Here is a 113,114-nt window from a genome sequence, read left to right on the forward strand (position 1 = left end):
CAGCGCCTGATATTCCGGATTCGCAGGATTCGGCGTGCGGAAGAACAGCATCGCCGCATCGGCCAGTTCGTTGATGGTGTGGGTGCGTTCCTTCATCAGGCCCAGCACGGCGGCCAGCGGCGGCGCACCGTCGAACTGCGCGCCCTCGCGCTCCATGACCGGACGCGCCAGGCCGGCCAGGCGCTCGTTGTCGGACTGCTTGATATAGTGGTTGTTCAGCCAGGCCAGCTTTTCCGGGTTGAACTGGGCCGCCGACGCGGTCAGGTGCTCGAGGTTGAACCACTCGGTGAACTGCTGCATCGAGAAGATCTCGTCGTCGCCGTGGCTCCAGCCCAGGCGCGCCAGGTAGTTCAGCATCGCCTCCGGCAGGAAGCCCTGCTCCGGATACTGCATCACGCTGACGGCGCCATGTCGCTTCGACAGCTTCTGGCCGTCCGGCCCCAGGATCATCGGCAGGTGGCCGTACTGCGGCAGCTCGGCGCCGAGCGCGCGCAGGATGTTGATCTGGCGCGGCGTGTTGTTGACGTGGTCGTCGCCGCGCAGCACATGGGTGATCTTCATGTCCCAGTCGTCGACGGCAACGCAGAAGTTATAGGTCGGGGTGCCGTCGCCGCGCGCGATGATCAGGTCGTCGAGCTCCTTGTTGCCGATCGTGATAGGCCCCTTGACCACGTCGTGCCAGGTCACTTCGCCATCGAGCGGATTCTTGAAGCGCACCACCGGCTTGATCCCTGCCGGGACGGCCGGCAGGGTCTTGCCCTCTTCCGGGCGCCAGGTGCCGTCGTAGCGCGGCTTCTCGCCGGCCGCGCGCATGCGCTCGCGCATCGCCTCGACTTCTTCCGGGGTGCAGTAGCACAGGTAGGCGGTACCGGCTTCCAGCATCGACTTGATGACTTCGCGGTAGCGGTCCATGCGCTGCATCTGGTAGAACGGACCTTCGTCGTGGTCCAGGCCCAGCCACTTCATGCCGTCCAGGATCGCCTGCACCGCTTCCGGGGTCGAACGCTCCAGGTCGGTATCTTCGATGCGCAGGATAAAGGTGCCGCCGAAATGGCGGGCATAGGCCCACGAATACAGCGCGGTGCGGGCGCCGCCGAGGTGGAGATAGCCGGTCGGGCTGGGAGCGAAACGGGTACGGACGGTCATGGTCGGGACGAAAGTAGTGACGGGGTCGCAGGAGAGCAACACGGCCGTCGAATGAATGATAAAGGAGCTATTTTACAACTTCCCCCCTGGCCTCGGGCGCAAGGGCTGGCGAGCCCTCGGCGATGTTGCATTACGGCCATTCAATTACTTTACAGAAACTTAAATGTTCGATAAAGTTCAGCGGCCTTCCGATTTCTTCCGTCTACTCCAACGCCCATGTCGAACACCCCCAGCCCGGCACCGATTGCGCGATTGCGCGGGGAATTCTCCTGTGCGGCCACGGAAGCCGGTTTCCTGCACCAGCAAAGCAGCATGATCGTGCGCGATCTTCACCGCGCCCTGACGCTCTGTTCGCTGGCCTACATCCTGTTCGGCGTCACCGACATCCTGGCGCTGGGCATGGCGGGCGCGATCTATCCCATCCTGGCCCGCCTCTCGACCGGCGTGGTGGCCCTCATCGGCCTTCGTTACGTACGCGGCGCCGCCTTGCCGGTGCGGGCGGTCTACCTGACGTCGACCATGTTTACGATCCTCGGCATGGCGGGCTACCTGGTCGTGGTCCACTACCGTCCCCAGGACATCCTGCTGCATGGCATGTCCACCGCCTTGCTGACCTTCGTCATCTTCGTCTTCATCCCGAACCGCCTGGCGAATGCCGCCATCCTCGCGCTGGGCGCCAGCCTGGCCTTCCTGGGCCTGGCCTGGTACCAGCACAACGACAGCACACGCCACCTGATCTCGATGACGATGCTGATCGGGGTCGCGAATGTCTTCGGCCTGCTGGCGGCAAACCGCCAGGCGCGTCTCTGGCGCGAACAGTACTGGGCCCAGCAGGTGCTGACCAACCTGTCGATCCGTGATCCGCTCACCGGCTGCTACAACCGGCGCCACCTGAACGCCGCCCTGCTCGACGGCGAGATCGCGCGGGCGCGCCGCTACCGCCTTAGCATGTCGATGATCATGTGCGACCTGGACGGTTTCAAGGCGATCAACGACACCCATGGCCACCACGCCGGCGACGAGCTGCTGCGCAGCTTCGCGCAGCTGGCGCAGGCCATGACCCGCGAGTCGATCGACACCGTGGTGCGCTACGGCGGCGAGGAATTCCTGATCATCCTGCCCGAGACGCGCCTGGACGGCGCGGTCGAACTGGCCGAACGGGTGCGCGCCGCCTTCGCCGCCCAGCGCACCGAAATCGGCGGCCTGTCGCTCGGCACCACCGCCAGCTTCGGCGTCGTCGGCGCCGACTTCGCCGGCGGCGCCGCCGTCACGCCGCAAGGCATGATCGCGCTGGCGGACCAGCTGATGTACGAAGCCAAGCGCGGCGGCCGCAACCAGGTGCGCGGGCGCCAGGTGGGACAGCATATCGAGATGGTGGACCGGGCGGCGTAGAAAGCCGACATGGCGCTACCGTCACGCGTGGGCACGTGGTGCCCGCCCTACGCGCTGCGATACAGCCTGACCGGCTGGGCGCCGTCGAGCGCCCGCGCGCGCAACTGGCCGCAGCCGGCGTCGACGTCCTGGCCGGCCGAATCGCGCAGCTTGGTCAGGATGCCGCGTTCGAACAGCCAGGCCGCGATGCGCTCGGCCTGGTCCCAGCCGGGACGGCGGAACGGCAGGCCTTCGTTGGCATTGTAGGGGATCATGTTGAGGACGGCGTACCTGCCGCGCAGGAGCGCGACGAGGGCGTCCAGCTCGTCCTGGCCGTCGTTCACGCCTTCCAGCAGCGTCCACTGGTACTGGATCGGGTAGCCGGTCAGGCGCGCATAGCGCTCGCCCTCCTCCACCAGCGCCGCGGGCGTCATGCGCGGCGCGCGCGGCAGCAGGCGTTCGCGCAGCGCAGGCTTGGTCGTGTGCAGCGACAGCGCCAGCGCCGGCTTGACGCGGCCGGCCGGCAGGCGCTCGAACACGCGCGGATCGCCGACGGTCGAGAACACCAGGTTCTTGTGCGCGATATTCCCTTCGACACCCAGCAGCTCGATCGCTTCCATCACATTGTCGAGATTGTGCGCCGGCTCGCCCATGCCCATGAAGACGACCTTCTTGACCGGCCGCTGGCGCCGCGCCAGCACCACCTGGGCAACGATCTCGCCGCTCGTCACCTGCCGGATCAGGCCGCTTTGACCGGTCATGCAGAACTGGCAGCCGACCGCGCAGCCGACCTGGCTGGAGACGCACACGCCGTCGCGCGGCAGCAGCACCGTCTCCACCGTCTGGCCATCCTGCAGGCCGACCAGGAGCCGCGCGGAGCCGTCTTCGCCCGGATGCGTGGCGAGGATGCGCGCCAGGCCGTCGAGCTCGGCATCGATCTGCGGCAGCGCTTCGCGCACCGGCTTCGGCAGGAAGTCCAGCGGACGCCGCCGGCCGTGGTCGTGGCCGGCGTTGCGCACCCAGTCGCGCAGGATGCGGTCTTCGTGCAGCGGGAGCGCGCCGAGGGAGCGGATGCGGGTGCGGAGGGAGGAGATGCGCATGAATCGCCCGTCGTTCCCGCGCAGGCGGGAACGACGGTGTTGTCTCAGTCGTTCTTGACGACGATCGTCGGGAACTTGGCGCTCATATCCTTCGCCTTGTCCGCCACCTTCACCGCCACCTTGCGCGCGATCTCTTTATAGAGGGTGGCCACGGCGCCGTCCGGGTCCGCGACGACGGTCGGGGTGCCGGAATCGGCCTGCTCGCGGATCGACAGCTGCAGCGGCAGCTTGCCCAGGAAGTCGACGCCGAAGTCGGCGCACATCTTCTCGCCGCCGCCTTCGCCGAAGATGGCTTCGGTATGGCCGCAGTTCGAGCAGATGTGGGTGCTCATGTTTTCCACCACGCCGAGGATCGGGATGCCGACCTTCTCGAACATCTTCAGGCCCTTGCGCGCGTCCAGCAGGGCGATGTCCTGCGGGGTGGTGACGATCACCGCGCCCGTCACCGGCACCTTCTGGGACAGGGTCAGCTGGATGTCGCCGGTCCCCGGCGGCATGTCGACGACCAGGTAATCCAGTTCGCGCCAGTTGGTCTGCTCCAGCAGCTGCTGCAGGGCCTGGGTCACCATCGGGCCGCGCCAGACCATCGGCTCGTCCGGGTCGATCAGGAAGCCGATCGACGAGACCTGCACGCCGTGGTTCTCGAGCGGCTCCATGGTCTTGCCGTCCAGGCTCTGCGGACGGCCGTTAATGCCCAGCATGGTTGGCTGCGAAGGGCCGTAGATGTCGGCATCCAGCACGCCGACGCTGGCGCCCTCGGCCGCCAGGGCCAGCGCCAGGTTGACGGCCGTGGTCGATTTGCCGACCCCGCCCTTGCCGGAGGCGACGGCGATGATGTTCTTCACGTTCGGCATCACCTTCAGGCCGCGCTGAACGGTGTGCGACAGGATCTTGCTGGTGACGTTGACGCTGACGTTCTGCACGCCCGGCAGCTTGCGCACCGCCTCGATGACGGCGCTGCGGACCAGGGCGAACTGGCTCTTCGCCGGATAGCCGAGTTCGATGTCGAGGGCGACGTTGCCGCCGTCGACCTGGATGTTCTTGACCGAACGGGTGCTGACGTAGTCTTTATTGGTATTCGGGTCATTGACTGCCGCCAGGGCGGCTTTTACGTCTTCTGCTGTGATGCTCATGGGGTTCTCCGGATGTGATGCGCAAGAGTTTAGCGTAAATCGGGAGAACGACACTTGTCCGAGTGGCAAAGCGCATGATTACCCCCTGACCGTTCAGGGGCATCCGCTGGTAAAATGCTTTTTTTCTATATCGATCCCTCTTTCCCGACCATGACACGCAAGCTGTTCGTCACCACCGCCCTGCCCTATGCCAACGCCGCCTTCCACATCGGTCACATGATGGAATACATCCAGGCCGACATCTGGGTCCGCTTCCAGCGCATGCAGAAAGATGGCAACGAGCAGCGCGTGGTGCACTTCGTCGGCGCCGACGACACCCACGGCACCCCGATCATGATCGCCGCCGAGAAGGAAGGCGTGACGCCGCAGGAATTCGTGGCCCGCATCGCCGCCGGCCGCGCCCAGTACCTGGACGGCTTCCACATCGCCTTCGACAACTGGTATTCGACCGATTCGCCGGAAAACGTCGAGCTCTCGCAGGGTATCTACCGCAAGCTGGTTGACGCCGGCCTCATCTATACCAAAACCGTCGACCGCTTCTACGATCCGACCAAGGGCATGTTCCTGGCCGACCGCAACATCAAGGGCGAGTGCCCGGTCTGCCACGCCAAGGACCAGTACGGCGACAACTGCGAAGTCTGCGGCGCCGCCTACCAGCCGACCGAACTGATCAACCCGTACTCGGTGTTCACCGGTTCGACCCCGATCCTGAAGCCGTCCGAGCAGTACTTCTTCAAGCTGTCCGACCCGCGCTGCTTCCAGTTCCTGAAGGAGTGGCTGAACACCCCGGGCCGCCTGCAGCCGGAAATGGTCAACAAGGTCTCGGAATGGCTGGGCGAGAACGGCGAAAAGCTGGCCGACTGGGATATCTCCCGTGACGCGCCCTACTTCGGCATCCCGATTCCGGATGCGCCGGGCAAGTTCTTCTACGTCTGGCTGGACGCGCCGGTCGGCTACCTGGCCTCGCTGAAGAATTACTTCGCCAAGAAAGGCATCGACTACGAAGCCTTCCTGAAAGATCCGTCGGCCGAGCAAGTTCACTTCATCGGCAAGGACATCGTGTCCTTCCACCTGCTATTCTGGCCGGCGATGCTGAACTTCTCGAACCACCCGGTGATCGACAAGCTGAAGGTGAATGTCCACGGCCACCTGACCGTGAACAACGAAAAGATGTCGAAGTCGCGCGGCACCGGCATCTCGCCGCTGCGCTACCTGGAACTGAAGATGAATCCGGAGTGGCTGCGCTACTACCTGGCATTCAAGCTGAACAGCAAGGTCGAGGACCTGGACTTCACCGGCGAGGACTTCGTCGCCCGCGTGAACAGCGACCTGATCGGTAAGTACGTGAACATCGCCAGCCGCTGCGCCGGCTTCATCGCCAAGAAATTCGACGGCAAGCTGGCCACCGAACTGTCGCCCAAGGCGCACGAGTGGATCGCCCGCGCCCTGAGCGGCGAGGACGGCGAGCGCCAGGCCGCCATCGCCGCCAGCTATGAAGCCCGCGAATTCGGCCGCGCCCTGCGCGAAGTGATGGCCATCGCCGACGTCGCCAACCAGTACGTGGACGAGAACAAGCCCTGGCTGCTGGCCAAGGACGAGACCAAAACCGCGGAGCTGCACGAAGTCTGCACCACCGCCCTGATCCTGTTCCGCCAGCTGACCATCATGCTGTCGCCGGTGCTGCCGCACGTGGCCGGGCGCGTCCAGGAATTCCTGGGCGACGCGGCCTTCTCGTGGGACGACACGAAGGGCGAGAACGTGTACGACACGGTGCTGGGCCGCAGCATCGGCGCCTACAGCCACCTGATGCAGCGCGTCGACGCCAAGATGGTCGAAGACCTGTTCGACAAGCCGGCCGCTGTACCGGCTGCGGCCCCGGCCGCCGCGCCCGCGCCGGCAGCCGCCGCAAGCGCCGGAAATGCTGAGGCAGTTGGAACCGCCGGCGATATCGAGGAACTTGCTCCCGAAATCTCGATCGATGATTTCACGAAGGTCGACCTGCGCGTGGCGAAGATCGTCAATTGCGAGCACGTCGAAGGGTCGAGCAAGCTGCTGCGCCTGACCCTGGACGTCGGCGAAGGCCGTCTGCGCAATGTATTCTCGGGCATCAAGTCGGCCTACCAGCCGGAACAGCTGATCGGCAAGCTGACCGTGATGGTCGCCAACCTGGCGCCGCGCAAGATGAAGTTCGGCGTGTCGGAAGGCATGGTGCTGTGCGCATCGAGCAAGGACGAGAAGACGAACCCGGGCCTGTACCTGCTCGAGCCGGTGAGCGGCGCCCAGCCGGGCATGCGCATCCGCTGATCAGTGCGATTCCAGCGGCGCCGCCAGCGCCGCCTTGTTGTCCTTGTAATCCTGTCCGCCGATCTGGCTGACCATTTTTTCGGTGCGGCGCGAGGGAATGCGGCTGCCGGTGATGTTCGCGGCCGCATCGCTGCCGGAGGTGGCGGCGGCGCCGAGCGGCGCCGGCGACTCGGCTTCATGGACGCTGGCGCAGCCGCCGAGGACGGCGATGGCAAGGGTGATTGCGGCGTAGTGCGTAAGGGCTTTCATGGTTCACCTGTGATTGTGGTTTTGGAAAGCGAAGCTTGTGGCCTTGCCAGAATACTATGAATTTCCATGCGCCAGTAGCAGTATAATGCGCTGTTTTAAAACCTCCTTACTTTTGAGTGGTAGCAAATAATATGACCGAATACAAAGCCCTGCGACACATCCCGCACGCGAACCTGTTCCGTCAAGGTGACGTCTTCGTCCTGTTCGGCGAACTGTTCGGCCGTGGCTACGTGAACGGCCTGATCGACGAAGCGCGCAAGGCCGGCATGACGATCCTGGGCATCACCGTGGGCCGCCGCAACGACGACGGCAGCCTGCGCGCCCTGACCGCGGAAGAGCATGCGGAAGCGGAAGCCAAGCTGGGCGGCCGCATCGTCAATGTGCCGCTGATGGCCGGTTTCGACATGGACGCCCCGGCGGGCGAGCAGAACCCGACCGAGATGCTGTCCGGGCTTACCCTCAAGAGCTGGCAGGAAGACAAGCTGGACTGGGAGAAGATCGAGCGCTGCCGCCAGGCTGGCGTCGCGCGCTTCACCGCCTCGACCCAGCAGGCCATGGACGAGATCGACAAGCTGATCCCGGACGGCGCCAACGTGTTCTTCGCCCATACCATGGCCGGCGGCATTCCGCGCATCAAGGCCTTCCTGGCGATCGCCAACCGCATTTACAAAGGCCGCGGCGAGCGCTTCATGTCCTCGCGCGCCCTGCTCGACAGCGACCTGGGCAAGCTGATCCTGATGAACTTCGACGAAGTTTCGGCGAACACCCTGAAATACCTGATCGACGCATCGGGCAAGATCCGCGAGCGCGTCGCGGCCAAGGGCGGCGAAGTACGCTACACGGCCTACGGCTACCACGGCACCGAGATCCTGATCGGCGGCGAGTACGCCTGGCAGACCTACACCAACTACACCCAGGGCTACGCCAAGATGCGCCTGGAGTCGATCGCCGACGCCGCCTTCAAGCAGGGCGTGCCCGCGACCGTGTTCAACTGCCCGGAAATCCGCACCAACTCTTCCGACATCTTCGTCGGCGTGGAACTGTCGCTGTTCCCGTTGCTGCTGGCACTCAAGCAGGAAGGTGGCGGCGCCTGGGCCCAGCAGCAATGGGATATCTGCCAGGGCCTGCTGAACGACGGCGTCTCGCTGCAGTCGATTCTCGACAAGCTGGAAACCTATCTGCAGACCGGCACCAGCACCGAGTTCCGCAACTTCGAAGCCTGGCCGATGGACAACACTCCGGAGCTGGCCGAGCTGATGATCGGCATCGCCGACGAGATCACCTCGCTGCACAAGGACAAGAAGGCCCTGATCACGGACCACCTGTCGACGCTGGTGCTGGAAGGCACGGGCCCGCTGATGTTCCATGGCGCGGCCGAAAAGATTGCGCCGGTGCTGTGGCTCAACCACGACATCATCGCCCGCCAGCTGAACGAGCTGCACAAGTAAGCAGTAGAATTTCCTGTTTGTACCTTATTTTTAAAGAGCATCATGGGCCTGTTCACTAAACACGCGAATTACGAATCCGATCACACCAAGTTCATCAAGGAACTGAAAGAGAAAACCCCGGGCATGGACGAGCGCCAGGTCGCCGGCCGCGCCCTGCTGTGGGACAAGGCTCCGCTGTCGCTGGAGGAGCAGCGCCGCGTCGACGAGTCGCGCCTGCGCCAGCAGGCTTACCCGTACCAGACCAAGGTCTGAGTCCGGCGCGAGCAGGCTGAGGACGATGGTGCCTGAGCAGGCGACCGGGGCCCCGGACGGGCCCGAAGGGCTCGCCGATTCCCCGCCGGACGACGGCGCCATCGTGGACGGTCCCGCCGTCGCCGGCACGGAGGAGGCGCTGCAGGTTGCCGCCGAGGCCGCCGAAGCCAGCATCGCCCGCCTGTACGGCGAGCCGCTGCTGCGCCTGCCCAACGACCTGTATATCCCGCCCGACGCGCTCGAAGTCTTCCTCGACGCCTTCGAAGGTCCGCTCGACCTCCTGCTGTACCTGATCCGCAAGCAGAACTTCAACATCCTCGACATCCCGATGGCGCAGGTGACCCTGCAATACCTGGAATACGTCGAGCAGATCCGCAAGCACAACCTGGAACTGGCCGCCGAGTACCTGCTGATGGCGGCCATGCTCATCGAGATCAAGTCGCGCATGCTGCTGCCCAAGCGCCAGGATGAGCTCATCGAGGACGTGGGCGACCCGCGCGCGGAACTGGTGCGGCGGCTGCTGGAGTACGAGCAGATCAAGGCGGCGGCGCAGCGCCTGGGCGCCCTGCCCCAGCACGAACGCGACTTCCAGCGCCCCTCGCTGCCGGTCGAACAGGGCCTGGCCCCGGTGTGGCCGCACGTCGATCCGCACGATCTGCAGCGCGCCTGGATGGATGTGCTGCGGCGCGCCAAGCTGACCCAGCACCACCGCATCGGGCGCGAGGAACTGTCGGTGCGCGAGCACATGTCGGCAATCCTGCGTACACTCCAGTCCCAGCGCTTCGTCGAATTCTCGGAGCTGTTCGCGGGACAGGAAAGCAGGCCGGTCGTGGTCGTGCACTTCGTGGCCATGCTCGAGCTGGCCAAGGAAACCCTGATCGAAATTACCCAGGCCGAACCATTCGCGCCCATCTATGTCTGGCTGGCCTATTCGCCGGCCTGAGCTCTTTATAACGACACCATGAAAATCATCTCCACCATCGAGGAACTGCGCGACCAGCTGCGCGGCCAACTGCGCACCGCCTTCGTCCCGACCATGGGCAACCTGCACGAGGGCCACCTGTCGCTGATGCGCCTGGCGCGCCGCCATGGCGACCCGGTCGTCGCCTCGATCTTCGTCAACCGCCTGCAGTTCGGTCCGAACGAGGACTTCGACAAATACCCGCGCACCTTCCAGGCCGACGTCGAGAAACTGGAGAAGGAAGGCGTGTACGTGCTGTTCGCACCGACCGAGAAAGACCTGTACCCGGAGCCGCAGGAATACCGCGTGTTGCCGCCGGACGACCTGGGCAACATCCTCGAAGGCGAGTTCCGCCCCGCGATGTTCCCGGGCGTGTGCACGGTGGTGACCAAGCTGTTCTCCTGTGTGCAGCCGCGCGTGGCCGTGTTCGGCAAGAAGGATTACCAGCAGCTGATGATCATCCGCAACATGGCGCGCCAGCTCGCGATGCCGACCGAGATCATCGGCGCCGAAACCTTCCGCGCCGACGACGGCCTGGCGCTGTCCTCGCGTAACGGCTACCTGTCCGCTGAGGAGCGTGCCGAAGCGCCCTTCCTGTACCAGACCCTCAACTACGTGGCCGAACAGACCCGCGGCGGCCATCCGGACCTGGTGGCGCTGGAACAGGATGCGATGCACCGCCTGGCCGCACGCGGCTGGAAGCCCGACTACGTCTCGATCCGCAAGCGCATGAACCTGCAGGCGCCGAGCCGCGATGAAGTTCTCGCTGGGGAACAATTGGTGGTGCTGACCGCCGCCAAGCTGGGCAACACCCGCCTGATCGATAATCTGGAAATTTAAACGTCACTACTTTCTTTTTTGAAATTTCCCTGTAGATATTAGCAACTATATTTGCTAGACTTGAGGAATCACTTTTTACCCAAACCACGTAAAAAGATTCAAGGAGCAGTATTTTGACCGACCTGGCCACCTCGCAGATCCGCAAGGGTCTTCCCAAGCTGTCCGATGCCGTCGCGCGGATCGGCGCTGACGCGGCTGCGCACACGATCGACGACGCCTTCCAGATCCATGACGCCCTGTCGACCCTGGCGCAGACCGGCGAAGCGATCACCGTGTATCCGCTCGGCCAGGACTTCCTGGTCGCGCGCATCGACGCCATCGATACCGAGCGCGGCTGCTTCATCCTCGACCTGGCCGAGGATGTGGTGCTCGCCGAGGGCAGGCTGATCCTCGTTGCCTCGCTGGGCGGGAATGCGAAGGTCCAGTTCGAACTCGAAGCCGGCGGCAGCCTCATCCCGGGGCGCGCCCGCGCCGTCGAGCTGCCGCTGCCGGCGAGCTGCCTGGTCCTGAACCGGCGCGCGGAAGCGCGGCTGGAAAGCCCGCTGAGCGGCAGCTACGGCGCCCGCTTCGTCTACCTGGGCAAGGTGTTCGAACTGCCGCTGTACGATTTCTCGTGCGGCGGCGTCGGCCTGCGCGCGACGCCGGAGCAGGCTTACGAATTCTATGTCGGCAAGAAGATCGACGCCGCAGAACTGGAACTGGGCCCGGCGCTGACCATCGTCGCCGACCTCGAAGTACGCCTGATGCGTCCCTTCCGCACCTTCCTGCTGGGCGAACAGGTGCAGGTCGGGTGCCGGATCTCCAACATCACCATGCAGATGAAGCAGCGCCTGGAACGGGCGGTGAGCAAGGTGCAACTGAGGCGCTGATCGCTCCGCGGCATGCCTGAAATGAAAAATGGCCCTTTGCAGGGCCATTTTTCATTGCCGACGCCCGAAGCCTCAGGTGGTGAGGTTCTGCGCCCAGGCCAGCGCACTCAAATGCGCCTTGTTCACATCCAGCGGGCTGATGTCCAGCGCCGCCGCCATCGACGCCACCAGGTTCGAATTCAGCTCGCAGGCCTCGGCCAGCGCCAGGTAGGGGCCGTAGGTGCCGCCGCGCGTCAGCAGCGCGCGCACCACCTCGTCAGGCAGCTGGATGGTGTCCAGCACGTCCTTCATCGGCAGGCCCAGCAGGCGGTCGAGCAGCGAGAACATGCCGGCCACGAACAGATACTCCGCTTCCGCGCGCGGCAGGAACTTCTGGCCGAGCAGCTCGCACAGGCGCGCACGCACGACGGCCGTTTCCATCAGCACCGGCGAGTAGCCGTTGGAGCTGGCCGTCGCCAGCAGCAGCACCAGCCAGCGGTACAGCGGCGCATAGCCCAGCATGGCGATGGCCTGGCGCAGCGACTCGATCTGGCGACCGGCGCCGAATCCGGCCGAGTTGATGAAGCGCAGGAGTTTGTAGATCAGGGCCGGGTCGCGCTTGAGCACGGCCTCGATCTTCGGCACGTCCTCGTTGTTCTGCACCATCTGCATCAGTTGCAGGATGATCGCCTGGGCCGGGTTCATGCCCTTGGCATTGCCGCCCTCGCGCGGGGTCAGGTGCAGCTTGCCGACGAAGGCGTCCAGGCCCAGCGCGGCGCAGGCGTCGAAGTCGGCCCAGGTCGACACCGGACGGCCGACCATGCGCAGCGTCGACTGCTTGACGGCGGCATAGGTGCGGGCCTGGGTGGCGACGTCGGCGCCGGCGAAGCGCACTTCGGCGTAGGACGCGATGACGGAGAGGTTGCGGCCCAGCAGCTCCAGGTTGGCGCCGCGCAGCGAGATGCCGACGCCGCCGGCGCGCAGGGCCTGCACGGCGGCACGGGTATCGACGTTCACGAGATCGCGCACGCTGATCGACAGCACGGTGCGCTCCGGCGGCAGCGCATGCAGGGCATCGGTCGACAGCATTGCCGGCACGGCGTCGAGGAACAGCAGTTTGTCGCGCAGCAGCCAGCCTTGCTCGTCGTCGACCAGGTGCTCGGCAACGAAGCCGACCAGCGCTTCGAGGTCGGCCGCGCTCACTTCCCTTCCGCTCTGCTGTTGCCAGCACAGTTCATAACCAATCACACGCTGCTTGGGGTCAAGCAGGGGTTCACGGACGATGAAGTTGGTTTGATGCATTTGATAACAATCGCCGCAAGAGACAGGGGCGATGCGCCGTCCGCGGGCGCACCGGAATTCAGAAGCCGAGGCTGTCGAGCAGGTCGTCGACCTGGCCCTGGTCGGCCACCACTTCGGCATCGCCTTCAGGCTTGATCTGCGGGCCGTTCATTAAGCTGTTACTGAGCAGACCAGTGTCGAACTCGCGCTTGACCTCGGCCGGCGCGAAATCGACCAGCACCTGGACCAGTTGCTTTTCGAGATTCTGGGCGATGCCGGTGATGCGCTTGATTACCTGGCCGGTCAGGTCCTGGAAGTCCTGGGCCATCATGATGTCCATCAGGTGGCCGCGGGTCGCCACCGCGGCGCTGCGCGATACGGCCAGGCTGGCGATGGTCTTCTCGGCCAGCGCGCGCCATTCCGGACTGCCCTCGCCGCTGTCCAGCAGCGTTTGCCAGGAACGCGTGAGCTCCACCGCCGCGCCGTCGATCCCTTCCTGCAGCGGGCTGGCGGCATCGGTGGCGTCCAGCACCCGCTTGGCAGCCTGTTCCGACAGGCGCGCCACGTAGTCGAGACGGTCGCGCGCATCCGGGATGTCGCTGGCGGCTTTCTCGATCAGCTTGTCCAGGCCCAGACCGCGCAGGTTCTCGTGCAACGCGCGGGTCATATGCCCGATCCGGCTCAGGACCTCGTCGTGCGAGCCCGAGTCGGGAAGTGGCTCGGTCATTTTCAGGCTGCCTTTTCCATCTTTTCGAAAATCTTGTTCAGCTTTTCGTCCAGCGTGGCGGCGGTGAAAGGCTTCACGACATAGCCGTTGGCGCCCGCTTGCGCGGCCGCGATGATGTTTTCCTTCTTCGCTTCGGCGGTCACCATCAGCACCGGAAGCTTGGCCAGTGCGGGATCGGCACGGATGTTCTGCAGCATGGTCAGACCGTCCATGTTCGGCATATTCCAGTCCGAGACCACGAAGTCGAACTGTTCGCTGCGCAGTTTGGCCAATGCCATCACGCCATCTTCGGCTTCGTCGACGTTGGCGTAACCCAGTTCCTTCAACAGATTCCGCACGATGCGACGCATCGTCGAGAAATCGTCAACAACTAAAAAACGCATCTTTGGATCAGCCATGAAATACTCCGTTGTTACTCTGTATATATGTATTAGTGGGACTTCGACTCTGCGAAAGCAGGCCTAAGCATAGCATTTTTGTTGCTCTACGGCGATAAAACCGGGGCTAAAGGGGTGCGAACGGATCAAACGCGCAACGCCCGGCTGCCCTGCGTTGCCAGATGACCAAGTACCATGCCCGGCAAGGCCGTCAGTGCGCCCACTTCATGGGCGGCGCCGATGGCGATCGCCTCGCGCGGCATGCCGAACACGACGCAGGATGCCTCGTCCTGGGCGAAGTTGGTGGCGCCGGCATTGCGCATTTCCAGCATGCCTTGGGCGCCGTCCTTGCCCATCCCGGTCAGGATCACCCCGACCGCATTCTTGCCGGCCGCCTGGGCCGCCGAGCGGAACAGCACGTCCACCGAAGGCCGGTGGCGGTTGACCGGCTCGGTCTGCTCGATCTTCGTCATGTAGTTGGCGCCGGAGCGGGACAACAGCAAATGGGAGTGGCCCGGTGCGATATAGGCGTGGCCGGGCAGCACGCGCTCGTTGCCCTGCGCTTCGCTGACGCTGATCCGGCACAGCGAATCGAGGCGCCTGGCAAAGGAGCTGGTGAAGCCTTCCGGCATGTGCTGGGCGATCAGGATGCCCGGGCAGTCGGACGGCATCTGCATCAGGAATTCGCGGATCGCCTCGGTGCCGCCGGTGGAGGCGCCGATGATGATCAGCTTTTCCGACGAGGTCAGCGGGCTGCGCAACTGCGGCAGCTGGGCGCCGGGCGGCGGCGCGTGCAGGGTACGCGGCTTGATGCGGGCGCGCGCGGCGCCGCGGATCTTGTCGGCGATGAGCTCCGTGTACTCGCGCATCCCGGTCTGGATCGAGATCTTCGGCTTGGTGACGAAGTCCACCGCGCCCAGTTCCAGCGCGCGCATGGTGATCTCGGAGCCGCGTTCGGTCAGCGAGGACACCATCAGCACCGGCATCGGGCGCAGGCGCATCAGCTTTTCGAGGAAATCGAGGCCGTCCATCTTCGGCATCTCGACGTCGAGCGTCAGCACGTCGGGATTGGTGCGCTTGATCAGCTCGCGCGCGACGAGGGGATCGGGCGCCACGCCGACGACTTCCATGTCCGGCTGCGAATTCACGATCTCGGTCATCACGCTGCGGATCAGCGCGGAATCGTCGACGATCGCCACTTTGATCTTGTTCGTGGAGTGCATGTTGTGCCCTTTCGTCAGAACAGGTCGATGTCGCCGCCGACCGGCGCGACCTTGAGGCGGCTGGCGTAGTCGAGCTCGCGCCTCGCCAGCGTGTCGTTTTGGGTTTGCATCAGCTTCTTGACCAGCACCTTGCCGGTGCGCGGGAAGAAGTACACCTTGCGCGGATAGATGTCGTTCAGGTCTTCGGCCAGCACCGGGATGCGCTCGGTCTTCAGGAACTGCGTCACGAAGGCCGCGTTGCGCTCGCCGACATTCATGGCCGAGAAGCCGCGCAGCACGGCGCCGCCGCCGAACACCTTCGCTTCCAGATGCTCGCGGCGCGCGCCGGCCTTCAGCAAATCGTTGATCAGCACTTCCATCGCATAGGTCCCGTAGCGCATCGAGGCCGACACCGGGTTGCCGGGGTCGCCGCCGTCCGGCAGCATGAAGTGGTTCATGCCGCCCAGGCCCTTGACGCGGTCGCGGATGCAGGCCGAGACGCAGGAACCCAGCACCGTCACGATCAGCATCTCCTTGCCGGTGTAGTAGTACTCGCCCGGCAGGATCTTGGCGGCTTCGCAGTCGAAGGTGCGGTCGTAATAGACGTTGGTGGCGAAATGGCTGTTGGTATCCATGGCGGTGCCTGTTAACTCAACTCGTACACCGTCTTGCCGCGCAGGCGCAGCGAGTCGGACACATACAGGAAGTTTTCGGAATGCCCCGCGAACAGCAGGGCCTCCGGCTTCATCAGGGGCACGAAGCGCGACAGGATCTTGCGCTGGGTGGCCTTGTCGAAGTAGATCATCACGTTGCGGCAGAAGATCGCGTCGAACGGTCCGCGCAGGTCCCAGCCGTCGGCCAGCAGGTTGAGCTGGCGGAAGGTGACCAGGTTGCGCAGTTCGGGGCGCACGCGCACCAGGCCCTCCTGCGCGCCCTTCCCCTTCAGGAAGAAGCGGCGCAGGCGCCCGGCCTCGAGCTTTTCGACCCGTTCGATCGGATAGACGCCGGCGCCGGCGGTGGCCAGCACGTTGGTGTCGATGTCGGTCGCGATGATGGACACCGGCGGGGTGAGCGTATCGAACGCCTCGCACATGGTCATCGCGATCGAGTAGGGCTCCTCGCCGGTCGAGCTGGCCGAACACCAGATCGTCAACGGCGTGCCCGGATGCTGGCGGCGCGCCTTGAGCGCATGCTCGGCCAGCAGCGGGAAGTGGTGGGCCTCGCGGAAGAAGGAGGTCAGGTTGGTGGTCAGGGCATTCGTGAACGCCTCCCACTCCTGCCCGGCGGGGCCACTGAGGCGTCCCGCTTCGAGAGCGTCGAGATAGCGCGAAAAGGATTCGATGCCGGTGGCGCGCAGGCGGCGCGCGAGCCGGCTGTAGACCATTTCCTGCTTGCTGTCGGCCAGCGAAATGCCGGCGCGCTGGTAGATCAGGCCGCGCACGCGCTCGAAGTCGGCGCGCGTGAACTCGAATTCCTTGCCAGTTTCCTGCTTGGTATGAAGCGGCACGTTATTACCTTTGGGTGTTTGTCGATCCTGCGGACCCGTTCGACCGGGTCCGCTACTGCTATCCCTGCGCCGCGGTTTCCGTTCCTTACGCTACCATCTTGTCGATCAGGCCCATCTCGCTGGACGACATCAGGCGGTCGATGTCGATCAGGATCAGCATGCGCTCGTCGACGGTGCCCAGGCCCATCAGGTAGTCGGAATTGAATGCGGTGCCCATTTCCGGCGCCGGCTTGATCTGGTCCGGCGTCAGGGTGGTGACGTCCGACACGCTGTCCACGACCATGCCCATGATGCGGCCGCCGATGTTCAGGATGATCACGACGGTGAACTGGTCGTAGGTGGGGGTGCCGAGGTTGAACTTGATGCGCATGTCGACCACCGGGATGATGATGCCACGCAGGTTGATCACGCCTTTGATGAATTCGGGGGCGTTGGCGATGCGGGTCACGGCTTCGTAGCCGCGGATCTCCTGCACCTTCAGGATGTCGATCCCGTACTCCTCGGAGCCGAGGGTGAAGGCCAGGTATTCGCTGCCGCTGCCGTCGCGCGCGTCGGCCGGTTTGGTGGTCTGTTGAATGGACATGTCGGTTCCTGATTCAGAAAGTTTTGAGTTTTATAAAACGACGGTATCGTCCGTCAGCTGACGCGACGAGCGCAGCAGCGCAGCCACGTCCAGGATCAACGCCACGCCGCCATCGCCGAGGATGGTGGCGCCGGAGATCCCGGCCACCTTGCGGTAGTTCGATTCCAGGTTCTTCACCACCACCTGCTGCTGGCCCACCAGTTCGTCGACGAACAGCGCGGCCTTGCGTCCTTCGGTCTCGAGGATAACCAGGATGCCTTCGGATGGATCGGTATAGCGCGGCTCGATGTTGAACATCTGGTACAGCGGCACCAGCGGCAGGTATTCGCCGCGCACCTTGACCACGCGGCCCTGGCCGGCGATCTCCTTGACCTCGTGCTTCGCCGGCTGCAGCGACTCGACCACGAAGCCGAGCGGCAGGATGTAGATCTCGTCGCCGCAGCGGATCGACATGCCGTCCAGGATCGCCAGCGTCAGCGGCAGCGAGATCAGGATCGTGGTCCCGAAGCCCTTCGCCGACCGGATGTCGATGGTCCCGCCCATCTGCGTGATATTGCGCTTGACGACGTCCATGCCGACCCCGCGGCCGGACACGTCGGTGACGATTTCGGCGGTCGAGAAGCCCGGCGCGAAGATCAGCTGCCAGACCTCGGCGTCGCTCATGTTCTCGGAGACCGGCAAGCCGTTCTGCCGCGCCTTGGCCAGGATCCGTTCGCGATTCAGGCCGCCGCCGTCGTCGGCCACTTCGATCACGATGTTGCCGCCCTGGTGGGCTGCGGACAGGAACAGGCGGCCCGATTCGGATTTGCCGGCAGCCACGCGGGCGGCCGGCATCTCGATGCCGTGGTCGATCGAGTTCCTGACCAGGTGGGTCAGTGGATCGACGATGCGTTCGATCAGGCCCTTGTCCAGTTCCGTCGCCGCGCCGTTGGTGATGAAGTCGACCTTCTTGCCCAGCTTGGAGGCCAGGTCGCGCACCATGCGCGGGAAGCGCGAGAACACGAAGTCCATCGGCATCATGCGGATCGACATCACGGCTTCCTGCAGGTCGCGGGTATTGCGGGTCAGCTGCGACACCGAAGCGAGCAGGCGCTGGTGGACCATCGGGTCCAGGCCGTCGCTGCGCTGCTCGATCATGGCCTGGGTGATCACCAGTTCGCCGACCAGGTTGATCAGCTGGTCGACCTTCTCGATCGAGACCCGGATCGAGCCCGATTCGGCGTGCGCGTGGGCGGCGCCGTCGGCCTTCTTGACGGCCTTCTTCTCGGCCGCGGCTTCGGTCACCTCGAGCGCTTCCGGACGACTGGAAGCAATCTCAGGGCTTTTTCGCGAGGCCATGGCCTCGCCTTCCGCCACGATGCCGGCCTCGCGGCGGATCTGCTCGATCGGCTGGAAGAAGCCGTAGCCGCGCTCGTCGTCGGTCTGCTCCGGCTGCGCGCCGTCGAGCGCTTCGTTCGGGTCGAAGAAGCCGTAGCCCTGCTCGTCCTCGATGCGGGCGCGCTCGGCGGCCTCCAGGGCGCGCTGCTCGGGCGTGAGCGGCGGCGCTTCGAAGATCTTCAGGTCATCCGGATCCATCACGAAGGAGCAGATCGCGACGATGTCGTCCAGCCCTTCGTGGGTCATGATGATGAGCGCGCTGCGTCCGCCGGACAATGGGGTGACCGAGACGCGGCCCAGCAGGCCAAGTTCGTCGACCAGGGCGTTCACGTCGCGCTGCGGGAGATCCGGCAGCTCGATCTTGTAGCGGTGCGCGCCTTCGCGCACTTCCTGCTTCTGCTCGGCGTGCAGGAAGGACGGCACGGTCGGCTGGTGCGCGCCGACGACGACGCCCTCGGACAGGTCGTGCAGCATCATGCGCACGTTGGCGACCGCTTCCTGGTCGACGCTGGCGCCGTTGCGGTGGCCGTCGAGCTGCATCTTGAGGATGTCCTTGGCGGCCAGGAAGGCGTCGACGTGCTGCGCCGTGAGGGACATCTCACCCTTGCGGATGCGGTCCAGCAGCGACTCCAGCACGTGGGTCACTTCGCTCATGTCGTTCAGGCCGAAGGTCGAGGCCCCGCCCTTGATCGAATGGGCGGTGCGGAAGATCGCATTCAGGTCTTCCGCGTCCGGTGCGGCGATATCGACGGCCAGCAGCAGACGCTCCTTTTCGGCGAGGAGCTCTTCCGCCTCGTCGAAAAAGACCTGGTAGAACTGGCTGATGTCGATGGTCATGATGTGTCGCTTGTCGCTTTCGGCTTAGCCGATGACTTTCTTGACCACCTCGATCAGGCGCTGCGGGTCGAAAGGCTTGACCAGCCAGCCATTGGCGCCGGCGGCGCGGCCTTTCGATTTCATCTCGTCCGAGGATTCGGTGGTGAGCATCAGGATCGGCACCTTGGCATAGGTCGGCAGGCTGCGCAGCGACTTGATCAGCGTGAGGCCATCCATTTTCGGCATGTTCTGGTCGGTCAGGACCAGGTCGACGGTCTGCTGCTTCGCCTTTTCCAGGCCATCCTGGCCATCGACGGCCTCCACCACCTGGTAGCCGGCGGCTTTCAGGCTGAACGCCACCATCTGGCGCAGGGAACTGGAATCGTCAACCGCAAGAATCGTTTTTGCCATTTTATGTTTGCTCCCTGGGGTCAGAGTCCGGTTCTTCTTTTGGGGACTCTGACCCCGGTTTTAGTTGGTTAGAATAATTCGACGTCGCCACTCTCGAGATGCCGCTGCTCCACCGACTTCCTCAGCATGCTGCGCAGCTCGAGCGACTGGATCGCCAGCGCCATGCTGACCTTGCCCAGCCGGTCGACGATCTCCTCGCTGTGGCTGTCGGGCGCGATGTCGGCGCCGTGCTCGCTGAGCGTGGTCAGGAATTCGCGCAGTCCGCTCACGCGGCGCAGCGTACGGTCGAGCAGCTGGCTGGTCATGTCCTGGAACTGCATGCTGGTGATCGCCGTGTTCACGTGCTGGCCGATCTCGCCCGACATGCCGGTCAGCTTTTCGCTTTCCTCGGCCGACGGCGCCTCGCCCGCGAGCAGGCGGTTGATGCTCTGCTGGCGCGCGTCGACCGCCTGGTGGATCGCCATGAAGCTGGAGGTCAGCTTTTCGACGGCCTCCTCGAGCAGCAGCGTGGTCTGCACCAGGTCGGTCTCGACCTCGTTCAGGTGACGACGGCCGTGGTCGGACACACCGGACAGCAGGCGCTTGACGTGCGACCCTAAAATCTTTTTTCTTGTCATTGAGTTCTCCAGAACTATCCGGGCGCCCTACTTCGCCGTCGCCTGCTCCGGCTCCGCCAGCCCGCCGCCGGTCGCAGAAGCCACCGCCTTGGCGGCGCCGTCGGCATCGTCCGGGACGTCGAGCGCATTGCTGCCGCTGCCGCCGTCGCGCAGCACTGCTTCCTCGGTGCGCTTGTTCATCACCAGGATGCTGATCCGGCGGTTGACCGGGTTGAACGGATCCTTGCGGTCCAGGTGGTTGGCGGCGGCCAGGCCGACCACGCGCAGCACCTTGTCGTCGGCCAGGCCGCCGCGCACCATTTCGCGGCGCGAGGCGTTGGCGCGGTCGGCCGACAGTTCCCAGTTCGTGTAGCCGCTGGCGGTCATGTACGGCGTCGAATCGGTATGGCCCGACAGGCTCAGCTTGTTCGGCACATCGTTCAGCACCAGCGCCAGCACGTCGAGGATATCGCGAGTGTAAGGCTGCAGCTCGGCCTTGGCGCTCTCGAACATCGGACGGTTCTTCTCGTCGACGATCTGGATGCGCAGCCCTTCGCTGGTGACGTCGAGCAGCAGCTGGTTCTTGTACTTCTTCAGCTGCGGATTGGCTTCGATGGTCGATTCGATCTTCTGCTTCAACCTGGCCAGGCGCTCGGCTTCCTCGTGTTCGAGGGCGGCGCGCGCGGCCTTCAGGTCGTAGGTCTTCTTGTCGGCCGGGGTATCGCCCTTCTTGACCTGGCCGTTACGGCGCGTCAGGTCCTGGCCGCCGCCCTGCAGGATCGAGGAGCTGTCGCCGCTGCCGGAACCGCCCTGCATCGCGACCTTCAGGGGGGTCTTGAAGTAGTTGGCGATGCCTTCCATGTCGCCCTTGGTGGTCGAGCCGAGCAGCCACATGAGCAGGAAGAAGGCCATCATCGCCGTCACGAAGTCGGCGTACGCGATCTTCCAGGCGCCGCCATGATGGCCATGGCCGCCCTTCTTGATGCGCTTGACGATAATCGGCCGCTGGCCTTCATCAGCCATTACTTGCTCTTCGCTTTCTTGATGTGGTCTTCGAGTTCGGCGAAGGTCGGACGCTCGGTCGAATACAGGACCTTGCGGCCGAATTCAACCGCCAGCGCCGGCGCATAACCGTTCAGGCTGGCCAGCAGCGTGACTTTCACGGTCTGGAACATCTTGGTCGACTCCTCCAGTTTCTGTTCCAGCAGGCTGGCCAGCGGGCCGACGAAGCCGTAGGCCAGCAGGATGCCAAGGAAGGTGCCGACCAGCGCGTGCGCGATCAGCATGCCCAGCTCGGCCGGCGGCGCGCCGACCGATTCCATGGTGTGCACCACGCCCATCACGGCGGCGACGATACCGAAGGCCGGCAGGCCGTCGCCCAGCTTGGCGATGCACTGCGCCGGGACGTGGCCCTCATGATGGTGGGTCTCGATCTCGTTGTCCATCAGGTTTTCGATCTGGAAGGCATCCATGTTGCCGGAAACCATCAGGCGCAGGTAATCGGTAATGAATTCGACAATATGGTGATCCGCCAGCACTACCGGGTACTTCGAGAACACCGGGCTCTGCTCCGGGCTTTCGATATCGCCCTCGATCGACATCAGGCCTTCCTTGCGGACCTTGGACAGCACGTCGAACATCAGCGACATCAGCTCCATGTACATCTCGCGCGTGTACCTGGAACCCTTGAACAGGGTCGGCAGCGCCTTCATGGTTGCCTTGACCGCCTTCGGGGTATTACCGACGAAGAATGCGCCGAGCGCGGCGCCGGCAATCATGAGCACTTCCAGCGGCTGCATGAGCGCGGCCACATGGCCGCCGCTCAGGACGAAACCGCCGATCACCGACGCGACGACTATGACGTAACCAACTATGACAAACACGGGACTCCCGATCTGTGAAGCCGGGGACATGCCCGGTTGAAATATTTACGTAGGGAACTAGATTAGCTTGAGAATGGCCTACGGGCAAGTAAAAGTCCCCGTGATGTGGCTCAAAAGTGCCAAATGTGGAGAATTTTTCTGCTATCGGTAGTTACAATGCGCCGATCCGGCTCACGCTCGACAATGTCGAATTCGTAACTGACAAGCACACTGCCGGGGCGCATCTCGGCCTCCGCCTTGCGCCACAGGCCACCCATGGCGGCCGGCGACAGGTAGGCGAACACCACATCGTAATTACCGAAATTGAGGCTTTCGTAGTCGCCGCGCAGAAAACGGGCGCGGCTGCCGGTCGCGCGCGCACGCAGGCTGCTGGCCAGCCAGGGCAAGGGCGCGAGTTCGATCCCGCTGAGCTCGCAATCGGGACGGCGCCGGGCCAGGTCCAGCACCAGCCCGCCCAGGCCGCTGCCGATATCGACGATGCGCAGCGGGCGGTCAGGCGGCAACTGGCGCGCGACCGCCTCCCACACGCGCCGCCCGGACGGGTAGTAGGGCACCTGGGTGCGGAAGGTCGACCAATATACGAGCAGCAGGAACAGGAACACCGCCAGGAAGGCGGCCGGCGGCAGCGCCAGCGCATCGGCGCCCTGCCTTGCCAGCAGCAGGATTGGCGGAAACAGGAACTGGATCGCTCGCCACCAGCTCGCCAGCCCGGCGCGCCACGCGAGCAGCGCCGCCCAGGCGCCCTGCACCAGGGCGACGCCCAGCCAGGATTGCATGGCGGAGGATGGGAACAGGCCGGCGCGCGCCAGCAGCCAGACCGCGCCGAGCGTCAAGGGAAATGCGAGGATTTGCAGTAGCAGCGCCCGGACGGCGGGCGCGCGCCAGATGCGGCGCGGGGAAGTCGGACTCACGCGCGGATCAGGTCCGGACCGGCTCAGGCGGCGGCGAGCGCGGCGGCGTCCTTGGCCTTGCGGGTCTTGCCGGCTCGCGAAGGCATATGGCACAGGCCGCACTGGTAATCGTTGTTCAGGTCGAGCGAATTGACCACGTACTTGCCCTTGCATTTCGAGCAAGGCGCCAGCACCAGCATGCCGCCGTGGAAGAAACGGACCAGGGTCCAGGCGCGGGTCAGCGACAGCAGCGGCTCTTCGCCCGGCTCCGGCGGCATCTGTTCGAGGTAGAGCTTGTAGGCTTTCATCACAGCCTGGATACCGGTAGCGCCGGCGTGCTCAACCAGGAATTTATAGATATTGATGTACAGCGAGGAGTGGATGTTCGGCTGCCAGGTCAGGAACCAGTCGGTCGAAAACGGCAGCATGCCCTTCGGCGGCGACACGCCCTTCAGTTCCTTGTACAGCTTGAGCAGGCGCTCGCGCGACAGCGAGACTTCGCTCTCCAGCAGTTGCAGGCGGGCGCCAAGCTGGATCAGTTCGATGGCCAGCTGGATTTCCTGGGCTTCCGAGACGACGCTTTTCTTGCTCATGATTCACTCACTCCGACAACACGCAAACGCTAGGGACCTGACTTAAATCAAACCGGGGTCAGACTCCAGTTTTGGGCAATTTCCAAAATCGGGAGTCTGACCCCGGTTTTTGGAAATTTCTTAAGCGATCTCTTCGGCAGGCTGGCCGGCCATCAGGATGGCCGCGTGCGACTGCGCCAGGGCGCGGTCCTTGCTGTGGCTGGTGAGCATCGACAGGATGGCGGTGTCGTCGAAGCGGAAACGGGCCAGCATCATGTTGCCGCCGGCGAGCTTCAGGATCTGGGCATTGCTCATGCCTTCGATCAGGTCCGCGATGTCGGCCGAGATGCCGAGACGGAAGATCGCGGTGACCTTGTCGGCACGAATCATCTGCTGAGCAAGCATCAGGTAGCTCAGGTTCGCATCACGAATTTCAGCCATCATGTCGTTCGCAGTCATTTCCATCTCTCCGTGTGATCTATTCGCAGGCATTTAAGTTGTGTTGCCGTTGAGATAGATTCTGACTGTGAGGAAACTTTTCGTATATTGGAGAGAGTCTGGATTTTTCGTCCGGCAAAGACGAAGGCAACCCGTAGGGGTTTGTCTGACAAACCCTCCCGGATTGGGGTCGCGCCCCTATGAAAACAGGCGGATGAAGATGATGGTGCTGCGGGGCTTTTCGGGCCCGTCGACGCCGACAGGAATCTGCGTCTGTGTTGGTTAACGTCAACCAAGTGAGGAACTTTAGGGTCGAATCGAAATATTTTTCGATTTTTTTACTACCCTTCCCGCTCCTACAAACCGTTATCGGATGGCTTTTCGCAAACTTTAGGGCTGCCTGCAAAATTTTTTCGACCCAATCCCGGTCATCTGGATGGGTTATCGGACGGGTTTTGGGGAACTTTAGGGTGTTTCGAAAAAATTTTTAGCAATGCATTTCTTGCTACACTGCCGGCTTCGCGCATTCATTTATCCATACAAGCATGCACGCTCCAACCCTTTGGGATATCAGTCCGACGATCTCGGCCGGCATCCCGGTCTGGCCCGGCGATACCCCGTTCGCGTCCAGTCCGACCTGGGAAATCCGGGACGGGTGCCCGGTTCATGTCAGCCGCATGAGCATGACCACCCACCTGGGCACCCACACCGATGCGCCATCCCATTACGACCCGGCGGGCCGCGCCATCGACGCCGTCGACCTTGCACCCTACCTCGGCCCCTGCAGGGTGATCCACTGCATCGGCGCGCGGACGGTGCGCCCGCAGGACATCGAGGCCGGATTGGAGAACACGCCGCCGCGGGTGCTGCTGCGCACCTACGCCAGCGCGCCGCAGCAAGCCTGGGACCCGGCCTTCCCGGCCATCGCCCCCGAGACCATCGCCCTGCTGGCCTCGAAAGGCGTCGTGCTGGTCGGTACCGACGCCGCTTCGCTCGACCCGCAGGACTCGAAGACCCTGGACGCCCACCACGCGGTGCGCCGCCACGGCCTGGCGATCCTGGAAGGCGTGGTCCTGGATGCCGTCCCGCCCGGCGACTACGAATTGATCGCCCTGCCCCTGAAACTGGCCGGCATGGACGCCAGCCCGGTACGCGCGATCCTGCGCGCCCTGCCCAAGGAAACCGTATGAGCACCACCGTTAACATCTCCTCGCGCGCCGACTGCGCCCTACTGGACGCCCGGGACCCGCTGGCCCTGCTGCGCGACCGCTTCGAACTGCCCGAAGGCGTGATTTACCTGGACGGCAATTCGCTCGGCGCCCGTCCGCGCGCGGCGCTGGCCCGCGTGCACGAGGTGGTGGCCCTGGAATGGGGCCAGGACCTGATCAAGAGCTGGAACAGCGCCGGCTGGTTCGAGATGCCCAAGCGCCTCGGCGACCGCCTTGCCCCGATCATCGGCGCCGAGGCCGGCGAAGTGGCCGTCACCGACACCACCTCGCTGAACCTGTTCAAGGCCCTGGCCGCGGCGCTCGAGATCCAGCGCCAGCGCGCGCCTGAAAAGAAGCTCATCGTCACCGAGCGCAGCAACTTCCCGACCGATATCTATATGGCGGACGGCCTGGCGCGCTGGCTGGAGCGCGGCTACGCGATCCGCCTGGTCGACAGCGTGGACGAACTGCCCGCCGCCGTGGACGCCAGCTGCGCGGTCCTGATGCTGACCCACGTGAACTACCGCACCGGCTGGCAGCACGACATGGCGCTGCTGTCCCGCCATGCCCACGAAGCCGGCGCGCTGGCGGTCTGGGACCTGGCCCACTCGGCCGGCGCGGTGCCGCTCGACCTGCACGGCGCCGGAGCTGACTTCGCGGTCGGCTGCACTTATAAATACCTGAATGGCGGCCCCGGCGCGCCGGCCTTCATCTGGGTGCCGAAGAGGCACCAGGCCGCCTTCAGCCATCCGCTGACCGGCTGGTGGAGCCATGCCGCGCCGTTCGCGATGTCGCACGGCTTCACTCCGGCGGACGGCATCGGCCGCGCCCTGTGCGGCACCCAGCCGGTGACCTCGCTGGCGATGGTCGAATGCGGGCTGGAGATCTTCGAAGAGACCGACATGGCGGCGATCCGTACCAAGTCGCTGGCCCTCACCGACCTGTTCATCGCCCTGGTCGAGGCGCGCTGCGCCAGCCACCCGCTGGGACTGGTGACGCCGCGCGAGCATGCCCGCCGCGGCAGCCAGGTCAGCGTCACCCATCCGCAGGGCTATGCGGTGATGCAGGCCCTGATCGAGCGCGGCGTGATCGGCGACTACCGCGAGCCGGAGATCATGCGCTTCGGCTTCACGCCGCTGTACACGACCTATTGCGATGTCTGGGATGCGGTCGAGATCCTGCGCGATATCCTCGACCGGGGCAGCTACGACGCCAGCGCGGCGCGCAGCGCGGTGACCTGAACGGGAGCGGACATGAGCGAAGAAACGAAGGCACAGGCTACGGGCGCCGAGTGGCACGGCGCCAAGATGGACTTCAGCAAGTCCATGAGCTACGGCGACTACCTGGGCCTGGACCAGATCCTGACCGCCCAGCATCCGCTGTCGCCGAACCACAACGAGATGCTGTTCATCATCCAGCACCAGACCAGCGAGCTGTGGATCAAGCTGATGCTGCACGAGCTGCAGGCGGTGCGCGTGCAGATCCGCCAGGACGAGCTGCCGCCGGCCTTCAAGATGCTGGCCCGGGTGGCGCGCATCATGGACCAGCTGGTGCACGCCTGGGACGTGCTGGCGACCATGACCCCGCCCGAGTACACGGCGATCCGGCCCTACCTCGGCGCCTCGAGCGGCTTCCAGTCCTTCCAGTACCGCGAGCTCGAGTTCATCCTCGGGAACAAGAACGCGAACATGCTGGCCGTGCACCAGGTCTCGCCCGGGCACCACGCCCTGCTCGAACGCGAGCTGCACGCGCCCTCGATCTACGACGAAGCGGTGCGCCTGCTGGCGCGCAGCGGGCTGCCGGTCTCGCAGGCGCGCCTGGACGCCGACCCGACCAGGCCGACGGTCCACGACGATTCCGTGCTGGCGGCCTGGCTCGAGGTCTACCGCGACCCCGAGCACCACTGGGCGCTGTACGAGCTGGCCGAGAAGCTGGTCGACCTGGAGACCGCCTTCCGCACCTGGCGCTTCCGCCACGTCTCGACGGTCGAGCGCATCATCGGCTTCAAGACCGGCACCGGCGGCACGGCCGGGGTCAGCTATCTGCGCAAGATGCTGGATGTGGTACTGTTTCCCGAACTGTTCGCCCTGAGGACTGCTTTATGAGATGCGACATCCTGATCGTCAGCGGCCTGTGGAACTCCGGCCCGCAGCACTGGCAGACCCACTGGGAACGCAAGTACTCGAAATGGGAACGCGTCGCGCACCGCGACTGGCAGGCGCCAAGCCGTGACGAATGGGTGGCGGAACTGGACGCGGCGATCGCCGCCTGCGACGGCCGGCCGATCCTGGTCGCGCACAGCCTGGGCTGCATGCTGGTGGCCCAGTGGGCGCAAAGCGGTTCGCCGCTGAACGTGGCCGGCGCCTTCCTGGTGGCGCCCAGCGACGTCGAAGCGCCCTCCTATCCGGTGCCCGCCAACGGCTTCGCGCCGATCCCGATGAACCGGCTTCCCTTCCCTTCCGTGGTGGTGGCCAGCACCAATGACGCGTACGCGGCGATCGAACGCTCGCGCGCCTTCGCGCAGGCCTGGGGCAGCAGGCTGGTCGAGATCGGCGACGCGGGCCACATCAATGCCGATACCGGCTACGGCCCCTGGCCGGAAGGCGAACGGATGCTGGAGGAGTTCTGCTCCAACCTGCATCCCTGAACGCCACGGCGGCCGGCAAGGCCGCGCTCGACCGACCGTTCTCGCTCTACCTGGATCTGGTGCGCACCCTGGCCGCCTGCGCGGTCGTGATGGCGCACTTCCGCTATTTCCGTATTTTCGACGATGCCCAGATCGCGCGCACCGCCGACCTCGGGCGCGAAGCCGTGATCGCCTTCTTCGTGCTGTCCGGCTTCGTGATCGCCTACAGCGCCGAACAGCGCAACCGCACGCTGGGCGACTATGCGTCGGCCCGCTGCGCGCGCCTGTATTCGGTGGTGCTGCCGGTGCTGCTGCTGGCCTTCGGCCTGGCGGCCCTCGCCATCCGCCTGGGCGTGCACGTGAACGGCGCTTACCAGCTGGGCAAGCCCTGGCTCTACATCCCCTTCCACCTGCTGTTCCTGGGCGAACTGTGGGGTTTCGTGGAAGCGCCGCCCTGGCTGCTGCCTTACTGGTCGCTGAACTACGAAGCCTGGTACTACATCCTGTTCGGGGCGATGCACTACCTGAAGGGCCGCCGGCGCCTGCTGGGCCTGGCCGTGTTCGCCGCGATGGGCCCCAAGCTGTGGCTGCTGCTGCCCTTGTGGCTGTCCGGCGTCTGGCTGTACCGCTGGCAGAAGACCCATGTCATCGGGCGCAGCGCCGCCCGGGCCGGCTGGGCGCTGTCGCTGGTCCTGCTGGGCCTGTGGGCCTGGTACGACCCGGCGCCCGGGCTGCGCCTGGTCGCGCAAGCCGCCTGGCCCTTCTCCGGCATCCGCATGGGCAGCGCCGACCGCGTGCTGGCCGATTACGCCGTCGGCCTCCTGGTGCTGATGAATTTCGCCTGCGCCCGCCATGCCGGCTTCGGGCTGCTGGCGCGGGCCGCGCGGCCGGTCCGCTTTCTCTCCGCGCATACCTTCACGCTCTACCTGTCGCACAGCCTGGTGATCTGCGCCTGGCAGGCGCTGGTCGTGTTCCGGCGCGGCGATCCGGCGGTGCTGGCGGGGCTCGCGCTGGCGATCCTGGCGGTGGCCGGCGCGCTGCAGCCGCTGACCGACCTCCTCTACAAGCGCCTGCGCGGCTGAAAAAAAATGGCCGGGTTGCCCCGGCCATCATGACTCCGGCGGATGCCGGTATAGGTTACTTGGCGCCGCCCAGCAGCATCTCGTTCAGGCGCTTCACGAAAGCCGCCGGATCCGTCAGGCTGCCGCCCTCGGCCAGCATGGCCTGGTCGAACAGGATATGGGCCCAGTCGGCAAAGCGCGGGCTGGCGCCGTCTTCGTACTTCAGGCGCGTCACCAGCGGGTGGTTCGGATTGATCTCGAGGATGGGCTTCGATTCCGGCGCGTCCTGGCCGGCCGCCTTCAGCATGCGCACCAGGTTGGCCGACAGTTCGTGCTCGTCCGCCACCAGGCAGGCCGGCGAGTCGGTCAGGCGGAAGGTCACGCGCACGTCCTTGGCCTTGTCCGCCAGCGCACCCTTCATCTTCTCGACCAGGTCCTTGTACTGGGTCTCGGTCTCTTCGTGTTCCTTCTTCTCGGCCTCGTCTTCCAGCTTGCCCAGGTCCAGGCCGCCCTTGGCGACCGACACCAGTTCCTTGCCGTCGAAGTCGTTCAGGAAGGACAGCATCCACTCGTCGACGCGGTCGGTCAGCAGCAGCACTTCGACGCCCTTCTTGCGGAAGATCTCCAGGTGCGGGCTGTTCTTCGCCGCGGTGTAGCTGTCGGCGGTGACGTAGTAGATCTTCTCCTGGCCTTCCTTCATGCGCGACACGTAGTCGGCGAAGGACACGGTCTGCTCGCTCGAGTCGGCACTGGTCGAGGCGAAGCGCAGCAGCTTGGCGATGCGGTCCTTGTTGGTGGCGTCCTCGCCGATGCCTTCCTTCAGCACCTGGCCGAACTCCTTCCAGAAGGTCGCGTACTTGTCCTTGCCTTCCTGCTCTTCCGAATTCGCCATCTCTTCCAGCATGCCCAGCACGCGCTTGGTCGAGCCTTCGCGGATCACGCGCACGTCGCGCGACTCCTGCAGGATCTCGCGCGAGACGTTCAGCGGCAGGTCGTTCGAATCGATCACGCCCTTCACGAAGCGCAGGTAGACCGGCATCAGCTGCTCGGCATCGTCCATGATGAACACGCGCTTCACGTACAGCTTGATGCCGCCGCGCTTGTTGCGGTCCCACAGGTCGAAGGGCGCGTGGCCCGGCACGTACAGCAGCTGGGTGTATTCGCTGCGGCCTTCGACGCGGTTATGCGTGTAGGCCAGCGGCGCCTGGAAATCGTGCGAGACGTGCTTGTAGAACTCTTCGTACTGTTCCGGCGTGATGTCCGACTTCGAGCGGGCCCACAGCGCGCTGGCCTGGTTCACGGTCTCGAATTCGTCCTTGACGACGGTTTCCTTCTTCTCTTCGTCCCACTCTTCCTTCTTCATCACGATCGGCAGGGAGATGTGGTCCGAATACTTGCGGATGATGGACTTCAGCTTCCACGACGACAGCAGCTCGTCCTCGCCTTCGCGCAGGTGCAGGATGATGTCGGTGCCGCGGCTGGTCTTTTCGATCGGCTCCAGGGTGTAGTCGCCCTCGCCGGTCGACTCCCAGCGCACCGCCTCGGAAGGCTGGGCGCCTGCGCGGCGGGTCTCGACGGTGACGCGGTCGGCGACGATGAAGGCCGAGTAGAAGCCCACGCCGAACTGGCCGATCAGGGCGGCGTCGGCCTGCTGGTCGCCCGACAGCTTGCTGAAGAATTCCTTGGTGCCCGACTTGGCGATGGTGCCCAGGTGCGAGATCACCTCGTCGCGGCTCATGCCGATGCCGTTGTCCGAGATGGTGACGGTCTTCGCGTCCTTGTCGAACTGGACCCGGATCTTCAGTTCGTGGTCGTTGCCGTACAGGGCATCGTTGTTGATCGCCTCGAAGCGCAGCTTGTCGGCGGCGTCGGACGCGTTCGAGATCAGTTCGCGCAGGAAGATCTCCTTGTTGGAATACAAGGAGTGGATCATCAGTTGCAGCAGTTGTTTCACTTCCGCCTGGAAGCCAAGGGTTTCTTTTTCGGCAACAGCCATCTTATGTCCTCGTTAAGTGCAAGGGTTAAACAGACCGGGCCGATATCGGGATGGCGGCAGGGATTTCAAGAGCTTTTTTTGCAGAAAGTCATCTTTTTCTCGACTTCGCACGACAGTCGTCATACCGTAACGACAATCCCGGAATATTTTCGCGCGCCGATGTCGAAAGCCGGATGCGCCGTTCGTCGTCATGACAGCAGCACCAAAACAACCGGACAAGGAGATCATCATGCAGGACCAGGTACGCGCCATCCCCGAAGGCTTCCACACCGTCACGCCCCACCTCGTGTGCGCGGGCGCAAGCGAGGCCATCGAGTTCTACAAAAAGGCCTTCGGCGCCGTCGAGACCGGCCGCATGCCCGGCCCCGGCGGCAAGATCATGCACGCCCAGCTGCGCATCGGCGACTCGCCGGTCATGCTGGCGGACGACTTTCCCGAGTTCGGCTGCAACGGCCCGCAGGCCCTGAAAGGCACGCCGGTCTTCATCCACCTGTACGTGGACGATGCCGACGCCGTGTTCGCGCAGGCGGTCGCGGCCGGCGCGAAGACGGTGATGCCGCTGGCCGACATGTTCTGGGGCGACCGCTACGGCCAGCTCGACGACCCGTTCGGCCACCGCTGGTCGATCGCCACCCACAAGCGCGACATGACGCCGCAGCAGATGCAGGAAGAGATGCAGAAATCGATGCAGCAGCGTTCCGCGGGAGGCCAGCCATGAAATTCATGGTCATCGTGAAGGCGACCGAAGCCAGCGAAGCGGGCGCCATGCCGACCCGGCAGCAGCTTGCCGAGATGGGCCAGTTCAACGAGGAGCTGGTCAAGGCCGGCGTGCTGCTGGCCGGCGAAGGCCTGCATCCGAGCAGCCGGGGGGCGCGCATCGTCTTCGACGGCGACAAGCGCAGCGTGGTCGACGGCCCCTTTGCCGAGACCAAGGAGCTGATCGCCGGCTTCTGGCTGATCGAGGTCAGCTCGAAGCAGGAAGCGATCGAGTGGATGCGGCGCTGCCCGAACCCGTATGGCGAGGGTCGCGGCGACATCGAAATCCGCCAGCTGTTCGAGGCCGAGGATTTCGGCGCCGAGCTGACGCCCGAGCTGCGCGAGCAGGAAGAGCGGCGGCGCGGCCAGGTCGCGGCGCGCTGAGGAGAAGACGATGCAATTCATGGTCATGCGACGCAGCGACGAGGCAACCGAGGCGGGGCGGCTGCCCGCCACTGCCGTGTTCGAGGATATGGACCGCTACCACGCCCGGCTCGATGAAGCCGGCGGGGTCGGCCTGGCGCTGGGCCTGCACCCGAGCAGCCGGGCGGTGCGCCTGAAACTGTGGCCGGGCGGGGAAAGCATCACCGACGGCCCGTTTGCCGAAGCCAAGGAGCTGATCGCCGGCTTCACGGTGTTCGAAGCGGCATCGAAGGACGAGGCGATCGCGCTGCTGCAACGCTGGCCGGCCAGCGACGCCGAGGCCACCGGCGAAGCCGTGCTCGAGCTGCGCGAAACCGGCTGCCCGGGCGGCTGCGCCCAGGTAGCTCCGGCGGCCGCCGGCGAAGACCGCCGCTACGTGATCCTGCTGCGCGCCGACGCCGGGACCGAGGCCGACCGCATCCCGCCGCAGGCCATGCTGGACGCGCTGAACGCCTTCAATGCCGCGCAGGCGGCGCAAGGCAGGCTGCTGGCCGGCGACGGTCTCAAGGCAAGCAGCCGCGGCGCCCGCATTCACCTGAAGGGCGGCCAGGCCAGCGTGATCGACGGCCCCTTCGCCGAAGCCAAGGAACTGATCGCCGGCTTCTGGATGATCCGCGCGGCCTCGATGTCCGACGCGGTCGCATGGGCGCGCACCCTGCCCTATCCGACCGGGCCGTATGTCGAGGTCGAGATCCGCGAAGCGATGACGATGGACGATTTGGCGCCGGCATGATGACAGGCGCAGCAGCGGGCGGCGACATCGGCCGGACCGTCGAGGCGGTCTGGCGCATGGAAGCGGCGCGCATCGTCGGCTTTCTCACCCGCATGCTGCGCGACGTCGGCCTGGCCGAGGAACTGGCGCAGGACGCCATGCTGCAGGCGCTGGAATCCTGGCCGGCCGGCGGCGTACCGGACCGCCCCGGCGCCTGGCTGATGCAGGTGGCGAAGCACCGCGCCCTCGACCACCTGCGGCACGCCGCAATGCGCGCCGGCAAGGAGGGCGAGCTGTCCTGGGAGATGGACGAGCGGCTGCGCGACGGCCAGCGCCAGCCCGACGAACTGGCCGAGCTGGCCCAGGAGTTCGAGGCCGGCATCGACGACGACGTGCTGCGCCTGATCTTCGTGGCCTGCCACCCGGTGCTGTCCGGCGAGGCGCGCGCGGCGCTCACGCTCAAGCTGGTGGGCGGCCTTTCCACGGCCGAAATCGCGCGCGCCTTCCTGGTGCCCGAAGCCACGGTCGCCCAGCGCATCGTGCGCGCCAAGCGCACCCTGGCGGAAGCGAAGGTGCCCTTCGAGGTCCCGCGCGGCGAGGAACGCAAGCCGCGCCTGGCCTCGGTGCTGCAGGTGATCTACCTGATCTACAACGAGGGCTATGCGGCCAGCTTCGGCGCCGACTGGCTGCGGCCCGCACTGTGCCGCGAAGCGCTGCGCCTGGGCCGGGTGCTGGCCGAACTGGCGCCGGAAGAAGGCGAAGTGCACGGCCTGGTCGCGCTGATGGAGATCCAGTCCTCGCGCGAGCGCGCCCGCACAGGGCCGGACGGCGAACCGGTGCTGCTGCTGGACCAGGACCGCAGCCGCTGGGACCGGCTCATGATCAGGCGCGGGCTTGGCGCGCTGGAGCGCGCCGCCAGCCGGGGCAGCCTCGGCCCCTACGGCCTGCAGGCCGCGATCGCCGCCTGCCATGCGCGCGCGCTCACGCCCGAGGCCACCGACTGGAAAGGCATCGCCGCCCTGTACGACGCCCTGGCCCAGCTGCTGCCCTCGCCCGTCGTCGAGCTGAACCGCGCGGTGGCGCTGGGCATGGCCTACGGTCCGGAAGAAGGCCTGGCGCTGGCCGACCAGCTGCTGGACGAGCCGCGGCTGGCCAGCTACCACCTGCTGCCCAGCGTGCGCGGCGACCTGCTGGCCAGGCTTGGCCGCCATGCCGAAGCGCGCGCCGAGTTCGAACGCGCGGCGAGCCTGACCCGGAACGAGCGCGAGCGCAGCATGCTGCTGGCGCGGGCGCGCAGCGAAAAAAGCGGCGGCGCCTGATGGCAAGCGGCCGCAATATGGCATGATGGCGGCTTCCGCCTCCTCGAACATTCTCATGCGCGTTCTTATCATCGAAGACGATCCGGCCATCGCCGCCAACCTCTACGATTATCTCGAGGCAGCCGGCTATGCGCCGGAACACGCCGCGGACGGCGTCACCGGCCTGCACCACGCCGTCAGCGCGCAATGGAGCGCGATCCTGCTCGATGTCTCCCTGCCCGGCATGGATGGCTTTACCCTGTGCCGCAAGCTGCGCGAGGAAGCGCGCCGCGACACGCCGGTGCTGATGCTGACCGCGAAGGACACGCTGGACGACAAGCTGGCCGGCTTCGGCCACGGCGCCGACGACTACCTGGTCAAGCCCTTCTCCCTGAAAGAGGTCGGCGCGCGCCTGGCGGCCGTGATCAAGCGCCACCAGGGCCAGGTCGTGCCGGGCGCGCTGCGCTGCGGCGATATCAGCATGGACCCGCGCACGCTGGAAGTGGAGCGCGCCGGCCGTCCGATCCGCCTGCCGCGCAAGTGCCTGCACCTTCTGCAGCTCTTGATGTCGTCGCCGGGACAGGTGCTGCGCCGCTCCGAGCTCGAGACCGCCGTGTGGGGCGAGCCGCTGCCGGACAGCGACACCCTGCGCTCGCACATGCACACCCTGCGCCGCGCCCTCACCGCCAACGGCAAGGCGAACCCGATCGACACCGTGCACGGCATCGGCTACCGGATCGCCGGCAAGACGGGCGGGATGAGCGAAACGGGCAGCGAAACGGGCAGCGACCTCAGCGCCGGCGATGCGCCTTAGCCTGCGCCTGAAGGTCGCGCTGGCGCTGTTCGCCGCGGCCATCGTGCTGCTGGCCGCGCAGACGCTGGGCGTGCGCACGCTCGCGGAATCGCAGGAAGAACGGCTGATCCATGCGATCATCGACGACGACATGCGCAGCCTGCTGCAGGGCTACCGGGACGAGCCTGCCTCGCTGCCGCCGGTGGACCCGGCCTTCGGCGCACGCGTATCGCAGGAAGGCGGAAGCTGGTTTCCCCTTCCCGCCGACCTGACCTCGCTGCCGCTGGGTATCCATGAAGTGATGGTCGGCGGGCGCGAGGTCCATGTCGCGGTGGTGCGCTTCGGCGACGAACGGATCTATCGCGCCTACGACTACAGCGTCTACGAAGAGCACTTCAAGGAGGGCATCGACACCCTGATGATCGTCACCGCGCTGTTCATGCTGCCCTCGGTCTGGATGGCCTACTGGCTGTCCGGGCTGCTGGTGCGGCAGGTTGGCGGACTGGCCCGGCAGGTACGGGCCCTGCGCTCGGGCGCCGCCTCCGCCATCGATCCGGGCGCCTACGACGAACGCGAGGTGGCCGAGCTGGCCGTGGCCGTCAATGACTACCATCGGCGCATGGCCGCGATGGTGGAGCGCGAGAAGGAGTTCACCGCCAACGTCAGCCACGAGCTGCGCACGCCGCTCACCCGGATCCGCACCAGCTGCGAACTGCTGGAGCCGGTCGCGCTATCGCTCGACGCCAAGTCGCGCCAGCGCCTGCTGCAGATCGAACAGGCGGCCGAGGACATGCACGCCCTGGTCGATTGCCTGCTCGCGCTGGCCCGCGAGGAATCCGGCACGGCGGTGCCGGCATCGCTGGCGGCGGTGGTCGAAGCCACCCTCGAGCGCTGTGCCGACCGCCTCGACCGGCAAGCGGTCCGGCCCGTGATCGAGGTGCCCGCCGGCGTGCGCGTCCCGGCCGAAGCCGCCGCCCTCGGCATCGTGCTGTCGAATCTGGTCGACAACGCCCTGCGCCACACCGAGGACGGCGAGATCCGCTTCCTCTGGCGCGAGGGCACGCTGTGCATCGAAGACACCGGCACCGGCATCGCGCCGGAAGCCCTGCCCCACGTCTTCGAGCGCTTCTACCGCGCGCCCGGCGGCCGCGGGGGCGGCTTCGGCATCGGCCTGGCGATCGTCAAGAAGATCTGCGACCGCCACGGCTGGCGCATCGCCGTCGAGAGCGCGAACGGTTCGGAAACAGCAAGGGGGACGCGCGTCCTGCTCGGGCTGGAAGCCGGCGAAGCGCATGAACTTCATGAAAACTTGACGAATTCTTGACGCCGGCTTCACGAGGGCTTGTCTATGATGACGGCCGCCGGCGCGCCGCCGCGCCACGGCATCACCGCATCACGCGACACTCTGAAAGCTAGCACATGAAAAAAGTCCTCATCCTCGGCGTCAACGGCTTCATCGGCCACCACCTGTCCAAGCGCATCCTCGAGACCACCGACTGGGAAGTCTACGGCATGGACATGAATTCGGACCGTATCAGCGAGCTGCTCGACCATCCGCGCATGCACTTTTTCGAAGGCGACATCACGATCAACCAGGAATGGGTCGAGTACCACGTCAAGAAGTGCGACGTGATCCTGCCGCTGGTGGCGATCGCCACGCCGTCGACCTATGTGCAGCAGCCGCTCAAGGTGTTCGAACTCGACTTCGAAGCCAACCTGCCGATCGTGCGCTCGGCCGCCAAGTATAAAAAGCACCTGGTGTTCCCGTCGACCTCGGAAGTGTATGGCATGTGCCACGACGGCGAATTCGATCCGGAGAACTCGGAGCTGGTCTACGGCCCGATCAACAAGCCGCGCTGGATCTATGCCTGCTCGAAGCAGCTGATGGACCGCGTGATCTGGGGCTACGGCATGGAAGGCCTGAACTTCACCCTGTTCCGCCCGTTCAACTGGGTCGGCGCCGGCCTGGATTCGATCCACACCCCGAAGGAAGGTTCGTCGCGCGTGCTGACCCAGTTCTTCGGTCACATCGTGCGCGGCGAGACCATCTCGCTGGTCGACGGCGGCCACCAGAAACGCGCCTTCACCTACATCGATGACGGCATCGAGGCGCTCATGAAGATCATCGAGAACAGGGACAGCAAGGCCAGCGGCCAGATCTACAACATCGGCAACCCGTCGAACAATTATTCGATCCGCGAGCTGGCCGGCATGATGCTGGAACTGGCCGCCGAGTATCCGGAATACGCCGCCGGCGCCGCCAAGGTGCAGATCGTCGAGACCAGCTCGGGCGCCTACTACGGCGCCGGCTACCAGGACGTGCAGAACCGCGTGCCGAAGATCGAGAACACGATGAAGGACCTCGAGTGGGCGCCTCGCACCACCATGGCGGACGCCCTGCGCGGCATCTTCGACGCCTACCGCGGCCAGGTCGGCGTCGCGCGCGGACTGGTCGAGTAAGCGCCGCGCCTCGTGACGGCGCAGGCGTCATCGCCTGCGTCCGCCGCGTACCGGGCGGCTGGCGCCTGGCGCTGCGGCGCTAGCCGATCTTCCCGGCGTGGAAGCCGATCGCGGGGCACAGCAGGACGACCTTGCTGTCCGCGACCGCCCGCCGCTTCTCGAACACATGGCACTGCAGCCAGATCGTGAAATCCTCGTAGGCGAAACGGATGCAACTGCCATTTTCCTCGTCGATATACTGGCTCCTCCGGCGCAGTTCCTTACTGCCCCGGAACAGCGTCGCTACCAGTCCGACCCGGTAGGTTTTCCTCCGGTCCGGCCCCAGTTGCGGTACGCGCTCGAAATCGGCGCCCGAGAATGCGTAAAACTTCTCCTTTTCGATCTCCCGCGTGCTCTTCACCCCGTCGTTTTCCTCGTCGTAGGGGTGACTGTGGAAGTCGCCCAGGTATTCGAGTTCGGGACGCAGCCAGTCGACCAGGTTTTCCTTCAGGTGGAAAGTCTCCGTGATCGGCGTCACGGAATCCTTTTGGCGCACTGCCGACGTGTCGACGTCCGCCAGGGAAATGTGCAGTACCGTTTCCTGGCGCTTGGTATTGGCTTCATAGCCCCACAGGTTGCCGTAGGTTTCAAGACGATTCTCGGCCTTGTCGAAGGCCCGTCCCCCGGCATGCTTGATCTCGTAGGCCTCCAGCGCGGAGGAGATGAGGGTGAAAAAGGCTTGTTCGGACAGTGAGACGATGTAATCGGGTGTGGCCATGTGAGGTATCGATAGCGTTGCAAGGAAGGCTGCGTGTTGCCGCCCTTGATACCGAGCCTAACGCAACAATGATTTGCCATCAAGCAATATCCAATCTCCCGGCAAGCACCCGCGCAGCACGACGAACGTAGCCGCCGGCAATGGCAAGTCGTACAATACCGGCTCTTTATTACGTAACCCTGGGGATTCCATGTCCGTCTACGACAAACTCAAAGAACTGAACATCACCCTCGCGGCGCCGGCCACCCCGGCCGCGGCCTATGTCATGTACGTGCAGACCGGCAACCTGGTCTTCATCTCCGGCCACATCGCGAAGAATGCGGACGGCTCGCCGAACGTCGGCCTGCTGGGCAAGGACAAGACCACGGCCGACGGCCAGGCGGCGGCGCGCTCGGTCGCCATCGACCTGCTCGGCACCCTGCAGGAAGCCTGCGGCGGCGACCTGGGCCGCGTAAAGCGCATCGTCAAGGTGATGAGCCTGGTCGCATCGACCCCGGAATACAACGAACAGCACCTGGTCACCAACGGCTGCTCGGAACTGCTGGGCGAGCTGTTCGGCGACGCCGGCAAGCATGCCCGCTCGGCCTTCGGCGTGGCCTCGCTCCCACGCGGCACCTGCGTCGAGATCGAGATGACCGTTGAGATCTGAAGGGACCGCGTAAACCTACTGCGCGTCGCATTTTCGCCTTGCGATGCTCGCCGTACCGTAAGTACGGCTGCGCTTCTCGGACGAAACTGCTTCCGCTCGCTACGGTTTGCGCGGCCCCGATGCTGTATTGGTGTTCAAAGTAATCCCCGGGGCTTGCCCACAAGGTAGGCCTCTTTAGCGAAGCGGCTCATCAAGCTGCTTTATAATGGCCGACGCACCATCCTGCCGTCCAATCGTGAGATCAGTATGAAAATCGAAAATCCCAATCCCATCCAGTGGCAGTTTTCGGAACGCGCGCAGCAGCTGCAAAGCTCGGCGATCCGCGAAATCCTGAAGATTACCCAGCGCCCGGAGATCATCTCCTTTGCCGGCGGCCTTCCCTCGCCCGCCACCTTCCCGGTCGAGCGCATGAAAGCCGCCTACGACAAAGTGCTGTCGGAAGCCGGTAAGCAGGCCCTGCAATACGGCCCGACCGACGGCTACGCGCCGCTGCGTGAATGGATTGCGGGATACCTGTCCACGCCCGACTGCACGATCCTGCCCGAGCAGATCCTGATGGTGTCGGGCTCGCAGCAGGCCCTCGACCTGCTGGGCAAGGTACTGATCGACGAAGGCAGCAAAGTGCTGGTCGAGACCCCGAGCTACCTCGGCGCCCTGCAGGCCTTCTCGGTCTACCGCCCCGATTTCCACTCGGTCGAGACCGACGAGCACGGCCTGGTGCCGTCGTCGATCGAAGGCGTCGCCAAAGGTGCGCGCCTGCTGTACGCACTGCCGAACTTCCAGAACCCGACCGGCCGCTCGCTGTCGGTCGAACGCCGCCGCGAACTGGTCGAGACCTGCGCCCGCCTGGGCCTGCCGCTGATCGAAGACGATCCCTACGGCGCGCTGTCGTACAAGGGCGAGCCGATGCCGCGCATGCTGAACATGAACCCGGAAGGCGTGATCTACATGGGTTCCTTCTCGAAGGTGCTGACCCCGGGCATCCGCCTCGGCTACGTCTGCGCTCCGCTGCCGCTGGTCCGCCGCCTCGAGCTGGCCAAGCAGGCCGCCGACCTCCACACCGCCCAGCTGACCCAGATGGTGGTGCACGAGGTGGTCAAGGACGGCTTCCTGCAGGAGCACATCCCGACCATCCGCAGCCTGTATGCCAACCAGTGCCAGGTGATGCTGGACGCGCTGGACGAGCATTTCCCGGAAGGCGTGACCTGGACCCGCCCGGAAGGCGGCATGTTCATCTGGGTCGAGCTGCCGAAGCAGATCGACGCCAGCAAGCTGCTCGACCAGGCCATCGCCGCTCGCGTCGCCTTCGTGCCGGGCGCGCCCTTCTACGCCAACGATCCGGCCACCAACACCCTGCGCCTCTCCTTCGTGACCGTGCCGCCGGAGCGCATCCGCGAAGGCATCGCCGTGCTGGGCAAGCTGATCAAGGACCAGCTGTAATTCCTGCCGCGCGGGCCGTCCGGCCCGCGCTGACCGGCGCCGGATTGTTACCGGCGCCATCTCGGCGCGTAACTTTCCGTTTTTCTCGAAAAACCAAAAGTTGCGCTCAAGCCACAAATTTTTCTGTCAAACAAGCAATACTTGCTCCATGTCGGTGCGCAAGGATGTATGATTTTGAACGTACATCATTGTAGCCCTCGCAAGGCATAGTATGCCCAACCTCGCCAGCGCGCCGCCTCCCGCGCCCCGCAAGCCCGCCATCCTGATCGTCGACGACGCGCCGGAGAATGTCTCCGTGCTGCGCACGATGATGCTGCGCCAGGAATACCAGACCTTCGTCGCCACCTCGGGTGAGCGCGCGCTCGAGATCGCCCAGCGCATCCAGCCCGACCTGGTCCTGCTCGACGTCGTCATGCCCGGCATGGACGGGCTGGAAACCTGCCGCCGCCTGAAGGCCCACCCGCTCACGGCGCGCATCCCCGTGATCCTGATGAGCGCGCGCGGCGAACTCGACGACATCGTGGCCGGCTTCGACACCGGCGCCGCCGACTACATCCCGAAACCCCTGCGCATGGAAGAGGTCTGCGCGCGCGTGCGCGCCCAGCTGCGCCTGAACAGCGGCAGCAGCGCCCAGAAGGAACAGACCGAGCGCCTGCGCATGATCGTCGACAGCATGGACCAGGGCCTGCTGATCGTCGAGCGCAACGGCCGCGTCCAGTACGCGAACCCGGCCTGCGACCGCTACCTGGGCTATGCGGCGGACGAGCTGGTCGGCCGCTCGCTGGCCGAGCTGGTGGCCCAGCAGGACAGCTACCCCGACGGCTGCAGCGCGATGGAGGCGATCGGCCACGGGACCCGTGAAGTGCTGATCCGCCACCGCGATGGCGGCCTGCGCGCGATGGACCTGACGATGACCCCGATCCATGCGGCCGACGGCCAGTTCCTCGCCCTGCTGCACGACATCACGCACCACAAGCAGTCCGAGGATGCGCTGCAGCGCGCCGCGATGCTGGACCCGCTGACCCACATCGCCAACCGCCGCCACTTCGACACCTTCCTGGAAAAGGAGTGGCAACGCGCGATCCGCAACGCCCAGCCGATGTCGCTGGTCGTGCTCGACGTCGACCACTTCAAGCTGTACAACGACACCCTCGGCCATGTCGCCGGCGACGTCTGCCTGCAGAAAGTGGCCCAGGCGCTGGACGCGCACGCGCTGCGCCCGACCGACCTGGCGGCGCGCTACGGCGGCGAAGAATTCGTGCTGTTGTTCGCCGAGACCCCGCACGAGGCCGCGACGCGCCTGGCCGAAGCGATCCGCACCACCGTCGAGGCCCTGCAGCTGCCGAACCCGCGCTCGCCGACCTCGCCCTGGATCACGGCCTCGATCGGGGTGGCGACCATCGTGCCGACCCAGCTCGACACGATCGAACAGTTTTTCGTGTGCGCCGACCGCGCCATGTACGCAGCCAAGGAAGGCGGCCGCAACCGGGTCGAGACCGCGGTCGCGGGGGCCGCGTGGGAGGCGGTGCGGAACGCTCACTGCACCTTCGGATAGCCCGTAATCTCCGCAATATCCCGATACAGCGGCTGCAGCTGCCGGTACATCCGCCGGTACACCTGCCGGTACAGGCGGTCGTAGATCCGCTGGTTCTCCGGCACCGGCTCGAACACCCGCCCCACCCGCGTCATGGCCGCCACCGCGGCGTCGAAATCGCGGTGCAGGCCGAGGCCGACGGCGGCGTCGATGGCGGCGCCCAGGCCCGAGGTCTCGTAGACGTGCGGACGCGTGGTCGGCAGGCCGAAGATGTCGGCCGTGAGCTGCATCGCGCAGTCGCTCTGCGAGCCGCCGCCGGACACGCGCAGCTCGGTGACCGCCACCCCACTGCGCTTCTCGATCCTTTCCTTCCCCTCGCGCAGCGCATAGGCCAGGCCTTCGAGGATGGCGCGGTAGACGTGGGCGCGGGTGTGCACGTCGCCGAAGCCGATGATGCCGCCCTTGGCTTCGCGTCCCGGCACGCGGATGCCGGGCGTCCAGTAGGGCTGCAGCATCAGTCCCATCGAACCGGGCGGCACGGTGCTGGCCATGCGGTCGAACAGCTGCTCCGGCGCGACATCCTCGGCCAGGGCGCGCACCTGTTCGTGGTGGCCGAACTGCTCCTTGAACCAGTTCACCATCCAGTAGCCGCGGAACACCTGCACCTCGTTGCTGTAGGCGCCGGGGATCGCCGCCGGGTATGGCGGGATGAAGGGCGTGACTTCGGTATAGCGCCTGCTGGTGGTGTTGATGGTGGCCGTGGTGCCGTAGCTCAGGCAGCCGACATGCGGCTCGCGGCAGCCGGCGCCGATCACCTCGCAGGCCTTGTCGGCGGCGGCGGCCAGCAGCGGCAGGCCGGCCGGAATGCCGGTGTCGGCAGCTGCCTGCGCCGAGATCGTGCCGAGCCGTTCACCCGGTTCGGCCAGCTCCGGCAGCATGCGCGGCTCGACCGCCAGCGCCTGCCACTTCCAGTCGTGGGGCGCGGCCCAGCGGCGGCGCTTGTAGTCGAAGGGCAAATAGGCGACCTGCGAGCCGCTGGAGTCCGCGAAACGGCCGCACAGGCGCCAGTTCAGGTAACCGGACAGCAGCAGGAACTTGTCGGTCGCCGCCCAGATGTCGGGCTGGTGGGCCTTGATCCAGTTGATCTCGGCCTCGCCGCGGAAGTAGTCGATGGTGCCGTCGACGCGGGCCAGCCTGAACGCCGCCCGCCACCACCAGGCGATCGGCGGATGGACATCGGTGCGGCGCTGGTCGAGCCAGGTGATGGCCGGGCGCAGCGGGCGCCCATCCCGGCCGAGGCTGACCACGGTGCCGCGCTGGGTGGTCACGGCCACGCCCTGCAGCGCGCTCTTCTCCACGCCGGGCTGGCGCCACAGGCCCTGGCAGGCCTTGCACAGCGAGGCCCAGTAATCCTCGGGGTCGTGCTCGGCCCAGCCGGGCTGCTCGGAAAAATACGCGTCCAGCATGACCTGCGACTTGGCGACGATATTCCCCTGCAGGTCGAACAGCAGCGCGCGCACGCTCTGGGTGCCGTTGTCGATGGCGAGGATGGTCGGCTGCATGCTCATGCGGCGTCCTCCGGCGGCAGGCCGTAGTGGGTGCGCCACAGGGCCGCGTACGCCTGTTCTTCCTGCTCCCAGCGCGCGTCGGTCCAGCCGAGCTCCGGCTGGCACAGCGTGCGGATGCGCGGCATCAGTCCCGCTCCGCCCTGCCTCAGTTGCAGGCCCAGGCGGGTGCGGCGCAGCAACAGGTCGTCCAGATGCTGCACGGCTTCCGCGCGCGCGGCCCAGCGCAGCTCGGCCCACGGCGTCTCGGTGCCGGGGATCAGCGCGAATTCCTCCGCGTGCGCGGCGGCCAGCAGCGCCGCGCACGACGCGCCATGGCGCCCGCGCAGGCGCCGCAGCAGCCCGGCGGGCACGCGGCCGTCGGCGGCTTCGGGCAAGGCCGCGAACACCCTGCAGGGCCGCAATTCGTCGCGCCATTCCGGCAGCTGCGCGCGCACCTGCTTCAGGGCGTCGAGGGCGATCGCACGGAAGGTGGTCAGCTTGCCGCCGGCGACGGCCACCAGCCCGTCCTCGCTCCAGACGCTGTGCTCGCGTCCCTCGCGCGAGGCGTCGGCATGGCCGCCGGCGATCACCGGACGCACGCCGGCGAAGGTCGACAGCACATCGCCTTCGCCGATGCCGAGCGCGGGAAACTGGGCCTGCAGCGCCGCCAGCAGATAGTCGAGCTCGCCCCGCGTGATGCGCGCTTCCCGCTCCATCGGCTGGGCGTGATCGAGGTCGGTGGTGCCGACCAGGGTCGTGCCCTCCCAGGGATAGGCGAACACCGGGCGCCCGTCGCGCGGATGCATCAGGCTCACGGCCTGGGACAGCGGCAGGCGCCAGGCCGGCAGCACCAGATGGCTGCCGCGCAGCGGGCGCAGGCGCGGACCTTTTCCATGCAGGGCGCCGGACCAGGCGCCGGTGGCGTCGACCACCACCCGCGCGCGCAGCCCGTAGCTGGCTTCGCCGATCCGGTCGTCCAGCATGGCGCCGGCGACCCGGCCCTGGTCGCGGATGAGCGAGCGCGCGGCGACATGGTTGATGGCGGCGGCGCCATGCGCCATCGCCTCGCCCAGCACGCGCATCACCAGGCGCGCGTCGTCGGTCTTGGCGTCGGTATACACGATGCCGCCGGCCAGCCTGGTGTGCGCCACGTTCGGCGCCCGCGCCAGGAACGCGTCCTTCGCCAGCCAGTGCCGTTCGCGCCGCCCCGCCAGCAGGTCGTAGACGGCCAGCCCGGCCAGGAAGCTGCGGCGGCCGCGCTGGCCTTCGTAATGGGCGAAGGCGAAGCCCTGCCGCTCGACCAGGCCGGGCGCATCGCGCAGCAGGCTCTCGCGCTCGCGCACCGACTCCCGGGTCAGGTGCAGGTGGCCGTCCTTCAGGTAGCGCAGGCCGCCATGCACCAGCTTCGAAGAGCGGCTCGACGTGCCCCAGGCGAAGTCGCGCTGCTCGACCAGGATCGCGCGCAGCCCGCGCCGCGCCGCTTCCAGCAGGATGCCGGCGCCGGTGATGCCGCCGCCGATCACCAGCAGGTCCCACTCGCGGTCCATCAGCGCAGGCAAGCCGCCGCGTCCGCCGCGCCGCCACAGGTCGCCGCTCATGGTGTCACCAGTTTGCCGGGGTTCATGCAGCCGTCCGGGTCGAACTGGCGGAACAGCGCCTGCAGCGCTTGCATGCCGAGCGGCCCCTTTTCCATGCGCAGCCAGGGCGCGTGATCCGTGCCGACGCCGTGCTGGTGGCTGATCGTGCCGCCGCCGGCGACGATCGCTTCCGACACCGCGGTCTTGAGGCGGCGCCAGCGCGCCAGGTCGGCGTCGATATTCCCCGCCAGGCGCCAGATGAAGGTCGTGTACACGCTGGCGCCCTGCGCATACAGGTGCGAAAGGTGGGTGTAGGCATGCACCCGTTCGCCGTCGGCGGCCAGCGCGTCGGCGGCAGCCTGCTCGACCGCATGCATCGCGGGCGTCACCCGCGGCCAGTCGAGCGCGGTCTCGACGGTGTCGATCGCATAGCCGCGCTCCCAGGCGGCGTTGCGCAGATAGACATTGCGGAAGCGGTTCTTCTTCCAGCGCTCGCCCAGGCCCCGTCCGGCATGCACGCCACCGTGCCGGCGCGCGGTCTTCAGGGCCGCGGCCAGCGAGGCGCGCGCCTGCGCCCTGGCGCCGCTGGCGCCGACCAGCAGCAGGCACTTGCCCTCGCCGGCGCCGCGCAGGCGCAGCAGGGCCTCCAGCAGGGCGACCTGCCTGGCCGCGCTTTTCCCATGTACTGCAAGCCTCAGCAAGGTCGCCGTCTCGGCCGGATTCGACAGGCGCAGCATCGACAGCTCCGGCCGCGCCTGCACGATCGCGCGCACCGCCAGCTCGGCGCGCTCCCAGTCGGGCAGGAACACGGCGTGGAAAGCCTCGAATTCCGGCAAGGGGCTGATGCGCACGGTGGCCTCGGTGAGGATGCCGAGCCGCCCCTCCGAGCCCAGCACCAGCTCGCGCAGGTCGGGGCCGGCGCTCGAGGCCGGGAAGGTCGGCAGGTGGAGGGTGCCCTGCGGCGTCTCCATGCGGCCGCCGGCGAACAGCTGCTCGATGCGGCCATAGCGCAGCGACTGCTGGCCGGACGAGCGCGTGACGACCCAGCCGCCCAGCGTCGAATACTCGAACGATTGCGGGAAGTGGCCGAGGGTATAGCCGTGGGCGCGCAGCTGGGCTTCGAGGTCCGGCCCCGCGACGCCGGCGCCGAAGGTGGCCAGCAGCGACGCGGGGTCGAGGTTGGTCAGCGCGCGCAGGCGTTTCATGTCGACCGACAGCGTCGGCCGGCCGCGCGCCGCGTCGAGGTGGCCGCACACGCTGGTGCCGCCGCCATACGGGACGATCGCCGCGCCGGCATCGACGGCGAAGCGGATCAGCTCGCGCACCTGGTCCGCGCTTTCCGGGAAGGCCACGCCGTCCGGCGCCGCCTCGATACGGCCATAGCGCAGGCGCAGCCAGTCCGGCAGGCTCTGGCCCAGCGCATGGGTGAGCCGCACCGCCGGCGCCGTGTCGACCAGCGGATGCGGCGGCAGGCGCGAAGGCGCAAGCTGCGCGCACACGGCCTCGAAAGTGGCGTCGCGCGGCGCGGCGCCCGGCCCCAGCGCCTGTTCGAGCAGGTGCAGCGCGCCCTCGCCGACCGGCACCTCGATCGTGTCGTCTCCCCAGCCGTTCCAGCGTCGCATGCTTCTCCCCTTGTTTTTATTTATGCTTTACAAGAAGATAAGGCAATCCCTTTCCGATGTCTTGCGGATTCATGCCAAGCGCTTGTTCGAACATGCCACCGGCCCGGGTCACCGGGTCCTACCTGCAGCCCTTGCTGGAGGCCGCCGCCGCGCGCGGCGTGGACGCGCGCGCGCTCGCGCAGGCGGCCGGCCTCGCCGTCCCGCTCGATCCGCTGCCGGAATCGCTGGCGGCGCGCGACTACATCGCCCTGCTGGCCACCGGGGCCGAGCTGGCGAAGGATCCGCACTTCGGCCTGCACGTGGGCGAGCGCGTGCGGCTCGGCACCTACAGCGTCTACGGCCTGATCCTGCTGGCCTGCGCCGACTTCGCCCAGGCCCTGGAACAGACGCAGCGCTACGAACAGCTCGCCCACGACCTCGGGCGCTCGCGTCTGGAAGTCGACGGCGCCTCGCAGCTCGCCTGCTACACCTGGACCAGCCACTTCCCGGACGCCAGCCGGCACCTGGCGGAGAGCGTGTTCGCCGGTATCCGCACGCTCGGCTCCTGGCTCGCCGGCCGTCCGCTGGCGCCGCTGCGCCTGGCCTTCGCCCACGCGAGCGACGCCGCCCCGGACGAGTACGAACGGGTGCTGGGGATGGTGCCGGTGTTCGGCGCGCAGGCCCACCTGGCCTGCTTCGACGCCGCCCTGCTGGCGATGCCGGTGCCGAACGCCGACGCCGGCATGTACCCGGTGCTGCAGCAGCATGCCGAACGCCTGCTGAAAGAACGGGAAGACGAGCGGGATCGCCACGGCATCGCCGCCCAGGTGCGCGCCTGCGTGACCCGCAACCTGGCGAACGACCGCGTGCGCCTGGCCGGCATCGCGGCCGAGCTGGGCCTGTCGCCGCGCACCCTGCAGCGCAAGCTGGCCGACAGCGGCGCCAGCTTCCAGCAGGTGCTGGACGAAGCGCGCCATGCGCTGGCCCAGGACTACCTGCGCCAGCGCGGCCTGTCGCTGGCCGATATCGCCTTCCTGCTCGGCTACCAGGAGCAGAGCGCGTTCACGCACGCCTTCCGCGAATGGTCGGGGATGAATCCGGGCGCGTGGCGCGAGCGGGCACTGGCGGGCTGACCTGGCTCAGCGTGGAGTCGGGCGGCGCAGGCCGTCGAGCGCCGGCACGATCGCAAGAAGCGACAGCATGCCGGCCAGCGGCAGCGTCGCCAGGTAGCCGGCATGCTTGAAGCCGAGGGCGCCTGCCACGGCCCCGGCAAAGAAACTCAGCAGCAGCGACAGCAGCAGCTGCAGGCGCGGCCAGTTGGCGGCCACCTTCGGCTGCAGCGGATCGCGGTTCCAGTACGCCATCCGGCCCAGTTCGATGCCGATGTCGGTGACGATGCCGGTCAGGTGGGTGGTGCGGATCTCGGCCTGCGACAGCTTGGTGATCAAGGCGTTCTGCAGGCCCATCATGAAGCACAGCAGCATGACCGTGGCCGGCACGAACAGGGCGTCGACGTCGGCCAGGCGCGCCCCCAGCACGCCGAAGGCCAGCAGCAGGACCGCTTCCAGCAGCAGCGGCAAGGCATACTCGCTGGCCAGGCCGCGCCGGCGCCCGTAGTTGACGGCGAGCGCGGTGCAGGCGGCGCCCAGCAGGAAGGACAGCACGGCGCCGAAGGCGTCCAGCGCGAGGCCCCAGGCGCCGAGCGCGAGCTGGTCGGCCGCCGACGAGATCGCCCCGGTCAGGTGCGAGGTGTAGCGGTGCACGGCGAGGAAACCGCCGGCGTTGATGGCGCCGGCCACGAAGGCGAGCGCCACGCCGAGGTGGCGGTTGGCGCGCGGGTTGCGCGCATGGCCGAGAAGGCTGCGGGCGTAATTGTGGGGCACATCGGAAATATTACCGCATTTCATGCAAAAGCAGCATCGTGCCGGCCTCGTTATAATTGATCTTCTTGACCGACCCATCTGACCCGATAGCGCCGTGAACCCACATCTCGAACGACTGCACCCCTATCCCTTCGAAAAGCTGCGCCAGCTGTTCGCCGGCGTCACGCCGAATCCCGAGTACGCCCACATCAGCCTCGGCATCGGCGAACCCAAGCACCCGACCCCGGCCTTCATCCAGAAGGCCCTGACGCAGCACATGGCCGGCCTGGCGAACTACCCGAGCACGCACGGCGGCGAACCGCTGCGCGCGGCCGTCGCCGGCTGGCTGGAGCGGCGCTACGGAGTGCCGGCGCTGAATCCGGACACCATGGTGCTGCCGGTGAACGGCTCGCGCGAGGCGCTGTTCGCCTTCGCCCAGTGCGTGATCGACCCGCGCGCCGGCGCGCTGGTGATGTGCCCGAACCCCTTCTACCAGATCTACGAAGGCGCGGCCTACCTGGCCGGCGCCGAGCCTTACTTCGTGAATTCGGTCCCGGCCCGCAACTTCGCGCCGGACTATGCCGGCGTGCCGGACGATGTCTGGGCGCGGGTGCAGCTCCTGTATCTCTGCTCCCCGGGCAACCCGACCGGCGCCGTGCTGACGCTGGACGACTGGCGCGAACTGTTCGAGCTGTCCGACCGCCACGGCTTCGTGATCGCGGCCGACGAATGCTATTCCGAGATCTACTTCGGCTCGACCCCGCCGCTGGGCGCGCTGGAGGCGGCGCACCAGCTCGGCCGCAGCGCCGGCCAGCGTCCCTACGCCAACCTGGTCGTGTTCTCGAGCCTGTCGAAGCGCTCGAACGTGCCGGGCATGCGCTCGGGCTTCGTGGCCGGCGATCCGGACGTGCTGAAGAAATTCCTGCTCTACCGCACCTACAGCGGCGGCGCGATGTCGCCGCCGATCCAGGCCGCATCCTGCGTGGCCTGGAACGACGAGGCCCACGTCCAGGAGAACCGCAACCTGTACAAGGAAAAGTTCAGCCTGATCACGCCGATGCTCAGGCAGGTGATGGATGTCGAACTGCCCGACGCCGGCTTCTACCTGTGGGCGGACGTGCGCGCCAGCGGCCTGTCCGACACCGAATTCGCACGCGGCCTGTACGCCGAATATAATGTGACGGTTTTACCCGGCTCCTACCTGGCGCGCGACGCGCACGGCAGCAATCCGGGACGCAACCGCATCCGCATGGCGCTCGTCGCCGGTGTGGACGAAGGACTGGAAGCGGCCAACCGCATCGTCCAGTTCTGCAAGGACCTGAAGGCGTCCGCCTGAGACGCGCAACGATTACTCCATAACCTGAAACGCTGACACATCATGACCCAACAACTCCAGACCATCATCGACACCGCGTGGGAACAGCGCGCCGAGATCAGCCCGAACAGCGCCAGCGCGGAAGTGCGCGACGCGGTCGCCCACGTCCTCGCCGGCCTTGACGACGGCAGCCTGCGCGTCGCCCAGAGAGACAGCGGCAGCTGGGTCGTGAACCAGTGGATCAAGAAGGCCGTCCTGCTGTCCTTCCGCCTCGAGAACAACGTCCCGGTCGAAGGCGGCGGCATGCAGTTCTACGACAAGGTCCCGACCAAGTTCGCCGACTACACCGCGGAAGACTTCGCCAAGGGCGGTTTCCGCGTGGTCCCGCCGGCCGTGGCCCGCCGCGGCTCCTTCATCGGCAAGAACGTGGTGCTGATGCCGTCCTACGTCAACATCGGCGCCTACGTCGACGAAGGCACCATGGTCGACACCTGGGCCACCGTCGGCTCCTGCGCCCAGATCGGCAAGAACGTCCACCTGTCCGGCGGCGTCGGCATCGGCGGCGTGCTGGAACCGATGCAGGCCAACCCGACCATCATCGAAGACAACTGCTTCATCGGCGCGCGTTCGGAAATCGTCGAAGGCGTGATCGTCGAAGAGAACTCGGTGATCTCGATGGGCGTGTACATCGGCCAGTCGACCAAGATCTACAACCGCGAAACCGGCGAAGTGAGCTACGGCCGCATCCCGTCCGGCTCGGTGGTGGTCTCGGGCTCGCTGCCGTCAGCCGATGGCAAGTACAGCCTGTACTGCGCCGTGATCGTCAAGCGCGTGGATGCGCAGACGCGTTCGAAGACCGGCATCAACGAACTGCTGCGCGGCGTGTAAGCCTGCCGGTCGCGCGCGTGACATGATCGTCGCCCCCGCGAAGGCGGGGGCCCAAGTACCGCCCCGACAGGTTAGAATCCCCGAAACGCAAAAATTACCGCGAAGCAAGGGAGAGAAAACCATGATGATGGAACGCCTGTTCCAGTTGATGAAGGAAAAGAACGCGTCGGACATGTTCTTCGCGGTCAATTCCCCCGTCCACATCAAGATCAACGGGAACCTCATCCCGATCAACCAGAACAAGCTCGAGCCGGAAAACATCCAGGTGCTGCTGGCCGAGATCGCCTCGCCCGAGCAGATGGCCGAACTGGAGCGCGAGAACGAGCTGAACATGGGCATTTCCGTGCCCAACCTGGGACGCTTCCGCCTGTCCGCGTTTCGCCAGCGCGGCTCGATCTCGGCCGTGTTCCGCTTCGTGCCGGCGAATATCCCGCCGCTGTCCGAGCTGGGCCTGCCGCCCGTGCTGCTTGATCTGATCATGGAAAAGCGCGGCCTGCTGCTGATCGTCGGCGCCACCGGCTCCGGCAAGTCGACCACGATCGCCTCCATGCTCGACCACCGCAACGAACAGCGTTCCGGCCACATCCTGACGCTGGAAGACCCGATCGAGTACCTGTTCAAGAACAAGAAATCGATCGTCAACCAGCGCGAGATCGGCAGCGATGCCAGCAGCTTCGAGGTCGCGCTGCGCAATTCGATGCGCCAGGCGCCGGACTGCATCCTGATCGGCGAGATCCGCGACAAGGACACCATGGCCGCCGCCCTGGCCTATGCGCAATCCGGCCACCTGGTGCTGGCGACCCTGCACGCCAACAACAGCTACAACGCGCTGAACCGCATCATCAGCTTCTACCCGATCGAGAACCGCCCCGCCCTGCTGCAGGACCTGTCGTCGGCGATCAAGGCGATCGTCTCGCAGCGCCTGGTGCGCGCGAAGGCCGGCGGCGCGCGCCAGGCCGCGGTCGAGATCATGGTCAACACCCGCTACGTCGCCGACCTGATCGAAAAGGGAGACATCGGCCAGATCAAGGAAGCGATGGACAAGAGCCTGTCGCCGGGCTCGCAATCCTTCGAGAAGGCGCTGCTGGAACTGGTGCAGGCCGACCTCATCACCCAGGACGAAGCGCTGGCGAACGCCGACTCGGCCACCAACCTGCTGTGGCTCATCAACAACGGGCCGGACAGCCAGGCCAAGGCCGAGGAGCAGGCCAGGCCGGCCGAGGAAGCGGCCGGGCCGTCGTTCACGGAATTTACGCTCGACAATTGAACGGCCACGGATTTGTGACGCCGGGTCACAAATCCGTTCATTCGCAAGCCCGGCGACAGCCCAAAACCGGCGTTGCTAAACTATCCTCAGGAGGTAGCGGCCTGTGCTATCCTTCGCGCCTTTCCCCTGCACCAACGCCATGAAAAAAACTCTCTACGGTATTCCGAACTGCGACACCGTCAAGAAAGCGCGCACCTGGCTGGCCGAGCACGGTCAGGACGTCGAATTCCACGATTTCAAGAAGCAAGGTCTCACACGGGAGATCCTTGCGGCCTGGCTGGAACAGCAGGATTGGGAAGTCCTGGTCAACCGCAAGGGCACGACCTGGCGCAAGCTGTCGGACGAGCGCCGCGCGCAAGTCGTCGACAAGGCCAGCGCGCTCGAGCTGATGCTGGAGAATCCTTCCGTCGTCAAGCGCCCGGTGCTCGAGGGCGCCGGTCCGCTGAAGGTCGGGTTCTCGGCCGCCGAGTACGAACGCAGTTTCGGAGACTGGCCGGCATGAAGACGTCCCGCACCCTGCAGCTGACCGAGGAGCTGATCGCCCTCGATTCGATCACCCCGCAGGACAAGGGCTGCCAGCAGCGTCTGAAGGAACTGCTGGCTCCGCTCGGCTTCCACTGCGAAACGATCGAATCGAACGGCGTCACCAACCTGTGGGCGCGCAGGGGCGCCGAGTCGCCCGTGTTCGTGTTCGCCGGCCACACCGACGTGGTGCCGGCCGGCCCGCTCGACCAGTGGCAGTCGCAGCCCTTCGCCCCGACCCGGCGCGACGGCAAGCTGTACGGCCGCGGCGCCTCCGACATGAAGACCTCGATCGCGGCTATGGTCGTCGCCGTCGAGGAGTTCGTCGAGGCGCATCCGGGCCATGCCGGTTCGATCGCCTTCCTGATCACCAGCGACGAGGAAGGCCCCGCCGTGGACGGCACCGTGGTCGTCTGCGAGATGCTGGAAGAGCGCGGCGAGACGATCGACTACTGCCTGGTCGGCGAACCGACTTCCAGCCACGTGCTGGGCGACATGATCAAGAACGGCCGCCGCGGCTCGCTGTCGGGCTGCCTGACGGTCAAGGGCGTGCAGGGCCACATCGCCTACCCGCACCTGGCGCGCAATCCGATCCACCTGGCGGCGCCGGCCCTGGCCGAGCTGGCGGCGGAAAAGTGGGACGACGGGAACGAGTACTTCCCGCCGACCAGCTGGCAGGCCTCGAACATCCATGCCGGCACCGGCGCCAACAATGTCATCCCGGGCCAGATGAAGGTCGACTTCAACTTCCGCTTCTCGACCGCCAGCACGGCCGACGGCCTGGAGGCGCGCGTGCACGCCATCCTCGACCGCCACGGCCTGGACTATGATTTGAAGTGGACCCTGTCGGGCGAACCCTTCCTGACCCCGAAGGGCACGCTGTCGGACGCGATCTGCGGCGCCATCCGGCACGAGCTGGGCGTCGTCACCGAACTGTCGACCACCGGCGGGACCTCGGACGGGCGCTTCATCGCCCGCATCTGCCCCCAGGTGATAGAATTCGGGCCACCGAACGCCAGCATCCACAAGATCGACGAACACATCGAGCTGCGCTACGTCGACCCGCTCAAGAACATCTACCGCCGCACGCTGGAAGCGTTGCTGGCGCCCTCGCCGTCCGCGGCGTAACCATTTCTGCGAGACCCCGTCATGGCCATGACCACGCCCAATTTCTGCACGCCGCGCGACCTGCTGCGCTATGCCGTCACCCGTTTCAACACCGCCAAGCTGTTCTTCGGCCATGGCAGCGCGGAAGCCCTCGACGAAGCCGCCTACCTGATCCTGCACACCCTGAAGCTCCCGCTGGACAAGCTCGATCCCTTCCTCGACGCCCGCCTGCTGCAGGAAGAAGTGCTGCAGGTCCTGAACGTGATCGAGCGCCGCGTGACGGAGCGCGTGCCGGCCGCCTACATCACCAACGAAGCCTGGCTGGGCAGCTACAACTTCTACGTCGACGAACGCGTGCTGGTGCCGCGCTCCTTCATCGCCGAGCTGATCCCGAACCAGTTCAGCCCCTGGGTGCAGGATCCGGACGGCGTCGAGAACGTGCTCGAACTGTGCACCGGCTCCGGCTGCCTGGCGATCATGCTGGCCGACGCCTTCCCGAACGCGCTGGTCGATGCGGTCGACATCTCGAAGGATGCGCTGGCGGTCGCGGAGCGCAACATCCGCGACTACAAGCTGGCCGGCCGCGTGAACCCGATCGAGTCCGACCTGTACGAGAACGTGCCGTTCAAGAAGTACGACCTGATCATCACCAACCCGCCCTACGTGAACAGCGATTCGATGTCGCGCCTGCCGCCGGAATACATGCGCGAGCCGCAGATCGCCCTGGCCGGCGGCGAAGACGGCATGGACCTGGTGCGCAAGATCGTCGACGGCGCCGCCGAGCGCCTGACGCCGGAAGGCGTGCTGGTGGTCGAGATCGGCAACGAGCGCGACTACGCCGAAGCGGCCTTCGGCCACCTGGGCCTGACCTGGCTGACCACCAGCCAGGGTGACGACGCCGTGTTCCTGCTGACGGCCGAGCAGCTGGCCAGGTAATTTTTGCGATACCGTCGTCCCCGCGCAGGCGGGGACCCAAGCTCGTGGCGGGTCACGACAACTTGGGTCCCCGCCTGCGCGGGGACGACGTTGGTTAAGGCTTCTTATGATCCGATTCTCCAACGTCAGTCTCATGCGCGGCACCAAGCCGCTGCTCGAAGACGCCGACCTCACCCTCAATCCCGGCGACAAGATCGGCCTGATCGGCGCGAACGGCGCCGGCAAATCCAGCCTGTTCGCGATGCTGCGCAGCGAACTCCACCCCGACCAGGGCGAGATCGATTTCCCGCAGCGCTGGCGCATGGCCTATGTGGCCCAGGAGACCCCGGCGCTCGACCGTCCGGCGATCGACTACGCAATCGACGGCGACGTCAAGCTGCGCGAGCTGCAGTCGGAACTGGAGCGCCTGGAAGCGGCCCCGCATACCCAGGAAAACGGGATCGCGATCGGCCACGTGCACTCGGCGCTGGCGGACGCCGACGCCTATACCGTGCAGTCGCGCGCCGAGCAGCTGCTGCTGGGCCTGGGCTTCTCGCTGGAACAGATGCAGCAGCCGGTGGCCAGCTTCTCGGGCGGCTGGCGGATGCGCCTGAACCTGGCGCAGGCCCTGATGTGCCCTTCCGACCTGCTGCTGCTGGACGAGCCGACCAACCACCTGGACCTGGACGCGATCATCTGGCTGGAAGACTGGCTGAAGCGCTACCCGGGCACCCTGATCATCATCTCGCACGACCGCGACTTCCTCGACGAGATCGTGAACGTGGTCGTGCACATCGACGAGCGCAAGCTGAAGCGCTATTCGGGCAACTACTCCGCCTTCGAGCGCCAGCGCGCCGCGCACATGGTGCTGGCCGCGGCCGCCTTCGAAAAGCAGCAGCGCACGCGCGCCCACCTGCAATCCTTCGTCGACCGCTTCAAGGCCAAGGCCACCAAGGCGCGCCAGGCCCAGAGCCGCATGAAGGCGCTGGCCAAGATGGAAGAGCTGGCGCCGCTGCGCGCCGCCGCCGAATTCTCGTTCGAATTCCGCGATCCCCTGTCGGCGCCGAATCCGCTGCTGGTGATGGAAGACGTCGACGCCGGCTACCCGATCCTCGACGGCCATGGCGACAAGGTCGGCGGCAAGACCATCGTCCACCGCGTGAACTTCTCGCTGCAGACCGGCCAGCGCATCGGCCTGCTGGGCGTGAACGGCGCCGGCAAATCCACGCTCATCAAGACGATCGCCAACGAACTGGCGCCGCTCGCCGGCACCGCCACCCTCGGCAAGGGCCTGGTGATCGGCTACTTCGCCCAGCACCAGGTCGAGATGCTGCGCCATGACGAATCGCCGCTGTGGCACCTGCAAAAGATCGCGCCGACCGTGCGCGAGCAGGAGCTGCGCAACTTCCTGGGCGGCTTCAACTTCCCGGGCGATATGGTCACCAGCCCGATCAAGCCTTTCTCCGGCGGCGAAAAGGCGCGCCTGGCGCTGGCCCTGATCGTCTGGCAGCGCCCCAACCTGCTGCTGCTGGACGAACCGACCAACCACCTCGACCTCGAAACGCGCGAAGCCCTGACGCTGGCGCTGGCCCAGTTCGAAGGCACCCTGGTGGTGGTCTCGCACGACCGCCACCTGCTGCGCGCCACCACCGAGGAGTTCATCATCGTCGCCGACGGCCGCCTGCAGCCCTTCGACGGCGACCTCGACGACTACAAGAACTGGCTGTTCCAGACCAAGCTGGGCAAGGGCGACGGCGCCACGCCGCTGCCGTCGAAAGACGAGAAACCGGCGCCGGGCGCGGCGGCGGCAGTGCCCATCGCAGCGGTCGACCGCAAGGAACAGAAGCGCCTGGAAGCCGAGGAACGCCAGCGCCTGGCCGCGGTGAAGAAGCCGATCGAGAACCGCATCAAGCGCCTGGAAGAGCAGATGGCCAAGCTGAACGCGAGGAAGGGCGAGATCGACGCGCGCCTGCTGGAGCCGGCGATCTACGAGGCGGACAAGAAGGAAGAGCTGAAGACGCTGGTGGCGGACCAGGCATTCCTGGTCCGCGATCTGGGGGCGCTGGAGGAAGAGTGGCTGGGCTTGCAGGAGCAGCTGGAGAGCCTGGCGGCGTGAGCCGGCTCACGCCACCTGCCGCGACGCCGCCGGCTTGCGCACCGACATCAGCTTCTCGATATCCACCAAAATCAGCCGCCGCCCGCCCACCTGCCCGAGGCCGAGCAGGTAGGCGGGATGCGTGTCCTCCGCGGCCGGCGGCAGCGGCGCGACCTGTTCCGCGCCCAGCGTGACCACCCCGGTCACGCCATCCACCACCATCCCCATCACGCAGCTGGACAGCTTGAGGATGATCACATCGGTCATCGGATCGGGCGCGTCCGGCGAAGTGCCGCAGGCCACCCGCATGTCCACCAGCGGGATGACCACCCCGCGCGAGACGGCAACCCCGCCGATGATCTCGCCGCTCGCGGCAAAGCGCTCGAGCGCCTTGAGCACGCGCAACTCCTGCACCTTGCCGAAGTCGATGCCATATTCGAGACCGCCGAGCGTGAAGCTCAGGAACTGGGCGGTTTGGGAACCGGAGAATATCAGGGTGTCGTGCATGGCGCGTCCTTTCGTCAAGCTTGTCATGCTACGACCGGCAGCCTTTGACAAAGTTGAGTGCAGTCAATCTTTCCTATAAGCAGAAGCAAGCTTGCTTTCGGCAGGCGCGTCCGTACAATGTCCGCCCATGTGCGCAAGCGAAACCACGAGGAACCGACCATGTACCGCTGGCTGCGACGCCTGATCTCCGGCCCTGCCGCGCCCGCGCGCCCGGCGCCTTCCACGCCGGTCCCGGCGCCGGCGTCAGTGCCCGAGCCGGCCGCCGTCCTCTCGCCTGCGCCGGCGTCCGCGCCCGCCCGGGTGGAAACCCGTCCGTCCGGCCTGCCGGTACCGTTCGACCTCCTCGAGCATGTCGGCGGCGCCTGGAACGCCTGGCTGTTCGAGCGCGCCGACGAAGGCGGACTGGAACTCAATCCGCATGAGGCCCGGGTGCTGGAGACGCTGGCCGGGATCCTGTCCTCGCAGCAGTCGGGCGCGGCGCTGGTGCGGCGCATGCCGGGCCTGATCCCGCAGCTGCTGCAAAGCCTGCGCAGCGAGAATTTCTCCGGCAGCGCGCTGTCCCGCACGATTTCGTCCGACGTCGTGCTGGTGGCGGCGGTGATCCGCCTCGCCAACAGCTGCTACCAGGGCAGCGGCGCCACCGTCACCAGCGTCGAGCAGGCCGTGATCCTGATCGGCCAGGAAGGCCTGCGCCAGCTGATCACGACCGTCGCCTTCCGTCCCATCGTCGACGTCCATTCCGGCTTCTACGTGCGGCGCCTGGCGCCGATCCTGTGGGAGCACTCGGAGCGCTGTGCGATGGCAGTGCGCGCACTCGCGCCGCGCCTGGGCATCGAAGCCTTCGACGCCTTCCTGGCCGCCCTGCTGCAGAACGTCGGCCTGACCGTGGCGCTGCGCACCATGGACCAGGTCACGAAGGGCGAGCCGCAGCTCGGCTCCGGCGTGTTCTGGGCCCAGCTGGGCCGCGACACGCGCCGGCTGAGCGTCAACATCGCGCGCGAGTGGAACTTCCCGGACAGCGTGGTGCAGGCGCTGGGCGAACAGGGCGGGCTGCGCAAGGGGGCCGCGATGTCGCCGCTGGGGAGGCTGCTGATGCTGGTCGACTACCTGGGGAAGCTCAGGATGCTGGCCGAGCAGGGGGTGGTGGAGGATGGGGATGCCGCGCTGATGGCGGGATTGCCCGAGGATGCGGCGGAGTGTTACGAACTGCTGGTCAAGACCCGCAACCCGTAAACGTCGTCCCCGCCTGCGCGGGGACGACCTTGGAAATGTCAGGGCTTCACCGACGCATCCGTCTTCGCCAGCTCGCGGTTCTGCTCGTCCAGCCACTGCTTCAAGGGCGCGAAGTAATCCAGCATTGCCGTCGCATCCATCTTGTCTTCGCCGGTGATGGCCTTCAGCGCTTCCGGCCACGGCTTCGACTTGCCCATCGCGAGCATCTGCTGGAACTTGGCGCCGGCCTCCTTGTTGCCATACACCGAGCAGCGGTTCAGCGGGCCGGTGTAGCCGGCTTCGCGGCACAGCGCGCGGTGGAACTGGAACTGCAGGACGTGGGCCAGGAAGTAGCGCGCGTACGGGGTATCGCTGGCGACGTGGAACTTGGCGCCGGCGTCGAACCCCTTGTCGAGCACCGGGGCCGGACGCGAGACGCCCTGGTACTGTTCCTTCAACGCCCACCAGGCCTTGTCGTAGTCGGCCGGCTTGACCTGGCCGGAATACACCTGCCAGCGCCATTTGTCGACCATGTAGCCGAAGGGCAGGAAGGCAACCTTCTGCAGCGCGGTGTAGAGCAGCGGGCCGATGTCCTGGGACGGATCCGGCTCGGTCTTCATCAGGCCGATTTTCTTCAGGTAGGCCGGGGTAATCGACAGCGCCACGGTGTCGCCGATGGCTTCGTGGAAGCCGTCGTTGGCGCCGTTCTTGAACATCGGCGACTGCCCGCTGTAGGCCAGGTCGTAGTACAGGTGGCCCAGCTCATGGTGGATGACGCGGAAGTCCTCGGCGGTCGGGGTGATGCACATCTTCACCCGAACGTCGTCCTTGCCGTCCAGGTCCCAAGCCGAGGCGTGGCATACCACTTCACGGTCGCGCGGCTTGGTCAGCAGCGAGCGCTCCCAGAAGGTGGGAGGCAGCGCACGCATGCCGAGCGAGGTGTAGAAGCCTTCGGCATAGCGGGTCATCGCCACGGCGTCGGTCTTGCGCTCTTCCAGCAGCGCGGTCAGGTCTTCGCCGCCCTCTTTCGCCGCGGGCTTGAGCAGCGGGTACAGGTTGTCCCAGCTCTGCGCCCACATATTCCCCAGCAGGTGGGCCGGGATCGGGCCGGTCGCCGGCACCACGGAGGCGCCGTAGGCCTGGCGCAGCTTGAAGCGGGTGTAGGTGTGCAGCGAATCGTACAGCGGCTTGACCTGCTGCCACAGGCGCTCCATCTCGCTTGAAAAGGCTTCCGGGCTCATGTCGTAGCCCGAGCGCCACAGCGCGCCGGTGTCGGCATAACCCATCGCGCGCGCGCCCTTGTTCGAGACCTCGACGTATTTCGCGTAGTCGTCCTTGTAGGCCGGCGACTGGGCGTGCCAGCCCAGCCAGGCTTCCTTCAGGCGATTCGGGTCGCGGCTGGTGGCCAGCACTTTTTCGAGTTCGCCGAGCGGCATGCAGGCCGGCTTGGCGGCGGCGCCGGCGGCGGCCTCCGGGCAGTACTTGGCCGAGCCGTAGGCGCCGGTCATGTGCGCCGCCAAGCGGGCGTAGGTGGCGCGGTCGGCAGCCTCCGGCAGCATCAGGGTCTGCTGCAGCAGCATCAGCTTGCGGGCGCTCGCCTCGGGCAGCTTCAGGTCCTTGTAGCGGCGCGCCTTCAGGGCGGTCTCGCCGCTCAGGGTCAGGTAGCCTTCGTTGGCCTGGGCCGTCATGGTCTGGGTGTCGAGCGTGATGAAGTTCTCGGCCACCCATTCGGCGCGCTGGGCGTCCAGGCCGAGCTGTTCGAGCCTGTCCTCGGCGTCCTTGATGAAGCGCTCCGCCTCGGCGACGGTCGGCTTGCCCTGGGTTTTCGTGGGCGTCGCCCGGGTGGCGGCGGCGGCCGGCAGCGCCATGACGGCGCCGGCCACCAGCGTTGCGATCACACTGCGGCGATAGCGTGGATGCATCATGTTCATTTGTTCTCTCCTCTTGGTTCTTATCGGTCGTCAGGCGGTCTCCACCTGCTCGCTGCTCCAGCTGAAGCTTCCCTGCGCGCCGGAGAACAGCAGTTCGCCGGTTTGCGGCCCGCGCAGGCGCGCCCTGGTCTCGCGCGGTGCAATGATATACGGCGCGCCGGCCGCCGGGCTGAATCCGAGCACGCGCACCAGGGTATCGCCCTCGACCTGCCGCACCGTCACGGCCGAGACGCAGGAGGCGTCGCGGCGCTGCCGTTCGAGGTCGGCCAGCAGCTTGCGGCCCTGCTCCTGGTCGGCGTCGAGCTGCTTGATCTGGCCGGACACCTCGCCGATCGCCTTCAGCGCCGGCCCGATCTCCTGTCCCATGCGCTGGAACTGGCGCGCCTGCTCGGGGGTGAAGCTGATCTCGTTCTTGCGCACGCGCGACGCCAGCATCAGGTAGCGGCGCACCTCGGGCTGCGCCGTCATGTCGTCCATCCGGGCCTTGTGGCGCGCCGCCAGTTCGCCGAACCGGGCCAGGCGTTCGCCGACCGCGGCGATGACCTCGTCCACCTGGGCGCCGTCGGGACACAGCACGTAGACCAGCATCTCGCCCTGCTTGCGCGGCATCGCGGATTCGACCGTCACGCGGCGCCCGGCGATGGCGCTGCCCTCGGCCAGGCCGATCCTGACGTCGTCGCCGATCACTTCGCAATTGACCGCATGGGCGATCGTGACGCGCTTGCCCGACACCACGCAGTTCTCGGCGCGTTCCAGCAGCACGGCGCCCTCCTCGGCCTGCAGTACGGCGCCTGACGCCACCCCGCATACGCGGATGTCGCCATGCCGGTTGTGGGCGCTGCCGCCGACCAGGTTGGCGTGCAGCAGAATCGTGCCGCCGCGCGAGGCCAGCTCGCCGAACACGTCGCCGTGCACGGTGATGCTCTCGCCCTCGATGACGCGTTTTTCCTGCACCTCGCCAAACTCTTCGTAATCGCCGCTGAGCTGCAGGTTGCCGGTGGTCTTGGCGCTGACGCCGTCGCGGCTGACGATCTTCGCGCCCACCGAGATCCTGCTGCTCGAGGAGTCGACCGCCAGGAAGCCGGCCTGCTGCGAAACCAGGAACTCGCCCTCCTGCAGGCGTTCGACCCGGGTGCCGTCGCCGGCGTACTCGCCGAGGTCGACGTCGCGGCCCGGCTTGGACGGAAGCGCCGTGCCGGACATCTCGAAGCCGGGCTTGCCGGCGGTCAGCGGCACCTTCTGCAGCAGGCGCACGCCGGGCTGGATCTGCGGGAAGCGGTTCTGGAAGCTGTTCAGGTCGAGGCGTCCGTTGGCCAGCTGGCGCGGGGCGTCGTTGCGGTGAATGTCGTCCGAGACTTCGACGATCCGCGCGTCCTGCCCCGGCTCCGGATCGAGGCGCCGGGCCACCGTGATGCGATCGGCCTTGTGCATGCCGATGGCGGCGCGCACGGCCTCGAGGTCGAGCCCGAAGCGGATCCCCTTGAGCCACATGTCGGCGACGAATTCATCGAGGTCGAGGCGGGCCGGCATGCCGGGGCCTTCCGGATCGGCGGGATCGGGCGACCAGACCGGCTCGAAATAGTATTCGGCGCGGCCGGCGCCGATCTTCACCGAGCGGTACAGCTCGCGCCGGGCGGGATCGAAAGGCAGGATGTCGGCGGCGATCCGCGCCACGGGCGTGCCGTCGGCCGCCTGCGGCAACGCGGGGCCGTGGTCGAACAAGGCCTTGAGCAGGACCGGATAGTCGAGGCCGGCGAGGTAGTGGCCGCCGCGGAAGATGCTGTCGATGGCGGCAACCAGGGTAGTGCCGAGCACGGCCGGATCGGCGTGGACGCCGTCGTGTCGCTTGGCGATGCAGTGCTCGGGGCCGGAAGCGGAAAAGCGCGCAAAATCCGTAGACACGTGGAACTCCCAGTCCAGATTACTGCCCGGCGAGGTTTAGGCCAGGCATAGACTGGGTAGCGTATCACGTTGCCCGAATTAAATAAACATCTGGCAACTACGTTGCGTTATGGAAATGAAACCAGCGGTATCAACGGCGCGGCGGGTAGAGGTCCATGCCGGCTTCGTTGATCTGGCGGCGCAGGTCGCGCCGTTCGTCGGGCGTCATCCGGCCGCTCCCGCGGCGGGCGTCGCGCTGGTCCTGCTGCTGCTGTTGCTGCTGCTGGTACTGCTGCATGCGGCGCTGTTCTTCGTAGGCGCGCACGTCGTAGCGCGGATCGCGCTCCTGCGGCAGCTGGAAGCGTCCGCCGCTGCGCTCGTGCTCGGCGCCGCGGCCGCCCTGCTGCTGCATGGCGGGGTCGTCGCGGCGGTCGCCATACTGCTGGGCAAGCGCGGCGCCCGATGCGCCGAGAACCAGTGCGCACGCCAGCGCACTGCGAAGCGCGCAGCGGGCGAAACGCCCTGCCTTCGTTCCTGCGGTGTGGTTGCTGACGCTGTTCATGGTGTGCCTCTTCCGCGATGCCAAGTAAGGATATAAGCTGTTGAAATCAGTGTATGTGGATTCCACCGACGGTATAAGGCCAAATGGGTAAAGTTTGTAACACAATGTAATGCCTCAGCAATATCTCCTGTTCGCGAAGCCATATGAAGTTACCATAGCGACATTAATCTGACAAATATTGACAGACTCATGAATGCAACAAATTCGAATAACGGGGGCCAGAACAACGGTCATTCCGCGAAAATCATGGTGGTCGACGACGACGTGCGCCTGCGCGACCTGCTGCGCCGTTACTTGACCGAACAGGGCTTCCAGGTGGTGACGGCGGAAAGCGCGCCGGCCATGAACAAGCTGTGGCTGCGCGAGCGCTACGACCTGCTGGTGCTCGACCTGATGCTGCCGGGCGAGGACGGCCTGTCGATCTGCCGCCGCCTGCGCGGCGCCGGCGACCAGACCCCGATCATCATGCTGACCGCCAAGGGCGAGGACGTCGACCGCATCGTCGGCCTCGAGATGGGCGCCGACGACTACTTGCCGAAGCCCTTCAACCCGCGCGAACTGGTGGCCCGCATCAACGCGGTCCTGCGCCGCAAGGGCCCGGACGAAATCCCGGGCGCGCCTTCCGAGACTCCGCAGACCTTCGAGTTCGGCGACTTCGTGCTCGACCTCGGCACCCGCACGCTGAAGAAGAACGGCGAGACGGTGCCGCTGACGACCGGCGAATTCTCGGTGCTCAAGGTGTTCGCCCGCCATGCGCGCCAGCCGCTGTCGCGCGAGAAGCTGATGGAACTGGCGCGCGGCCGCGAGTACGAGGTGTTCGACCGCTCGCTCGACGTCCAGATCTCGCGCCTGCGCAAGCTGATCGAACCGGATCCTTCGAGCCCGCTCTACATCCAGACCGTCTGGGGCCTGGGCTACGTGTTCATCCCGGAAGGCCAGCCGCGCTAAGTGTTCCCGACGATGTCCGAAGCGCGACGCGCGCGCCCGTTCGGCCGCCTGAAGAGCGGCCTGTTCTGGCGCACCTTCCTGCTGCTCTCCTTCCTGACCGGGCTGTCGATCGCCTCGTGGATCGGGATGATCAACGTGTTCCAGCGCGGTAAGCAGGCCGAGCAGACCGCCGAACTGCTGGTGTCGGTGGTGACCCTCACCAAGGCCGCGCTGACCCACTCCTCGCCCGACCTGCGGCGCGAGCTGCTGATCGAGCTGGTGTCGAACGAAGGCATCCGCATCCTCACGCTGGAGCCGGACGACAAGGTCGAGCCGCCGCCGGCAAATTCCCTGATGCCGGAAATCGCCGCGCGCGTGCGCGAAAAGCTGGGCCAGGACACGCGCTTCTCGCGCCGCGTGAACGACATGCCGGGCTTCTGGATGAGCTTCGATATCGACGGCGACAAGTACTGGCTGATGCTCGAACGCGAGCGCATCGCCGGCCTCACCGGCGTGCAGTGGCTGGGCTGGGCCACGGTGGTGGGCGCGCTGTCGCTGCTGGGCGCCGCCCTGATCTCGGGCCTGGTCAACCTGCCGCTGGCGCGCCTGACCGCGGCCGCGCGCGCGATCGCCGAGGGCAAGCGCCCCGCCCCGCTGCCCGAAAAAGGCTCGCAGGAGATCATCGAGGCCAACCGCAGCTTCAACCAGATGGTCGACGACCTGCAGCAGCTCGAAAAGGACCGCGCGATCATCCTGGCCGGCATCTCGCACGACCTGCGCACGCCGCTGGCGCGCATGCAGCTCGAAGTCGAGATGGCCAACCTGTCGCAGGAAGCGCGCGAGGGCATGCAGTCCGACATCGCGCAGATGGACGCCATCATCGGCCAGTTCCTGGATTTCGCGCGCCCGACCGAAGCCGCCACCTTCGTGCCGGTCGACCTGTCCGAGCTGCTGGAAGACTGCGCGCACGCGGCGGCCCGCCTGCCGGACGTACGCACCAGCACCGCCATCGAACAGGGCATCCACGTGCCGGCCAACGCCACCGACCTGCGGCGCGTGATCAACAACGTGATCGAGAACGCCCGCCGCTACGGCAAGACCCCGGGCGCCGACGTCACTGAAATCGACATCGCCTGCCATGTCAGGATGACGGGCCACGGCCGCCGCGCCGTGGTCGAGATCGGCGACCATGGCGTCGGCGTGCCGGACGACCAGATCCAGCTGCTGCTGCGCCCCTTCACCCGCCTCGACACGGCGCGCGGCCAGGCCAACGGCGCCGGCCTGGGCCTGGCGATCGTCGAGCGCGTCCTTACTCGCCACAACGCCGAGCTGCAGGTGCGCAACCGCGAGGGCGGCGGCCTGGTGCTGCAGTTCGCGTTTCCGCTGGCCGCCTGAATTACCCGAAGATAGACGGTAAAAACGGCTGTAATCGTGGCTTAGAAAACAAGGCAGTCCCGCTATTCTTCTTTCCAGTTTGTAATCTCACAAAAAGGAAAGACGATGTTTTCAGGCCTTATTCATCTGTCGCCGAAGGCCGTCATGCTGGCCATGGCGGTGTCGTTCGCATTGAGCATCATCGCGAGCGAGCTTTACCTGCACCGGTCGCGCAGCCACCGCGCCATCACCTTCCATCCGCTGATGTGCCAGTTCTTCCGCATGTGGATCTTCCTGACGACATTCGGGATGACAACGAAGGCCTGGGTCGCCGTGCACCGCAAGCACCACGCCAAGACCGACACGGTCGAGGATCCGCACAGCCCGGTCATCCACGGCCTCGGGACCGTCCTGGCCAAGGGCGTGCTCCTGTACCGCAAGGCGGCGACCGATCCGCAGGTGATCAAGACCTACGGCGTCGGCATCAACGACGACTGGATGGACACCCATCTCTATACGAAGCACCGCTTCAAGGGCGCGTGGTTCTTCCTGCTGGCGGAGATGGCGCTGTTCGGCGCCGAGCATGGCCTGTACATCTGGCTGTTCCAGCTCTCGGTGTCGCCGGTCTGGGCGGCCGGCTTCGCCAACGGCTTTTTCCATGTCGTCGGCTACCGCAACTTCGAAACGCGCGAGCACTCGCGCAATTTCTTCCCGATCGCCATCCTCCTGTGCGGTGCGGAACTGCACAATAACCACCATGCCTATCCGGCCTCGGCGAAGGCGTCGATGCGCTGGTGGGAGTTCGACGGTGGCTGGCTGATCATCCGGGTGCTGGCCTTGTTCCGCCTGGTGACGGTCAACCGCGTGGAAACCGGCGTACTTGAACAGCGCGACCGCACCGTGCTGGCGGAAAACGGTGCGAAAGCCTGAGCGCGTTAAGCCGCGCACAGTCGCGGCCGCCTCCGGGGCGTAGAGTGAAACTGCAACATAACTCACCATGGAGGCCACAATGAACAAGTTGCATAAGGTTCTCATCGCCACCCTGCTCGCCGGTTCCTTCGGCAGCATCGCCGTCCCGGCCGCGGCCGACACCGTGATCATCCGCGAGGCCCCGCCGCCGCCGCGCGCCGAGCGCATCCCGCGGCCGCGCCATGGTCACGTCTGGGCGCCGGGCCACTGGGAATACCGCCATGGCCGCTACGTCTGGACGCGCGGCACCTGGCTGCGCGAACGCCACGGCTACGCCTACAACGCCCCGACCTGGGTCGAGCGCGACGGCCACTGGGTAATGGAACGCGGCGGCTGGCGCCGCGGTGACCGCGACGGCGACGGCGTCCCCAACCGCCGCGACCATGACCGCGACGGCGACGGTGTGCCGAACCGCATGGATGCGCGTCCGAACAACCCGAACCGCAGCTAAACCCCTGCTTTTGCTTCGCTGAACGGCGCTGCCGGGCCCCTGGTCCGGCAGCGCCTTTTCATCATGACGGCGCGCCGGCGGTGTCGAGGACGATCGTGAACACGCTGCCCCTGCCGGGGCCGTCGCTGTGCGCCGTGACCGTGCCGCCGTGCAGGGCGACGATATTGCGCACCAGCGCCAGGCCGATGCCGAGGCCGCCCTGGGTACGATCCGGCGTGCGCTCGGCCTGGGTGAACAGGTCGAACACGTGCGGCAGCAGGGCGGCGTCGATGCCGATGCCGTTGTCGCGGACCGCGATGCTCGCCTTTCCCTCCCCGTGCACGGCCGAGAGCAGGATGCGGCCGCCGCGCGGCGTGTACTTGACCGCATTGTTCAACAGGTTGACGATCACCTGCACCAGGCGGTTGGCGTCGCCGACCACGGCTACGCAAGCGGGCGCCAGGTCGACCGCCAGCACCTGCTCGCGCGCCTCGGCGAGGGGCCGCGCCTGCTCGACCGCGCTGGCGACGATGGCGCCGAGCTCGATGCGCTTGCGCTCCAGGTGGATCAGGCCGCGGGTGACGCGCGAGACGTCCAGCAGGTCGTCGACCAGCGATGTCATGTGGCGTACCTGGCGGCCGATCACCTCGCTCGCACGGGCCACCCTTTCCGCGCCGGCGTGGCCGATCCTCAGCAGGTCCGCGGCGGCCGAGATCGGCGCGAGCGGATTGCGCAGCTCGTGCGCCAGCATGGCCAGGAATTCGTCCTTGCGCCGGTCCTGCTCCTGCAGCGAGGCGACCAGGCGCACGTTCTCGAAGCCGGTAGCGGCGATCGAGGCCAGCTGCACCAGGATCGCTTCGTCTTCTTCCGTGAACTCGCCCTCGTACTTGTCCGAGGCCTGGATCAGGCCGATATTCCTGCCGTGGCGGTCGATGAGCGGGACGGCGAGCCAGCCGCGCAGCACCGGATGCGACGCGGCGTAGGCGCCGAAGCCCTTCCAGGCCGGATGCGCGACAAGCTCGTCCTGCGTCAGGCGCATCGCACGGTTGGTGCGGCAGACTTCCGCGTAGATCCCGCTGCCGTCGGGCGCCACGGCATAGCCTTGGTAGTGCGCATATTTGTCCGACAGCGATACCGCGGTGATGGCCTGCGACCAGGTCTCGCCGTCGTTCAGCGACACCACGGCCTGGTGCACTTCGAGGATGCCGCGCACCTCCTGCACCAGCGCTTCAGCCATTTCGCCGCCCGTCCGGACCGTGTGGAGGGTGCGCGAGGCCCGCGCGACCCGCGCCAGCAAGGCGGCATGATGACTTTCCCGCTCCAGGCGCTGCGCCTGCTCCGCCTGGGCCACGACCTTCTCATGGATGTCGATGTTCGCGCCGATCCACTCGCGCAGGCCCCCGTCCTCGTCGAGGACCGGCACGCCCTTCACCGCGGTCCAGCGGTAGCAGCCGTCGTCGCGGCGCAGGCGGTATTCGGTCTCGAACACGGTGCGGGTCGCCACGCACTCCGCCCACAGCCGGCCGACGCGTTCACGGTCGTCCGGATGCAGGGCGTCGAGCCAGCCGTGTTCCTTCCACTCGTCGTAGGTCTGGCCGGTGAAGCTGCGCCACGAAGGCGAGTCCTCGAACACGCGCCCATCCGGCGTACTGGTCCAGACGATCTGCGAGGTCGCCATCACCAGGGAACGGAAGCGCTCTTCGCGCACGCGCAGCGCGCGCTCGGCCTCGATCCGCTCGGTGATGTCCTCGTGCATCAGCATGACCTCGAGCACGGCGCCGTCCTCGTCCTTGATCGGATGGGCGCGCGCCGTCACCCAGCGCACGTGCCGGACGCCGCCCTCGAGCTGGCCGACGTCGTAGCGGATCGCCGGAATCTCGACCGACTCGCCGGCCAGCGCGCGCGCCAGATAGGCATGGATGCCGTTCGAGATCAATTGCGGATCGGCGAGGACGTTGTACCCGCTGAGTACGTACTTCTGCAGCTCGCTCCCCTCGTGGATCTGCCACAGCGATTCCCATGCCTTGTTGACGCGCAGCGTGCGGCCATCCGGGGCAAGGATCTGGAGGCTGACCGGAGCTTGCCGGAACAGCTCGCGGTAACGCAGCTCCTCGCTCGAGGCGAGGTCGGGGTGGGACGGCATGTAGGGAGTATTCAGGACATATCGAATTATCAATCGGGCATGATGTCACAGATTACCGCCGAGCGCACCTGTTGCCGGGGGCGCGATGTCCTACAAAGACACGCGAACGATGGCCCGGGCCAGGGTGAGGCAACGAACAGAGGATGGCGGACCCGGCGCGCACACTGTGCCTGACATCACAGGAGATCATTATGAAGCGCCCAGTTGGATTGCTGAGCATGATCGCCGCCGTTGCCGCCCTGTCGGCAGCCGTGGCGGCGCCGGCGGCGATGGCCGGCAACGAAATCGTGAAATGTGTCGATGCGAGCGGCCACGTGACCCTGACCGACCAGCCCTGCGAGAGCGGCGCCGCGACGGTCAGGCTGTCGAGCGAGACGCGGCTGCCGCAACGCCACGTCGTCACGTCCGCGGAACTGCGTCACGTCGGCTGGAAACGGCCCCAGGAGGTCCGTCCTGCCCCGCTGTCGCGCGACGTCGCGACCCTGAAGGAAGCGCGCCGCATGATGATGCTGCAGGAAGCCCGGCCGCGCCTGGCCGGACTGAATTAGTGTAGGTCGCGCAGCTGCGCGACGTCGACCAGCGCCGGCTCGTTGGCCGAGGCGCCGAGGGTGCGCACCAGCTGCTGTACGTCCTCGTTCTTGATGAAGCTGGCCGAGGAACTGGCCGCCAGCAGTTTTTCCGGCGGCTGCGAGCGCGCGATCGCATAACCCTGCACGTAATCGACGCCGATTTCGGCCAGCGTGCGCACCGTCTCCGCATCCTCGGCCCATTCGGCGATCGTCTTCATGCCCAGGTTGACCGCCAGGCTGACGATCGCCTCGACGATGGCCACGTTGGCCGGATGGGCGTTGATGTTGACGATGAAGTTGCCGTCGATTTTCAGGACGTCGGCCGGCAGTTCCTTCAGGTAGGAGAAGGAGGTGTAGCCGGCGCCGAAGTCGTCCAGCGCCACCTTCACGCCGAACGCCCGCACCTGGTCGATGAAGCGGCGCGTGTTGTCGAGGTCGTGCAGGGCCACGCTCTCCGTGATTTCCATGCAGAGGCGGCTCGCCACGTGGGTATAGCGCGCCAGGATCTCCAGCGTGTCCTGGACGAAGCGCTCGTCGTTCAGCGAAGCGCCCGACAGGTTCATGCAGACGAAGCGGGTGTTGGTCAGCGACTCGGCATGGTCCTCGATCCAGGCCAGGGTGCTGGACAGCACCCAGCGGTCGATCACGCCCGCGCGCCCGCTCTTCTCGGCCGCCGCGATCAGCGGGCCGGCCGGCGACACGCGGCCGTCGTCCTCGCGCATGCGCAGCAGCACCTCGAAGTTCAGGGATTCGTGCGGCGAACGCAGCGACATGATCGGCTGCATCTCGAGGAACATGCCGTCGGTCGCGTTCGGGCCGGACAGGCGCGCCACCAGGTTCAGTTCGGCCTCGCGCTCGTGGAAGGCGCTCGATCCGCGCTTGTACACCACCAGGCCTTCGCTGTGGCCGTCCTTGGCTTCGCGGCAGGCGCGGTCGGCGGTCGAGACGGCGTCCTTCATCTCCATGCCCGGCGCAACTTCGATCAGGCCGACCGAGCCGCGCACGTGGAAGGCCTTGTCGCCGACCCGGTAGGGCGAGCCGCCGATGCGGTCGACGATGCTGCGGCAGATCAGCGAGGCCATCGAGATCGCCGTATCCGGCATCACGATCACGAATTCGTCGCCGCCCACCCGGCCCACCTGCTGGTTGCCGGCCAGGGTCATCGAGACGCGCTCGCAGACCTGCTTGAGGACTTCGTCGCCAGCCGCGTGGCCGAACAGGTCGTTGATCAGCTTGAAGCGGTCGAGGTCGAGGTAGGCCAGGGTCAAGGGACGGCCGGTGGCCGCGGTGGCGGCGACCGTCTCGAACATCTTCTCGAGCCCGCGCCGGTTGTAGACCTTGGTGAGCGGGTCGTTGTTGGCCATGAAGCGCAGCTGCTCGGTGGCGCGGGTCTTTTCAGTGACGTCCTGCAGCACGGCCTCGATGCGCCCGCCCGCGAGGGTGGCGCTGATCATGAAGCGCTGGCCGCCGTCGCGGCTGGCGACCTGCATCTCGGCCTCGCTCTGGCGGTGCACCTGTTCCTGCAGTTCGGTCCAGACACCCTCGGCAAAGAACTGCTTCCAGGCGGTACGGCCCGGGATGATCTTGTCGACGCCCAGCATCTTGCGCAGGGCCGGATTCGCGCTCAGGAAGTTGCCGTAGGTGTCGAGGGTAAACAGGCCGACCGGCATCGCCTCGTAGGCCTGCTGCAGCTTGTCCTGGGCTTCGAGGCGCCGCTCGGTCTCGATGCGCATCTGTTCAGCCACCGCCAGCGCCGCCAGCAGGCTGGAAGCCAGCGCCGCCGTCACGCTGTTGGCCACGCCCAGCAGCTGGCGTGCGCCGAGGGCGGCCGAAAACACTTCGGTCAGGCCGCCCAGGTAGGTCACGACGAAGGAGGCGGCAAACCAGATCGCCACCCGCGACTGCGAGCGCAGCATGAGGTTGACCAGGCCGAGGATCATGAGCGTCAGCCCGGCCGCCACGATACCCCACATCACCGGCAGGAAGTTCCCGTAGGGCAGCCACAGCGCGCAGGGCAGCAGGACCAGGCATACCCATTGCATGATGCGCAAGGGCGTCGCGAAGCGGGTGCGCAGCAGCTCGGCGCCGAACAGGGTCATGTACAGCGTGACGGTCGAGATCGAGTACAGCGCCATGGTCAGCGCGCGGCTCGGCAGCAGCCAGTCGGGCGGCACCAGCTGGCCCAGCCACTGGGTGTCCCAGCCGGCCGACAGCGCGCCCACGCGCAGGTTCAGGATCAGCCAGGCGGCGAATTGCAGGTAGAGCACCTGGCGGTTGATGATGGCGGTGATCAGGATGAACAGGCTCAGTACGATCATGCCGCCGTCGAGCAGGCCCGACTGGCGGTGGAACTGCTGGGTCGAGAGCGCCAGCTCGCCGGCCGGCCACAGCAGCGCGGTCAGGTGCGCCGGGCCCGAAAAGGTGGCGCGACACAGCACGTCGGCCGGCACGCTCGGCAACCGCAGGGCGAAGCCCGACTTGACCGCGGCCAGCGCCCCCGACTCGCCGCCACGCGAGGCGTCGCCCAGGAGTTGCAGGGTCGCGGCGTCCCAGCAGCGGATCGCGAGCGCATGGCGCGAAGGGAACTCGACCAGATCGCCGGCCACGCCGGAGGTACGCAGCCTGAACCACAGCGGCGCTTCGGAAAGATGGGTATCGTAGAAATCGACCGGCTCGGCCTGCGCGAGCTGGCGCAGCGCCGCGGCGGGCTGGAGCGGCCCACTGCCCTCGGCCACCACGCGCAAGCCCAGCGCCTGGCCTCCGGAGGCGACGTCGTGGCTATTCCACAGCGCCAGCGCCAGCACCGAGGCCAACGCCACGCCGGCCGGCACCAGGTAGACCGAGAGCAGACGCATCATCACCTCGACGACGCGATGCGCGGCCGTCACCGGGAGCTTCTTCTGCAATGGAGTGGAACGCTGGAACGGCTGAAACATAAGGGCAATCGATTGAACGAATTTGCCCGCAAGGATACATCCTGACTATGATTCCGTCATGCAATTTTTGGCTCAGGCGGCGGCAAACGCCCTGATCCGGCTTTCGGCGAGCGTCCGCTGGGGCAGGACCGTCCCGATTTTGTGGCGCGTCCGCAACTCGCCGATCTGGATATCGGGATGATTGGTCTGGCGTACGAATTTCAGCAGCGGATGTTTGGCCGCGGTCCAGCGAGCCTCGGCGGTGGCAATCTCGAAGGCCATCACACGGTGCGGAATGTTGCCGACATGGCTGAGCGGAATCATCTGTCCCGGCTCGAACACGTCGGAAAACATCAGCTGTTCGTATTGGCGATCGATCGGCGCGCGGCCGGTGGCGATGGCGAATTCGGTGCCGCTCTGCTCCCAGTACTGGAAGAAGGCTTTCATCAGCGCGACCTTGACCACGTGGCCGATGCGTCCTTCGGACACGCCCAGGCGGGTCACCTCGGCCAGGCGGCGGCCTTGCAGCCACTCGGGCAGTTCGATCGAGTCCTCGATGTGCAGCGGGCCGTTCAGGTTGGTCTGGATGCGCGCGGTGCCCAGCGCCGTGCCGTCCAGCTTGGATTCGGCGATCAGTACCACGGCGCCGTCCTCATAGTCGCTGGCCTCGGGCACGGTCAGCGTGCGCGCGAAGTCGGGCACGTGGCGCGCATAGGCGGCGTGACGGATGGCAACCGCCTTCCACAGGCTGCTCTCCGTCTCCACGCGGCGGATCGTGAACGGCAAGCGCTCGACAGGCATGCCTTCTGCTGCTGCGGCGAGGCGGATGGCGGGGCTGCACATATCCATGATTGGGCTTCCTATTAAAGGGATAATGAACAATTCGTTTTGATTATTATCAATCCCTTAAAAAAAAACGAAGGCCGGAAGAAACGCCTTTTTTGCCCCCAATTCATTTTTTCGCATGAGCGTGCGAAGACGCCCTGCCCGCTTGCGCCTGGATGCGCCTACATGAAACGCGCCGTGCCCGCAACCCGGATCGAACTGCCGGGCGCCTCCCCGATATCGGCGCGCAGGAGGGAGCGCATGCCCATGTCCTCGCCCTGCACCACGTCGATCGCGCCGCCGTGCGGCCAGCCGAGGTCGCGCAGGTAGCCGGCCAGGGCGGCGGTGCCGGAGCCGGTGGCCGGATCTTCGTAGACGCCGCCGAACGCGAACGGGTTACGGGTATGGAACCGGCGCGCGCTCTCGGCCCACGCCAGCACAATGGTAGGCATGCCGTAGGCCTGCATCAGTTCGCGGCCGGCCTCCAGCTCGTAGCGCATGGCGGCCAGCAGCTCGCGGCTGGCCAGGGCCAGCACCAGGTGGTCGTTGCCGGCATGGGCCAGGCCCGGCGGAATGCGCGGATCGAGGTCGGCCTCGGCGTAGCCGAACAGCGCGAGAGCGGCGGCCACCAGCACCGGATCGGCCGGCGCGCTGCGGGTCGGCGGCGACTGCAGCGCCGCGGCGACCATTCCGCCCTCGTGCCGGCCTTCGACGGTGATGCTGGCCTGGTTCAGGGCCAGCGGATAGACGCCGTCGCCGAAGGTGCGCGCCAGCGCGGCGCCGAGGGCGATGGTGGCATGGCCGCAGAACGGCACCTCGGCCGCCGGCGAAAAGTAGCGCACCCGGAAGCCGTCCGCTTGCCTGACGGCGAAGGCGGTCTCGGAAAAGCCGACTTCGTGCGCCAGGCGCTGCATCTCGGCCTCCGGCGGCAGCGCCGGGCCGAGCCAGACGCCGGCCGGGTTCCCGCCCTGGTCGCCGTCGGAAAAGGCGGCGATGCGCAGCACCGAGGTGGACGATGTGTTCATGGTGTTTGCTCCTGCTGGTCATGGAAGAGGTAGAAGAAACATCATGATACCGTCCGGCGCGCTTCGCGGATGGCTTGACGTCGGCGCCGGCCCGGCCTATATTTAGGCAATCATCTAATTAGAAAAGAATCGAACATGACGGGCAAGCTCACCGGCGCCTTCAAGGCCATTGCCGATCCGACGCGGCGCGAGATCCTGCACCTGCTGCGCAAGGAAGAGATGACGGCGGGCGACGTCGCGGCCCGCTTCGACATGAGCAAGCCGACCATGTCGCACCATTTCTCGGTGCTCAAGGACGCCGGCCTCATCACCAGCCGGCGTGAAGGCCAGACCATCTGGTACGCGCTGAACACGACGGTCCTGGAGGATGTGCTGGCCTGGACCCTGGACATGGCGCGCGGTCCGAACGATCGATAAAAGGGAAATGAAGGGAGATGGCAATGACGAAGAAGGGATTCCTGTGGTGCTCGGTTCCGCTGTGCCTGCTCGTGCTGGCGGCCACGCTGCTGGTCTACAGCCGCCTGCCGGCGACCGTGCCCGCGCACTGGAATGCAGTGGGCGAGCTCGACCGCTACGGTCCGCGCGGCTGGGTCTTCACGCAGCCGCTGCTGCTGGCCGTGCTGACCCTGCTGTGGACGGTGCTGCCGGGCGTGTCGCCCGAGCGCTTCCGGGTCGGCGGCTTCAGCGCGACCTGGTGGTACTGCGGCATCGTGGTCGCGGCCCTGCTCGCCTATATCCAGGCGGTGCTGCTGTGGGGCGTCTCGACCGGCACGATGCCGATGGCGCGCGCCCTGCTCGGCGGCATCGGCGCCGCCATCGTCCTGCTGGGGAACGTGCTCGGCAAGGTGAAGCGCAACTTCTGGCTCGGCGTGCGCACGCCATGGACCCTGGCCAGCGACCGCGTCTGGTACGCCACCCACCGCCTGGCCGGCAAGACCATGGTGGCGGGCGGGCTGGTGGCGCTGGGGGCGGCGGTGCTGGACCTGCCCTTCGGGCTGGGGATCGGGGCGATCGTGCTGGGGGCGCTGGCGCCGGCCGCTTACTCGCTTATCTACTACAGGCGGCTGGAGCAGCCTTGAAGCCGGCCTAGAACCCCGGCGGCCTCTCCCCTACCACGCCTGCCGCCTTCTCCAGCGCCAGCCCGACACGCCCGATGGTCCCTTCATCGAACAGGCGCCCGATCAGCGTCACCCCATGCGGCACGCGGCGCGGCGGCGAGAAGCTCGGCAGCGGCTGCGCCGGGTTCGGGGCCCAGTCGCTGCGCGCCTGCGCCACCGTCACCGAGCCGGTGCGCAGGGTCAGCGAAGGGTGGCCCGTGAAGTTCGAGATCGTCAGCATCTCGTCGCGCAGCGAAGGCACCAGCAGCAGGTCGACTTCGTGGAAAATCCGCGCCATCTCCAGCGCCACCTTGCGCCGCATGCGGTCGGCCTGCACGAAGTCCACCGCCGACAGAAAGCGCGCTTCGCGGAACAGGTTCGGCCAGGCGTCCGGCACCTGGGCCTTCAACTGGTCGGCGCGGTGGTCCAGCGTGATCTCTTCGAAGGCCGCCGCCGCTTCCGCGAACAGCACCGCGTTCAGCGACTGGTACGGCCAGTCCGGCAGCATCACCGGCACCGGGCTCAAGCCCAGCTTCTTCAGGCTTTCCAGTGCGGCGCGGTCGACGTCGGTGGCCGGCGCCTCCTTCATCCAGTCGGCGAAATAGCCGACCCTCAGGCCCGCCACCTTCGCGTTCGCGTCGTAATCGAGCTTCGCCGGCACGCTGGCGACATCGCCCGCATCGACGCCGGAAATCGCCTTCAGCACCAGCATCGCATCCTCGACGCTGCGCGTCATCGGCCCGAGCTTGTCCAGCGACCAGCACAGCGTCATGGCGCCGGTGCGCGGCACCCGGCCATAGGTCGGGCGCAGGCCGGTCACGCCGCAGCGCATCGACGGGCTGACGATGCTGCCGCCGGTTTCGCTGCCGATCGAGAACGCGACCAGGGCGGCGGCGGTGGCCGCGCCCGGGCCGGCGCTGGAACCCGAGGCGCCCTCTTCCGGCAGCCAGGGATTCATCGTCTGGCCGCCGAACCAGACGTCGTTCAGCGCCAGCGCGCCCAGGCTCAGCTTCGCGACCAGCACGGCGCCGGCGGCATCCAGCTTCGCCACCACGGCGGCGTCCCGGGCCGGTACGCGCTCGCGGTTGAACTCCGCGCCCCAGGTGGTGCGGATGCCCTTCGTATCCAGCAGGTCCTTCACGCCGTAGGGAATGCCGTGCAGCGGGCCGCGGTATTTGCCGGCGGCGATCTCACGGTCGGCCTGGCGCGCGCGCGCCAGGGCATGCTCCTCGGTCAGCGTGATCACGCTGCGCAGCCTGCCGTCAAGCCGCTTGATGCGCGCCAGGTAGATGCGGGTCAGGCGTTCCGAGCTGATGGCGCGGGTCTCGATCCAGCGCGAGAGCTTCGTGACCGGGGCGAAGGCGATGTCCTCGTCCTTCTGCGGCAGCGGACCGGCATCGCCGCGGCTGCGCACGAAGCGCTCGTGCGCCGGCCCGGCGGACGCGCCCACGGCGGTCGCCGGGGACCACACCGTGGCCGGCGCGACGCTGTCCTCGATCGCCAGCTTGCGCGGACCGGTGCGCCGCTCCATGGTCGACGCCAGCGAGACGCGCCAGCTGCCGGCCGCCATCTGGCGCTCGGCCGGGCTCAACTGCACCTGCATCAGCTTTTCGGCTTCGGCAAAGGTGGCCGGCGTGACCTCCGGGCCGACCGCCGGGGTGGCGCCGAAGGTCGGCGGCGCGCCGGGCGTGTCGGCGACTTGCGGAAGGGGTTCACCACGGGCGGCGCCGGCGACGGCCAGCAGGCCGAGGGGCGCATTGATCAGGAACTGGCGGCGTTGGGTCATGGGTCCTCTGCTGTTTGACATGAGCTATTTTCAATATTAACAAAAAGCATCAGGTTTCGAGCACATCCGCCAGCCGCCGCGCCAAAAATTCGACCAGGGCCGCCACCCGCGGCGCCAGCGCACCCTGCTTGTAGAACACCGCCCACACCGGCTGGGTCCAGGGCAGCGCGGCCTCCTCCAGCAGCGGCACCAGGCGGCCGCCGGCGACGTCGGCGCCGGTCAGGAAATCCGACAGGCTGGCGATGCCCGCGCCGCCCAGGGCCAGGTGGCGCAGCGTCTCGCCGCTGGACGCCGTCACCTGGGGCTTGGCCAGCACGCCTTCCTGGCTGCCGTCGCGCAGCGGCCAGGTGTTCAGCGAGGCCGGCGCCGTGAAGCCCAGCAGGCGGTGGCGGGCCAGGTCGGCGGGCGTCGCAGGCCGCCCGTGGCGCTCCAGGTAGCCCGGCGCGGCCAGCACGCGCACCCGGCTGCGCCCCAGCAGGCGCGCGTTCAGGCTGGAATCGGGCAGGATGCCGATGCGGATCGCGACGTCGACCTTTTCCTCGATCAGGTCGACGATGGTCTCGCCGCTGGTCAGCTCCAGCGACACCTGCGGGTATTCGTCGAGGAAGTCCGAGACCAGCGGCGCCACCAGATGGTCGAGCGTCGGCGTGGCGGCATTCACCCGCACCAGCCCGGCCGGGTGGCCGCGCCGCGCCGCCGCCTGCGCCTCGGTATCGGCCATTTCGGCCAGCACGCGGCGCGCCCGCTCCAGCAGCCAGGCTCCTTCCGCGGTCAGGTCGAGGCGTCGCGTGGTGCGGTGCATGAGGGTCATCCCGAGCTGCTTTTCGAGCCGCGAGACGGTGCGCGACACGCCCGAGGGCGTCTGCCCCAGCTGTTGGGCGGCGGTCGAAAACGATCCCGTTTCCGTGACCGTAACGAAGGCAATCAGGGCGCCAATGTCCAGCATTTGTGACTCCGAGTCAAAAGTCTATTGTACGGCAGCATGTTTTTCTTGTATCCCGCCGCCTTCAGAATGCTGGCTTCGATCAACAAGATAGACACCGGGAGAACACATCATGCCACTCGCACTCTGGGCGCTGACATTGAGCGCCTTCGCCATCGGGACGACGGAATTCGTGATCGTCGGCCTGATCCCCACCATCGCCGCCAGCCTTCACGTGTCGGTCCCGTCGGCCGGCCTGCTGGTCAGCCTGTACGCCCTCGGCGTCGCCATCGGCGCGCCGGTGCTGACCGCGCTGACCGGCCGCGTGCCGCGCAAACTCCTGCTGCTCGGCCTGATGCTGCTGTTCACCGCCGGGAACCTGGTCGCCTGGATGGCGCCCGGCTACGAAGCGCTGATGGCCGCGCGCGTTCTGACCGGCCTCGCGCACGGCGTGTTCTTCTCGATCGGCTCGACCATCGCCACCAGCCTGGTGCCGAGGGAGAAAGCGGCCAGCGCGATCGCCCTGATGTTCAGCGGCCTGACCGTCGCGCTGGTCACCGGCGTGCCGCTCGGGACCTTCATCGGCCAGCACTTCGGCTGGCAGATGACCTTCCTGGCGGTGGCCATGCTGGGCGTGATCGCTTTCATCGGCATTGCGCTGCTGGTGCCGAAAGCGATCGCCGGCAGCAAGCCGTCTTCGCTGCTCACCCAGGTGTCGGTGCTGAAGAAGCCGCGCCTGCTGCTGGTCTACGCCATGACCACGCTCGGCTATGGCGGCACCTTCGTCGCCTTCACTTACCTGGCGCCGATCCTGCAGCAGGTGGCCGGCTTCTCGGCCGGTGCGGTCGGCCTGGTGATGCTGGTGTACGGCGTCTCGGTCGCCTTCGGGAATATCTGGGGCGGCAAGCTGGCCGACCGCAAGGGTCCGGTGCGCGCGCTGCAGATCGTGTTCGCGCTGCTGGCCGCCGTCCTGCTGGTGCTGCAGTTCACCGCCGCGAACAAGGTCGCGGTGCTGGTCACGGTGCTGGCCTGGGGCGCCGTCGCCTTCGGCAATGTGCCCGGCCTGCAGGTGTATGTGGTGCAGCGCGCCGGCCGCGATGCGCCGCAGGCGGTGGACGTGGCCTCGGGCCTGAACATTGCCGCCTTCAACGTCGGCATCGCGCTCGGCGCCTGGGGCGGCGGCCTGATCGTCGACCGCATCGGCCTGATGGCCACGCCCTGGATCGGCGCCCTGGTGGTGCTCGGCGCACTGGCACTGACCACCCTCGCCGGCCGCCTCGACCGGCGCGACGCGGCGCGCGGCATCGCAGCGCCCGCGCCGGCCGAACCGGTCGTCCTCGGCCACTGATTTTTTTTGGAGAACATGCATGGACAAGCCCATCCCCCAACTCGGCCTCGGCACCTTCCGCCTGCAGGGCCAGCAAGCCATCGACTCGGTGCGCAACGGCCTCGAACTGGGCTACCGCCACATCGACACCGCCCAGATCTACGGCAACGAAGCCGAGCTTGGCCAGGCGCTGCAAGCGTCCGGCGTGCCGCGCCGCGAAGTCTTCGTCACCACCAAGATCTGGACCGAGCATCTGGCCGCCGATCGCCTGATCGCGAGCCTCAAGGACAGCCTGCGCAAGCTGCGCCTCGAGCAGGTCGACCTGACCCTGATCCACTGGCCCTCGCCGAACGACGCCGTGGCGGTGGCCGAATCGATGCAGGCTTTACTGGAAGCACGCGAACAGGGCCTGAGCGGCGCGATCGGCGTGTCGAATTTCACGAATGCCCTGCTGGCGCAGGCCGTCGATGCGGTCGGCGCGACGAATATCGCCACCAACCAGGTCGAGCTGCATCCCTTCCTGCAGAACCGCAGCGTGGCCGCCTTCGCCCGCGAACACGGCATCCACGTCACGGCCTACATGCCGCTGGCTTACGGGAAGGCGCTGACCGATCCGCTAATCCAGGCCATCGCCGCGCGCATCGAGGCCACGCCGGCCCAGGTGGCGCTGGCGTGGTCGATGGCCAAGGGCTATGCGGTGATTCCGTCGTCGACCCGGCGCGAAAACCTGGCGGCCAACCTGGGAGCGCTGGCCGTGAGGCTGGGGGCGGAGGAGATTGCGGCGATCGATGGGCTGGAGCGCGGGGAGCGGCTGGTCAGCCCGGACTTCGCGCCGGCCTGGGACGCCTGAATCGTTCCCGTGAAGTGAATCGGCGCCCGCCTGCGCGGGGACGACGTCGCCGAGCGCGGCGACCTTACTCCTGCTCCAGCTCGGGGTAATGCCTGAATATCCCTTCCTCATTGAACGGCAGCCGCCGCTTCGACTTCAGGTAGGCCGCGACGCGCGGCCGCTTCGCCACGCGGTCGCGCAGGGCCACCAGCAGCGGATAGCCGGCGTCGATGCGCGCCATCGTCGCCGGGAAGGCGTAGCGCAGGCCGTCGAGCAGCTGGAACAGGGACAGGTCGGCATAGCTGAGCTTGTCGCCCAGCAGGAAGTCCTTCGGTTCGGGCCGCCCGAGGATGCCCTCGAAATAATCGAAGAACTTCGGGATCCTCGTCTCGACGAAATCGGCGGCGCGGCGCTTGGCTTCCGGGCGCTGGTCCTCGTAGTACAGCGAGGTCGCGATCGGGTGATGGGTGTCGTGGATTTCCGCGACCATGTCGGCGATCGTCAGCTGCAGCTGGTTCACCCACAGGCGGCCGGCATCGTCCGCTGGCGCCAGGCCGTGCTGCTGCCCCAGGTACAGCAGGATGTTGGCGGTCTGGCCGATCGTCAGCTCGCCCGCCTTCAGGAAGGGCGGCGCAAACGAAGGGTGGTCGGGGCCATCCATCGCCGCCATCATGCGCGCCATGCCGCCCGGCTCGCGTGCGACGTCGACGTACTTCACCCCGGCCTCCTCCAGCGCCAGCCGGACAAATTCGCCGCGCCCCTGGATCGTCGGCCAATAAAAAAGTTCGTACGTCATGCGACGCTCCTCATCATGTTCGGGATGACTCAATTATTCATGATGATTTCGATGTTCGGCGCGGCAATCGTGCTAGTCTTGCGGGTGGCAACGTCTGCCTGACAAAAAATCAACAAGAGACATCGTGATCACAAATAAAAAGACGAAAGGGATGACTTATCGAGCGTGGCGATCTTGACCTGCCCAGCATTTTATTTCCGTTGAGCAATATCACCTTGCCGCCAAGGCTGGTGAGTCAAGATAGAACCACCCCGATAATGAATGCCCGGAGCGCACCATGATTTTCGCTCACCTCACCAAGCACTGGATCGCCCGCCGCCGCCAGTACAGCCTGACTTCCTGGATCCTCTGCATCGCGCGCAGCCTGCGCGTGCTGGCCTACTGGCGCGACCATCGCGCCCTGTGCCAGCTCGGCGTCTACCGCAACCACGTCGCGCTGCCGCCGAACGACGATCCATTCCACCACCTCAGCCACCGCGACTACCTGATCAAGGACCTGTCGGCGCGCCGGCGCGTGCAGGCGGTCCTGAGCCACTACCGCTTCGAGGAAACCACCTTCAACGACGCCTACAAGCAGGCCGTCTACGACGCCCGCTGCCTGCCGCTGTGGCAGCACGAGGCGGAGGGCAGCAGCTTCCTGATCCAGCTCGAGATGGCCTCGCGCAGCAATGCCGAGGGCGACCTGACCGTGGCCCTGGTTGCCGACGGCAAGTGCCTGCACCGCCTGTCCTTCAGCTGGCTCGAAGGCCAGCTGGTCGGCGCCGACGCGCCGGTGGTGCCCTTCATCGCCCGCAACCAGGGACGCTGGGTCGATTCCGGCGCCGCCTTCGAAGCCTTCGAGCGCGTGTTCCCGAACAATTCTCCGAGCTTCTTCTGCTTCGCCGCGATGCAGGGCGTGGCGCAGGCGGTCGGCATCGACCAGGTCATCGCCATCCGCAGCGAAGACCACATCGCCTACGACCCCGATCCCGAAAAGCATTTCGCCAACGCCTACGACGGCTTCTGGAAGATCCTGGGCGGGGTCGAGATGCCGGGCCGGGGGGGCTACCGGATCGCGCTGCCCTTCTACGTCAAGCCGCTGTCCGAAATGCCGTCCAAGCACCGCAAGCGCGCCGCCCAGCGCCGCGAGCACTGGCGCCTGATCGGCGAATCCGCCCGCAGCACCCTGCAGCGCCACCTGCTGCACGCGCGCGCCCATGTCGAGCACCCGGCGCCGGTGCTGGAGCCGGCGCAGGTCTGAGCCGGACCCGCGCTTGTTACTCCTCGATCTCGATATCGAGGATGGCCGAGCTCAGCGACTTCCCGTGCGCGTCCAGCGCCAGTGAGCGCGTGACGCCGCCGCCCAGGGCATCGTGCATGACGAAGTTCATCGCGCCGAGTCCAGGCAGCAGGAAGCGCCGCACCTCGCCATGCACGATGCCGGCAAAGTGCGCTTTCACGCGCTCGGCCGTCATCTGCTGCACCAGCCGCTGGTAATCCTCGGGTTTGTAGGCGATGAGCGACAGGTTGGAGATATTGCCCTTGTCGCCCGCGCGCGCATGTGCGATCTCGCGCAGTTTCATGTGCCCTTTCATGTCAAAGCTCCTCGAAATGGATGGACGCGTGCACCTGTGCCGCCGGGACCAGGGTGGAGCGCACCGCGACGACCTGGCGCGCCGCCCTGGTCGCGCCGCCGCCGCCCGCGGGTCCGCAGGTGTACAGGGTTTCGACCTCGTTGCCGATCCGGAGCGCCTCCTGCATGCTGCCGGTGCGGCCGGCCACGCGCAGGCGCACCTCCCAGGGTTCGGGATGCTGCGCCGCCAGGCCGTCCCCATGGATGGCGTTCAGGCCGATCAGGTCGAAGCGCACTTCCTCGAGCTGCACCCCGGTGATCCTGAAGCGTTCGGCGACGATGTCCTGCGCCAGCCGCGCGCGCGCCACCGCGCCGGGCCCCGCATACGAGATCTGCCCCTCGCCGACATAGCTGTCGATATAGCCGATCGACACTTTCAGCATGCCACTCTTCGGATGGCCGGTAGCGCCGCTGACGGCGACCCGGTCCGGCCCCAGCTGGGTCATGGTGACGCCGGAAAAATCGGCCACCACGTCCGGCGTCAGGTAGGCCGCCGGGTCATGGATTTCATACAGCAGCTGTTCGGTACAGGTGGCGGTCGTGACGGCGCCGCCGGAGCCGGCCACCTTGGTGATCTCGAGCGAGCCATCCTCCGACACCACGCCGATCGGGAACCCGAGGCGCGCAAGACCTGCCACGTCCTTGTAGCCGGGGTCGGCGAAATAGCCGCCGCTGACCTGGCCCGCGCATTCCAGCAGGTGCCCCGCCAGCGTGCCCTGCCCCAGGCGTTCCCAGTCGTCCGCGGCCCAGCCGAATTCGTGGATCAGGGGCGCCAGCACGAGCGCCGGATCGGCGACGCGGCCGGTGACGATCACGTCGGCGCCTTGCTTCAAGGCCTCGACCAGCGGCTGCGCGCCCAGGTAGGCATTCGCGGACAGCAGGCTGTCGCCCAGCGCCGCTACCTTCGCCCCCGTGTCGTCCAGGTAATCGCCGCGGCGCAGCTGGTCCAGCACGTCGTCACCGGTCACGGCGGCGATCCTCAGCTTGCCCAGCCCCAGGGACTGCGCGACCTGCCTGATCTTCGCGGCGGCGGCGAGCGGGTTGGCGGCGCCCATGTTGGTGACGATCCGGATGCCCTTGTCGCTGCAGGTCCGCAGCACCGCCCGCATCCGCTGTTCCAGCAGGGGATCGTAACCGAGCGCCGGATCGTTCATCCTGGCCTGCTGGGCCAGGGCAATGGTGCGCTCGGCCAGGCATTCGAAGACCAGGTAATCGATCCCGCCCTTTTCCGCCAGCTCGATGGCGGGCTCGATGCGGTCGCCCGAGTAGCCGGCGCCGGCGCCAATGCGAATCTGCTTCATATGATGCTCCTTACAGCGGGAAGACCCCGATGACGATGCAGGCGATGGTCATCAGGACCGATGCCGCGAACAGGTACTTGAAGGTGAATTTCTGGTGATCGGCCAGGTCGATGCCGGCCAAGCCGGCCACCAGGAAGGTCGCCGGGGTCAGTGGGCTGACCGGAAAGCCGGTCGTCATCTGGCCCAGCAGGGCGGCCTGGGCGACCTGGATCTGCGGCACGCCCAGCATGTGGCTCACTTCGGCCACCACCGGCAAGACGCCGAAGTAGAAGGAGTCCGGGTCGAACAGCATCGACAGGGGCATCGACAGCAGGCCCAGCACGGCCGGGATGTGCGAGGCCAGTTCCGGCGGCACGAAGCCCACCGCCGCCTTGGCCATCGCCTTGAGCATGCCGGACTGGCTCATGATGCCGGTGAAGACGCCGGCCGCGAACAGGATGCTGGCCATCAGCAGCGCCGCCTTGGCATGCGCATCGATGCGGGCGCGCTGCTGGTCGACGTTCGGATAGTTGATCATCAGGGCCAGCACGACGCCGACCATGAACATCACGACCGGGTCGATTTTCCCGCTGATCATCACGCCCAGCACGATCGTCGTCAGCACGATATTGATCCAGAAGTTCTTCGGGCGCCGGATCGCCTTCTCGGCATCGCTCAGTTCATGCGTGTGGATGAAGCCGGCCGTCGCGCCATCGCGCAGGCCCAGGCGGATCTCTTCGCGGCGGCCCAGCCACCATGCGGTGCCGAAGACGAACACCAGCCCGACCAGCTGGACCGGGATCAGCGGCATGAACAGATTGCTGACCGGGATGTGCAGCGCCGCCGAGGCGCGGATCATCGGCCCGGTCCACGGCAGGAAGTTGACGCCGGCCGCCAGCGAGGCGACGCAGGCGAGGATGCGCTTGTCGATGCCGAGCCGCGTGTACAGCGGCAGCATCGCCGGGATGGTCACCAGGAAGGTCACGGCGCCCGAGCCGTCCAGGTGGATCAGCAGGGCCAGCAGGGCGGTGCCGGGCACGATGCGCGAGGGCCGGTTGCCGACCACGCGCAGGATGCCGTTGATGATCGGGTCGAGCATGCCGGCGTCGGTGACGATCCCGAAGAACAGGATGGCGAACACGAACATCCCGGCCACCGGCGCGATCTTCGTGATGCCGCCGACGATGAATTTCGAGGTCTCCATCCCGAAGCCGCCGGCCAGCGCGGCGGCGATCGGGATCGCAATCAGCGCCACCAACGGCGACATTTTCTTGGTGAGGATCGCCGCCAGTAACAGGGCGATGGTGATCAGGCCGAGCAGTGCCAGCATGTGTTGTCTCCGGTTTGTTTTGTCATGTGCCAGTCGATGCAGCACTGGCAATGAGTCTGCGGCGAGGGGTTTATCTTGTAAAATGAATTCTTTCGATTGATTATCCTGTTTATCAAATTAATCGTGTAGAAGCGCGCTAACGCCATGCCGCCGAATATCTCCACCAGACAGTTACAAGCCTTCCTCATGCTGGACGAGTGCCGCCACTTCACGCGCGCGGCCGAGCGTTGCCACCTGTCCCAGTCGGCCTTCAGCGTGGTGATCCGCAAACTCGAAGACGCGGTCGGCGCCAAACTGGTCGAGCGCGACACCCGCAACGTCACACTGACGTCGGAAGGGGCCCTGTTCGCGAGCGTGGCGCGGGCCCTGCTCGGTGACCTGGACGCCGCCTTCACCGACATGGGCGACTTCATCGCGCGCCGCAAGGGCAAAGTGGCGCTGGCGGTGTTGCCCTCGCTCGCGGCCGACGCAATTCCGGCAGTGGTCGCCGAATACAAGCGCGCCTACCCCGGCATCACCGTGCAGCTCTTCGATGCGCTGTCGGACCAGTGCCTGCACATGCTGCGGCAGGGGAAGGTCGACCTGGCCCTGACCGCGCCGGGCGCCAGTCTCGCCGAATTCTCCACGCGGACGCTGTGCAGCGATCCGTTCTACCTGGTGTGCCGGCACGACCACCCGCTCGCCCGCAAGCGCAAGCTCAGGCTGGCCGAGCTTGCCGGTTGCGAGCTGATCCACCTGGCGCCCTCGTCGAGCGTGCGCCAGCACGTCGACCAGCTCACGCGCGGCATCGCCGTGCAGCACTCGGGTCTGGAAGTCGAACACCTGGCGACGGTCGCTGGCCTCATCCGGCACGGCCTGGGTGTGAGCCTGGTGCCGGAACTGACGCTGTTCCAGTTCCGCAGCATGGACCTGGTGGCGGTTCCGCTGGACACGGATGTGGTGGCCCGTCCCATCCTGATCGTGCAGCACAGGGAACGGCCATTGTCGAACGCCGCGCAGGGCATGCTGGAGCTCATCGAGATGCGGCTGCGTTCAAGCAGGCGCCCGGCCGGAGTGCTGTGACGCGCTCCGCTCCGATGCGCGATAATCGCATCTTTGCGACCTGACAGGGATTCATCTTGCTTAACTTCGACTTCCACAATCCGACCCGCATCCTGTTCGGCGAAGGCCAGATCCAGCGCCTGGCGCGCCTGGTGCCCGCCGGCGCGCGCGTGCTGGTGCTGTACGGCGGCGGCAGCATCCGCGCCAACGGCACCTTTGATGCCGTGATGGCGGCGCTGGACGGCCATGCCGTGTTCGAATTCGGCGGCATCGAGCCGAATCCCAGCTACGAAACCCTGGTCGAGGCGATCGCCCTGGTCAAGCGCGAGCACATCGATTTCCTGCTCGCGGTGGGCGGCGGCTCGGTCATCGACGGCACCAAATTCGTTGCCGCGGGCGCCATGCTGGACGACGATCCCTGGACCATCCTGGAACAGCACGCGAAGAACGTGCGCGCGGCCCTGCCCTTCGGCGCCGTGCTGACCCTGCCGGCCACCGGCTCCGAGATGAACTCCGGCAGCGTGATCACCAGGAAGGCGACGCAGGAAAAGTTCGCCTTCATGTCGCGCCTGGTGTTCCCGCAATTCGCCATCCTCGACCCCACCCGCACCTATACCCTGCCCGCGCGCCAGGTCGGCAACGGCATCGTCGACGCCTTCGTGCACATCATGGAGCAGTACATGACCGTGCCCGCGCAGGCGAAGGTGCAGGACCGCTTCGCCGAGGGCCTGCTGCAGACCCTGGTCGAGGAAGGCCCGAAAGCCCTGGCCGAGCCGGAAAACTACGATGTCCGCGCCAACCTGATGTGGACCGCGACCCTGGCCCTGAACGGCCTGATCGGCGCCGGCGTGCCGCAGGACTGGGCCACCCACATGATCGGCCACGAACTGACCGCGCTGTATGGTCTCGACCACGCGCAGACGCTCGCGATCGTGCTGCCGGCCATGCTGCGCGAACGCCGCGATGCCAAGCGGGCGAAGTTATTGCAGTACGCGGCGCGCGTGTGGGACCTGGTGGAGGGCGACGAGGATGCGCGTATCGAGGCCGCGATCGTCCGCACCGAGGACTTCTTCCGTTCCGTCGGCGTGCCGACCAGGCTGTCCGGCTACGGCCTCGGCAAGGATGTCGTGCCCGCCGTCGTGAAGGCGCTGGAGGCGCATGGCATGACGGCGCTGGGCGAGACCGGCGAGGTCACGCTGGACGTCAGCCGCCGGGTGCTGGAACGCTGCATCTGATGCAAGGACGGCGCCGGGGGCGGCACAGGCGTGCTCCCCGCTTTCCGCTGGCAAGCTAGACTGGCACGCAATTTCGTCAAATAGCACAGCCCATGAACATCGTCTGCATCGCCTGGGGCTCCCTCCTCTGGAAGCCCCATCCCCTCAAACTCGCCTCCGGCTGGCATCCTGACGGCCCGCGGCTGCCGCTCGAATTCGTGCGCCGCAGCGACGACTTTCCCGAGCTGAACCTGGCGCTGTGCGAAGGCGCGCGGCGGCTGCCGACCTACTGGGCCTACCTGGCGACCGGTGACCTGGACACGGCCCGCGCCATGCTGCGCACACGCGAACAGATCAGCCCGAACCGCCCGGACTGGATCGGCAGCGTGCCGTCCGTGGATGGTGCGGGCGTCGACCCGGCGATTCCGGCCTGGCTGCGCCGCAAGGGCATCGACGCCGCCGTCTGGACCGCGCTGCCGCCCAAGTTTGCCGGCCGCAGCGGGCACGCGCCGACGGCGCTCGAGGCCGTGGCCTGGCTCGACAGCCTGCGCGGCGACGAGCGCGCCGCCGCCGAAGGCTACATCCGCCATACCCCCGCCCACCTCGACACGCCCTACCGCCGCGCCATCGAACAGCGCCTCGGCTGGCGTCCGTTGCGCGAAGCCCACATTACGCAAAGAGTCTAAGGAACGTCCGGCCAGCGTTGGCAGAAGCGCCACGCCCGCACGCATCCATGCTACACTCCCGCCTTCGCTAGGGGTCCTGGCAGCAAACTTTGCGCTGCCGGGTGAGAGATACCCTCCGTACCTGATCTGGATAATGCCAGCGAAGGAAAGCGCAAGACGGTGCCTGAGACGGCTCCCACTCCTGTTTGCCCTTCCCCAGTTGGCTCCGGCTTTTGACAAAGCAGCGACGCCAAGCGGCGCGCGAAGACGAGCAAACCCATGAACGCACAACTGAAGTATTCGATCCTGGCCTGCGCCATCGCGCAAGCCTTTTCCCATCACGCCCAGGCGCAGGAACAGAGCGCTCAAGCGGGCGGCCAGCCGGTCGCCGAAGTCGTCGTCACCGGCGAGCGCGCCGGCCTGGAGCGCGCCGCCGTCGGCGGTTTCTCCGAATCCTCGCTGTGGGAAACGCCGGCCTCGATCAGCACGATCGGCCGCACGCAGATGCAGGACCTGTCGATCCGCTCGACCACCGAGGCCATGCGCTACGACGCTTCGGTCAGCGACGCCTACAACGCAGTCGGCTATGCCGAGCAGTTCGCGATCCGCGGCTTCGCCCTCGACAACAACTACAGCTATCGCAAGGACGGCTTCGCAATCCCGGGCGACACCCAGATCCCGCTCGAGAACAAGGAACGCATCGAGGTGCTGAAGGGCCTGGCCGGCCTCACCGCCGGCGTCGCCACTCCGGGCGGCATCGTCAACTACGTGACCAAGCGCCCGACCAATACCCCGCTGCGCTCGGCGACGGTCGAAGTCAGCGAGCGCGGCACCCTGTACGGCACGGTCGACCTGGGCGGACGCTTCGACGACCGCCGCTTCGGCTACCGCATCAATGCGGCCGCCGCCGACCTGCACTCCTATGTGCGCGGCGCGAACGGCGAGCGCCAGTTCGTGTCCGGCGCCTTCGACTGGCAGATCACGCCAGACGCCCTGCTGCAGCTCGACCTCGACTACCAGCACAAGGCGCAAATCACGGCGCCCGGCTTCCAGCTGATCCGCAATGAAGTCCTGCCGACCGGCGTGTCGGCCAGGATGCTGTTGAACGACCAGCCCTGGACCCGTCCGGTCGACACCCGCGACACCAACCTCGGCCTGCGCTTCGAATACAAGCTGGCGGACTCCTGGCGCGCCACCATCGCCGGCAACAAGCACTGGTTCAAGCGCGACGACTACACCGCCTTCCCCTACGGCTGCAGCAACGAGGGCGCGGGCTTCTATCCGGGCTACTGCTCGAACGGCGACTACGACGTCTACGATTACCAGAGCGTGGGCGAGCGCAAGACCCCGTGGGGCCTGCAGGCGATGCTGCAGGGCGGCTTCGCCACCGGCGCGCTGCGCCACCAGCTGACGGTCGGCGCCTCGTACGCGGAACGCCACGACAGCTTTGGCGACTACGTCTACGACTACGTCGGCTACAGCAATCTGTGGCACCCGCTGGTCTCGCCGTCCGCCGATCCGTCGCGCACCACCGGCCCGGTGTTCGAACGCCGCAGCGACCAGGAAAGCGCGCTGTTCGCCCAGGACATCGTGACCCTGGCCCCGCAGCTGACCCTGCACGGCGGCCTGCGCTACGTGCAGACCAAGCGCAGCGACTACGAGGAAGACCGCCCGGTCGTGCACACCGCCGGCTACGTGGACAGCAAGGATCACTTCCTGCTGCCGAGCGTCGCCCTGGTCTACAACATCAACCGCGACTGGAACGTCTACGGCTCGGTGAGCCACGGCCTGCAGCACGGCGGCGTCGCGCCGATGGAAACCGCGAACGAGAACCAGGTGCTGGAACCGGGCCGCTCGAAGCAGCTCGAAGTCGGCGCCAAGGGTTCCGTACGCGGCCTGAACCTGTCGGCCTCGCTGTTCCAGATCCGCCAGGGCCTCGAGTACACCGACCCGAACCATACCGTGACGGTAATCGTCGACGGCGAGCCGGTCGAGCGCAACCCCTATGTGCGCGGCGGCCGCGAGACCCACCGCGGCTTCGAACTCTCGGCGGATGGCAAACTGGCCGCCGGCCTGCAGGCCGGCCTGTCGCTGATGGCCCTGAACACGCGCCAGGACGGTACCGGCGACCCGGGCATCGACGGCAAGCGCGTCACCGACGTCCCGAGCTTCAAGTCGACCGCCTGGGTCGAGTACGCGGTGCCGCAGCTGCCGGGCCTCAAGCTGGACGCCAACTGGCAGTACTCGGGCAAGAAAGCCTTCGACGTCGAGAACCGCGTGTTCGTCCCCGACTACCACGTGTTCGGCCTGGGCGCCGCCTATGCGACGAACCTGGGCGCGACGAAGGTGACGCTGCGCGCCCGCGTCGACAACCTGTTCGACAAGTTCTACTGGCGCGACGTCACGCCGGCGCTGGGCGGCTACCTGCTGCCGGGCGCGCCGCGCAGCTTCCGCGTGTCGGGCCAGTTCGACTTCTGATCGCGGCGTTCAGGGAGGACCGAGCAGGTCCTCCACCTGCCGCATCCGCCGCGGCAGGTCTCCTTCCAGCAGCGTGAACGGGATGCCCCGCTCGCGCAGCACGCCCAGCAGGCAGTCGTGCACCTGCTTCCTCACCTCCTCCGATTCGCGCTGCAGGCCGTCCGGCACCCAGGGCAGGTCGAGGCCCGCCACCAGCGTCGCCGCATAGTCGTGCGCGGCCTCCATCTGCAGCAGCTCGGGCGGCACCCGGCCCCAGTAGATGCGGCTGTAGACCGCGGTCACCAGCGGCGTGGTGTCGCAGAACAGGAAACGCCGCGCGTCCGGCGACGCCGCCATCGCATCCTCGCGCGCGCGCTGGGTGCGCGCGATGCCGGGCTGGTCGTCCTCGAAAGGCACGCGCCGATGGGTCTCGACGAATTCGCGCAGGTATTCCGGCACCCACAGCGTGCCGTAGCGCGCCGCCAGGCTCGGGGCCAGGGTCGACTTGCCGGTCGACTCGGCGCCCAGGATGGCAATCCGCTTCGGCTTCATCGCACGCCCTCGCGCGCCGCGCGCGCCCAGGCGCGCAGACCCAGCGCCGCCATGATCACGAACACCGCGTACAGCACCGCCGTCAGGTGCAGGCCCTTGTAGACGTACAGGCCGACGTAGAGCACGTCGACCGCGATCCACACATGCCAGTTCTCGACCTTCTTGCGCGCCGCCAGCAAGGTGCCGAGCAGGCTGCCGGCGGTGAGGAAGCCGTCCATGTGCGGCACGTCGGTGTCGGTATAGGCGTGCAGGAACCAGGACAGCAGCACAAAGCCAAGCGCCCATCCTGCCAGCGACCAGCCCCAGCCGGCGCGGCCGAGGCGGGTCACCACCAGAGGCCTGTCGTCTTCGCCTTTCCCTCGCAGCCACTCGTACCACCCCCAGAACGAGGCGGCGATGAACACGCCCTGCAGGCCAGCGTCGCCGTACAGGCGGGCCTTGTAGAACACGATGCCGTAGGTCGCCGACGAGACGATCGCGAACAGCCAGGCCCAGTGGATGCGGCGGATGTTCAGCAGCACCGTCGCGACCGAGAGGACGAATGAGATGAGTTCCAGCGGCGTGGTCTGGAAGCCGAGGAAGCTGAGCGGGTCGTTCATGCGCTGTGCAAGGGGAAGGAATCGGGTCAGGAGATCAGGTCAACAGTCGATTATCGAAGCTGGCGCGCGAATGCGCAAGCGCAAGCACTGTGACAAAGCAAGGATTTTGGCAGCCACCGCACAGATATACTTATTCGTTTCCCGCCACGTGCATCACCGGAGACTCCATGCGCCTGACTGCCGCCCTGCTGTGCGCCGCCCTGTTCGCGGCCCGCCTGCCCGCCCTCGCCGCGCCGCCCGCGCCGGCGGTGCCGGTTTCCGCCTTCGTCAACGAAGACCAGTACGCGCTGCCGCGCCTGGCGCCGGACGGCAGGCACATCGCCATCACGGTGCGGATGCCGTCCGGCGAACGGCCGGTGCCGGTGGTGATGGTGTACTCGCTGCCCGAGCTGAAGGTGGAAGGCGCGATCCGGCTGCCGGCCTTCGAGGTGCCGCTCGACTGCCGCTGGGTGAGCAACAGCCGCCTGGTGATTTCGCGCGGCAAGGAGCTCGGTTCGCGCGAAAAGCCGGTGGCGACCGGCGAACTGCTGGCCACCGACTACGACGGCAAGAAGCAGGAATACCTGCACGGCTACCGCATGTTCAAGCAATCCTCGCGCGGCGACCGCTACGCCGACGACTACGCCTACGGTTATATCGAGGACGTCGCGCGCGCCTACGACAACCACATCTTCGTGACCTCGCGCCTGTGGGAGGCCGACCGCACGCTCCTGTTCGACATCGATGCGCGCAGCGCAATCCGCAAGCTCCTCGCCGCCCTGCCGGAGCCAGGCCTGGGCTTCCTGCTCCAGCACGACGGCACACCGCGCTTCGCCTACGGCAGCGACGAGGAAAACTACGCGGCGCTGTTCCGGCGCAACGACGCCAGCGGCGCCTGGAACAAGGTCGACATCAAGGAGCGCCGCTACACGCCGGTCGCCTTCTCCGCCGACGACACCCGCTTCGCGGCGCTGGTCTCGAAGTCGGGCGAGCCCGAATCGCTCATCAAGGAGAACCTGCAGACCGGCGAGCGCACCACCCTGTTTTCCGACCCCGTCGCCGAGCCCACGGGGCTGCTGTACGGCGCCGGGCACGGCCTGCCCTTCGGCGCCCGCTCCGGCATCGGCGTCCCCCATGCGGTCTACTTCGACGAGGACAGCGAAGACGCGCGCCTGCATAAACTGCTCAGCCAGCAGTTCCCGGGCAGCTGGGTCAGCTTCCACAGCTTCAGCCAGGACGGCAAGCTGCTGCTGTTCGGCGTCTCCAGCGACCGCGATCCGGGTTCCTACTACCTGTTCAACAAGAATACCGGCAAGGCCGACCTGCTGTTCTCGTCAATGGAAGGCATCGATCCGGAGCGGATGGCCGCACGCCAGCCGATCAGCTTCCCCAGCCGCGACGGCCATACGCTGTACGGTTTCATGACCGCGCCGCGCGCCCCCGCGGGCACGAAACTGCCGCTGGTGCTGGTGCCGCACGGCGGCCCGCACTTCGTTGCCGACGACTGGTTCTTCGACACCGACGCCCAGTTCCTCGCCAGCCGCGGCTACGCCGTACTGCAGGTGAACTTCCGCGGCTCGGACGGGCGCGGCCCGGGCTTCATGCATGCCGGCTACCGTGAATGGGGCGGCAAGATCCAGGACGACCTGGTCGATGGCGTCAAGTGGGCCATCAAGCAGGGGCTGGTCGATCCGAAGCGGATCTGCGTGGTCGGCGCGAGCTTCGGCGGCTACTCGGCCCTGATGCTGGCCGCGCGCGAGCCGGACCTGTTCCGCTGCGCGGTCGGCTACGCCGGCGTGTACGACCTGAACCTGATGGCCACGACCGAGGAAGCGAAGAACAACAAGCGCTTCCAGGCCCAGCTCAAGCGCTTCATCGGCAGCGACAAGGCGGAACTGGACCGGTTCTCGCCGGTGACGCTGGCTGCGCAGATCAAGGCGCCGGTGCTGCTGGTCCACGGCGGCAAGGACAAGCGCGCCCCGCTCGCGCATGCGGAAGCGATGCGCGCGGCGCTGGTCAAGGCCGGCCATCCGCCCGAGTGGTTCCTCGCGCCGAACGAAAGCCACGGCTTCTACGACACCGCGAATGTGACCGAGTACTACCAGCGTCTCGAAGCCTTCCTGGCGAAGAACCTGGGACCCTGAGCGGCGCCGACTGCCCGGATCCGGACACCGCTGCCCGCGCGCGGGCAGCGCGAGGGCGGCCGGACCGCGTTCCACCCTCTGCCGGCGTGCTGGCACGGTGCTTGCAATGAAGGATGCATCGCCACTCCTTCAGAACAAGCACCGTCATGGACCAAGCCATCGGCATCCACCTGCTCCGCCGCCGCCGCCACTTCCGGCTCGCCACCGGGCTCCTGCTGTGCGCCGGCTTCTTCGCGGCGGCCTGGGGCATCAACCGCGCCGTGCGTCCCAGCGTGTCGGCCAGTGAGCTCGTCATCGCCGAAGTCCGGCGCGGCAACGTCGACAACACCATCAGCGCCGCCGGCGTCGTCATTCCCGTGCACGAGGAAGTCGTGTCCAGTCCCGGCGCCAGCCGCGTGGCGCGGGTGCTCGCCAAGCCGGGGCAGCAGGTGAAACAGGGCGAGCTGCTGCTCGAACTGGACGACCGCGAGATCCGCCTGGCCCTGGAAGCGCTGAAGGAGCAGCTCGCGCAGCAGGAAAACCGCATCGTCGTGCTGCGCCAGGAGATGGAGCAGAAGCTCAAGCAGACCAGGTCCGCCATCGAACTGCTGGAGATCGACCTGCAGTCCAGCCGCGCACTGCGCGAGCGCAACCGCAAGCTGCGCGAGAGCGGCCTGGTGTCGGGCCAGGACCTGCTGAGCTCGGAACTCAACGTGCAGCGCAACGAGATCCAGCTGCGCCAGCAGCGCGAGCTGATCGAAGACACGCGGCGCGGCACCGCCGGCGCCATCGCCGCCGCCAACCTGCAGGAGGCGATCTTGCAGAAGCAGATCGCGCGGCAGGAAGGCCTGCTCGAGCAGACCCGCGTGCGGGCGCCCTTCTCCGGCATGCTGACCTCGCTGGTCGAGGAGGAAGGCGCCAGCGTCGCCGCCGGCCAGCTGGTGGCGCGCGTGTCGGAACTGAACAACTACCGGGTCGAAGCGACGGTCTCCGACTTTTACGCGCGCCAGCTGGCGCCCGGCCAGGAAGTGCGCGTCGAGCAGAACGGCGAGCGGTTCGGCGGGCGCGTGCACACCATCCTGCCCGAAGTCCAGAACGGCACCATCAAGCTGCTGGTCGATCTCGAACAGCCGCACAACCAGCACCTGCGCAACAAGATGCGGGTCGACGTCAACATCGTCACCGACCGCAAGGCCGGCGTGCTGGTGATCGACAGCGGCGCCGCCTTCAACGGCAAGGGCCGCCAGCCTGCCTTCGCGGTGCGCGAGGAGGGCGCGCGCAAGACCTCGCTGACCCTCGGCGCCAGCGACGGCAAGGTGGTCGAGGTGGCGAGCGGGGCCCGCATCGGCGACCGTTTCATCGTGTCCGATACCAGCGCCTTCAAGGACCTGGACAGCATCCGCATCACGAATTGATATCGAGAACAAGGAGAACAACATGATCAGACTGCACAAGGTCAGCAAGACCTACCGCACCGACAAGGTCGAGACCCTGGCCCTGAAGGACATCGACCTGCACGTCCGCGAGGGCGAATTCGTCGCCATGATGGGTCCCAGCGGCTGCGGCAAGAGCACGCTGCTGAACATCATCGGGTTACTCGACCGGCCCGGCCAGGGCAGCGTGGAGGTCGGTGGCACGTCGATAACGCGCTACGGCGACCGCCAGCTGGCCGCCCTGCGCAACCGCAGCTTCGGCTTCATCTTCCAGAGCTTCCACCTGATTCCGGACCTGCGCGTGATCGACAACGTCGAGCTGCCCCTGCTCTACCGCAGCGGCAGCGGCGCCGAACGCCGCCGGCTGGCGAGAGAGGCGCTGGAAAAGGTCGGCCTGGGCGCGCGCATGGACCACTACCCAAACCAGCTCTCGGGCGGCCAGCAGCAGCGGGTGGCGATCGCGCGCGCCATCGTCGGCCAGCCGAAGGTGCTGCTGGCCGACGAACCGACCGGCAACCTGGACAGCAAAATGGGCGAGGAAGTCATGGACATCCTCCTGAAACTCAACCTCGAGGGCACGACCGTGGTGATGGTCACCCACGACGAGCGGGAAGCGCGCCGCACGCACCGCATCGTGCGGGTGTTCGACGGCCAGCTGGTCAATTCAGCTGTCGATGCGCCGGAGCCCGCCCATGCTGCGTAACTACCTGCTGACCGCCTGGAAGGTCTTCATGCGCCGCAAGCTGTTCACCGCGATCAACCTGGCCTGCATCGTGCTTACGCTGGTGGTGCTGATGGTGATCACCGCCCTGCTCGAAACGACCTTCCATCCGACTGGCGTCGAAGGCAAGAGCGAGCGTTTCCTGCAGGTGTTCATGGTGCGCATGGACGGACCGAACGGGCATGCCAGCAGCATCACACCGCTCGGCTACAAGCTGATCGACAAATATCTCAAGCCGATGCAGGGAATCGAACGGGTCGCCGCGGTGACGATGCCGGGTGCGGTATCGGTGTACCAGGACGATCGCGTCGCCGAGATGCAGATGCGCCATGCCGACGCCGACTACTGGAAGGTCCTCGACTTCCAGCTGCTGGCCGGACGCCTGCCGAACGCGGACGACGACATGCTCGGACGGCAGGTCGTGGTCGTCAACCGCAGCAGCGCACATAAGCTGTTCGCCGGCGCCCCCGTCGCCGCCATCGGCCGCAACATCGACATCGGCGGCCGCCAGTACCAGATCGTCGGCGTGGTCGAGGATGCGATGCACGTGAACGCGTTTTCCGACATCTGGGCGCCCATCTCCAGCCTCGCCTCGACCGATTACCGGAACGACCTGACCGGCGGCTTCATCGCCCTGATCCTGGCCCGTCAGGCCGCCGACCTGCCACGCATCCGGCGCGATGTCCAACGCATCGCCGCGAGCGTGGTCCCGGACGACCCGGGTCAGTGGCAGACCGTGCGCTTCTGGGCCGACAGCAAGCTCGACCTGTTCGCCCGCCTGGCCGTTGGCAGCCTCGACAAAGCCGATTCGGGCGCCGGCAAGCTGCTCGCCATCATCGGCGGGGCGATGCTGCTGTTCATGCTGCTTCCGGCCCTGAACCTCGTCAACCTGAACACCGGCCGCATCATGGAGCGGCGCGCCGAGATCGGCGTGCGCAAGGCCTTCGGCGCCACCAGCGTCCAGCTGGCGGCCCAGTTCGTGGTCGAGAACATCCTGCTGTGCCTTGCGGGCGGACTGGTCGCGCTGGCGGCCACCGGCGGCGTCCTTTGGTGGATCGAGAACGCCGGCCTGATCCCCTATCTGAAGGTGGAAATGGACTTGGCGGTGTTCGGCTATGGGTTGCTGATCGCCACCGTGTTCGGCTTGCTCTCCGGCGCGCTCCCCGCCTGGCGGATGTCGCGCCTCGATCCCGTGCATGCATTGAAAGGAACTGTCTGATGTTTCGCCACCTGCTGAAACTGACCTGGCAGCGCAAGACCAGGAATTTCATGCTGAGCCTCGAAATCATGCTCGCATTCGCGGTCGTGTTCGCGATCGCCGCCGCCGCCGTGCGCAGCGTCCAGTTGTACCGCATGCCACTCGGCTTCGACGGCGACGGCCTGTGGTCGGTCGAGTTGAGACCCGAGAATGGCGGCAAGGGCAGGATCGATGCCGCCACCTACGATACGTTCAAGCGCAGCGTGCTCGGCATGCCCGAGGTCGTGCATGCCGCCTTTGTCAGCATCGAGCCCTATGCGCTGTCGACCATGAGCACGACCATGAAAGGCCCGGGGGACGTGCGGATCCGAACCGACATGGTGGACGCCAGCGACGGCGCGGCGCAGGCGCTGGGCCTCGACCTGGTCGATGGCCGCTGGTTCTCGACGCTCGACGACGGCGGCGCAACGCTGCCGGTGGTGATCAACCGCCGCCTGGCCCACGCCCTGTTTCCCGGGCAGGCCGCCGTGGGCCGGCAGTTCACCGACACCGACCGCGACCAGAAGCAGGCCTACAAGGTCGTCGGCGTGGTCGGCGAATACCGTGGCAAGGGCGAGCTGATGACGCCGGAGAACTTCGCCTTCGTGCGCTTTGCTCCCGGCACTGGCGTGGACACCGGTCGCGACCCGCGCGTGCTGGTGCTGAAGCTCAGGTCGGGCACCCCACGCAGTTTCGAGACCCGCCTGAACCGCCGGCTGAAGGGCGTGCACAACGACTGGTCGTACCAGATCACGCCGCTGTCAGCGCAGCGCAGCTCGACCTTGAGAGCCCGCTTCGCCCCACTCGTCATCATCGCCACGATTGCCGCCTTCGTGCTGCTGATGGTCGCCTTCGGCCTGTTCGGCACCTTGTGGCAGAACACGCACCAGCGCATCCCCGAGATCGGCCTGCGCCGCGCTGTCGGCGCGCGCGCCGCCGACATCTATGGCCAGATCGTCGCCGAGCAGCTGCTGCTCAGCACCCTGGCAATGGTGCTGGGACTGGTGCTGCTGGTGCAGCTGCCCTTGACCGGCGCGCTGGGCGAGACCCTGAACTGGACGGTCTTCCTCGGCGCCGCCGGGCTGTCGATGGGCGTGATCTATCTGCTATCCTTGCTGTGCTCGCTGTACCCGGGCTGGCGCGCGAGCCGCCTGAGCCCGACCGAAGCGCTGCACTACGAATAATCAGTGAGAGACTCGCATCAAGCCTATGGAAGCAACACGGGAATCAACACGCAAGCGACGCATCCTGATCGTCGACGACGACAGCGCGGTACAGGTCTCGCTGGCCCTGCTGCTCAAGCAGTCCGGCTTCGAGGCGCAGTGCGCCGACGGCCCCGAACAGGCCCTGGCCATGCTGGCGTCGGCGCCGGCCGACCTGGTTCTGCAGGACATGAACTTCTCGCTGCAGACCAGCGGCGAGGAAGGGCTCGACCTGCTGGCCCGCATCAAGCAGCAGTATCCCGCCCTGCCGGTGCTCCTGATGACGGCCTGGGGCTCGATCGCCCTGGCGGTGCGGGGCGTGAAGGCCGGCGCCGCCAATTTCTTCACCAAGCCCTGGGACAACACCCAGCTTGTCGCGCTGGCCGAGGCCACGCTGGACCTGCTTGCGCCGGCCGCCGCGCCGCGCCCGACACGGCGCTCGCTCGATGCACAGTGTGATTTTTCCGGCATCGTCGGCGAGCACCCGAAGCTGCTGAAGGTGCTGGAGACGATTGCCCAGGTGGCGCGCACCCGCGCCCCGGTCCTGATCCTCGGCGAGAGCGGCACCGGCAAGGAGCTGATCGCCGACGCCATCCACCGCAACAGCCCGCGCGCGGAACACCCGATCGTCAAGATCAATATGGGCGCGATTACCTCCACGCTGTTCGAGAGCGAGATGTTCGGCCACGTGCGCGGCGCCTTCACCGATGCGCGCAGCGACCGCAAGGGCTACATCGCCAGTGCCGACAAGGGCACCCTGTTCCTCGACGAGATCGGCGAGCTGCAGCGCGGCGACCAGGTCAAGCTGCTGCGCGTGCTGCAGGACCAGCGCTACCAGCCGGTCGGCGCCAGCGCTACGTCCCAGGCCGACCTGCGCGTGGTGTCGGCCACCAACCGCGAACTGGCGGAACTGGTGGCGAGCGGCGAATTCCGCGAAGACCTGTTCTACCGCCTGAACCTGATCACGATCCGCCTGCCGCCGCTGCGCGAGCGGCGCAGCGACATCCCGCTGCTGGCGCGCCACATCGCCGCCCGGGTCGCCGACGGCTACGGCCTGGGCGAGGTCGTGCTGGCGCCGGACGCGCTGGACTGGCTGTCGAGCCAGCCCTGGCCCGGGAATATCCGCCAGCTCAGGCAGACCCTCGAACGGGCCCTGCTCCTGGCCGGCAAGCCGCAGCTGGGACAGGCCGACTTCGTGGCCGCCAGCGCGGTCGACGAAGGGGTGCCGGGCGCGCGCCTGGGCGTGGACGGCATGACGCTCGAACAGGTCGAGCGCCACATGATCGAACAGGCGCTGCAGCAGCACGGCGGGAACATCTCGCGCATGGCGAAGGCGCTCGGCCTGTCGCGCACGGCCCTGTACCGGCGCCTCGAACGCCACGGGCTCGGCGGCGGCGTGCGCGAGGAATGACGCTGCCGGCACTGACGCTCCGGACGCGGCTCGCGGCCTACCTGGCCGTGCTGCACCTGGCATTGGGCGGCTGCGCGATGCTGCTGTTGCCGGCGAGTCCGCTGCTGTTCGTGGGCGCCGAACTGCTGCTGGCCGCCAGCCTGGCGCTGGGCTGGCGGCTGGTGCGGCGCGCGCTGGAGCCGCTCGGCTACACGCGCCAGTTCCACGACCTGCTGCAGGACCAGCAGTACGCGTCGCGCCTGGCCGCGCCCGGCGTGACGGAACTGGACGACCTGGTCGGCATGTTCAACGGCATGCTGAGCGCCCTGCACCGCGAGCGCCTGGCGATCGGCGAACAGCAGGGCTTCCTGGAGCGCCTGCTGGAAGCCACGCCGAGCGCGGTGCTGGTGTTCGACTTCGACCACGCCATCAGCCTGGTAAACGCCAGCGCCGGCGCCCTGCTGGGCCTGGACGCGCCGCTCGGCAAGCCGCTGTCGACCTGGAACGATGACGACGCCGGCTTCGATCCGGCGCTCGACGAGCGCGGCCGCGCGCGCAGCCGCGACCTGGTGCGCCAGCTCGACGCCCTCGCCCTCGGCGACAGCCGCCTGCTGGTCGACACCGAGGGACGGCGCTACCGGGCGCAGCGCAGCCGCTTCTTCGACCGCGGCTTCGCCCGCCACTTCCTGATCGTCGAAGAGCTGACCGCCGAACTCGAGGACTCGGAGCGCGCCACCTATGCGCGCCTGATCCGCGTGCTGGCCCACGAAGTGAACAACACGGTGGCGGCCACCGGCTCGGTGCTGGATTCCCTGCTGACCTACCGCGGCCAGCTGGCGGAGCGCGACGCCGGCGACTTCGTCACCGCGATCGTCGCGGTCAAGCGCCGCAACGTGAGCCTGGGCGAGTTCATCGACCGCTTCACCCGGGTCGTCAAGATGCCGGCGCCGGAACTGCGCCCGGCGCGCCTGCAGGACGTGGTCGACGACATCCTGTGGCTGAACCGGGACCTGTGCAATGCGCGCGGCATCCAGCTCGGCTGGAGCCGCTGCGACGCGGTGGCGCCGCTGCCGCTGGACGTCCAGCTGATCGAGCAGGCGCTGCTGAACGTGGTGAAGAATGCGATCGAAGCGGTCGCCGAGCGCAATGCGCGCGACGGGTCGACCGGCGGCGCGATCCGCGTCGAGCTGGAAAACCTGGGCGAGCGCGTGCGCCTGTCGGTGATCGACTCCGGCGGCCTGCTGGAAGACGCGCCGGTGCACCGCCTGTTCACGCCCTTCTTCAGCACCAAGAAGGGCGGCCAGGGCATCGGCCTGATGTTCGTGCGGGAGGTGCTGCAGCGGCATGGGGCCAACTGCGCGCTGGCGGCGGCGGGGGCGCAGGAGACGCGCTTCGATATCTGGTTTCCAGCGGCTTAAAAACGTCGTCCCGCGGCTTAAGAACGTCATCCCCGCGAAGGCGGGGACCCAAGTTCTGCGTGCGTTACGTCTGCGCTTGCAAGCTTGGATCCCCGCCTGCGCGGGGAGTCGGGTCGGGCAATGCCCGGCACGACGGGCTGACGCTTACTTCTTCGGATACTTGATCGTCATTTCCTTCAGCACGTTATCCGCGTGGTCGACTTCCTTCATCACCCACAGCATGTAGCGGATGTCGACGTGGATCGCGCGCGTGATCACCGGGTCGAAGTACCAGTCCTTGGTGATCGATTCATAGGTCGAATCGAAGTTCAGGCCGACCAGTTCGCCGCGCTTGTTCATCACCGCGGAACCCGAGTTGCCGCCGGTGGTGTCGGCGCTCGACAGGAAGTTGACCGGCACCGTGCCCAGCACCGGATCCTTGAACACGCCGTAGCGCTTCTCGCGGATCGCCTGCAGCAGGTTGCCCGGGGCGTTGAACGGCTCCTTGTTGGTCGCCTTTTCCAGGATGCCTTCGAGGGTCGTGAACGGGCCCTTGGTGATGCCGTCGCGCGGGCTGTACGGCGCCACGGTGCCGTAGGTCACGCGCAGGGTCGAGTTGGCGTCCGGGTAGACCGGCTTGCCGTGCGACTTCTTCCAGGCGATCACAGCTTCCATGTACTGCGGGATCACGCGTTCCAGGTTGCCGTCGACTTCCTTGCGGTGGTTTTCCAGCGCCATCGCGGTATCCTGCAGGCGCACGGCCAGCTGGATGAAGGGGTCATGCGAGGCGCGGAAGGCGTCCGCGTCCTTGCCGATCCAGGCCAGGCGCTTGCCGGTGTCGGCCAGCTCGGTGCCCTTGTACATCGCCGGAACCGCGTCGACCTTCGGCAGCAGCGCGTCCAGGCCGCGCGGGTGGTTCTTCGGGTCGATCTTCGCATAGCGGTTCAGGGCCGCCTGCCAGCGGGCCTGGTCGACGCTGGGAACGAACGACTGCTCCAGTCGGTTCAGGCGCGCCTTGATGAAGGAGAGATCGCGCTCCTGGTAGCCGGCTTCGCGCTGGGCGTCCGGCTTCTGGCGTTCCAGCGCCAGGCGGTACAGGGTGCGCGCGCTCTTCAGCAGATCGCTGTGGGTGGCCTCGAGCCAGGCGGCTTCCTGCTGCGAGGTCGCCATGTCGGCGCCGATCGCGGTATCGAGCTCGGACAGCAGGTTGCCGCCTCCCGCCTTCAGCTCTTTACCATGTTGCTTGTACCAGCCGCGGAACTCGGCGTCCTGCACGTCCTTGACGGCGGCGATGTCCTTGCGCGCGAAGCCGTCCATCAGGCCTTGCGTCTTCTTCAGCACGTTGTTCAGGCCCTTCGACACGCTGGCGTAGCGCACGTCGTAGTTCGGGTTGCCCATGGTGGCTGCCGCGATCACCGACAGGTCGGCGGTGATGGAGGCGGCCTTGGCCGGGTAGTCGACGTCGCGCGCGAAGCGGATCTCGGACGCCAGCTTGTAGCGGCTGGTGCGGCCCGGGTAGCCGGCCAGCAGGATCGGGTCGCCGTTCTTCAGGCCTTCGGCCGACACCACCAGGAAGTCCTTCGACTTGTACGGCACGTTGTCCGGCGACGGGTCGGCCGGGCGGCCGTCCTTGCCGACGTAGGCGCGCAGGAAGGAGAAGTCGCCGGCGTGGCGCGGGAACTCGTAGTTGTCGATGTCGCCGCCGAAGTTGCCGACGCTGTCGGCCGGCGCGTACACCAGGCGCACGTCACGGATCATCAGCTGCTTGATGCGGTAGTACTCGCCGCCGCGGTGGAAGGCCGGCACCGAGCAGCGGTAGGCCTTGTCGTTAGCTCCATTCGCGCTTTCGCATTCGGCGATCAGCGCCTTGATGCGGCTTTCGACCTGCTCGTGGCGCTCCTTGCCGGACAGGCTCGGGGACAGGCCCTTGAGCACGCGGTCGGTGACGTTCTCGACCTTCTCGGTCACGTAGACCAGGGTGTTCGGGCCGCCCGGCAGTTCCTCGGCGCGGGTCTTGGCCAGGAAGCCGTGGACGATGTAATTGTGTTCGGGAGTCGAGTTGCGCTGGATCGCGCCGTAGCCGCAGTGGTGGTTGGTGACGACCAGGCCATCCGGCGACACGAAGGACGCCGAGCAGCCGCCCAGCGACACGATGGCGCTCATCGGATGCTTGGACAGGTCGGCCAGCTTCTCGGCCGGGATGGTGATGCCGATGCGCTTCAGTTCGGACTGCAGCTGCGGCAGCTGGTGCGGCTGCCACTGGCCCTCGTCGGCGTGCGCGGAGGCGATAAGCCCCATCACCGCGACGACAGGCAAAACGATGGATTTGAACACGATGAACCCCAGGATGAATAAAAAGCAAGTGCGAGTATATAGTCCCTGCTAATGGGTGGAAATAGATTTCTCACCGATACTCACTTGGGGTTTTGCATGGTATTGACAATGCATCGGCGCCCAGCGGGAAGCGCGGCAAGCCGCTAGAATAGGCGGTTGCCCTGTCGACGTTCCGGAAACCCTGTCATGCCAAGTTCCCTTGCCCGCGCCGGAGCCGCCCTGCGCGGACTCATTCCCGATACCTATACCCTGCTGCTGATGTGCACCGTGGTCGTCGCCAGTGTGCTGCCCTGCGAGGGCCAGGCTGCTGTCGTGTTCGGCAAGGTCACGAGCCTCGCGATCGGCCTGCTGTTCCTCCTGCATGGCGCCAAGCTGTCGCGCGAGGCCATCGTGTCCGGCCTGGCCAACTGGCGCCTGCACCTGCTGGTGCTGTGTGCGACCTTCGTGATGTTCCCGCTGCTGGGCCTGGCCATGAAGCCGCTGGTCACCAGCGTGCTGCCGTACGAGCTCTACGTCGGCCTCCTGTTCCTGTGTACCCTGCCCTCGACCGTGCAGTCCTCGATCGCCTTCACCTCGGTGGCGCGCGGAAACGTGGCGGCGGCCGTGTGCAGCGCGTCGGCCTCGAACTTCGCCGGCATCTTCATCTCGCCGCTGCTGGTCAGCGCGCTGATCGTGCACGGCGGCGGCGCCGGTGGCGGCTCGCCGCTGGACGCCATCCTCGGCATCGTCGAACAGCTGCTGCTGCCCTTCCTGGCCGGCCAGTTCCTGCGCCCCTGGATCGGCGCCTGGGTCGACCGCCACAAGCCGATGCTGAAGTTCGTCGACCAGGGCTCGATCCTGCTGGTGGTCTACACCGCCTTCAGCGAATCGGTGAACGAAGGCCTGTGGCACAAGCTGTCGCTGCCCACGCTGCTGGGCCTGGGCGTAATGTGCTGCGTGCTGCTGGCCTTGGCCCTCGGCCTGTCCACCTTCGCCAGCCGCCGTCTCGGCTTCTCGCGCGAAGACGAAATCACCATCGTGTTCTGCGGTTCCAAGAAAAGCCTGTCGAGCGGCATCCCGATGGCCAAGGTCATGTTCGCGCACGGCCCGATGGGCATGGTGATCCTGCCGCTGATGCTGTTCCACCAGATCCAGCTGATGGTCTGCGCCGTGCTGGCCGCCAAGTGGGCCCAGCGCAAGCAGACCTGAATCAAACCGGGGTCAGACTCCCGTTTTTGGCAATTTCTTCGGGAGAAGCGTGGACATGGGCCAGCGCCGAGCCGGCCCACCACATTTCCAGCGAAGACGGCAGCAGTACCGCGGCGGCGCCAAGCGCGGCGAACAGCCGGCGCTGGCGCGGCGTCATGCGCGGATGGCGCAGCATCGTGCGCGCGTCATGGACGACGAAGCCGAACAGGCCGAGCACACCGAGCCCGAACAGCGGCCCCAGCACGCCATCGCCGAGGCGCTCGCCGATATCCATATTCCAATAGGCCAGCGCCGGGATCGCCAGGCTGGCGCTGGCCAGCACATCGAGCGCCGCAATCGCACCGGCGCGGCCGCCTTGCCGGAACTCGTGGCGCCGCATCCAGGCCGTCAGGCCGATCGTGCTCGCCAGGTAGACGGCCACCCAGGCCGGCGAGCCGGTCCTGAATACATCGAAAAAATCGGGGTCAGAGCGCATTAATTACAGAATTCGGGGTCAGAGCACATTTTATGGCAATACCTTCGAAGCAAGGTATCGCGAAGCGTCGTCAGGGCGAGCAAGTACAGCAGCTTGAAATATTGCCACCGCGCCGTTTCCAAAAAAAGGACTCTGACCCCGAATTTGACCCCGAATTTGCTCACTCGGCATGCCAGCCGCCGCCCAGGGCCCGGATCAGGGCCACGGCCGTGGTCTGGCGGTCGGACCGGGTCTGGACCAGGGTGCGGCGCGCGTTCAGGGCGGTGACCTGGGCCTGCACCACTTCCGAATAGCTCACCTGCCCCGCCTTGTAGCGGTTCAGCACCTGCTGCTCGACCTTGTCGGCGGCTTCCGAGGCCTGGCGCTGCAGTTCCTGCTGCTGGGCCAGCACACGGGTGCCGGCCAGCTGGTCTTCGACATCGGCGAAGGCGGCCAGCACGGTCTGGCGGTAGCGCGCGACCGCCGCCTCGTGGGCCGCGCGCGCGCCCTCCACGCGGGCGCGGGTGGCGCCGGCGTCGAACAGCGTCTGCGCCGCCGACAGGCCGAAGGACCAGGCCGCGTTCGATACGCTGAACAGGTCGCTGACGCGGCTGGCGGTGGTGCCATAGGAAGCCGTCAGGCCGATGTTCGGGAAGTAGGCGGCGCGCGCGATGCCGATCTGCTCGTTGGCGGCGGCCACGTTACGCTCGGCGGCGGCGATGTCCGGACGGCGCTGCAGCAGCGTCGACGGCACGCCGACCGGCACCTCGGGCACCGTCACCTGCCAGTCCGGCTGCGCCGCGATCGACAGTTCGGCCGGCGTCTTGCCCACCAGGACCGCGATCGCATGTTCGAGCTGGGCGCGCTGGCGCGACAGGTTCAGGTCGTCGCTCTGGGCGCTGGCGAGCTGGGTCTCGGCCTGGAACACGTCCGAATGCGGCACGATGCCGACATTGAAGCGGTTGCGCGTGATCGTCAGCACCCGCTGGTAACCCTCGATGGTGGTGGCCAGGATGCCGCGCGCGGCATCGATCGCGCGCAGCTGCAGGTAGTCGCTGGCCAGCTCGCCCTGGGCCGACAGCCGCGCCGATGCGAGATCGGCGGCGCTGGCCTGGGCGCTGGCGCTGGCGGCCGTCACACCGGCGCGCAGGCGGCCCCAGACGTCCGGCTCCCAGCTGGTGCCGAGCGACAGCCGGTAGGCGGTCCGCGCATTGCTGCCCTCGCCGCCGCCGCCGATGATATTGCCGTTGGCGTCCACCGAGGCGCTGCCGCTGCCGCCGCCGCGCGTGCCGGATCGGGTGCCCGAGCCGTTCAGGGTCAGGCTCGGGAACAGCGAGGCGCGCTGCTCGGTCACCAGTGCGCGCGCCTGGGCGTAGGCCGCCACCGCCGCCGCCACGTTCTGGTTCGAGACCTCCACGCTGGCCGCCAGGTCGTTCAGCAGCGGGTCGCCGAACAGCGTCCACCAGGGACCGCGCTCCAGCGCATCGGCAGGCGCGGCCGGCACCCAGCCCTGCAGCTCCTTGTACGCGGCCGGCTCAGGCGCCGTCGGGCGCTGGTAGGACGGGCCGACGGCGCAGCCGGCAAGCATCGCGGCCGCAGCCAGGGCAATGAAGGAAGAGCGCAAGGTAAAGGTCGTTCGCATGATCATGGATGGGAAACCGAAGGCTGATGTTCTCGTGGATGGCGCGCCAGTTCGTGCTCGTCCGGGCTGGCGCGGCGCAGCTTGTCCATGTAGACGTAGACCACCGGCGTGGTCAGCAGCGTGAGCAGCTGGCTGGCCAGCAGGCCGCCGATGATGGCGATGCCGAGCGGCTGGCGCAGCTCGGAGCCTTCACCGAAGCCGATCGCCAGCGGCAGCGCGCCGAGCGCCGCGGCCAGGGTGGTCATGAGGATCGGCCGGAAGCGCAGCAGGCAGGCTTCGCGCACCGCCTCGGTGGCGGACAGGCCGCGCGCCCTTTCGGCGTCGAGCGCGAAGTCGATGATCAGGATCGCATTCTTCTTGACGATGCCGATCAGGAGGAACACGCCGATCAGGGCGATGATCGAGAACTCCATGTGGAACATCAGCAGCGCCAGCACCGCGCCGACGCCGGCCGACGGCAGCGTCGACAGCACCGTGATCGGATGCACCAGGCTTTCATACAGGATGCCCAGCACGATGTAGATGACGACGATGGCCGCCAGGATCAGCAGCGGCTGCTGCTTGTTCGATTCCTGCGCCTGCTTGGCCTGGCCCTGGAAGCTGCCGCGCACATTCACCGGCATGCCGATCTGGCTTTCCGCATCGCGCACCGCGGCCTGGCCGTCGGACAGCGAATAGCCCTGGTTCAGGTTGAAGGAAATGGTGGTGGCCAGTTCGCCGTCCTGGTGGTTCACCGAACTCGGCGTCGAGCGCTCGGAGAACTTGCCGATCGCCGACAGCGGCACCATGGTGGTGGCGCCGGTCGACAGCGCCGAGCCGCTGGACGGATCGCGCGCGGCAGTCAGGTTGCTCGGGCTGGACGGGGCGCCGGCGCTCGCCGTCGAGTTGCCGGTGCTGCCCGCGCCGGCGCCGACCGTGCCGGCGGCCGAGCTCACCCCGGTGCCGGTGGCGGCCGACGCGCCGCCCGCGCTGGCGCCACCCGCGCTCGCGCCATTCTTGGCCGGCACGTACACGTCGTCCAGCGCCTCCGGCGACTGCGCATACTTCTGCGCCACGCCCATGATCACGTGGTACTGGTTCAGCTCATCGTAGATATTCGCGACCTGGCGCTGGCCGAAGGCGTTGTACAGCGCGTTGTCGACGTCCTTGGCGCTGATGCCCAGGCGCGCCGCGCTCTCCTTGTCGATGTCGACATAGGTCTCGACGCCGTTCTCGGCCTGGTCAGTGTCGACGTCGATCAGCGCCTTCTGCTGCTTCATGGCGTCGGCCAGGCGGGTCGCCCACATGCGCAGGTCGGCGCGGTTGTCGCTCTTGAGGGTGTACTGGTAGGTCGAGTTCGAGGAGCGCCCGCCCATGCGCAGGTCCTGCACCGGGTTCAGGAACAGCTGCACGCCGGTCACGCGCGCCAGCTTCGGCCGCAGGCGCGCGATCACGGCCTGGCCGGTGTCGCCCTTGGCGCGCTCCCCGACCGGCTTCAGGTTCAGGAACATGAAGCCGCCGCCGGCGCGCGAGCCGCCGGTGAAGCCGACCACGGTATCGACCGCCGGATCGCTCTTGATGATGTTGACCAGCTGGCGCAGCTTCTGCTGCATGGCCTGGAAGGAGATGCTCTGGTCGGCGCGGATGCCGCCGTTGATCTGGCCGGTGTCCTGCTGCGGGAAGAAGCCCTTCGGCGCGGCCGAGAACAGGAACACGTTCAGGCCGACCACGAAGGCCAGGATCAGCATCACCAGCGGCTTCATGTCCAGCGCCCAGTCGAGCGCATGTTCGTAGGCTTTCAGGATGCGGTCGAAGCCGCGCTCCGACCATTGCGCCAGCTTGCCCGGCTGGCGCTTCAGCTCGTCCTTGCCGTGCCCCTTGAGCAGCACCGCGCACAGCATCGGCGTGGTGGTCAGCGAAATCACCAGCGAGATCAGCACCGAGGCCGACAGGGTCACCGCGAATTCGCGGAACAGCCGGCCCACCTGCCCGCCCATGAACAGCAGCGGGATGAACACCGCCACCAGCGACAGGCTGATCGACAGCACCGTGAAGCCCACTTCCTGGGCGCCCAGCAGGGCCGCCTTCATGCGGTCCATGCCCTGCTCGACGTGGCGGCTGGTATTCTCCAGCACCACGATGGCGTCGTCGACCACGAAGCCCGTCGCCACCGTCAACGCCATCAGCGACAAATTGTTCATCGAGAAGCCGAGCAAATACATGACGCCGAAGGTGCCCAGCAGCGAAACCACGGTGGCTACCGCGGGCACGATGGTCGCGCGCACGCTGCGCAGGAACACGCTGACCACGGCCACCACCAGCAGGATCGAGATCATCAGCGTCAGCTCGATCTCGTGCAGCGAGGCGCGGATCGAGTTGGTGCGGTCCGACGCCACCTGCATGCTGACGTCCTGCGGCAACTGGGCCTGCAGGGTCGGCAGCAGCGCACGCACGCCGTCCACGGTCTCGATCACGTTGGCGCCCGGCTGGCTCGTGACCAGCACGATCACCGCCGGCTGGCCGTTGAACAGGCCGAGGGTATTGATGTTCTCGACGCCGTCGGTGACGTCGGCGATGTCCTGCAGGCGGATCGCCGCGCCGTCGCGCCAGGCCACCACCAGGCCGCGATAGTCCGCCGCGGTGCGTCCGTTGGTCGGGGTGTTCGCCTGCGAGTAGATCTGCAGGCGCATGCCGCTGCCCTCCAGCGCGCCTTTCGGGCGGTTCGGGTTGCTGGCCTGGATCGCCGCGCGCACGTCCTCGCTGGACAGGCCGTAGCGGTTCATCTGGAAGGGATTCAGGTCGACCCGCACCGCCGGCAGCGAGCCGCCGCCGATCTCGACGTCGCCCACGCCGCGCACCTGGGCCAGCTTCTGCTGGACGATGTTCGAGACCTCGTCGTAGATCTGGCCGGGGCTGCGCGTCTTCGAGGTCAGCGCCAGGATGAGCACCGGCGCATCCGAGGGATTGGCCTTGCGGTAGGTCGGGTTGCTCTTCAGGGTCGCCGGCAGGTCGGCGCGCGAAGCGTTGATCGCGGCCTGCACTTCGCGCGCGGCGGAATCGATCTGGCGGTTCAGGTCGAACTGCAGGTTGATGCGGGTCGAGCCGTTGCCGCTGTTCGAGGTGATCTCGTTGACGCCGGCGATCACCGCCAGTCGCCGCTCCAGGGGCGTCGCCACCGAGGACGCCATCGTGTCCGGACTGGCGCCCGGCAGGTTGGCCGATACCGAGATCGCCGGGAAGTCGACCTGCGGCAGCGGCGAGACGGGCAGCACGAAGAAGGCGGCGATGCCCGCCAGGGCCAGGCCCAGGGTCAGCAGCACGGTCGCGATCGGGCGCCGCACGAAGGGCTGCGACAGGTTCATTTGCCGGCCCCGGGTTGCGGCGTCAGCAGCGCCGGCTGCTGCGGCTCGGGCCTGGCCGCGGGATGTCCTCCATCCGGCCCGTCGTCCGATCCGGGTCCATGTGGCTTGGCCGGCGCTTCCCCGCCCCAGCGCCGCGCCAGGCGGTCGAAGGCCAGGTAGATCACCGGCGTGGTGAACAGGGTCAGCATCTGGCTGACGATCAGGCCGCCGAAGATGGCCAGGCCCAGGGGACGCCGCAGCTCGGCGCCCTCGCCCCAGCCCAGCATCAGCGGAACCGCTGCGAACAGCGCCGCCAGCGTGGTCATGAGGATGGGACGGAAGCGCAGCATGGCCGCCTGGTGGATCGCGGTGCGCGGGTCCTTTCCTTCGTCGCGCTCGGCCTCGATGGCGAAGTCGATCATCATGATCGCGTTTTTCTTGACGATGCCGATCAGGAGGATGATGCCGATGATGCCGATCACGCCCAGGCCCTGGCCGGTCACCAGCAGGGCCAGCAGCGCGCCGACGCCGGCCGACGGCAGCGTCGACAGGATGGTCAGCGGGTGGATGTAGCTCTCATACAGCACGCCCAGCACGATGTACACGCAGACCACCGCCGCCAGGATCAGCCAGAGCTGGTTCGACAGCGAATTCTGGTAGGCCCCGGACGCGCCGAGGAAGGTCATGGTGACGGAGGCCGGCAGCTTGATCTCCTGCGCCACGTCCTTGATCGCGCTGACGGCCGTGCCCAGCTTCACGCCGGACGCCGTGTCGAAGCCGATCGTGGTGGCCGGATACTGGGCCACGTGGGTGATCTGCAGCGGCGCGGCCTGCTCGGTGATCGAGGCGATGCTTGAGAGGGGCGTCGGGCGGCCGGCGCCGGTGCGCAACTGCAGGTTGGACAGGGCGTCGAGCGTCATGTCCGCGGGCTGCTGGGCTTCCAGGATCACGCGGTACTGGTTCGTCTCGGTAAAAATCGTCGAGACGATGCGCTGGCCGAAGGCGCTGTACAGGGCGTCGTCGATGTTCGAGGCCGTCACCGACAGGCGCGATGCGCTGTCGCGGTCGATGTTGACGTAGGCCGCGGCGCCGGTCGCGCCGGCGTCGGTGACGACGTTGCGCAGCTCCTTGCGCTTCGCCATGGCCTGCGACAGCTTGTTCGCCCATTCGGTCACGGTCCTGGTGTCCGCGCCTTCGATCGACAGGCGGTACTGGGTCGGGCCGCTCTCGGCGTCGATGGTGAGGTCCTGGGTCGGCTGCAGGTAGAGGTTGACGCCGGCCACGTTGCGGGTCACCCGCTCGCGCAGGCGGTTCATCAGCTCTTCCTGGTCGCCGCGCCCTTCCTTCAGGTTGATCAGCATGGTGCCGGTGTGGAGCATGGTGTTGTTGGCGGCATCCACCCCCACCGTCGAGCTGAGCGAGGCCACTTCCGGGTCGGCCAGGATCTCGCGCGCGGCGGCCTGCTGCAGCTCCGTCATCGCCTGGTAGGAGATCGCCTGGCGCGCTTCCACCCGGGCCTGCAGCTGGCCGGTATTCTGGGTCGGGAACAGGCTCTTCGGAATGAAGACCCACAGCAGCGCGGTCAGCACCAGGGTCGCCAGCGCCACCAGCAGGGTCAGGCCCTGGCGCGCCAGCACCCAGTTCAGCGAGCGGTCGTAGTAGGCGATGATGTCATCGAAGGTGGCCTGGAACCAGCGCGCGAAACGCGAGTTGTGCGACTCGTCGTGCTGGCGCAGCCAGCGCGCCGACATCATCGGCACCAGGGTCAGCGAAACCACGGCCGAGATCAGGATCGTGATCGCCAGCGTCACCGCGAATTCGCGGAACAGGCGGCCCACCACGTCGCCCATGAACAGCAGCGGGATCAGCACCGCGATCAGCGACACCGTCAGCGAGATGATGGTAAAGCCGATCTGGGTGGCGCCCTTGAGCGCCGCCGCCATCGGCTTCTCGCCCTCTTCGATGTAGCGCGAGATGTTCTCGATCATGACGATGGCGTCGTCGACCACGAAGCCGGTGGCGATCGTCAGCGCCATCAAGGACAGGTTGTTCAGGCTGTACCCGAGCAGGTACATGACGCCGAAGGTGCCGACCAGGGAGATCGGCACGGCCAGGCTGGCGATCACGGTGGCGCGCAGGCTGTGCAGGAAGGCGAAGATCACCAGCACCACCAGCAGCACCGCCAGCACCAGCTCGATCTGCACGTGCTCGACCGAGGCGCGGATGCCGGTGGTGCGGTCGGACAGCACGTCCACGCGCAGGGTCGGCGGCAGGCTGGCCTGCAGCTCGGGCAGGCGGTCCTTGATGGCGTCGACGGTGGCGATCACGTTCGCGCCCGGTTGGCGCTGCACGTTCAGGATGATGGCCGGCTTCATGTTCGCCCAGGCGCCCAGCTTGACGTTTTCCGCGCTGTCGACCACCTTGGCGACGTCGCCCAGGCGCACCGGCGCGCCGTTGCGGTAGGCGACGATCAGGTTCGTGTAGTCCGGCACCGTCACCAGCTGGTCGTTGGCGTTGATGGTGTAGGCGCGCGCCGGGCCGTCGAAGCTGCCCTTGGCGCTGTTGGCGTTGGCCGCCGTGATCGCGGTGCGCAGCGTATCGAGGCCCAGGCCGTTGGCCGCCAGCGCTTCGGTATTCGCCTGGATCCGCACCGCCGGGCGCTGGCCGCCCTGCAGGGTCACCAGGCCGACGCCGGTGACCTGGCTGATCTTCAGCGCGAGCCGCGTGTTGACCAGGTTCTGGACCTCGGTCAGCGGCATCGTGTCGGAGGTGATCGCCAGCGTCAGCACCGGCGCGTCGGCCGGGTTCACCTTGGCGTAGACCGGCGGCGCCGGCAGGTCGGTCGGCAGCAGCGAGCCGCCCGCATTGATCGCGGCCTGCACTTCCTGCTCGGCCACGTCCAGGGTCTGGCCCAGGCTGAACTGCAGGGTGACGACCGACACGCCGGCCGCGCTGGTGGAACTCATGCGCGACAGGCCGGACATCTGGCCGAACTGGCGCTCCAGCGGCGCGGTCACGGTGCGCGCCATCACCTCCGGGCTCGCGCCCGGGTACAGCGTCTGCACCTGGATGGTCGGGAAGTCGACCTGCGGCAGCGCCGACAGCGGCAGGAATTTATAGCCGACCAGGCCGGCCAGCACGATCGCCAGCATCAGCAGCGATGTGGCGACCGGCCGGCGGATGAATGGGGCGGATG

At 66.9% G+C, this 113,114-nt stretch carries 99 protein-coding genes and 1 riboswitch (2 of these 100 only partly in view); of the genes, 53 read left to right on the top strand and 46 right to left on the bottom strand.

All coding sequences use genetic code 11. The annotated features are described in order from the left end of the window. A protein-coding gene (gltX, locus tag AM586_RS06475) for a glutamate--tRNA ligase (RefSeq protein WP_047822136.1) crosses the window boundary here: on the bottom strand, nt 1–1,146 show its 5' portion. Its footprint begins 258 nt before the window's first position; 1,146 of the gene's 1,404 nt are visible here — the first part of the coding sequence; the start codon lies at nt 1,144–1,146; the stop codon falls past the left edge of the window. Between the two features lie 318 nt (nt 1,147–1,464). Between gltX and AM586_RS06480 the strand changes: the two genes are divergently transcribed. Then, entirely contained in the window at nt 1,465–2,538 is a 1,074-nt protein-coding gene (locus tag AM586_RS06480) for a GGDEF domain-containing protein (RefSeq protein ID WP_162600528.1), read from the top strand. A gap of 47 nt (nt 2,539–2,585) precedes the next feature. Here AM586_RS06480 and AM586_RS06485 read toward each other — a convergent pair whose 3' ends face one another. Together AM586_RS06485 and apbC are read right to left on the bottom strand one after the other, a co-directional pair. Continuing rightward, entirely contained in the window at nt 2,586–3,617 is a 1,032-nt protein-coding gene (locus tag AM586_RS06485) for an RNA methyltransferase (RefSeq protein WP_047822132.1), read from the bottom strand. A gap of 44 nt (nt 3,618–3,661) precedes the next feature. Further along, nucleotides 3,662–4,750, bottom strand: a complete 1,089-nt coding sequence (apbC, locus tag AM586_RS06490; protein WP_047822130.1) for an iron-sulfur cluster carrier protein ApbC — start codon at nt 4,748–4,750, stop codon at nt 3,662–3,664. 150 nt (nt 4,751–4,900) lie between these two features. Between apbC and metG the strand changes: the two genes are divergently transcribed. Continuing rightward, nucleotides 4,901–7,054: a methionine--tRNA ligase gene (gene metG, locus AM586_RS06495; RefSeq protein WP_047822196.1), complete on the top strand. Its 2,154-nt coding sequence runs from the start codon at nt 4,901–4,903 to the stop codon at nt 7,052–7,054. On the opposite strand, the gene AM586_RS06500 is transcribed toward metG, so the two are convergent. Further along, nucleotides 7,055–7,303: a hypothetical protein gene (locus AM586_RS06500; RefSeq protein WP_047822128.1), complete on the bottom strand. Its 249-nt coding sequence runs from the start codon at nt 7,301–7,303 to the stop codon at nt 7,055–7,057. Between the two features lie 131 nt (nt 7,304–7,434). Here AM586_RS06500 and AM586_RS06505 point away from each other — a divergent pair, with 131 nt between their 5' ends. The 5 genes from AM586_RS06505 (at nt 7,435) to AM586_RS06525 (ending at nt 11,673) form a co-directional block, all read left to right on the top strand. Further along, nucleotides 7,435–8,751, top strand: a complete 1,317-nt coding sequence (locus tag AM586_RS06505; protein WP_047822126.1) for a hypothetical protein — start codon at nt 7,435–7,437, stop codon at nt 8,749–8,751. A gap of 42 nt (nt 8,752–8,793) precedes the next feature. Next, nucleotides 8,794–9,003, top strand: a complete 210-nt coding sequence (locus AM586_RS06510) for a DUF3460 family protein (protein WP_047822125.1) — start codon at nt 8,794–8,796, stop codon at nt 9,001–9,003. 25 nt (nt 9,004–9,028) lie between these two features. Beyond that, nucleotides 9,029–9,946 carry a ScpA family protein gene (locus AM586_RS06515; protein ID WP_082439694.1) on the top strand — a complete coding sequence of 306 codons (918 nt, stop codon included), beginning with the start codon at nt 9,029–9,031 and terminating at the stop codon, nt 9,944–9,946. Between the two features lie 18 nt (nt 9,947–9,964). Further along, nucleotides 9,965–10,804, top strand: a complete 840-nt coding sequence (panC, locus tag AM586_RS06520) for a pantoate--beta-alanine ligase (protein ID WP_060566980.1) — start codon at nt 9,965–9,967, stop codon at nt 10,802–10,804. A 113-nt stretch (nt 10,805–10,917) separates the two neighbouring features. Then, nucleotides 10,918–11,673, top strand: coding sequence for a flagellar brake protein (locus AM586_RS06525; protein ID WP_060566981.1), 756 nt, complete (start codon nt 10,918–10,920; stop codon nt 11,671–11,673). 72 nt (nt 11,674–11,745) lie between these two features. Here AM586_RS06525 and AM586_RS06530 read toward each other — a convergent pair whose 3' ends face one another. The 15 genes from AM586_RS06530 to flhD all read right to left on the bottom strand — a co-directional run bounded on the left by AM586_RS06530 (nt 11,746) and on the right by flhD (nt 24,333). Continuing rightward, entirely contained in the window at nt 11,746–12,954 is a 1,209-nt protein-coding gene (locus AM586_RS06530) for an EAL and HDOD domain-containing protein (RefSeq protein ID WP_060566983.1), read from the bottom strand. 58 nt (nt 12,955–13,012) lie between these two features. Then, on the bottom strand, nt 13,013–13,660 hold the full coding sequence (gene cheZ, locus AM586_RS06535) for a protein phosphatase CheZ (protein WP_060566985.1): 648 nt from the start codon (nt 13,658–13,660) through the stop codon (nt 13,013–13,015). A gap of 2 nt (nt 13,661–13,662) precedes the next feature. Further along, nucleotides 13,663–14,058: a chemotaxis response regulator CheY gene (gene cheY / locus AM586_RS06540; protein WP_060566987.1), complete on the bottom strand. Its 396-nt coding sequence runs from the start codon at nt 14,056–14,058 to the stop codon at nt 13,663–13,665. 125 nt (nt 14,059–14,183) lie between these two features. Then, on the bottom strand, nt 14,184–15,260 hold the full coding sequence (locus AM586_RS06545; RefSeq protein ID WP_060566989.1) for a chemotaxis response regulator protein-glutamate methylesterase: 1,077 nt from the start codon (nt 15,258–15,260) through the stop codon (nt 14,184–14,186). A 14-nt stretch (nt 15,261–15,274) separates the two neighbouring features. Continuing rightward, entirely contained in the window at nt 15,275–15,874 is a 600-nt protein-coding gene (gene cheD, locus AM586_RS06550) for a chemoreceptor glutamine deamidase CheD (RefSeq protein ID WP_060566990.1), read from the bottom strand. An 11-nt stretch (nt 15,875–15,885) separates the two neighbouring features. Next, nucleotides 15,886–16,746 carry a CheR family methyltransferase gene (locus tag AM586_RS06555; RefSeq protein WP_060566992.1) on the bottom strand — a complete coding sequence of 287 codons (861 nt, stop codon included), beginning with the start codon at nt 16,744–16,746 and terminating at the stop codon, nt 15,886–15,888. Nucleotides 16,747–16,831: 85 nt separating this feature from the next. Then, nucleotides 16,832–17,329, bottom strand: a complete 498-nt coding sequence (locus AM586_RS06560) for a chemotaxis protein CheW (protein ID WP_060566993.1) — start codon at nt 17,327–17,329, stop codon at nt 16,832–16,834. Between the two features lie 30 nt (nt 17,330–17,359). Next, nucleotides 17,360–19,543: a chemotaxis protein CheA gene (cheA, locus tag AM586_RS06565; RefSeq protein ID WP_060566995.1), complete on the bottom strand. Its 2,184-nt coding sequence runs from the start codon at nt 19,541–19,543 to the stop codon at nt 17,360–17,362. A gap of 24 nt (nt 19,544–19,567) precedes the next feature. Continuing rightward, the gene (locus AM586_RS06570; protein WP_047826183.1) at nt 19,568–19,933 is read right to left on the bottom strand and encodes a response regulator; all 366 of its coding nucleotides are present in this window, start codon (nt 19,931–19,933) and stop codon (nt 19,568–19,570) included. A gap of 68 nt (nt 19,934–20,001) precedes the next feature. Then, nucleotides 20,002–20,550, bottom strand: coding sequence for a hypothetical protein (locus tag AM586_RS06575; RefSeq protein ID WP_060566997.1), 549 nt, complete (start codon nt 20,548–20,550; stop codon nt 20,002–20,004). Nucleotides 20,551–20,577: 27 nt separating this feature from the next. Beyond that, nucleotides 20,578–21,552 carry a flagellar motor protein MotB gene (gene motB, locus AM586_RS06580; protein WP_060566999.1) on the bottom strand — a complete coding sequence of 325 codons (975 nt, stop codon included), beginning with the start codon at nt 21,550–21,552 and terminating at the stop codon, nt 20,578–20,580. After that, entirely contained in the window at nt 21,552–22,412 is an 861-nt protein-coding gene (gene motA, locus AM586_RS06585) for a flagellar motor stator protein MotA (RefSeq protein WP_060567001.1), read from the bottom strand. Before motA ends, motB begins: the two co-directional genes overlap by 1 nt. A gap of 110 nt (nt 22,413–22,522) precedes the next feature. Next, nucleotides 22,523–23,323, bottom strand: a complete 801-nt coding sequence (locus AM586_RS06590) for a trans-aconitate 2-methyltransferase (protein WP_060567003.1) — start codon at nt 23,321–23,323, stop codon at nt 22,523–22,525. Between the two features lie 23 nt (nt 23,324–23,346). Next, nucleotides 23,347–23,895: a flagellar transcriptional regulator FlhC gene (flhC, locus tag AM586_RS06595; protein ID WP_060567005.1), complete on the bottom strand. Its 549-nt coding sequence runs from the start codon at nt 23,893–23,895 to the stop codon at nt 23,347–23,349. Nucleotides 23,896–24,015: 120 nt separating this feature from the next. Continuing rightward, nucleotides 24,016–24,333, bottom strand: a complete 318-nt coding sequence (flhD, locus tag AM586_RS06600) for a flagellar transcriptional regulator FlhD (protein ID WP_047826184.1) — start codon at nt 24,331–24,333, stop codon at nt 24,016–24,018. A 524-nt stretch (nt 24,334–24,857) separates the two neighbouring features. Between flhD and kynB the strand changes: the two genes are divergently transcribed. From kynB to AM586_RS06625, 5 genes are read left to right on the top strand one after another with little or no spacing between them, the layout of a single operon-like run. Then, nucleotides 24,858–25,502: an arylformamidase gene (kynB, locus tag AM586_RS06605; protein WP_047826185.1), complete on the top strand. Its 645-nt coding sequence runs from the start codon at nt 24,858–24,860 to the stop codon at nt 25,500–25,502. Beyond that, nucleotides 25,499–26,761, top strand: coding sequence for a kynureninase (gene kynU / locus AM586_RS06610; RefSeq protein WP_229411265.1), 1,263 nt, complete (start codon nt 25,499–25,501; stop codon nt 26,759–26,761). The genes kynB and kynU overlap by 4 nt, the downstream gene beginning before the upstream one ends. A gap of 12 nt (nt 26,762–26,773) precedes the next feature. Beyond that, on the top strand, nt 26,774–27,625 hold the full coding sequence (gene kynA / locus AM586_RS06615; RefSeq protein WP_047826186.1) for a tryptophan 2,3-dioxygenase: 852 nt from the start codon (nt 26,774–26,776) through the stop codon (nt 27,623–27,625). Then, entirely contained in the window at nt 27,622–28,167 is a 546-nt protein-coding gene (locus tag AM586_RS06620) for an alpha/beta hydrolase (RefSeq protein ID WP_047826187.1), read from the top strand. Before kynA ends, AM586_RS06620 begins: the two co-directional genes overlap by 4 nt. Nucleotides 28,168–28,226: 59 nt before the next feature. After that, a complete protein-coding gene (locus AM586_RS06625) occupies nt 28,227–29,228 on the top strand; it encodes an acyltransferase (protein WP_047826188.1) in 1,002 nt (333 codons plus the stop codon). A gap of 55 nt (nt 29,229–29,283) precedes the next feature. Here the strand turns inward: AM586_RS06625 and htpG are convergent, their stop codons facing one another. Next, a complete protein-coding gene (htpG, locus tag AM586_RS06630; RefSeq protein WP_047826189.1) occupies nt 29,284–31,203 on the bottom strand; it encodes a molecular chaperone HtpG in 1,920 nt (639 codons plus the stop codon). A gap of 229 nt (nt 31,204–31,432) precedes the next feature. On the opposite strand from htpG, the gene AM586_RS06635 reads away from it, so the two are divergent. The 7 genes from AM586_RS06635 to AM586_RS06665 all read left to right on the top strand — a co-directional run bounded on the left by AM586_RS06635 (nt 31,433) and on the right by AM586_RS06665 (nt 37,645). Further along, nucleotides 31,433–31,921 (top strand): VOC family protein, encoded by a 489-nt coding sequence (locus AM586_RS06635; protein WP_047826190.1) that lies wholly within the window; start codon nt 31,433–31,435, stop codon nt 31,919–31,921. Next, nucleotides 31,918–32,343 carry a YciI family protein gene (locus AM586_RS06640; RefSeq protein ID WP_047826191.1) on the top strand — a complete coding sequence of 142 codons (426 nt, stop codon included), beginning with the start codon at nt 31,918–31,920 and terminating at the stop codon, nt 32,341–32,343. The genes AM586_RS06635 and AM586_RS06640 overlap by 4 nt, the downstream gene beginning before the upstream one ends. 10 nt (nt 32,344–32,353) lie before the next feature. Further along, nucleotides 32,354–33,115 carry a YciI family protein gene (locus tag AM586_RS06645; RefSeq protein ID WP_052234416.1) on the top strand — a complete coding sequence of 254 codons (762 nt, stop codon included), beginning with the start codon at nt 32,354–32,356 and terminating at the stop codon, nt 33,113–33,115. Next, on the top strand, nt 33,115–34,413 hold the full coding sequence (locus AM586_RS06650; RefSeq protein WP_047826318.1) for an RNA polymerase sigma factor: 1,299 nt from the start codon (nt 33,115–33,117) through the stop codon (nt 34,411–34,413). The genes AM586_RS06645 and AM586_RS06650 overlap by 1 nt, the downstream gene beginning before the upstream one ends. 55 nt (nt 34,414–34,468) lie before the next feature. Continuing rightward, on the top strand, nt 34,469–35,206 hold the full coding sequence (locus AM586_RS06655) for a response regulator transcription factor (RefSeq protein WP_047826319.1): 738 nt from the start codon (nt 34,469–34,471) through the stop codon (nt 35,204–35,206). Further along, nucleotides 35,196–36,509, top strand: coding sequence for a HAMP domain-containing sensor histidine kinase (locus AM586_RS06660; RefSeq protein WP_047826192.1), 1,314 nt, complete (start codon nt 35,196–35,198; stop codon nt 36,507–36,509). Before AM586_RS06655 ends, AM586_RS06660 begins: the two co-directional genes overlap by 11 nt. Nucleotides 36,510–36,604: 95 nt before the next feature. After that, entirely contained in the window at nt 36,605–37,645 is a 1,041-nt protein-coding gene (locus tag AM586_RS06665; protein ID WP_052234417.1) for a bifunctional UDP-4-keto-pentose/UDP-xylose synthase, read from the top strand. 79 nt (nt 37,646–37,724) lie between these two features. Here AM586_RS06665 and AM586_RS06670 read toward each other — a convergent pair whose 3' ends face one another. Then, nucleotides 37,725–38,402, bottom strand: a complete 678-nt coding sequence (locus AM586_RS06670; protein WP_052234418.1) for a hypothetical protein — start codon at nt 38,400–38,402, stop codon at nt 37,725–37,727. A 190-nt stretch (nt 38,403–38,592) separates the two neighbouring features. Between AM586_RS06670 and AM586_RS06675 the strand changes: the two genes are divergently transcribed. The 3 genes from AM586_RS06675 to AM586_RS06685 all read left to right on the top strand — a co-directional run bounded on the left by AM586_RS06675 (nt 38,593) and on the right by AM586_RS06685 (nt 42,046). Beyond that, a complete protein-coding gene (locus AM586_RS06675) occupies nt 38,593–39,051 on the top strand; it encodes a RidA family protein (protein WP_047826193.1) in 459 nt (152 codons plus the stop codon). A 246-nt stretch (nt 39,052–39,297) separates the two neighbouring features. Beyond that, the gene (locus AM586_RS06680) at nt 39,298–40,491 is read left to right on the top strand and encodes a PLP-dependent aminotransferase family protein (protein ID WP_047826194.1); all 1,194 of its coding nucleotides are present in this window, start codon (nt 39,298–39,300) and stop codon (nt 40,489–40,491) included. A 211-nt stretch (nt 40,492–40,702) separates the two neighbouring features. Next, nucleotides 40,703–42,046: a diguanylate cyclase gene (locus tag AM586_RS06685; RefSeq protein ID WP_047826195.1), complete on the top strand. Its 1,344-nt coding sequence runs from the start codon at nt 40,703–40,705 to the stop codon at nt 42,044–42,046. Here the strand turns inward: AM586_RS06685 and AM586_RS06690 are convergent. From AM586_RS06690 to AM586_RS06700, 3 genes are read right to left on the bottom strand one after another with little or no spacing between them, the layout of a single operon-like run. Continuing rightward, entirely contained in the window at nt 42,028–43,593 is a 1,566-nt protein-coding gene (locus tag AM586_RS06690) for an FGGY-family carbohydrate kinase (protein ID WP_047826196.1), read from the bottom strand. The two genes, AM586_RS06685 and AM586_RS06690, sit on opposite strands and share 19 nt — an antisense overlap. After that, a complete protein-coding gene (locus AM586_RS06695) occupies nt 43,590–45,170 on the bottom strand; it encodes a glycerol-3-phosphate dehydrogenase/oxidase (RefSeq protein WP_047826197.1) in 1,581 nt (526 codons plus the stop codon). The genes AM586_RS06690 and AM586_RS06695 overlap by 4 nt, the downstream gene beginning before the upstream one ends. Beyond that, entirely contained in the window at nt 45,167–46,771 is a 1,605-nt protein-coding gene (locus AM586_RS06700) for an FAD-binding oxidoreductase (protein ID WP_047826198.1), read from the bottom strand. The genes AM586_RS06695 and AM586_RS06700 overlap by 4 nt, the downstream gene beginning before the upstream one ends. Nucleotides 46,772–46,842: 71 nt before the next feature. Between AM586_RS06700 and AM586_RS06705 the strand changes: the two genes are divergently transcribed. Then, a complete protein-coding gene (locus tag AM586_RS06705; protein WP_047826199.1) occupies nt 46,843–47,883 on the top strand; it encodes an AraC family transcriptional regulator in 1,041 nt (346 codons plus the stop codon). Between the two features lie 6 nt (nt 47,884–47,889). Here the strand turns inward: AM586_RS06705 and AM586_RS06710 are convergent, their stop codons facing one another. Further along, the gene (locus AM586_RS06710; RefSeq protein WP_047826200.1) at nt 47,890–48,633 is read right to left on the bottom strand and encodes a YoaK family protein; all 744 of its coding nucleotides are present in this window, start codon (nt 48,631–48,633) and stop codon (nt 47,890–47,892) included. Between the two features lie 94 nt (nt 48,634–48,727). Here AM586_RS06710 and dapC point away from each other — a divergent pair, with 94 nt between their 5' ends. The 7 genes from dapC to AM586_RS06745 all read left to right on the top strand — a co-directional run bounded on the left by dapC (nt 48,728) and on the right by AM586_RS06745 (nt 56,742). Continuing rightward, on the top strand, nt 48,728–49,948 hold the full coding sequence (dapC, locus tag AM586_RS06715) for a succinyldiaminopimelate transaminase (RefSeq protein ID WP_047826201.1): 1,221 nt from the start codon (nt 48,728–48,730) through the stop codon (nt 49,946–49,948). A gap of 42 nt (nt 49,949–49,990) precedes the next feature. Further along, on the top strand, nt 49,991–50,815 hold the full coding sequence (dapD, locus tag AM586_RS06720; RefSeq protein WP_047826202.1) for a 2,3,4,5-tetrahydropyridine-2,6-dicarboxylate N-succinyltransferase: 825 nt from the start codon (nt 49,991–49,993) through the stop codon (nt 50,813–50,815). Nucleotides 50,816–50,936: 121 nt separating this feature from the next. Then, on the top strand, nt 50,937–52,082 hold the full coding sequence (locus AM586_RS06725) for a PilT/PilU family type 4a pilus ATPase (protein ID WP_047826203.1): 1,146 nt from the start codon (nt 50,937–50,939) through the stop codon (nt 52,080–52,082). Between the two features lie 139 nt (nt 52,083–52,221). Further along, nucleotides 52,222–52,584 carry an ArsC family reductase gene (locus tag AM586_RS06730; protein ID WP_047826204.1) on the top strand — a complete coding sequence of 121 codons (363 nt, stop codon included), beginning with the start codon at nt 52,222–52,224 and terminating at the stop codon, nt 52,582–52,584. Beyond that, nucleotides 52,581–53,732 carry a succinyl-diaminopimelate desuccinylase gene (dapE, locus tag AM586_RS06735; protein ID WP_047826205.1) on the top strand — a complete coding sequence of 384 codons (1,152 nt, stop codon included), beginning with the start codon at nt 52,581–52,583 and terminating at the stop codon, nt 53,730–53,732. Before AM586_RS06730 ends, dapE begins: the two co-directional genes overlap by 4 nt. A 27-nt stretch (nt 53,733–53,759) precedes the next feature. Further along, complete coding sequence (gene prmB, locus AM586_RS06740) at nt 53,760–54,647, top strand: 50S ribosomal protein L3 N(5)-glutamine methyltransferase (RefSeq protein ID WP_047826322.1); 888 nt, start codon at nt 53,760–53,762, stop codon at nt 54,645–54,647. A 106-nt stretch (nt 54,648–54,753) separates the two neighbouring features. Then, nucleotides 54,754–56,742 (top strand): ATP-binding cassette domain-containing protein, encoded by a 1,989-nt coding sequence (locus AM586_RS06745; RefSeq protein ID WP_047826206.1) that lies wholly within the window; start codon nt 54,754–54,756, stop codon nt 56,740–56,742. 6 nt (nt 56,743–56,748) lie between these two features. Here the strand turns inward: AM586_RS06745 and AM586_RS06750 are convergent, their stop codons facing one another. Then, a complete protein-coding gene (locus AM586_RS06750) occupies nt 56,749–57,228 on the bottom strand; it encodes a chemotaxis protein CheW (RefSeq protein WP_047826207.1) in 480 nt (159 codons plus the stop codon). A gap of 159 nt (nt 57,229–57,387) precedes the next feature. Here AM586_RS06750 and AM586_RS06755 point away from each other — a divergent pair, with 159 nt between their 5' ends. Next, the gene (locus AM586_RS06755) at nt 57,388–58,461 is read left to right on the top strand and encodes an HDOD domain-containing protein (protein WP_047826323.1); all 1,074 of its coding nucleotides are present in this window, start codon (nt 57,388–57,390) and stop codon (nt 58,459–58,461) included. 38 nt (nt 58,462–58,499) lie between these two features. Here the strand turns inward: AM586_RS06755 and AM586_RS06760 are convergent, their stop codons facing one another. The 3 genes from AM586_RS06760 to AM586_RS06770 form a co-directional block, all read right to left on the bottom strand. Beyond that, nucleotides 58,500–60,371 carry a M2 family metallopeptidase gene (locus AM586_RS06760; protein WP_082439696.1) on the bottom strand — a complete coding sequence of 624 codons (1,872 nt, stop codon included), beginning with the start codon at nt 60,369–60,371 and terminating at the stop codon, nt 58,500–58,502. 30 nt (nt 60,372–60,401) lie between these two features. After that, nucleotides 60,402–62,273 carry a flagellar assembly protein A gene (locus tag AM586_RS06765; RefSeq protein WP_047826208.1) on the bottom strand — a complete coding sequence of 624 codons (1,872 nt, stop codon included), beginning with the start codon at nt 62,271–62,273 and terminating at the stop codon, nt 60,402–60,404. A 130-nt stretch (nt 62,274–62,403) separates the two neighbouring features. Then, nucleotides 62,404–62,814 (bottom strand): hypothetical protein, encoded by a 411-nt coding sequence (locus AM586_RS06770; RefSeq protein ID WP_052234419.1) that lies wholly within the window; start codon nt 62,812–62,814, stop codon nt 62,404–62,406. A 189-nt stretch (nt 62,815–63,003) separates the two neighbouring features. On the opposite strand from AM586_RS06770, the gene ompR reads away from it, so the two are divergent. The 4 genes from ompR to AM586_RS06790 all read left to right on the top strand — a co-directional run bounded on the left by ompR (nt 63,004) and on the right by AM586_RS06790 (nt 66,535). Continuing rightward, nucleotides 63,004–63,762, top strand: coding sequence for a two-component system response regulator OmpR (gene ompR, locus AM586_RS06775; protein ID WP_047826209.1), 759 nt, complete (start codon nt 63,004–63,006; stop codon nt 63,760–63,762). Between the two features lie 12 nt (nt 63,763–63,774). Further along, complete coding sequence (locus AM586_RS06780; protein WP_047826326.1) at nt 63,775–65,136, top strand: ATP-binding protein; 1,362 nt, start codon at nt 63,775–63,777, stop codon at nt 65,134–65,136. A 105-nt stretch (nt 65,137–65,241) separates the two neighbouring features. Next, nucleotides 65,242–66,045 (top strand): fatty acid desaturase, encoded by an 804-nt coding sequence (locus AM586_RS06785; protein ID WP_047826327.1) that lies wholly within the window; start codon nt 65,242–65,244, stop codon nt 66,043–66,045. A 79-nt stretch (nt 66,046–66,124) separates the two neighbouring features. After that, the gene (locus AM586_RS06790; protein ID WP_047826210.1) at nt 66,125–66,535 is read left to right on the top strand and encodes a YXWGXW repeat-containing protein; all 411 of its coding nucleotides are present in this window, start codon (nt 66,125–66,127) and stop codon (nt 66,533–66,535) included. A 61-nt stretch (nt 66,536–66,596) separates the two neighbouring features. On the opposite strand, the gene AM586_RS06795 is transcribed toward AM586_RS06790, so the two are convergent. Beyond that, nucleotides 66,597–68,657 carry an ATP-binding protein gene (locus tag AM586_RS06795; RefSeq protein WP_052234420.1) on the bottom strand — a complete coding sequence of 687 codons (2,061 nt, stop codon included), beginning with the start codon at nt 68,655–68,657 and terminating at the stop codon, nt 66,597–66,599. A 191-nt stretch (nt 68,658–68,848) separates the two neighbouring features. Between AM586_RS06795 and AM586_RS06800 the strand changes: the two genes are divergently transcribed. Then, entirely contained in the window at nt 68,849–69,205 is a 357-nt protein-coding gene (locus tag AM586_RS06800; RefSeq protein WP_047826211.1) for a DUF4124 domain-containing protein, read from the top strand. On the opposite strand, the gene AM586_RS06805 is transcribed toward AM586_RS06800, so the two are convergent. The 3 genes from AM586_RS06805 to AM586_RS06815 all read right to left on the bottom strand — a co-directional run bounded on the left by AM586_RS06805 (nt 69,202) and on the right by AM586_RS06815 (nt 73,991). Next, a complete protein-coding gene (locus AM586_RS06805; protein ID WP_229411267.1) occupies nt 69,202–72,162 on the bottom strand; it encodes a bifunctional diguanylate cyclase/phosphodiesterase in 2,961 nt (986 codons plus the stop codon). The genes AM586_RS06800 and AM586_RS06805 overlap by 4 nt on opposite strands. Before the next feature lie 72 nt (nt 72,163–72,234). After that, the gene (locus tag AM586_RS06810; RefSeq protein ID WP_047826212.1) at nt 72,235–72,990 is read right to left on the bottom strand and encodes a hypothetical protein; all 756 of its coding nucleotides are present in this window, start codon (nt 72,988–72,990) and stop codon (nt 72,235–72,237) included. Between the two features lie 158 nt (nt 72,991–73,148). Then, nucleotides 73,149–73,991, bottom strand: coding sequence for a PhzF family phenazine biosynthesis protein (locus AM586_RS06815; protein WP_047826213.1), 843 nt, complete (start codon nt 73,989–73,991; stop codon nt 73,149–73,151). A 135-nt stretch (nt 73,992–74,126) separates the two neighbouring features. Here AM586_RS06815 and AM586_RS06820 point away from each other — a divergent pair, with 135 nt between their 5' ends. Both AM586_RS06820 and AM586_RS06825 read left to right on the top strand, forming a co-directional pair. Further along, a complete protein-coding gene (locus tag AM586_RS06820; protein ID WP_047826214.1) occupies nt 74,127–74,408 on the top strand; it encodes an autorepressor SdpR family transcription factor in 282 nt (93 codons plus the stop codon). A 23-nt stretch (nt 74,409–74,431) separates the two neighbouring features. Beyond that, a complete protein-coding gene (locus tag AM586_RS06825) occupies nt 74,432–75,070 on the top strand; it encodes an SdpI family protein (RefSeq protein ID WP_047826330.1) in 639 nt (212 codons plus the stop codon). Between the two features lie 7 nt (nt 75,071–75,077). Here the strand turns inward: AM586_RS06825 and AM586_RS06830 are convergent, their stop codons facing one another. Both AM586_RS06830 and AM586_RS06835 read right to left on the bottom strand, forming a co-directional pair. Continuing rightward, a complete protein-coding gene (locus AM586_RS06830) occupies nt 75,078–76,874 on the bottom strand; it encodes an amidase (RefSeq protein WP_109370440.1) in 1,797 nt (598 codons plus the stop codon). 49 nt (nt 76,875–76,923) lie between these two features. After that, a complete protein-coding gene (locus AM586_RS06835; protein WP_047826216.1) occupies nt 76,924–77,820 on the bottom strand; it encodes a LysR substrate-binding domain-containing protein in 897 nt (298 codons plus the stop codon). Between the two features lie 109 nt (nt 77,821–77,929). On the opposite strand from AM586_RS06835, the gene AM586_RS06840 reads away from it, so the two are divergent. Further along, the gene (locus AM586_RS06840) at nt 77,930–79,144 is read left to right on the top strand and encodes an MFS transporter (protein ID WP_047826217.1); all 1,215 of its coding nucleotides are present in this window, start codon (nt 77,930–77,932) and stop codon (nt 79,142–79,144) included. 19 nt (nt 79,145–79,163) lie between these two features. Then, nucleotides 79,164–79,973, top strand: a complete 810-nt coding sequence (dkgB, locus tag AM586_RS06845; RefSeq protein WP_047826218.1) for a 2,5-didehydrogluconate reductase DkgB — start codon at nt 79,164–79,166, stop codon at nt 79,971–79,973. A 64-nt stretch (nt 79,974–80,037) separates the two neighbouring features. Here the strand turns inward: dkgB and AM586_RS06850 are convergent, their stop codons facing one another. Next, complete coding sequence (locus AM586_RS06850; RefSeq protein WP_047826219.1) at nt 80,038–80,748, bottom strand: glutathione S-transferase; 711 nt, start codon at nt 80,746–80,748, stop codon at nt 80,038–80,040. A 277-nt stretch (nt 80,749–81,025) separates the two neighbouring features. On the opposite strand from AM586_RS06850, the gene AM586_RS06855 reads away from it, so the two are divergent. Beyond that, nucleotides 81,026–81,988: a DUF535 family protein gene (locus AM586_RS06855; protein WP_047826220.1), complete on the top strand. Its 963-nt coding sequence runs from the start codon at nt 81,026–81,028 to the stop codon at nt 81,986–81,988. A 16-nt stretch (nt 81,989–82,004) separates the two neighbouring features. On the opposite strand, the gene AM586_RS06860 is transcribed toward AM586_RS06855, so the two are convergent. The 3 genes from AM586_RS06860 to AM586_RS06870 are packed head-to-tail and all read right to left on the bottom strand — an operon-like array spanning nt 82,005 to nt 84,970. Beyond that, nucleotides 82,005–82,310, bottom strand: coding sequence for a hypothetical protein (locus AM586_RS06860; RefSeq protein WP_047826221.1), 306 nt, complete (start codon nt 82,308–82,310; stop codon nt 82,005–82,007). A gap of 13 nt (nt 82,311–82,323) precedes the next feature. Next, entirely contained in the window at nt 82,324–83,661 is a 1,338-nt protein-coding gene (locus tag AM586_RS06865) for an acyclic terpene utilization AtuA family protein (protein WP_047826222.1), read from the bottom strand. 10 nt (nt 83,662–83,671) lie between these two features. Continuing rightward, nucleotides 83,672–84,970 (bottom strand): CitMHS family transporter, encoded by a 1,299-nt coding sequence (locus AM586_RS06870; protein WP_047826223.1) that lies wholly within the window; start codon nt 84,968–84,970, stop codon nt 83,672–83,674. Nucleotides 84,971–85,114: 144 nt separating this feature from the next. Between AM586_RS06870 and AM586_RS06875 the strand changes: the two genes are divergently transcribed. The 4 genes from AM586_RS06875 to AM586_RS06890 all read left to right on the top strand — a co-directional run bounded on the left by AM586_RS06875 (nt 85,115) and on the right by AM586_RS06890 (nt 90,368). Then, nucleotides 85,115–86,032, top strand: coding sequence for a LysR family transcriptional regulator (locus AM586_RS06875; protein WP_047826224.1), 918 nt, complete (start codon nt 85,115–85,117; stop codon nt 86,030–86,032). Nucleotides 86,033–86,088: 56 nt separating this feature from the next. Further along, on the top strand, nt 86,089–87,246 hold the full coding sequence (locus tag AM586_RS06880; RefSeq protein WP_047826225.1) for an iron-containing alcohol dehydrogenase: 1,158 nt from the start codon (nt 86,089–86,091) through the stop codon (nt 87,244–87,246). 92 nt (nt 87,247–87,338) lie between these two features. Then, nucleotides 87,339–87,911 carry a hypothetical protein gene (locus tag AM586_RS06885; RefSeq protein WP_047826226.1) on the top strand — a complete coding sequence of 191 codons (573 nt, stop codon included), beginning with the start codon at nt 87,339–87,341 and terminating at the stop codon, nt 87,909–87,911. A gap of 59 nt (nt 87,912–87,970) precedes the next feature. Further along, a riboswitch (TPP riboswitch) is annotated at nt 87,971–88,076 on the top strand. A gap of 93 nt (nt 88,077–88,169) precedes the next feature. Continuing rightward, nucleotides 88,170–90,368 carry a TonB-dependent siderophore receptor gene (locus AM586_RS06890; RefSeq protein WP_047826227.1) on the top strand — a complete coding sequence of 733 codons (2,199 nt, stop codon included), beginning with the start codon at nt 88,170–88,172 and terminating at the stop codon, nt 90,366–90,368. Between the two features lie 9 nt (nt 90,369–90,377). Here AM586_RS06890 and AM586_RS06895 read toward each other — a convergent pair whose 3' ends face one another. Continuing rightward, on the bottom strand, nt 90,378–90,899 hold the full coding sequence (locus tag AM586_RS06895) for an AAA family ATPase (protein WP_047826228.1): 522 nt from the start codon (nt 90,897–90,899) through the stop codon (nt 90,378–90,380). Continuing rightward, nucleotides 90,896–91,498 carry a nicotinamide riboside transporter PnuC gene (pnuC, locus tag AM586_RS06900; RefSeq protein ID WP_047826229.1) on the bottom strand — a complete coding sequence of 201 codons (603 nt, stop codon included), beginning with the start codon at nt 91,496–91,498 and terminating at the stop codon, nt 90,896–90,898. The genes AM586_RS06895 and pnuC overlap by 4 nt, the downstream gene beginning before the upstream one ends. A 167-nt stretch (nt 91,499–91,665) precedes the next feature. Between pnuC and AM586_RS06905 the strand changes: the two genes are divergently transcribed. From AM586_RS06905 to AM586_RS06935, 7 genes are all read left to right on the top strand, one after another. Next, the gene (locus tag AM586_RS06905; protein WP_047826230.1) at nt 91,666–93,621 is read left to right on the top strand and encodes a S9 family peptidase; all 1,956 of its coding nucleotides are present in this window, start codon (nt 91,666–91,668) and stop codon (nt 93,619–93,621) included. A 146-nt stretch (nt 93,622–93,767) separates the two neighbouring features. Next, nucleotides 93,768–95,015, top strand: coding sequence for an efflux RND transporter periplasmic adaptor subunit (locus AM586_RS06910; RefSeq protein ID WP_047826231.1), 1,248 nt, complete (start codon nt 93,768–93,770; stop codon nt 95,013–95,015). Between the two features lie 22 nt (nt 95,016–95,037). Beyond that, complete coding sequence (locus AM586_RS06915; protein WP_047826232.1) at nt 95,038–95,736, top strand: ABC transporter ATP-binding protein; 699 nt, start codon at nt 95,038–95,040, stop codon at nt 95,734–95,736. Beyond that, on the top strand, nt 95,726–96,973 hold the full coding sequence (locus AM586_RS06920; RefSeq protein WP_047826233.1) for an ABC transporter permease: 1,248 nt from the start codon (nt 95,726–95,728) through the stop codon (nt 96,971–96,973). The genes AM586_RS06915 and AM586_RS06920 overlap by 11 nt, the downstream gene beginning before the upstream one ends. Continuing rightward, nucleotides 96,973–98,175 (top strand): ABC transporter permease, encoded by a 1,203-nt coding sequence (locus AM586_RS06925; protein ID WP_047826234.1) that lies wholly within the window; start codon nt 96,973–96,975, stop codon nt 98,173–98,175. Before AM586_RS06920 ends, AM586_RS06925 begins: the two co-directional genes overlap by 1 nt. Nucleotides 98,176–98,200: 25 nt before the next feature. After that, on the top strand, nt 98,201–99,604 hold the full coding sequence (locus tag AM586_RS06930; protein ID WP_047826235.1) for a sigma-54 dependent transcriptional regulator: 1,404 nt from the start codon (nt 98,201–98,203) through the stop codon (nt 99,602–99,604). Continuing rightward, nucleotides 99,601–101,001, top strand: coding sequence for a PAS domain-containing sensor histidine kinase (locus AM586_RS06935; RefSeq protein WP_109370441.1), 1,401 nt, complete (start codon nt 99,601–99,603; stop codon nt 100,999–101,001). Before AM586_RS06930 ends, AM586_RS06935 begins: the two co-directional genes overlap by 4 nt. Nucleotides 101,002–101,145: 144 nt before the next feature. Here the strand turns inward: AM586_RS06935 and AM586_RS06940 are convergent, their stop codons facing one another. After that, nucleotides 101,146–103,314 carry a S46 family peptidase gene (locus AM586_RS06940; RefSeq protein ID WP_373887948.1) on the bottom strand — a complete coding sequence of 723 codons (2,169 nt, stop codon included), beginning with the start codon at nt 103,312–103,314 and terminating at the stop codon, nt 101,146–101,148. A 186-nt stretch (nt 103,315–103,500) separates the two neighbouring features. Here AM586_RS06940 and AM586_RS06945 point away from each other — a divergent pair, with 186 nt between their 5' ends. After that, nucleotides 103,501–104,502 carry a bile acid:sodium symporter family protein gene (locus tag AM586_RS06945; RefSeq protein ID WP_047826237.1) on the top strand — a complete coding sequence of 334 codons (1,002 nt, stop codon included), beginning with the start codon at nt 103,501–103,503 and terminating at the stop codon, nt 104,500–104,502. A 1-nt stretch (nt 104,503) separates the two neighbouring features. On the opposite strand, the gene AM586_RS06950 is transcribed toward AM586_RS06945, so the two are convergent. The 4 genes from AM586_RS06950 to AM586_RS06965 form a co-directional block, all read right to left on the bottom strand. Beyond that, on the bottom strand, nt 104,504–104,977 hold the full coding sequence (locus tag AM586_RS06950) for a hypothetical protein (protein WP_047826238.1): 474 nt from the start codon (nt 104,975–104,977) through the stop codon (nt 104,504–104,506). 160 nt (nt 104,978–105,137) lie between these two features. Continuing rightward, nucleotides 105,138–106,598 (bottom strand): efflux transporter outer membrane subunit, encoded by a 1,461-nt coding sequence (locus AM586_RS06955; protein ID WP_047826332.1) that lies wholly within the window; start codon nt 106,596–106,598, stop codon nt 105,138–105,140. Between the two features lie 2 nt (nt 106,599–106,600). Beyond that, nucleotides 106,601–109,939, bottom strand: coding sequence for an efflux RND transporter permease subunit (locus AM586_RS06960; protein WP_047826239.1), 3,339 nt, complete (start codon nt 109,937–109,939; stop codon nt 106,601–106,603). Next, nucleotides 109,936–113,114, bottom strand: partial view of an efflux RND transporter permease subunit gene (locus tag AM586_RS06965; protein WP_082439698.1) — the 3' portion only. 7 nt of this gene lie beyond the right edge of the window; 3,179 of the gene's 3,186 nt are visible here — the last part of the coding sequence; its start codon lies off the right edge, out of view — the gene reads right to left on this strand; the stop codon is at nt 109,936–109,938. Before AM586_RS06965 ends, AM586_RS06960 begins: the two co-directional genes overlap by 4 nt.

This window comes from Massilia sp. WG5, assembly GCF_001412595.2.
Classification (GTDB): domain Bacteria; phylum Pseudomonadota; class Gammaproteobacteria; order Burkholderiales; family Burkholderiaceae_D; genus Telluria.

What these genes read in the sequence shown, in the direction of transcription:
- AM586_RS06485 (WP_047822132.1), bottom strand. Translation starts at nt 3,617, where the DNA reads ATGCGCATCTCCTCCCTCCGCACCCGCATCCGCTCCCTCGGCGCGCTC.
- apbC (WP_047822130.1), bottom strand. Translation starts at nt 4,750, where the DNA reads ATGAGCATCACAGCAGAAGACGTAAAAGCCGCCCTGGCGGCAGTCAAT.
- metG (WP_047822196.1), top strand. Translation starts at nt 4,901, where the DNA reads ATGACACGCAAGCTGTTCGTCACCACCGCCCTGCCCTATGCCAACGCC.
- AM586_RS06500 (WP_047822128.1), bottom strand. Translation starts at nt 7,303, where the DNA reads ATGAAAGCCCTTACGCACTACGCCGCAATCACCCTTGCCATCGCCGTC.
- AM586_RS06505 (WP_047822126.1), top strand. Translation starts at nt 7,435, where the DNA reads ATGACCGAATACAAAGCCCTGCGACACATCCCGCACGCGAACCTGTTC.
- AM586_RS06510 (WP_047822125.1), top strand. Translation starts at nt 8,794, where the DNA reads ATGGGCCTGTTCACTAAACACGCGAATTACGAATCCGATCACACCAAG.
- AM586_RS06515 (WP_082439694.1), top strand. Translation starts at nt 9,029, where the DNA reads ATGGTGCCTGAGCAGGCGACCGGGGCCCCGGACGGGCCCGAAGGGCTC.
- panC (WP_060566980.1), top strand. Translation starts at nt 9,965, where the DNA reads ATGAAAATCATCTCCACCATCGAGGAACTGCGCGACCAGCTGCGCGGC.
- AM586_RS06530 (WP_060566983.1), bottom strand. Translation starts at nt 12,954, where the DNA reads ATGCATCAAACCAACTTCATCGTCCGTGAACCCCTGCTTGACCCCAAG.
- cheZ (WP_060566985.1), bottom strand. Translation starts at nt 13,660, where the DNA reads ATGACCGAGCCACTTCCCGACTCGGGCTCGCACGACGAGGTCCTGAGC.
- cheY (WP_060566987.1), bottom strand. Translation starts at nt 14,058, where the DNA reads ATGGCTGATCCAAAGATGCGTTTTTTAGTTGTTGACGATTTCTCGACG.
- AM586_RS06545 (WP_060566989.1), bottom strand. Translation starts at nt 15,260, where the DNA reads ATGCACTCCACGAACAAGATCAAAGTGGCGATCGTCGACGATTCCGCG.
- cheD (WP_060566990.1), bottom strand. Translation starts at nt 15,874, where the DNA reads ATGGATACCAACAGCCATTTCGCCACCAACGTCTATTACGACCGCACC.
- AM586_RS06560 (WP_060566993.1), bottom strand. Translation starts at nt 17,329, where the DNA reads ATGTCCATTCAACAGACCACCAAACCGGCCGACGCGCGCGACGGCAGC.
- cheA (WP_060566995.1), bottom strand. Translation starts at nt 19,543, where the DNA reads ATGACCATCGACATCAGCCAGTTCTACCAGGTCTTTTTCGACGAGGCG.
- AM586_RS06570 (WP_047826183.1), bottom strand. Translation starts at nt 19,933, where the DNA reads ATGGCAAAAACGATTCTTGCGGTTGACGATTCCAGTTCCCTGCGCCAG.
- AM586_RS06575 (WP_060566997.1), bottom strand. Translation starts at nt 20,550, where the DNA reads ATGACAAGAAAAAAGATTTTAGGGTCGCACGTCAAGCGCCTGCTGTCC.
- motB (WP_060566999.1), bottom strand. Translation starts at nt 21,552, where the DNA reads ATGGCTGATGAAGGCCAGCGGCCGATTATCGTCAAGCGCATCAAGAAG.
- flhC (WP_060567005.1), bottom strand. Translation starts at nt 23,895, where the DNA reads ATGAGCAAGAAAAGCGTCGTCTCGGAAGCCCAGGAAATCCAGCTGGCC.
- flhD (WP_047826184.1), bottom strand. Translation starts at nt 24,333, where the DNA reads ATGACTGCGAACGACATGATGGCTGAAATTCGTGATGCGAACCTGAGC.
- kynB (WP_047826185.1), top strand. Translation starts at nt 24,858, where the DNA reads ATGCACGCTCCAACCCTTTGGGATATCAGTCCGACGATCTCGGCCGGC.
- kynU (WP_229411265.1), top strand. Translation starts at nt 25,499, where the DNA reads ATGAGCACCACCGTTAACATCTCCTCGCGCGCCGACTGCGCCCTACTG.
- kynA (WP_047826186.1), top strand. Translation starts at nt 26,774, where the DNA reads ATGAGCGAAGAAACGAAGGCACAGGCTACGGGCGCCGAGTGGCACGGC.
- AM586_RS06620 (WP_047826187.1), top strand. Translation starts at nt 27,622, where the DNA reads ATGAGATGCGACATCCTGATCGTCAGCGGCCTGTGGAACTCCGGCCCG.
- htpG (WP_047826189.1), bottom strand. Translation starts at nt 31,203, where the DNA reads ATGGCTGTTGCCGAAAAAGAAACCCTTGGCTTCCAGGCGGAAGTGAAA.
- AM586_RS06635 (WP_047826190.1), top strand. Translation starts at nt 31,433, where the DNA reads ATGCAGGACCAGGTACGCGCCATCCCCGAAGGCTTCCACACCGTCACG.
- AM586_RS06640 (WP_047826191.1), top strand. Translation starts at nt 31,918, where the DNA reads ATGAAATTCATGGTCATCGTGAAGGCGACCGAAGCCAGCGAAGCGGGC.
- AM586_RS06645 (WP_052234416.1), top strand. Translation starts at nt 32,354, where the DNA reads ATGCAATTCATGGTCATGCGACGCAGCGACGAGGCAACCGAGGCGGGG.
- AM586_RS06650 (WP_047826318.1), top strand. Translation starts at nt 33,115, where the DNA reads ATGACAGGCGCAGCAGCGGGCGGCGACATCGGCCGGACCGTCGAGGCG.
- AM586_RS06655 (WP_047826319.1), top strand. Translation starts at nt 34,469, where the DNA reads ATGCGCGTTCTTATCATCGAAGACGATCCGGCCATCGCCGCCAACCTC.
- AM586_RS06660 (WP_047826192.1), top strand. Translation starts at nt 35,196, where the DNA reads ATGCGCCTTAGCCTGCGCCTGAAGGTCGCGCTGGCGCTGTTCGCCGCG.
- AM586_RS06665 (WP_052234417.1), top strand. Translation starts at nt 36,605, where the DNA reads ATGAAAAAAGTCCTCATCCTCGGCGTCAACGGCTTCATCGGCCACCAC.
- AM586_RS06670 (WP_052234418.1), bottom strand. Translation starts at nt 38,402, where the DNA reads ATGGCCACACCCGATTACATCGTCTCACTGTCCGAACAAGCCTTTTTC.
- AM586_RS06675 (WP_047826193.1), top strand. Translation starts at nt 38,593, where the DNA reads ATGTCCGTCTACGACAAACTCAAAGAACTGAACATCACCCTCGCGGCG.
- AM586_RS06680 (WP_047826194.1), top strand. Translation starts at nt 39,298, where the DNA reads ATGAAAATCGAAAATCCCAATCCCATCCAGTGGCAGTTTTCGGAACGC.
- AM586_RS06685 (WP_047826195.1), top strand. Translation starts at nt 40,703, where the DNA reads ATGCCCAACCTCGCCAGCGCGCCGCCTCCCGCGCCCCGCAAGCCCGCC.
- AM586_RS06690 (WP_047826196.1), bottom strand. Translation starts at nt 43,593, where the DNA reads ATGAGCATGCAGCCGACCATCCTCGCCATCGACAACGGCACCCAGAGC.
- AM586_RS06695 (WP_047826197.1), bottom strand. Translation starts at nt 45,170, where the DNA reads ATGAGCGGCGACCTGTGGCGGCGCGGCGGACGCGGCGGCTTGCCTGCG.
- AM586_RS06700 (WP_047826198.1), bottom strand. Translation starts at nt 46,771, where the DNA reads ATGCGACGCTGGAACGGCTGGGGAGACGACACGATCGAGGTGCCGGTC.
- AM586_RS06705 (WP_047826199.1), top strand. Translation starts at nt 46,843, where the DNA reads ATGCCAAGCGCTTGTTCGAACATGCCACCGGCCCGGGTCACCGGGTCC.
- dapD (WP_047826202.1), top strand. Translation starts at nt 49,991, where the DNA reads ATGACCCAACAACTCCAGACCATCATCGACACCGCGTGGGAACAGCGC.
- AM586_RS06725 (WP_047826203.1), top strand. Translation starts at nt 50,937, where the DNA reads ATGATGATGGAACGCCTGTTCCAGTTGATGAAGGAAAAGAACGCGTCG.
- AM586_RS06730 (WP_047826204.1), top strand. Translation starts at nt 52,222, where the DNA reads ATGAAAAAAACTCTCTACGGTATTCCGAACTGCGACACCGTCAAGAAA.
- dapE (WP_047826205.1), top strand. Translation starts at nt 52,581, where the DNA reads ATGAAGACGTCCCGCACCCTGCAGCTGACCGAGGAGCTGATCGCCCTC.
- prmB (WP_047826322.1), top strand. Translation starts at nt 53,760, where the DNA reads ATGACCACGCCCAATTTCTGCACGCCGCGCGACCTGCTGCGCTATGCC.
- AM586_RS06745 (WP_047826206.1), top strand. Translation starts at nt 54,754, where the DNA reads ATGATCCGATTCTCCAACGTCAGTCTCATGCGCGGCACCAAGCCGCTG.
- AM586_RS06750 (WP_047826207.1), bottom strand. Translation starts at nt 57,228, where the DNA reads ATGCACGACACCCTGATATTCTCCGGTTCCCAAACCGCCCAGTTCCTG.
- AM586_RS06755 (WP_047826323.1), top strand. Translation starts at nt 57,388, where the DNA reads ATGTACCGCTGGCTGCGACGCCTGATCTCCGGCCCTGCCGCGCCCGCG.
- AM586_RS06760 (WP_082439696.1), bottom strand. Translation starts at nt 60,371, where the DNA reads ATGAACATGATGCATCCACGCTATCGCCGCAGTGTGATCGCAACGCTG.
- AM586_RS06770 (WP_052234419.1), bottom strand. Translation starts at nt 62,814, where the DNA reads ATGAACAGCGTCAGCAACCACACCGCAGGAACGAAGGCAGGGCGTTTC.
- ompR (WP_047826209.1), top strand. Translation starts at nt 63,004, where the DNA reads ATGAATGCAACAAATTCGAATAACGGGGGCCAGAACAACGGTCATTCC.
- AM586_RS06780 (WP_047826326.1), top strand. Translation starts at nt 63,775, where the DNA reads ATGTCCGAAGCGCGACGCGCGCGCCCGTTCGGCCGCCTGAAGAGCGGC.
- AM586_RS06785 (WP_047826327.1), top strand. Translation starts at nt 65,242, where the DNA reads ATGTTTTCAGGCCTTATTCATCTGTCGCCGAAGGCCGTCATGCTGGCC.
- AM586_RS06790 (WP_047826210.1), top strand. Translation starts at nt 66,125, where the DNA reads ATGAACAAGTTGCATAAGGTTCTCATCGCCACCCTGCTCGCCGGTTCC.
- AM586_RS06795 (WP_052234420.1), bottom strand. Translation starts at nt 68,657, where the DNA reads ATGCCGTCCCACCCCGACCTCGCCTCGAGCGAGGAGCTGCGTTACCGC.
- AM586_RS06800 (WP_047826211.1), top strand. Translation starts at nt 68,849, where the DNA reads ATGAAGCGCCCAGTTGGATTGCTGAGCATGATCGCCGCCGTTGCCGCC.
- AM586_RS06805 (WP_229411267.1), bottom strand. Translation starts at nt 72,162, where the DNA reads ATGTTTCAGCCGTTCCAGCGTTCCACTCCATTGCAGAAGAAGCTCCCG.
- AM586_RS06810 (WP_047826212.1), bottom strand. Translation starts at nt 72,990, where the DNA reads ATGGATATGTGCAGCCCCGCCATCCGCCTCGCCGCAGCAGCAGAAGGC.
- AM586_RS06815 (WP_047826213.1), bottom strand. Translation starts at nt 73,991, where the DNA reads ATGAACACATCGTCCACCTCGGTGCTGCGCATCGCCGCCTTTTCCGAC.
- AM586_RS06820 (WP_047826214.1), top strand. Translation starts at nt 74,127, where the DNA reads ATGACGGGCAAGCTCACCGGCGCCTTCAAGGCCATTGCCGATCCGACG.
- AM586_RS06825 (WP_047826330.1), top strand. Translation starts at nt 74,432, where the DNA reads ATGACGAAGAAGGGATTCCTGTGGTGCTCGGTTCCGCTGTGCCTGCTC.
- AM586_RS06830 (WP_109370440.1), bottom strand. Translation starts at nt 76,874, where the DNA reads ATGACCCAACGCCGCCAGTTCCTGATCAATGCGCCCCTCGGCCTGCTG.
- AM586_RS06835 (WP_047826216.1), bottom strand. Translation starts at nt 77,820, where the DNA reads ATGCTGGACATTGGCGCCCTGATTGCCTTCGTTACGGTCACGGAAACG.
- AM586_RS06840 (WP_047826217.1), top strand. Translation starts at nt 77,930, where the DNA reads ATGCCACTCGCACTCTGGGCGCTGACATTGAGCGCCTTCGCCATCGGG.
- dkgB (WP_047826218.1), top strand. Translation starts at nt 79,164, where the DNA reads ATGGACAAGCCCATCCCCCAACTCGGCCTCGGCACCTTCCGCCTGCAG.
- AM586_RS06850 (WP_047826219.1), bottom strand. Translation starts at nt 80,748, where the DNA reads ATGACGTACGAACTTTTTTATTGGCCGACGATCCAGGGGCGCGGCGAA.
- AM586_RS06855 (WP_047826220.1), top strand. Translation starts at nt 81,026, where the DNA reads ATGATTTTCGCTCACCTCACCAAGCACTGGATCGCCCGCCGCCGCCAG.
- AM586_RS06860 (WP_047826221.1), bottom strand. Translation starts at nt 82,310, where the DNA reads ATGAAACTGCGCGAGATCGCACATGCGCGCGCGGGCGACAAGGGCAAT.
- AM586_RS06865 (WP_047826222.1), bottom strand. Translation starts at nt 83,661, where the DNA reads ATGAAGCAGATTCGCATTGGCGCCGGCGCCGGCTACTCGGGCGACCGC.
- AM586_RS06870 (WP_047826223.1), bottom strand. Translation starts at nt 84,970, where the DNA reads ATGCTGGCACTGCTCGGCCTGATCACCATCGCCCTGTTACTGGCGGCG.
- AM586_RS06875 (WP_047826224.1), top strand. Translation starts at nt 85,115, where the DNA reads ATGCCGCCGAATATCTCCACCAGACAGTTACAAGCCTTCCTCATGCTG.
- AM586_RS06885 (WP_047826226.1), top strand. Translation starts at nt 87,339, where the DNA reads ATGAACATCGTCTGCATCGCCTGGGGCTCCCTCCTCTGGAAGCCCCAT.
- AM586_RS06890 (WP_047826227.1), top strand. Translation starts at nt 88,170, where the DNA reads ATGAACGCACAACTGAAGTATTCGATCCTGGCCTGCGCCATCGCGCAA.
- AM586_RS06895 (WP_047826228.1), bottom strand. Translation starts at nt 90,899, where the DNA reads ATGAAGCCGAAGCGGATTGCCATCCTGGGCGCCGAGTCGACCGGCAAG.
- pnuC (WP_047826229.1), bottom strand. Translation starts at nt 91,498, where the DNA reads ATGAACGACCCGCTCAGCTTCCTCGGCTTCCAGACCACGCCGCTGGAA.
- AM586_RS06905 (WP_047826230.1), top strand. Translation starts at nt 91,666, where the DNA reads ATGCGCCTGACTGCCGCCCTGCTGTGCGCCGCCCTGTTCGCGGCCCGC.
- AM586_RS06910 (WP_047826231.1), top strand. Translation starts at nt 93,768, where the DNA reads ATGGACCAAGCCATCGGCATCCACCTGCTCCGCCGCCGCCGCCACTTC.
- AM586_RS06915 (WP_047826232.1), top strand. Translation starts at nt 95,038, where the DNA reads ATGATCAGACTGCACAAGGTCAGCAAGACCTACCGCACCGACAAGGTC.
- AM586_RS06920 (WP_047826233.1), top strand. Translation starts at nt 95,726, where the DNA reads ATGCTGCGTAACTACCTGCTGACCGCCTGGAAGGTCTTCATGCGCCGC.
- AM586_RS06925 (WP_047826234.1), top strand. Translation starts at nt 96,973, where the DNA reads ATGTTTCGCCACCTGCTGAAACTGACCTGGCAGCGCAAGACCAGGAAT.
- AM586_RS06930 (WP_047826235.1), top strand. Translation starts at nt 98,201, where the DNA reads ATGGAAGCAACACGGGAATCAACACGCAAGCGACGCATCCTGATCGTC.
- AM586_RS06935 (WP_109370441.1), top strand. Translation starts at nt 99,601, where the DNA reads ATGACGCTGCCGGCACTGACGCTCCGGACGCGGCTCGCGGCCTACCTG.
- AM586_RS06945 (WP_047826237.1), top strand. Translation starts at nt 103,501, where the DNA reads ATGCCAAGTTCCCTTGCCCGCGCCGGAGCCGCCCTGCGCGGACTCATT.
- AM586_RS06950 (WP_047826238.1), bottom strand. Translation starts at nt 104,977, where the DNA reads ATGCGCTCTGACCCCGATTTTTTCGATGTATTCAGGACCGGCTCGCCG.
- AM586_RS06955 (WP_047826332.1), bottom strand. Translation starts at nt 106,598, where the DNA reads ATGCGAACGACCTTTACCTTGCGCTCTTCCTTCATTGCCCTGGCTGCG.
- AM586_RS06960 (WP_047826239.1), bottom strand. Translation starts at nt 109,939, where the DNA reads ATGAACCTGTCGCAGCCCTTCGTGCGGCGCCCGATCGCGACCGTGCTG.